The 113266-nt window shown below is 69.0% G+C and carries 119 protein-coding genes (1 of these 119 cut by a window edge); 66 read left to right on the top strand and 53 right to left on the bottom strand.

All coding sequences use genetic code 11. The annotated features are described in order from the left end of the window. Positions 1-617, bottom strand: the beginning of a protein-coding gene (locus ACFOSH_RS21620; protein WP_378240829.1) for an FAD-dependent monooxygenase. Its footprint begins 787 nt before the window's first position; the window shows 617 of its 1404 coding nt (coding positions 1-617); it begins with the start codon at positions 615-617; its stop codon lies off the left edge, out of view. Positions 618-696: 79 nt separating this feature from the next. Between ACFOSH_RS21620 and ACFOSH_RS21615 the strand changes: the two genes are divergently transcribed. After that, a complete protein-coding gene (locus ACFOSH_RS21615) occupies positions 697-1305 on the top strand; it encodes a TetR/AcrR family transcriptional regulator (RefSeq protein WP_378240828.1) in 609 nt (202 codons plus the stop codon). Between the two features lie 101 nt (positions 1306-1406). Here ACFOSH_RS21615 and dapC read toward each other — a convergent pair whose 3' ends face one another. The 3 genes from dapC to ACFOSH_RS21600 form a co-directional block, all read right to left on the bottom strand. Then, a complete protein-coding gene (dapC, locus tag ACFOSH_RS21610) occupies positions 1407-2501 on the bottom strand; it encodes a succinyldiaminopimelate transaminase (protein ID WP_378240827.1) in 1095 nt (364 codons plus the stop codon). Continuing rightward, on the bottom strand, positions 2498-2818 hold the full coding sequence (fdxA, locus tag ACFOSH_RS21605; RefSeq protein ID WP_005155436.1) for a ferredoxin: 321 nt from the start codon (positions 2816-2818) through the stop codon (positions 2498-2500). Before fdxA ends, dapC begins: the two co-directional genes overlap by 4 nt. A 109-nt stretch (positions 2819-2927) precedes the next feature. Continuing rightward, a complete protein-coding gene (locus tag ACFOSH_RS21600) occupies positions 2928-3122 on the bottom strand; it encodes a hypothetical protein (RefSeq protein WP_378240826.1) in 195 nt (64 codons plus the stop codon). Positions 3123-3175: 53 nt separating this feature from the next. Here ACFOSH_RS21600 and ACFOSH_RS21595 point away from each other — a divergent pair, with 53 nt between their 5' ends. From ACFOSH_RS21595 to ACFOSH_RS21560, 8 genes are read left to right on the top strand one after another with little or no spacing between them, the layout of a single operon-like run. After that, positions 3176-3910, top strand: a complete 735-nt coding sequence (locus ACFOSH_RS21595) for a GNAT family N-acetyltransferase (RefSeq protein ID WP_378240869.1) — start codon at positions 3176-3178, stop codon at positions 3908-3910. Further along, positions 3907-4905 carry a 2-phospho-L-lactate transferase gene (cofD, locus tag ACFOSH_RS21590; RefSeq protein WP_378240825.1) on the top strand — a complete coding sequence of 333 codons (999 nt, stop codon included), beginning with the start codon at positions 3907-3909 and terminating at the stop codon, positions 4903-4905. The genes ACFOSH_RS21595 and cofD overlap by 4 nt, the downstream gene beginning before the upstream one ends. A 37-nt stretch (positions 4906-4942) precedes the next feature. Next, on the top strand, positions 4943-6280 hold the full coding sequence (locus ACFOSH_RS21585) for a coenzyme F420-0:L-glutamate ligase (RefSeq protein WP_378240868.1): 1338 nt from the start codon (positions 4943-4945) through the stop codon (positions 6278-6280). Beyond that, positions 6277-6822, top strand: a complete 546-nt coding sequence (locus tag ACFOSH_RS21580; protein ID WP_378240824.1) for an NUDIX hydrolase — start codon at positions 6277-6279, stop codon at positions 6820-6822. The genes ACFOSH_RS21585 and ACFOSH_RS21580 overlap by 4 nt, the downstream gene beginning before the upstream one ends. 28 nt (positions 6823-6850) lie before the next feature. Continuing rightward, positions 6851-7525, top strand: a complete 675-nt coding sequence (locus ACFOSH_RS21575; protein ID WP_378240823.1) for a hypothetical protein — start codon at positions 6851-6853, stop codon at positions 7523-7525. 13 nt (positions 7526-7538) lie between these two features. Continuing rightward, positions 7539-7889, top strand: coding sequence for a GntR family transcriptional regulator (locus ACFOSH_RS21570; RefSeq protein WP_378240822.1), 351 nt, complete (start codon positions 7539-7541; stop codon positions 7887-7889). A 39-nt stretch (positions 7890-7928) separates the two neighbouring features. Then, the gene (locus ACFOSH_RS21565) at positions 7929-8162 is read left to right on the top strand and encodes a hypothetical protein (protein WP_378240821.1); all 234 of its coding nucleotides are present in this window, start codon (positions 7929-7931) and stop codon (positions 8160-8162) included. Between the two features lie 25 nt (positions 8163-8187). Next, complete coding sequence (locus ACFOSH_RS21560; protein ID WP_378240820.1) at positions 8188-8373, top strand: hypothetical protein; 186 nt, start codon at positions 8188-8190, stop codon at positions 8371-8373. Positions 8374-8380: 7 nt separating this feature from the next. On the opposite strand, the gene ACFOSH_RS21555 is transcribed toward ACFOSH_RS21560, so the two are convergent. Then, on the bottom strand, positions 8381-9277 hold the full coding sequence (locus ACFOSH_RS21555; RefSeq protein WP_378240819.1) for a DNA-3-methyladenine glycosylase family protein: 897 nt from the start codon (positions 9275-9277) through the stop codon (positions 8381-8383). 110 nt (positions 9278-9387) lie between these two features. Between ACFOSH_RS21555 and ACFOSH_RS21550 the strand changes: the two genes are divergently transcribed. Further along, positions 9388-9840: an adenylyltransferase/cytidyltransferase family protein gene (locus ACFOSH_RS21550; RefSeq protein WP_378240818.1), complete on the top strand. Its 453-nt coding sequence runs from the start codon at positions 9388-9390 to the stop codon at positions 9838-9840. A gap of 136 nt (positions 9841-9976) precedes the next feature. Further along, positions 9977-10474 (top strand): hypothetical protein, encoded by a 498-nt coding sequence (locus tag ACFOSH_RS21545; protein ID WP_378240817.1) that lies wholly within the window; start codon positions 9977-9979, stop codon positions 10472-10474. A gap of 81 nt (positions 10475-10555) precedes the next feature. Here ACFOSH_RS21545 and ACFOSH_RS21540 read toward each other — a convergent pair whose 3' ends face one another. The 5 genes from ACFOSH_RS21540 to ACFOSH_RS21520 form a co-directional block, all read right to left on the bottom strand. Then, positions 10556-11596, bottom strand: coding sequence for a serine hydrolase domain-containing protein (locus ACFOSH_RS21540; protein ID WP_378240816.1), 1041 nt, complete (start codon positions 11594-11596; stop codon positions 10556-10558). 58 nt (positions 11597-11654) lie between these two features. Continuing rightward, entirely contained in the window at positions 11655-12518 is an 864-nt protein-coding gene (locus tag ACFOSH_RS21535; protein WP_378240815.1) for a glycosyltransferase family 2 protein, read from the bottom strand. 211 nt (positions 12519-12729) lie between these two features. Then, positions 12730-12963 (bottom strand): hypothetical protein, encoded by a 234-nt coding sequence (locus ACFOSH_RS21530; protein WP_378240814.1) that lies wholly within the window; start codon positions 12961-12963, stop codon positions 12730-12732. A gap of 314 nt (positions 12964-13277) precedes the next feature. After that, complete coding sequence (locus tag ACFOSH_RS21525) at positions 13278-14414, bottom strand: glycosyltransferase family 4 protein (protein ID WP_378240867.1); 1137 nt, start codon at positions 14412-14414, stop codon at positions 13278-13280. A 40-nt stretch (positions 14415-14454) separates the two neighbouring features. Then, positions 14455-15540 carry a glycosyltransferase family 4 protein gene (locus ACFOSH_RS21520; protein ID WP_378240813.1) on the bottom strand — a complete coding sequence of 362 codons (1086 nt, stop codon included), beginning with the start codon at positions 15538-15540 and terminating at the stop codon, positions 14455-14457. A gap of 18 nt (positions 15541-15558) precedes the next feature. Here ACFOSH_RS21520 and ACFOSH_RS21515 point away from each other — a divergent pair, with 18 nt between their 5' ends. The 3 genes from ACFOSH_RS21515 to ACFOSH_RS21505 are packed head-to-tail and all read left to right on the top strand — an operon-like array spanning position 15559 to position 20097. After that, positions 15559-16470 (top strand): glycosyltransferase family 2 protein, encoded by a 912-nt coding sequence (locus ACFOSH_RS21515; RefSeq protein WP_378240812.1) that lies wholly within the window; start codon positions 15559-15561, stop codon positions 16468-16470. A 32-nt stretch (positions 16471-16502) separates the two neighbouring features. Next, the gene (locus ACFOSH_RS21510) at positions 16503-19016 is read left to right on the top strand and encodes a glycosyltransferase (RefSeq protein WP_378240811.1); all 2514 of its coding nucleotides are present in this window, start codon (positions 16503-16505) and stop codon (positions 19014-19016) included. After that, a complete protein-coding gene (locus ACFOSH_RS21505) occupies positions 19009-20097 on the top strand; it encodes a glycosyltransferase family 4 protein (RefSeq protein ID WP_378240810.1) in 1089 nt (362 codons plus the stop codon). The genes ACFOSH_RS21510 and ACFOSH_RS21505 overlap by 8 nt, the downstream gene beginning before the upstream one ends. Before the next feature lie 268 nt (positions 20098-20365). Here the strand turns inward: ACFOSH_RS21505 and rfbD are convergent, their stop codons facing one another. Then, the gene (gene rfbD, locus ACFOSH_RS21500) at positions 20366-21244 is read right to left on the bottom strand and encodes a dTDP-4-dehydrorhamnose reductase (protein WP_378240809.1); all 879 of its coding nucleotides are present in this window, start codon (positions 21242-21244) and stop codon (positions 20366-20368) included. After that, complete coding sequence (gene rfbB / locus ACFOSH_RS21495; protein ID WP_378240808.1) at positions 21241-22224, bottom strand: dTDP-glucose 4,6-dehydratase; 984 nt, start codon at positions 22222-22224, stop codon at positions 21241-21243. Before rfbB ends, rfbD begins: the two co-directional genes overlap by 4 nt. Before the next feature lie 150 nt (positions 22225-22374). Here rfbB and ACFOSH_RS21490 point away from each other — a divergent pair, with 150 nt between their 5' ends. The 3 genes from ACFOSH_RS21490 (at position 22375) to ACFOSH_RS21480 (ending at position 26050) form a co-directional block, all read left to right on the top strand. Beyond that, positions 22375-23913, top strand: coding sequence for an LCP family protein (locus ACFOSH_RS21490; RefSeq protein ID WP_378240807.1), 1539 nt, complete (start codon positions 22375-22377; stop codon positions 23911-23913). A gap of 90 nt (positions 23914-24003) precedes the next feature. Continuing rightward, on the top strand, positions 24004-25332 hold the full coding sequence (locus tag ACFOSH_RS21485) for an LCP family protein (RefSeq protein WP_378240806.1): 1329 nt from the start codon (positions 24004-24006) through the stop codon (positions 25330-25332). A 10-nt stretch (positions 25333-25342) separates the two neighbouring features. Further along, positions 25343-26050: a TIGR03089 family protein gene (locus ACFOSH_RS21480; protein WP_378240805.1), complete on the top strand. Its 708-nt coding sequence runs from the start codon at positions 25343-25345 to the stop codon at positions 26048-26050. Between the two features lie 62 nt (positions 26051-26112). Here the strand turns inward: ACFOSH_RS21480 and ACFOSH_RS21475 are convergent, their stop codons facing one another. Further along, the gene (locus ACFOSH_RS21475; protein WP_378240804.1) at positions 26113-26538 is read right to left on the bottom strand and encodes a DoxX family protein; all 426 of its coding nucleotides are present in this window, start codon (positions 26536-26538) and stop codon (positions 26113-26115) included. A 212-nt stretch (positions 26539-26750) separates the two neighbouring features. Between ACFOSH_RS21475 and ACFOSH_RS21470 the strand changes: the two genes are divergently transcribed. Then, positions 26751-27206, top strand: a complete 456-nt coding sequence (locus tag ACFOSH_RS21470) for a hypothetical protein (protein WP_378240866.1) — start codon at positions 26751-26753, stop codon at positions 27204-27206. On the opposite strand, the gene ACFOSH_RS21465 is transcribed toward ACFOSH_RS21470, so the two are convergent. Then, complete coding sequence (locus tag ACFOSH_RS21465) at positions 27154-27582, bottom strand: hypothetical protein (RefSeq protein WP_378240803.1); 429 nt, start codon at positions 27580-27582, stop codon at positions 27154-27156. The two genes, ACFOSH_RS21470 and ACFOSH_RS21465, sit on opposite strands and share 53 nt — an antisense overlap. Positions 27583-27976: 394 nt before the next feature. Beyond that, positions 27977-29149 carry an acyl-CoA dehydrogenase family protein gene (locus ACFOSH_RS21460; RefSeq protein WP_378240802.1) on the bottom strand — a complete coding sequence of 391 codons (1173 nt, stop codon included), beginning with the start codon at positions 29147-29149 and terminating at the stop codon, positions 27977-27979. A 105-nt stretch (positions 29150-29254) separates the two neighbouring features. Between ACFOSH_RS21460 and ACFOSH_RS21455 the strand changes: the two genes are divergently transcribed. Then, positions 29255-30904 carry a class I adenylate-forming enzyme family protein gene (locus ACFOSH_RS21455; RefSeq protein WP_378240801.1) on the top strand — a complete coding sequence of 550 codons (1650 nt, stop codon included), beginning with the start codon at positions 29255-29257 and terminating at the stop codon, positions 30902-30904. Between the two features lie 69 nt (positions 30905-30973). Here ACFOSH_RS21455 and purE read toward each other — a convergent pair whose 3' ends face one another. From purE to ACFOSH_RS21430, 5 genes are all read right to left on the bottom strand, one after another. Continuing rightward, complete coding sequence (purE, locus tag ACFOSH_RS21450) at positions 30974-31471, bottom strand: 5-(carboxyamino)imidazole ribonucleotide mutase (protein WP_378240800.1); 498 nt, start codon at positions 31469-31471, stop codon at positions 30974-30976. 12 nt (positions 31472-31483) lie between these two features. Next, positions 31484-32668, bottom strand: a complete 1185-nt coding sequence (locus tag ACFOSH_RS21445) for a 5-(carboxyamino)imidazole ribonucleotide synthase (protein WP_378240799.1) — start codon at positions 32666-32668, stop codon at positions 31484-31486. A gap of 13 nt (positions 32669-32681) precedes the next feature. After that, the gene (locus tag ACFOSH_RS21440; RefSeq protein ID WP_378240798.1) at positions 32682-33887 is read right to left on the bottom strand and encodes a glycosyltransferase 87 family protein; all 1206 of its coding nucleotides are present in this window, start codon (positions 33885-33887) and stop codon (positions 32682-32684) included. After that, entirely contained in the window at positions 33862-35229 is a 1368-nt protein-coding gene (locus ACFOSH_RS21435; RefSeq protein WP_378240797.1) for a glycosyltransferase 87 family protein, read from the bottom strand. Before ACFOSH_RS21435 ends, ACFOSH_RS21440 begins: the two co-directional genes overlap by 26 nt. A gap of 79 nt (positions 35230-35308) precedes the next feature. Then, complete coding sequence (locus ACFOSH_RS21430) at positions 35309-36169, bottom strand: GGDEF domain-containing protein (protein ID WP_378240796.1); 861 nt, start codon at positions 36167-36169, stop codon at positions 35309-35311. A 257-nt stretch (positions 36170-36426) separates the two neighbouring features. On the opposite strand from ACFOSH_RS21430, the gene ACFOSH_RS21425 reads away from it, so the two are divergent. The 9 genes from ACFOSH_RS21425 to ACFOSH_RS21385 all read left to right on the top strand — a co-directional run bounded on the left by ACFOSH_RS21425 (position 36427) and on the right by ACFOSH_RS21385 (position 45050). Continuing rightward, entirely contained in the window at positions 36427-38724 is a 2298-nt protein-coding gene (locus ACFOSH_RS21425; protein WP_378240795.1) for a sigma-70 family RNA polymerase sigma factor, read from the top strand. A 9-nt stretch (positions 38725-38733) separates the two neighbouring features. Next, on the top strand, positions 38734-39234 hold the full coding sequence (locus ACFOSH_RS21420) for a GtrA family protein (RefSeq protein ID WP_378240794.1): 501 nt from the start codon (positions 38734-38736) through the stop codon (positions 39232-39234). A gap of 218 nt (positions 39235-39452) precedes the next feature. After that, a complete protein-coding gene (locus tag ACFOSH_RS21415; protein WP_378240793.1) occupies positions 39453-39992 on the top strand; it encodes a GtrA family protein in 540 nt (179 codons plus the stop codon). 85 nt (positions 39993-40077) lie between these two features. Beyond that, positions 40078-40485, top strand: a complete 408-nt coding sequence (locus ACFOSH_RS21410) for a hypothetical protein (protein ID WP_378240792.1) — start codon at positions 40078-40080, stop codon at positions 40483-40485. Between the two features lie 274 nt (positions 40486-40759). Further along, the gene (locus ACFOSH_RS21405) at positions 40760-42118 is read left to right on the top strand and encodes an MFS transporter (RefSeq protein ID WP_378240791.1); all 1359 of its coding nucleotides are present in this window, start codon (positions 40760-40762) and stop codon (positions 42116-42118) included. Between the two features lie 12 nt (positions 42119-42130). Then, a complete protein-coding gene (locus tag ACFOSH_RS21400; protein ID WP_378240790.1) occupies positions 42131-42967 on the top strand; it encodes an NAD(P)H-binding protein in 837 nt (278 codons plus the stop codon). Between the two features lie 235 nt (positions 42968-43202). Then, a complete protein-coding gene (locus tag ACFOSH_RS21395) occupies positions 43203-43850 on the top strand; it encodes a response regulator (protein WP_378240789.1) in 648 nt (215 codons plus the stop codon). Between the two features lie 149 nt (positions 43851-43999). Continuing rightward, on the top strand, positions 44000-44632 hold the full coding sequence (locus ACFOSH_RS21390) for a helix-turn-helix transcriptional regulator (protein ID WP_378240788.1): 633 nt from the start codon (positions 44000-44002) through the stop codon (positions 44630-44632). Between the two features lie 4 nt (positions 44633-44636). After that, on the top strand, positions 44637-45050 hold the full coding sequence (locus tag ACFOSH_RS21385; protein ID WP_378240787.1) for a hypothetical protein: 414 nt from the start codon (positions 44637-44639) through the stop codon (positions 45048-45050). Here the strand turns inward: ACFOSH_RS21385 and ACFOSH_RS21380 are convergent. The 3 genes from ACFOSH_RS21380 to ACFOSH_RS21370 form a co-directional block, all read right to left on the bottom strand. Then, positions 45028-45540 carry a hypothetical protein gene (locus ACFOSH_RS21380; RefSeq protein ID WP_378240786.1) on the bottom strand — a complete coding sequence of 171 codons (513 nt, stop codon included), beginning with the start codon at positions 45538-45540 and terminating at the stop codon, positions 45028-45030. The genes ACFOSH_RS21385 and ACFOSH_RS21380 overlap by 23 nt on opposite strands. A gap of 63 nt (positions 45541-45603) precedes the next feature. Continuing rightward, entirely contained in the window at positions 45604-46887 is a 1284-nt protein-coding gene (locus ACFOSH_RS21375; protein WP_378240785.1) for an ATP-binding protein, read from the bottom strand. A 1-nt stretch (position 46888) separates the two neighbouring features. After that, the gene (locus tag ACFOSH_RS21370) at positions 46889-47593 is read right to left on the bottom strand and encodes a response regulator transcription factor (protein ID WP_378240865.1); all 705 of its coding nucleotides are present in this window, start codon (positions 47591-47593) and stop codon (positions 46889-46891) included. A 42-nt stretch (positions 47594-47635) separates the two neighbouring features. On the opposite strand from ACFOSH_RS21370, the gene hisN reads away from it, so the two are divergent. Further along, positions 47636-48421 (top strand): histidinol-phosphatase, encoded by a 786-nt coding sequence (gene hisN / locus ACFOSH_RS21365; protein ID WP_378240784.1) that lies wholly within the window; start codon positions 47636-47638, stop codon positions 48419-48421. Positions 48422-48423: 2 nt separating this feature from the next. On the opposite strand, the gene ACFOSH_RS21360 is transcribed toward hisN, so the two are convergent. The 5 genes from ACFOSH_RS21360 to ACFOSH_RS21340 all read right to left on the bottom strand — a co-directional run bounded on the left by ACFOSH_RS21360 (position 48424) and on the right by ACFOSH_RS21340 (position 52057). After that, a complete protein-coding gene (locus tag ACFOSH_RS21360; protein WP_378240783.1) occupies positions 48424-48696 on the bottom strand; it encodes a hypothetical protein in 273 nt (90 codons plus the stop codon). Then, positions 48693-49499 carry a TNT domain-containing protein gene (locus ACFOSH_RS21355; RefSeq protein ID WP_378240782.1) on the bottom strand — a complete coding sequence of 269 codons (807 nt, stop codon included), beginning with the start codon at positions 49497-49499 and terminating at the stop codon, positions 48693-48695. Before ACFOSH_RS21355 ends, ACFOSH_RS21360 begins: the two co-directional genes overlap by 4 nt. Before the next feature lie 119 nt (positions 49500-49618). Beyond that, positions 49619-50551, bottom strand: coding sequence for a hydroxymethylglutaryl-CoA lyase (locus ACFOSH_RS21350; protein ID WP_378240781.1), 933 nt, complete (start codon positions 50549-50551; stop codon positions 49619-49621). Beyond that, entirely contained in the window at positions 50551-51135 is a 585-nt protein-coding gene (locus ACFOSH_RS21345) for a PH domain-containing protein (RefSeq protein ID WP_378240780.1), read from the bottom strand. The genes ACFOSH_RS21350 and ACFOSH_RS21345 overlap by 1 nt, the downstream gene beginning before the upstream one ends. A gap of 97 nt (positions 51136-51232) precedes the next feature. Next, entirely contained in the window at positions 51233-52057 is an 825-nt protein-coding gene (locus ACFOSH_RS21340; protein ID WP_378240779.1) for a biotin--[acetyl-CoA-carboxylase] ligase, read from the bottom strand. Positions 52058-52137: 80 nt separating this feature from the next. Here ACFOSH_RS21340 and ACFOSH_RS21335 point away from each other — a divergent pair, with 80 nt between their 5' ends. Continuing rightward, positions 52138-53253, top strand: coding sequence for a C40 family peptidase (locus ACFOSH_RS21335; protein WP_378240778.1), 1116 nt, complete (start codon positions 52138-52140; stop codon positions 53251-53253). A gap of 253 nt (positions 53254-53506) precedes the next feature. Here ACFOSH_RS21335 and ACFOSH_RS21330 read toward each other — a convergent pair whose 3' ends face one another. Next, positions 53507-54337, bottom strand: coding sequence for an alpha/beta fold hydrolase (locus tag ACFOSH_RS21330; protein WP_378240777.1), 831 nt, complete (start codon positions 54335-54337; stop codon positions 53507-53509). Between the two features lie 58 nt (positions 54338-54395). Between ACFOSH_RS21330 and ACFOSH_RS21325 the strand changes: the two genes are divergently transcribed. The 5 genes from ACFOSH_RS21325 (at position 54396) to ACFOSH_RS21305 (ending at position 56869) form a co-directional block, all read left to right on the top strand. Continuing rightward, positions 54396-54791, top strand: coding sequence for a nitroreductase/quinone reductase family protein (locus ACFOSH_RS21325; protein ID WP_378240776.1), 396 nt, complete (start codon positions 54396-54398; stop codon positions 54789-54791). 41 nt (positions 54792-54832) lie between these two features. Further along, positions 54833-55228 carry a MerR family transcriptional regulator gene (locus tag ACFOSH_RS21320; RefSeq protein WP_378240775.1) on the top strand — a complete coding sequence of 132 codons (396 nt, stop codon included), beginning with the start codon at positions 54833-54835 and terminating at the stop codon, positions 55226-55228. Continuing rightward, positions 55229-55564, top strand: coding sequence for a thioredoxin (gene trxA / locus ACFOSH_RS21315; RefSeq protein WP_378240774.1), 336 nt, complete (start codon positions 55229-55231; stop codon positions 55562-55564). 195 nt (positions 55565-55759) lie between these two features. Next, on the top strand, positions 55760-56383 hold the full coding sequence (locus ACFOSH_RS21310) for a LysE family transporter (RefSeq protein WP_378240773.1): 624 nt from the start codon (positions 55760-55762) through the stop codon (positions 56381-56383). A gap of 51 nt (positions 56384-56434) precedes the next feature. Then, a complete protein-coding gene (locus tag ACFOSH_RS21305; protein ID WP_378240772.1) occupies positions 56435-56869 on the top strand; it encodes a VOC family protein in 435 nt (144 codons plus the stop codon). On the opposite strand, the gene ACFOSH_RS21300 is transcribed toward ACFOSH_RS21305, so the two are convergent. The 5 genes from ACFOSH_RS21300 to ACFOSH_RS21280 all read right to left on the bottom strand — a co-directional run bounded on the left by ACFOSH_RS21300 (position 56866) and on the right by ACFOSH_RS21280 (position 61217). After that, positions 56866-58620, bottom strand: coding sequence for an alpha/beta hydrolase family protein (locus ACFOSH_RS21300; protein ID WP_378240771.1), 1755 nt, complete (start codon positions 58618-58620; stop codon positions 56866-56868). The genes ACFOSH_RS21305 and ACFOSH_RS21300 overlap by 4 nt on opposite strands. 4 nt (positions 58621-58624) lie before the next feature. Further along, positions 58625-59065 (bottom strand): SRPBCC family protein, encoded by a 441-nt coding sequence (locus ACFOSH_RS21295; RefSeq protein ID WP_378240770.1) that lies wholly within the window; start codon positions 59063-59065, stop codon positions 58625-58627. After that, a complete protein-coding gene (locus ACFOSH_RS21290; protein WP_378240864.1) occupies positions 59062-59379 on the bottom strand; it encodes an ArsR/SmtB family transcription factor in 318 nt (105 codons plus the stop codon). The genes ACFOSH_RS21295 and ACFOSH_RS21290 overlap by 4 nt, the downstream gene beginning before the upstream one ends. Positions 59380-59445: 66 nt before the next feature. After that, entirely contained in the window at positions 59446-60117 is a 672-nt protein-coding gene (locus tag ACFOSH_RS21285) for a lysoplasmalogenase family protein (RefSeq protein WP_378240769.1), read from the bottom strand. Positions 60118-60206: 89 nt separating this feature from the next. Further along, positions 60207-61217: a GlxA family transcriptional regulator gene (locus tag ACFOSH_RS21280; protein ID WP_378240863.1), complete on the bottom strand. Its 1011-nt coding sequence runs from the start codon at positions 61215-61217 to the stop codon at positions 60207-60209. Positions 61218-61261: 44 nt separating this feature from the next. Between ACFOSH_RS21280 and ACFOSH_RS21275 the strand changes: the two genes are divergently transcribed. The 9 genes from ACFOSH_RS21275 to ACFOSH_RS21235 all read left to right on the top strand — a co-directional run bounded on the left by ACFOSH_RS21275 (position 61262) and on the right by ACFOSH_RS21235 (position 68555). After that, complete coding sequence (locus tag ACFOSH_RS21275) at positions 61262-62032, top strand: NAD(P)H-dependent oxidoreductase (RefSeq protein ID WP_378240768.1); 771 nt, start codon at positions 61262-61264, stop codon at positions 62030-62032. A 52-nt stretch (positions 62033-62084) separates the two neighbouring features. After that, on the top strand, positions 62085-62903 hold the full coding sequence (locus ACFOSH_RS21270) for an SRPBCC family protein (protein WP_378240767.1): 819 nt from the start codon (positions 62085-62087) through the stop codon (positions 62901-62903). 68 nt (positions 62904-62971) lie between these two features. Continuing rightward, the gene (locus ACFOSH_RS21265; protein ID WP_378240766.1) at positions 62972-64123 is read left to right on the top strand and encodes a sensor histidine kinase; all 1152 of its coding nucleotides are present in this window, start codon (positions 62972-62974) and stop codon (positions 64121-64123) included. Next, positions 64120-64782, top strand: coding sequence for a response regulator (locus ACFOSH_RS21260; protein ID WP_378240765.1), 663 nt, complete (start codon positions 64120-64122; stop codon positions 64780-64782). Before ACFOSH_RS21265 ends, ACFOSH_RS21260 begins: the two co-directional genes overlap by 4 nt. 246 nt (positions 64783-65028) lie before the next feature. Next, complete coding sequence (locus ACFOSH_RS21255; protein ID WP_378240764.1) at positions 65029-66666, top strand: acyl-CoA carboxylase subunit beta; 1638 nt, start codon at positions 65029-65031, stop codon at positions 66664-66666. Next, entirely contained in the window at positions 66663-66881 is a 219-nt protein-coding gene (locus ACFOSH_RS21250) for an acyl-CoA carboxylase subunit epsilon (RefSeq protein WP_378240763.1), read from the top strand. The genes ACFOSH_RS21255 and ACFOSH_RS21250 overlap by 4 nt, the downstream gene beginning before the upstream one ends. 119 nt (positions 66882-67000) lie before the next feature. After that, the gene (locus ACFOSH_RS21245; protein WP_378240762.1) at positions 67001-67834 is read left to right on the top strand and encodes a helix-turn-helix domain-containing protein; all 834 of its coding nucleotides are present in this window, start codon (positions 67001-67003) and stop codon (positions 67832-67834) included. Between the two features lie 197 nt (positions 67835-68031). Next, positions 68032-68238 carry a DUF397 domain-containing protein gene (locus ACFOSH_RS21240; RefSeq protein WP_378240761.1) on the top strand — a complete coding sequence of 69 codons (207 nt, stop codon included), beginning with the start codon at positions 68032-68034 and terminating at the stop codon, positions 68236-68238. Continuing rightward, positions 68235-68555 carry a hypothetical protein gene (locus ACFOSH_RS21235; protein WP_378240760.1) on the top strand — a complete coding sequence of 107 codons (321 nt, stop codon included), beginning with the start codon at positions 68235-68237 and terminating at the stop codon, positions 68553-68555. The genes ACFOSH_RS21240 and ACFOSH_RS21235 overlap by 4 nt, the downstream gene beginning before the upstream one ends. On the opposite strand, the gene ACFOSH_RS21230 is transcribed toward ACFOSH_RS21235, so the two are convergent. Then, a complete protein-coding gene (locus tag ACFOSH_RS21230; protein WP_378240759.1) occupies positions 68552-69931 on the bottom strand; it encodes a serine hydrolase domain-containing protein in 1380 nt (459 codons plus the stop codon). The genes ACFOSH_RS21235 and ACFOSH_RS21230 overlap by 4 nt on opposite strands. 162 nt (positions 69932-70093) lie before the next feature. Between ACFOSH_RS21230 and ACFOSH_RS21225 the strand changes: the two genes are divergently transcribed. Continuing rightward, on the top strand, positions 70094-70720 hold the full coding sequence (locus ACFOSH_RS21225) for a PadR family transcriptional regulator (protein ID WP_378240758.1): 627 nt from the start codon (positions 70094-70096) through the stop codon (positions 70718-70720). Continuing rightward, positions 70701-72314, top strand: coding sequence for a DHA2 family efflux MFS transporter permease subunit (locus tag ACFOSH_RS21220; protein WP_378240757.1), 1614 nt, complete (start codon positions 70701-70703; stop codon positions 72312-72314). Before ACFOSH_RS21225 ends, ACFOSH_RS21220 begins: the two co-directional genes overlap by 20 nt. A gap of 189 nt (positions 72315-72503) precedes the next feature. Here ACFOSH_RS21220 and ACFOSH_RS21215 read toward each other — a convergent pair whose 3' ends face one another. Continuing rightward, a complete protein-coding gene (locus ACFOSH_RS21215) occupies positions 72504-74309 on the bottom strand; it encodes a glycoside hydrolase family 3 protein (protein WP_378240756.1) in 1806 nt (601 codons plus the stop codon). Positions 74310-74475: 166 nt separating this feature from the next. Between ACFOSH_RS21215 and ACFOSH_RS21210 the strand changes: the two genes are divergently transcribed. Together ACFOSH_RS21210 and ACFOSH_RS21205 are read left to right on the top strand one after the other, a co-directional pair. Continuing rightward, the gene (locus ACFOSH_RS21210; protein ID WP_378240862.1) at positions 74476-75105 is read left to right on the top strand and encodes a Maf family protein; all 630 of its coding nucleotides are present in this window, start codon (positions 74476-74478) and stop codon (positions 75103-75105) included. Positions 75106-75205: 100 nt separating this feature from the next. Continuing rightward, positions 75206-76564 carry a dicarboxylate/amino acid:cation symporter gene (locus tag ACFOSH_RS21205; protein ID WP_378240755.1) on the top strand — a complete coding sequence of 453 codons (1359 nt, stop codon included), beginning with the start codon at positions 75206-75208 and terminating at the stop codon, positions 76562-76564. A gap of 451 nt (positions 76565-77015) precedes the next feature. Here ACFOSH_RS21205 and ACFOSH_RS21200 read toward each other — a convergent pair whose 3' ends face one another. Further along, positions 77016-77699: a hypothetical protein gene (locus tag ACFOSH_RS21200; protein WP_378240861.1), complete on the bottom strand. Its 684-nt coding sequence runs from the start codon at positions 77697-77699 to the stop codon at positions 77016-77018. Between the two features lie 83 nt (positions 77700-77782). Here ACFOSH_RS21200 and ACFOSH_RS21195 point away from each other — a divergent pair, with 83 nt between their 5' ends. From ACFOSH_RS21195 to ACFOSH_RS21175, 5 genes are all read left to right on the top strand, one after another. Then, the gene (locus ACFOSH_RS21195) at positions 77783-78067 is read left to right on the top strand and encodes an SAV_915 family protein (protein ID WP_378240754.1); all 285 of its coding nucleotides are present in this window, start codon (positions 77783-77785) and stop codon (positions 78065-78067) included. Positions 78068-78218: 151 nt separating this feature from the next. Beyond that, positions 78219-80009, top strand: a complete 1791-nt coding sequence (locus ACFOSH_RS21190; RefSeq protein WP_378240753.1) for an acetyl/propionyl/methylcrotonyl-CoA carboxylase subunit alpha — start codon at positions 78219-78221, stop codon at positions 80007-80009. 46 nt (positions 80010-80055) lie between these two features. Next, positions 80056-80520, top strand: a complete 465-nt coding sequence (locus tag ACFOSH_RS21185; protein WP_378240752.1) for a DUF1707 SHOCT-like domain-containing protein — start codon at positions 80056-80058, stop codon at positions 80518-80520. A gap of 41 nt (positions 80521-80561) precedes the next feature. Continuing rightward, complete coding sequence (locus ACFOSH_RS21180) at positions 80562-80939, top strand: DUF1707 SHOCT-like domain-containing protein (protein WP_378240860.1); 378 nt, start codon at positions 80562-80564, stop codon at positions 80937-80939. 22 nt (positions 80940-80961) lie between these two features. Continuing rightward, the gene (locus ACFOSH_RS21175) at positions 80962-81492 is read left to right on the top strand and encodes a GNAT family N-acetyltransferase (RefSeq protein ID WP_378240751.1); all 531 of its coding nucleotides are present in this window, start codon (positions 80962-80964) and stop codon (positions 81490-81492) included. A gap of 91 nt (positions 81493-81583) precedes the next feature. On the opposite strand, the gene ACFOSH_RS21170 is transcribed toward ACFOSH_RS21175, so the two are convergent. After that, positions 81584-83047 (bottom strand): aldehyde dehydrogenase family protein, encoded by a 1464-nt coding sequence (locus tag ACFOSH_RS21170; protein ID WP_378240750.1) that lies wholly within the window; start codon positions 83045-83047, stop codon positions 81584-81586. Positions 83048-83145: 98 nt separating this feature from the next. Beyond that, positions 83146-84885 (bottom strand): glycerol-3-phosphate dehydrogenase/oxidase, encoded by a 1740-nt coding sequence (locus tag ACFOSH_RS21165; protein WP_378240749.1) that lies wholly within the window; start codon positions 84883-84885, stop codon positions 83146-83148. Between the two features lie 248 nt (positions 84886-85133). Between ACFOSH_RS21165 and ACFOSH_RS21160 the strand changes: the two genes are divergently transcribed. After that, positions 85134-85880 carry an MIP/aquaporin family protein gene (locus tag ACFOSH_RS21160; protein ID WP_378240748.1) on the top strand — a complete coding sequence of 249 codons (747 nt, stop codon included), beginning with the start codon at positions 85134-85136 and terminating at the stop codon, positions 85878-85880. 14 nt (positions 85881-85894) lie between these two features. After that, positions 85895-87409 carry a glycerol kinase GlpK gene (glpK, locus tag ACFOSH_RS21155; RefSeq protein ID WP_378240747.1) on the top strand — a complete coding sequence of 505 codons (1515 nt, stop codon included), beginning with the start codon at positions 85895-85897 and terminating at the stop codon, positions 87407-87409. A gap of 107 nt (positions 87410-87516) precedes the next feature. Here glpK and ACFOSH_RS21150 read toward each other — a convergent pair whose 3' ends face one another. The 6 genes from ACFOSH_RS21150 to ACFOSH_RS21125 all read right to left on the bottom strand — a co-directional run bounded on the left by ACFOSH_RS21150 (position 87517) and on the right by ACFOSH_RS21125 (position 92576). Further along, positions 87517-88146, bottom strand: a complete 630-nt coding sequence (locus tag ACFOSH_RS21150; protein ID WP_378240746.1) for a hypothetical protein — start codon at positions 88144-88146, stop codon at positions 87517-87519. 177 nt (positions 88147-88323) lie between these two features. Beyond that, positions 88324-88869, bottom strand: a complete 546-nt coding sequence (locus ACFOSH_RS21145) for a hypothetical protein (protein WP_378240745.1) — start codon at positions 88867-88869, stop codon at positions 88324-88326. Between the two features lie 5 nt (positions 88870-88874). Beyond that, positions 88875-89543 carry a class F sortase gene (locus ACFOSH_RS21140; protein WP_378240744.1) on the bottom strand — a complete coding sequence of 223 codons (669 nt, stop codon included), beginning with the start codon at positions 89541-89543 and terminating at the stop codon, positions 88875-88877. Between the two features lie 137 nt (positions 89544-89680). After that, positions 89681-90268 (bottom strand): hypothetical protein, encoded by a 588-nt coding sequence (locus ACFOSH_RS21135; protein WP_378240743.1) that lies wholly within the window; start codon positions 90266-90268, stop codon positions 89681-89683. Positions 90269-90618: 350 nt separating this feature from the next. Continuing rightward, complete coding sequence (locus ACFOSH_RS21130) at positions 90619-91059, bottom strand: hypothetical protein (RefSeq protein WP_378240859.1); 441 nt, start codon at positions 91057-91059, stop codon at positions 90619-90621. Between the two features lie 113 nt (positions 91060-91172). Beyond that, the gene (locus ACFOSH_RS21125; RefSeq protein ID WP_378240742.1) at positions 91173-92576 is read right to left on the bottom strand and encodes an NAD(P)H-quinone dehydrogenase; all 1404 of its coding nucleotides are present in this window, start codon (positions 92574-92576) and stop codon (positions 91173-91175) included. A 127-nt stretch (positions 92577-92703) separates the two neighbouring features. Between ACFOSH_RS21125 and ACFOSH_RS21120 the strand changes: the two genes are divergently transcribed. Continuing rightward, a complete protein-coding gene (locus ACFOSH_RS21120; protein WP_378240741.1) occupies positions 92704-93156 on the top strand; it encodes a gamma-glutamylcyclotransferase in 453 nt (150 codons plus the stop codon). 42 nt (positions 93157-93198) lie between these two features. Here the strand turns inward: ACFOSH_RS21120 and ACFOSH_RS21115 are convergent, their stop codons facing one another. From ACFOSH_RS21115 to ACFOSH_RS21090, 6 genes are all read right to left on the bottom strand, one after another. Continuing rightward, positions 93199-94041: a hypothetical protein gene (locus ACFOSH_RS21115; protein ID WP_378240740.1), complete on the bottom strand. Its 843-nt coding sequence runs from the start codon at positions 94039-94041 to the stop codon at positions 93199-93201. 211 nt (positions 94042-94252) lie between these two features. Next, entirely contained in the window at positions 94253-95551 is a 1299-nt protein-coding gene (locus tag ACFOSH_RS21110; RefSeq protein ID WP_378240739.1) for an amidohydrolase, read from the bottom strand. Positions 95552-95790: 239 nt separating this feature from the next. After that, complete coding sequence (locus tag ACFOSH_RS21105) at positions 95791-96090, bottom strand: hypothetical protein (protein ID WP_378240738.1); 300 nt, start codon at positions 96088-96090, stop codon at positions 95791-95793. Between the two features lie 57 nt (positions 96091-96147). Next, a complete protein-coding gene (gene meaB / locus ACFOSH_RS21100) occupies positions 96148-97146 on the bottom strand; it encodes a methylmalonyl Co-A mutase-associated GTPase MeaB (RefSeq protein WP_378240737.1) in 999 nt (332 codons plus the stop codon). A gap of 3 nt (positions 97147-97149) precedes the next feature. After that, complete coding sequence (gene scpA / locus ACFOSH_RS21095) at positions 97150-99318, bottom strand: methylmalonyl-CoA mutase (RefSeq protein ID WP_378240736.1); 2169 nt, start codon at positions 99316-99318, stop codon at positions 97150-97152. Continuing rightward, positions 99318-101189 carry a methylmalonyl-CoA mutase family protein gene (locus ACFOSH_RS21090; protein ID WP_378240735.1) on the bottom strand — a complete coding sequence of 624 codons (1872 nt, stop codon included), beginning with the start codon at positions 101187-101189 and terminating at the stop codon, positions 99318-99320. The genes scpA and ACFOSH_RS21090 overlap by 1 nt, the downstream gene beginning before the upstream one ends. Before the next feature lie 193 nt (positions 101190-101382). Here ACFOSH_RS21090 and ACFOSH_RS21085 point away from each other — a divergent pair, with 193 nt between their 5' ends. Further along, positions 101383-103155 carry a serine/threonine-protein kinase gene (locus ACFOSH_RS21085; RefSeq protein WP_378240734.1) on the top strand — a complete coding sequence of 591 codons (1773 nt, stop codon included), beginning with the start codon at positions 101383-101385 and terminating at the stop codon, positions 103153-103155. Here the strand turns inward: ACFOSH_RS21085 and ACFOSH_RS21080 are convergent. Next, positions 103135-103776, bottom strand: a complete 642-nt coding sequence (locus tag ACFOSH_RS21080; RefSeq protein WP_378240733.1) for a MerR family transcriptional regulator — start codon at positions 103774-103776, stop codon at positions 103135-103137. The two genes, ACFOSH_RS21085 and ACFOSH_RS21080, sit on opposite strands and share 21 nt — an antisense overlap. A 120-nt stretch (positions 103777-103896) precedes the next feature. Between ACFOSH_RS21080 and ACFOSH_RS21075 the strand changes: the two genes are divergently transcribed. Genes ACFOSH_RS21075 through ACFOSH_RS21065 form a run of 3 tightly spaced genes read left to right on the top strand, consistent with a single transcriptional unit; the run spans position 103897 to position 106077 of the window. Further along, positions 103897-104871, top strand: coding sequence for a hypothetical protein (locus ACFOSH_RS21075; RefSeq protein ID WP_378240732.1), 975 nt, complete (start codon positions 103897-103899; stop codon positions 104869-104871). Continuing rightward, entirely contained in the window at positions 104868-105299 is a 432-nt protein-coding gene (locus ACFOSH_RS21070) for an ABA4-like family protein (RefSeq protein WP_378240731.1), read from the top strand. Before ACFOSH_RS21075 ends, ACFOSH_RS21070 begins: the two co-directional genes overlap by 4 nt. Next, entirely contained in the window at positions 105292-106077 is a 786-nt protein-coding gene (locus tag ACFOSH_RS21065; protein WP_378240730.1) for a purine-nucleoside phosphorylase, read from the top strand. The genes ACFOSH_RS21070 and ACFOSH_RS21065 overlap by 8 nt, the downstream gene beginning before the upstream one ends. A gap of 70 nt (positions 106078-106147) precedes the next feature. On the opposite strand, the gene ACFOSH_RS21060 is transcribed toward ACFOSH_RS21065, so the two are convergent. Further along, on the bottom strand, positions 106148-107305 hold the full coding sequence (locus ACFOSH_RS21060; RefSeq protein WP_378240729.1) for a glycosyltransferase: 1158 nt from the start codon (positions 107303-107305) through the stop codon (positions 106148-106150). Positions 107306-107334: 29 nt separating this feature from the next. On the opposite strand from ACFOSH_RS21060, the gene ACFOSH_RS21055 reads away from it, so the two are divergent. From ACFOSH_RS21055 to ACFOSH_RS21030, 6 genes are all read left to right on the top strand, one after another. Then, complete coding sequence (locus ACFOSH_RS21055; RefSeq protein ID WP_378240728.1) at positions 107335-108981, top strand: phospho-sugar mutase; 1647 nt, start codon at positions 107335-107337, stop codon at positions 108979-108981. A 1-nt stretch (position 108982) separates the two neighbouring features. Next, the gene (locus ACFOSH_RS21050) at positions 108983-109435 is read left to right on the top strand and encodes a flavodoxin family protein (protein ID WP_378240727.1); all 453 of its coding nucleotides are present in this window, start codon (positions 108983-108985) and stop codon (positions 109433-109435) included. Between the two features lie 329 nt (positions 109436-109764). Further along, entirely contained in the window at positions 109765-110157 is a 393-nt protein-coding gene (locus ACFOSH_RS21045; RefSeq protein WP_378240726.1) for a helix-turn-helix domain-containing protein, read from the top strand. Continuing rightward, positions 110154-110675, top strand: a complete 522-nt coding sequence (locus ACFOSH_RS21040; RefSeq protein WP_378240725.1) for a hypothetical protein — start codon at positions 110154-110156, stop codon at positions 110673-110675. The genes ACFOSH_RS21045 and ACFOSH_RS21040 overlap by 4 nt, the downstream gene beginning before the upstream one ends. Continuing rightward, positions 110672-111805, top strand: a complete 1134-nt coding sequence (locus tag ACFOSH_RS21035) for an MAB_1171c family putative transporter (protein ID WP_378240724.1) — start codon at positions 110672-110674, stop codon at positions 111803-111805. The genes ACFOSH_RS21040 and ACFOSH_RS21035 overlap by 4 nt, the downstream gene beginning before the upstream one ends. Continuing rightward, positions 111802-113004, top strand: a complete 1203-nt coding sequence (locus tag ACFOSH_RS21030) for an amidohydrolase family protein (protein ID WP_378240723.1) — start codon at positions 111802-111804, stop codon at positions 113002-113004. The genes ACFOSH_RS21035 and ACFOSH_RS21030 overlap by 4 nt, the downstream gene beginning before the upstream one ends. Positions 113005-113266 lie beyond the last annotated feature (262 nt).

Genomic DNA, 113266 nt, shown 5'->3' with positions numbered 1-113266 from the left:
GGGTCTTCGGGCTTCGCGAACCAGTGCCCGAACTCGCGATCGAGCCCCTCGGCCTGGACGTCGCCCAGCAGCATGCGGATCGATTCGTCGGTGGTGCCCTCGAACGCGATCCCGAGCGCCTTGCGCACGAAGCTCTTCCCGCCGTCGGCGCCGACGAGGTAGTCGACCCGGATCCGCTCGCCCGGCAGCTCGGCCGTCACGCCGTCGGCGTCCTGCTCGAAGCCGAGCAGCGGGGTGCCGAGCTCGACCTGGACGCCGAACTCGGCGAGCCGGTCGCGCAGGATCCCTTCGGTCCGCGACTGGCCCAGGAAGAAGCCGTTCGGGTAAGGCACGTCCGGCGTCGGTTCGGCGAGCTCGGCCATCATCCGTTCGCCGACGACCTCGCCGCCCAGGTGGATCTTCATCGGCACCGGCTGCTGCCCGGCCGCCAGCACCGCGTCCAGCACGCCGAGGTCCTCGAAGACCTCCAGCGTGCGCGGCTGCAGGCCGTCGCCGCGCGAGCCCTCGAAGAACGTCTCGGCCTTCTCCACGATCCGCACGGCGACACCGCGGCGTGCCAGGTCGATGGCCAGCGTGAGCCCGGTCGGCCCGGCTCCCGCGATCAGTACGTCGGTCATCTCGCCTCCAGTGAATTATGATTCAGTGAATCTGCATTCACTATGATCGTTGCTAGCCTTCCGTGTCAAGGAGGTGCCGATGACGGCGACGAGCCGCAAGGAGAAGGCGGCGGAGACCGAAGCCGCGCTCAAGGACGCGGCGAAGCGCGTTTTCGCGGCGAAGGGGTACCTGAACACCAAGATCACCGACATCACGGCCGAGGCCGGACGCGCGGCGGGATCGTTCTACAACCACTTCGCGGGCAAGGAAGAGCTGCTCGAAGCGCTCCTCGCGGACCTCGCGGCGGCGAGCGACGTCAACGCGACCTCGCCGGAACACAAAGCCGACTTCACCGACCCGGACGCGGTGCGCTGGCACGTCCGCGAGTACTGGAACTTCCATCGCGACAACGCCTCGACGATGCTCGCGCTGCGCCAGGCCGCGATGGTCAGCGACGACTTCGCGCGCACCTACGCGCGCTTCGGCGCCGATCAGACGGCCGACATCCTCGGCCACCTCGGGTACATCACCGCGGCGGGGATGGAGCTCCCGGCGTCGGAACGGCTCACGCTCTCGATGATGGCCGAGCTGGTCAACGGCTTCGCGCACACGTGGCTGGTCGACCGGTCGGCGGTCACCGAGGAGGAGGCCGTCGAGGCGCTGACGCGGTTCATCTACCGGGGCTTCACCGGCCGCGACGTGCCCTGAACGTCCCTGTCACTGTCTCCGCGCGTGTTATGAACGGGGCTTTCATTGCAGATTTTGCGATGAAAGTCCAGTTCATAACATCCGCGGTGTCGAGGGGCGAATCAAGCCGAAGCGAGGCGCTCCACCGCGGCATCGATCCGCTCGTCCGTCGCCGTCAAGGCGATCCGCACGTGACGGTCACCCGTCGGCCCGTAGAACGTGCCCGGCGCGGCGAGGATGCCGCGCTCGGCGAGCCAGTCGACGGTGTCCAGCGCGGACTCCCCGCGCGTGGACCAGAGGTACAGACCGGCCTCGGAATGCGAGATTTCGAAACCGCTGTCCAGCAACGCCTTACGCAGCACCAGCCGCCGGCGCGCGTAGCGTTCGCGTTGCACGACAAGGGCTTCGTCGTCCTTCAGCGCGGCGACCATGGCTTCCTGCACCGGCCTCGGCATGATCAGCCCGGAGTGCTTGCGGATCTCCAGCAGCCCGGCGACGAGCTTCGGGTCGCCGGTGACGAATCCGGCGCGGTAGCTGGCGAGGTTCGCGGACTTCGACAGCGAGTGGACGGCCAGCAGACCGTCGATGGAGCCACCGTGCACCGACGGATGCAGGATCGACACGGGCTCGCTTTCCCAGCCCAGCGCCAGGTAACACTCGTCGGAGACCACGACGACGTCGCGTTCCCGCGCCCACTCGACGACCTTGCGCAGGTGGTCGACACCGAGCACGCGCCCGGTCGGGTTGGACGGCGAGTTCAGCCACAGCATCGCGGGCTTCTGCGGGCCGAGCGCGAAAGTGCTGTCCGCACGCAGCAGAGAAGCACCCGCGAGCAGCACGCCGACCTCGTAGGTCGGGTACGCCACCTCGGGGATGACGACGAGGTCACCGGGGCCGAACCCCAGTTGCCGCGGCAGCGAGGCGACCAGTTCCTTCGAACCGATCGTCGGCAGCACGGCCGCTTCGGGAACGCCCTCGATGCCGTGCCGCCGCGAAAGCGCTTCGATCGCGGCGGTCCTCAGCTCGGGGATCCCGTGCGTGGTCGGGTACCCCGGGATCTCCGACACGGACGCGAGCGCCGCGCGGATACTCTCGGGGACCGGGTCCACCGGCGTACCGATCGACAGGTCGACGATGCCACCGGGATGTGCCTGGGCTTTCGCCTTGGCTCCGGCGAGGGAGTCCCAGGGGAAATCAGGAAGAGCGACCCGGCTCATTCGCCCTGCGGGGGAAGAGCCTTGATGAAGGCGGGGTCGTGGCTGGTCTTGCCGACCTTGGAGGCGCCACCGGGCGAGCCGAGCTCGTCGAAGAAGTCGACGTTGGCCTTGGTGTACGGGTTCCACTCGTCGGGGACGTCGTCCTCGTAGTAGATCGCCTCGACAGGGCAGACCGGCTCGCAGGCACCGCAGTCGACGCATTCGTCCGGGTGGATGTACAGCATGCGGTCACCCTCGTAGATGCAATCCACGGGGCACTCGTCGATACAGGCCTTGTCGAGCACATCGACGCAGGGCTCGGCGATCACGTAGGTCACTGCGTACTCCTGCTTATCTCTGCTTCACCAGTCTGCAACGGACATTACGCGCCCACGGGCGCGAAGGGCCCGCTTAGGCCACCCTTATCCGTACTCCGGGTATGGGCTTTCAGCGGTCCTTACGGCGCGGCGGCGGAGTGGACCTGCTGTCCCCAGTGATGACGAACTTCGGCGCGGCGGGCTTCGCCGCTTCCGTTTCCTTCTCTTCGACGACCTTTTCCGCGCCCAACGCCCGGTTGAAGCCGTCTGAGATTTCGCGGACCAGGTCTTCGTTGTGCCTGTCGTCCTTGCGCGCGATGCTCATCGGGGTCCCTCCACTGCCTTCCTTGGCACAATCTAACCGTGAACAGTGCGGAAATGCTCGAACTCACCTGCAGCCAGGCCTGGACGCCCCTGCTGGAGGGCAGGATCGGCGACTGGAGGCCACGCTGGGCGGACGGGTTCACCGCCCGGGCCAACAGCACGCTGGCGATCGGTGACCCGGGAAAACCGCTGCCAGACGCCCTGCTGGCGGTCTGTGACTTCGCCCACCATCATGCCATCCCGCCGGTCGTTCAGGTGATCCAGAACACGTCCGCGGAAGACGCGATCGCCGCGTCCGGCTGGGTCCAGTATGTGGAACACAAGCCCGCGCACGAGGTTTCGGTGCTGACCGGGCCGCTCTCACACGGGAGCTCGGCGGGAGCGGTGATTCTCGACGAACCGACGTCCGGATGGTGGGAAATGACGACGGGCAGCGCGGAGCCGGCGGAGGCACCACGGCATGTCCTCAGCACCGGCAAGGTCGGTTTCGGGGTCGTGGAGCTCGACGGCGTCACGGCCGCGGCGGTGCGCGGCGCGATCGTCGGCGAGTGGCTGCACATCGGCAGGCTGGAGGTCCGGGCGGAGTTCCGGCGGCGGGGGCTGGCCCGCGGCTTGATGAACGCGGCGAGCGCCTGGGCGGCCGCCCAGGGCGCCACGGGAGTCGTGCTGCAGGTCGCCGTGGCGAACTCCGGCGCGCTGAAGCTGTACGAGAACCTGGGCTGTACGGAGCACCACAGGTACCGCTACTGGGCCCCGGGTCCCGGCGCGTGCGAGGATCGCCCGTCGTGAAGGTCGTCATTTTGGTCGGCGGAGTGGGCGGAGCCCGCTTCCTGCTGGGGGTCAAGCAAGCACTGGGTCTGCCCGCGATCGGTTCCGCACCGGAATCGCCGCACGAGGTGACCGCGCTGGTGAACACCGGGGACGACGTGTGGATGCACGGTCTGCGCATCTGCCCGGACCTGGACACCTGCATGTACACCCTCGGCGGGGGGATCGACAAGGAACGCGGATGGGGTCACTCCGGCGAGACCTGGACGGTCAAGGAGGAACTCGCCGAGTACGGCGCCGAGCCGACCTGGTTCGGCTTGGGCGACAAGGACATCGCGACGCATCTGATCCGTTCGCGGATGCTGCGCGCGGGTTATCCGCTCTCGCAGGTCACCGAAGCGCTGTGCGATCGCTGGCAGCCGGGGGTGCGCCTGCTGCCGATGTCGGACGACCGGGTCGAAACGCATGTCGTGATCGACGATCCGGAAGATCCGGACCAGCGCAAGGCGATCCACTTCCAGGAGTGGTGGGTGCGCTACCGCGCCGAGCCGAAGGCGCATTCGATCGTCGCCGTCGGCGCCGACGAGGCCAAGCCTGCGCCGGGCGTGCTCGAAGCGATCGCGGGCGCCGACATCGTGCTGTTCGCGCCGTCCAATCCGGTGGTCTCGGTGGGCACCACCCTCGGTGTCCCGGGAATCCGTGACGCGCTGCGGAAGACGCGCGCCAAGGTCGTCGGTGTCTCGCCGATCATCGGCGGGAAGGCGTTGCGCGGCATGGCCGACGCCTGCCTGAGCGCGATCGGTGTCGAGACCTCGGCCGAGGCCGTCGGACGGCATTACGGCTCCCGCAAGGAGTCCCCGGAAGGCGTACTCGACGGCTGGCTGGTCTCCGAGGGCGAGACCGTCGACGTGCCGGGTGTCGCCGTCCGCGACGTCCCCCTGCTGATGTCCGATGTGGACGCGACCGCGGCGATGGTGCGCGCGGCTTTCGATCTCGTGGGAGTTTCTGGTGCCTGACAAGGATCAGCCGGAGTTTTCCTTGCCCGAAAAGAAACTGCCTGACCACGCTTCCGCGAAGATCGAGATCCTGCCCGTCGACGGCCTGCCGGAGTTCCGGCCCGGCGACGACCTGACCGGCGCGATCGTCACGGCCGTCCCGTGGCTGCGCTCGGGCGACGTCCTGGTCGTGACGAGCAAGATCGTCTCCAAGGCCGAGGGCATGCTCATCCGCGTCCCGGCCGATCCCGAAGAGCGCGACGCCGCCCGGCGCAAGCTCGTCGAGGACGAGTCCGTCCGCGTGATCGCGCGGATCAACCGGACGGTGATCACCGAGAACAAGCTGGGCATCGTGCAGGCCGCGTCCGGGGTGGACGCGTCGAACGTGGCCTCCGGCGAGGTCGCGCTGCTGCCGACCGATCCGGACGCCTCCGCGCTCGCGCTGCGGAACGGGCTGCGCGAACGGATGGGCGTCGAGGTCGCTGTCGTGGTCACCGACACCATGGGCCGCGCGTGGCGGGTCGGGCAGACCGACGCCGCGATCGGCGCGTCCGGCCTGCGGGTGCTGCATTCGTACGCGGGCGAGATCGACAGCCAGGGCAACGAACTCGCGGTCACCGAGGTGGCGATCGCCGACGAACTCGCCGCCGCGGCGGACCTGGTCAAGGGCAAGCTCGGCGGGACGCCGGTCGCCGTGGTGCGCGGCCTGCGGCTGTCCGACGACGGTTCGTCGGCCCGCAAGCTGGTCCGGCCGATCGAGGAGGACTTGTTCCGCCTCGGTACCAACGAAGCGCTCGCGCAGGGCCGCCGGGAAGCGGTGCTCGCGCGGCGTTCGATCCGGTCGTTCACCGACGAGCCTGTCGATCCCGAGGTGCTTCGCCGCGCGGTCGGGACGGCGCTGACCGCGCCCGCGCCGCACCACACGAAGCCGGTCCGGTTCGTGTGGCTGCGCGAAGAAGGCTTGCGCCACAAGCTTCTCGACGCGATGAAGGCGTCGTGGCAGGCCGATCTCGAAGGCGACGACTTCACCGCCGAGCAGGTCGCGAAACGCCTCAGCCGCGGCGACATCCTGTACAACGCGCCTGAAGTCGTGGTGCCGTTCCTCGTCGCCGAGGGCGCGCACACCTACCCCGACGACCGGCGAAACGCTTGTGAGCACACGATGTTCACCGTCGCCGGTGGTGCGGCGGTGCAGGGCCTGCTGGTCGCGCTCGCCGCCGAAGACCTCGGCTCCTGCTGGATCGGGTCGACCATCTTCGCCGCGGATCTCGTGCGCGAGGTCCTCGGCCTCGACGCGCGCTGGGAGCCGCTCGGCGCGGTCGCGATCGGCCATCCCGCCGCCCTGCCGCCCGCACGCGGTCCCGTCGAACCCGGTGAAGGACTTCTCGAACTGTGACCCTGCATGCTGACGTTGTGTCCACTTTGACCGGTTGGCGACCGGTGGGCGCCGCTCAGGAATCCTTGCGCCAGGCCTATCTCGGCTTCCTCGCCGCCCGCGACGACGTCTGCCGCCGCGAATGCGCGGCCGGGCACATCACCGCGTCGGCCGTCCTTCTCGACGCCGACGCGGAGAACGTGTTGCTCACCCTGCATCCGCGGGTCGGCCGCTGGCTGCAGCTCGGCGGGCACTGCGAACCGGGCGACGCGACGCTCGCGGACGCCGCCCTTCGCGAGGCACGCGAGGAATCCGGCATCGAGGACCTGGTGATCGATCCGGCTCCGGTGCATCTCGACGTCCACCCGATCACCTGCTCGCTCGGCGTGCCGACCCGGCATTTCGACGTGCGTTTCGTGGTGCGCGCACCCCGCGGCGCACAACCGGTCCAAAGCGACGAATCGGACGATCTTCAATGGTGGCCGGTGAATTCCCTGCCGAAAGGGTCGGAAGATCTCGCGGAACTGGTGGAAGCCGCACTCCCCGCGGCGTCGGGCGGTTAGGGTGTCGCCTGACGTTCAAGGGGGAATGATGTTGACGACGCTGACGCCATACCTGGACCGGGTCCGGGTCCACAGCAGCGGTGACGGCGACGGCGCCGGTTGGGTCCTGCTGATCCTGGCGATCATCATTATCATCATCGTGATCGTGGTGATCATCGTGAAGGTCAACCAGGCGAAGAAGCCGCCGATGTCCTTCCCGCAGAACCCGAACTTCGGCGGTGGCGGCCCTGCCCCGGGCTTCCCGCCGCCGCCCCCGCCCGCCGGTGGCCACGCCCCGCAAGGCAACTGGCAGCAGCAGCCCGGTTTCCCGCCGCCGCCTCCGCCCGGTTACGGCCAGGCGCCCGGCTTCCCGCCGCCTCCGGCCCCGGCCCACGCGGGTTTCGCACCGCAGCCCGGCGCCCCGGCGGGTTTCGCGCCGCCGCCCGGTGCCCCGGTGCCCAACCCGTTCGCGTCGCAGCCGCCGATGCCCGCACCCGGTTTCCCGCCGCCTCCCCCGCAGGCCGGGCCGCCGATCGACGCCGGCGCGGACCGCACGCAGGTCGTTTCCCCGCAGCAGCGGGCGGACGCCGGCGCCGACCGCACCCAGGTCGTCTCGCCCGCGGGTGGCGGTGACCGGACGCAGGTGGTGCCCGGCGGCTCGGGTGACGCCACCCAGGTCGTCCCCGGCGGCGACCGCACCCAGGTGATCCCGCCCCGCCAGTAGAGAGTCAGCCCGCATGGTCCGAGTCGACCCGAACTCCTCGATCCCGCCCTTCGAGCAGGTCCGCACCGCCTACGCGGCGCAAATCAACGACGGCACGCTGCCCGTCGGGGCGAAACTCCCGACCGTGCGGAAACTCGCCGAAGACCTCGGCATCGCCCCGAACACAGTCGCCAAGGCCTACCGCGAACTCGAGGAAGCGGGCCTGATCGAGACCCGCGGGCGGGCGGGGACGTTCGTCAGCGCCGTCGGCGACGAGACCCGCGAGCGGGCGCGGCAGGCGGCCGCCGACTACGCCGCGCTGACCAGGAAACTGGGGCTCGGCAAGGACGAGGCCAAGGCGATCATCGACGCGGCACTGGGCTGATCTACCCTCCGCTGGGACGAACGAAGGGGGTCTGCCGTTATGGGGATCGGAATCATTCAGCTGGTGGTCATCCTGGCGGTGCTCGTGGGCGTCGGGTTCGGGATCTACTTCCTGATCAAGACGCTCAACAAACCGAAGCCGCCGCCGTACCCGCCCCAGTACCCGCAGCAGCCGTATCCGCCGCAATATCCGCAGGGCGGTCCCCAGGGGCCGTACCCGCCGCAGCAGTACCCCGGCCAGCCGCCGCAGCAGCCGCCGCCGCCGGGCTGGTGACGGGGCTTCCGGCTAGTCTCGCGGCATGGTCTTCCTTTTGGTATTCATGGTCGGTGCCCTGGTCCTGGCCGGGATCGGGGTCGGCGTCTTCTTCCTGGTGAAGTCGAACACCAAGCAGCCGCCCGCGCTGCCCCACCACCAGTACCCGCAGCAGCCGCCGCAGTACCCGAGCCAGCAGCAGACCTATCCGCCGCAGGGCTGGGGCAGCTGATCCGCGATCACATCGCGCGGTAGTCGCGGAGTTCGATCTTCGGCCCGAACCTCGGGCGGCGGAATCCGGCCGTCGACAGATATCGCACCGCGCGCTGCCGCTGCGGCGAATACGGCGCCAGCACCTCGGACATCCCGGCGTCGTCGAGTTTCGTGCCGACGAGCGCGTGCCCGACCATCGACGGGATGTTGTAGTCGCCGAAGCTCACCGCGTCCGGGTCACCCCAGGCGCGCTGCGCGATCTCCGCCGCGGTCCACACACCGATTCCGGGCACCTTCCGCAGCCACGCCCGGCCTTCGACACCCTTCAGTTCGACGGCTTTCTCCAGCCGGGGCGCGACGCGGGCCGCGGTGATCAGCGTCGTCCGCCGTTTCAGGTCCACCCCGGCGCGATGCCATTTCCAGTCCACAATGGATCGGATGGCGACCGGCGTCGGCGGCACGCGCAGCCGTGACGGCCCCGGCCCCGGCGCCTGTTCCCCGAACCAGCGGCACAGTTCGCTCCACGACCGCAGCGCCTCCGCGCTGGTCACCTTCTGTTCCAGCACGGCCAGCACCAGCGCGTCCCACACCCGGCCGGTCGAGCCGAGGCGCAATCCCGGATTCAGGCGCCGCGCCGACGCGATGACGTCGTGGTGCGCGACGAACTCGGAGTCGTCGTCGTGCGCGCCCAGCATGGCCGGGACGCCTTCGAGCAGCCTGTCCGCGCCGGGGCCCCAGGCCTCCGCCTCGACCTCGCCGTCCGGGCGCCGCAGCAACGCGAGCGTGCCCGCGCCGTCCTCGGTGTTCGCGGCCAGCCAGGTGACCCCGCCCTCGGTGCGGACGACGTTGGGCGAACGCGACCCACGGCTCAACGGACCCAGTACCGTGTCCAGGTCGAGCTCGAAGCCGGGGCGGAATCGCACACACGGAAACTACCCGGCACTCGGCTAGGGTTACGCGGGCCGTCCGGCGCACGGCGCCGCCGACGCTAAGCTGATGCCCCTCAACCGTAAGCCGACGGAGGACACCGACGATGACATCGCGACCGGCGAAGGCCTCGATCGTCAGTGGGTACTTCAACCCGCTCCACCAGGGCCATCTCGACCTGTTCGAGTCCGCGCAGGCCAGGTCCGGTTACCTGATCGTCATCGTCAACAACGATCACCAGCAGGTCCTCAAGAAGGGCAGGGTGATCCAGGTCGAGGACGTCCGCGCCCGGATCGTCCGCGCGCTGCGCATCGTCGACGACGTGTACGTCGCCGTCGAGCAGGGGCCGGGCATCAACGAGTCGTTCGACCTGATCCGCGCGGCGTACCCGGACACGGAGCTCGAGTTCTGCAACGGCGGGGATCGGCGTAACGTCGACGAGCTCCCGGCCGACGAGGTCGAGGCGGGCGCCCGCAACAGGATCTCGATGATCTACGGCATCGGCGGCACGGACAAGGCCGATTCCAGCACCCGGATCCTGTCGGACATGGAAGCCTGAGTTCCTCCGGCCGGCCAACTTTGTCGGACGACGTTTGCGGGTCTGCTGACGGCGGCCGCTCCTAGGGCCTACCCTAGACAACACACAGTCGGCCCTGAACCCAGAGGGCCCCAGGTCAGTCGGGAGGCCTAGGGGAATGGACCCCCGTGCTCGGGCGGACGCCTTGCTCGCACGCGCCAGCGCGCGTGGAGCCTTCGTCGTGACACCGGACAACGCGACGTCTCCGATGGACTCCGCGAACACCCAGCAGATCCCCCGATCGGTGGTCGCCGAGATCGACCGGTCATCGGACCCGGACACGACCACCCAGCTACCGGCTTCGCTGATCGCGGAGAACGACCATCCGCTGGCCGGACCCGAACCGACGACGAGGCTGGACCTGCCGCCTGTGCGCGGCGAAGGCTCGACACAGCCGCAGCCGTACCCTCGCCGTCCCGGCACCCAGCCGACAAGGCCCTTGCCGCACGCGACGACCCCGCTCACCCGGCGGCCGCCCGCCGCGCCGGTGCAGAGTCCCCTGATCGAGCAGCCGGAGCCGGAGACCGCCGAGAACGAGATCGGCGGCCTGGTCCCGACGGTGAAGCAGAACCCTTCAGGGCGTTCGAACCTCTCGCGCCGTCTGGACGGCATCTAGCCGCTCACGCGTGCTATGAAAGGTCCTTTCCTTGCAAATTTGGCAAGGAAAGGACCTTTCATAGCACGAGCGGCACCCATCTCAGGCGGCCCCGATCACCCGATCGATCTCCTTGATCGCCGCACCCCCGCCGTACGTGGCGTTGGACAGCATCGCGACGTCCAGCCCCTCCGCCGGATAGTGCCGTATGAGCGAGCAGACGCCGGCGTTCCCGCCGTCCTTGTAGTAGTTCCGCACCGAACCGTCCTGGTCCAGGACGAATTCGAGGCCGAAGCCGTACCAGACGCCACGGCTGTGAAGCACCTGCGGCGTGAGGAGCTCCTTCGTGCGCTCAGGGCTCAGAAGCCGTTCTTCACGGATCGCCCGCAGCAGCCGGACGAGGTCGCCGACGGTGCAGTACGCACCACCATCGGGTGAACCGATCGGCGGGTAGCTGAAGATGTTCTGCTTCCAGCCGGTGATCCGCTCGCCCTCGAAGATCGGGTCCCAGCCTTCGGCGACCTTCGGCTGCGGATCACGCCGGTCGAAGAACCCCGAATCGGCCATCCCCGCGCGATCGAGCACGGTCTCCCGGACGTGGTCGCGATACGGCGTACCGGTGATCTCCTCGATCACCAGCCCGGCGAGGATGTAGCCCGAATTGCAGTACCGGCAGCCCTCCCCAGGCGCGAAATTCGCTGCCCGGTAAGCGAAATTGGGCAAGTGGTCACGCGTGTCCACCACTGAATACACCGGCTTGTCGACCCACAGCGCCTCGTAACTTTCGCCCGCTTCCTCGTCCGCGTCGTCGGCGATCCCGGACGTGTGCGTGAGCAGTTGCCGTGTCGTCGCCCCGGTCGCGATCGCCGTGCCGCCGAGGTCGATGATCTCGCCGATCGGGCGGTCGAGGTCCAGCCGTCCCTCGTCGACCAGGCGCAGCGCGGCGATGGAAGTGACGACCTTGGTGATCGACGCGGTGTCGTACCGGACGTCCGGCGCGTTCGGCACCGACCAGCGGCGGCTGGCCAGGCCGTATCCGCGTTCGAAGAGCGTCTCGTCGCCGCGACGGATCAGCACGACCCCGGAAAAGCGGTCCTCCCCGGCACGTTCGGTCAGCCAGGTGTCCAGTTCGGCGAAGTCCATGCACCGACGGTAACGACGGCGGGGAGCCGAGTCGCGCGAGTTCCGGTGGCCGGAACGGCTACTTCTTGCGCGTTTCGAGCTTGAGCCGCAGCGCGAGTCCCGCCTTCACCGCGAGCATGACCGGCTTCCACAGGAGGCCTCGGTGACGGTCCGCGAGGTAGCGGTACGCGCTGACGTGGTGCGCGCGCAGCATCTTCTCCGAAGCCTGCGAAGTCGAGTGCCCGCCGATGTGCATGACACTGGACGAAGGCGCGTACACGTTCAGCCAGCCCGCGCGCGACAGCCGATCGCCGAGGTCGACGTCCTCGAAGTACATGAAGTAGCGCGTGTCGAAGCCGTCGACCGAGTCGAAGGCCTCGCGGCGGATCAGCTGGCAGGACCCGGAAAGCCAGCCCGCCGTGCGCTCGACCGGGGTGCCGGTCTCCTGGCGGTACTGCCGCGTCCACGGGTTGCCCGGCCAGATCTTGCCGAACGCCGCGTGCCCGATCCCGCGGCCGAACGACGGCAGCAGCCGGGCCGACGGGTAGACCGTACCGTCGAGGTCGTGGATGAGCGGGCCGAACGCGCCACCGCGCGGCCAGCGCTCGGCGACCTCCAGCAGCGCGTCGAGCGAACCGGGCTCCCATTCGAGGTCCGGGTTCACCACGACGACCCAGCCGTAGCTGTCGTCGAGCTCCGCGACACCGCGGTTGGCGGCCGTGCCGTAACCGACGTTCTCGCCGATGCTGAGCAGCTTGACGTTCTCCCGGCGGGCGGCCTTCTCCGGAGCGCCGTCCGTGGAGTCGTTGTCGGCGACGACGACCTGGACGTCCCGGTCCGTCGCCTTCTCGAGCGTGTCGAGGAACTTCTCGAGGGTCTCGCCGGGGAAGTACGTCACGGTCACGACGGCGATCCCGTCGCCGTAGCTGGGGTGCTCAGTCACGCGGCCATTGTCCACCCGTCACCGAACGCGACTCGCGCCCCACCCCCGACGCCGGAGGCGATAGCGGCCCGTACCCGCATCTAACGCGGGCAAAGCCCCCACCCCACCAACGCGATTTGCCTGCTCGCAACAGAGCGTGCACATCCAACTCCTTTCCGCAGTCGCCGGCGGGCAGAATGGACCGATGCCCGTGCACGCCTTCATCGACGAATCAGTGCGAGATCAGCGATACCTCCTGTGCATGACGCTGGTCGCCCCAGCTCAGCTCGCACCCTCGCGACGAGAGCTGAGTTCGTTGCTGCTGCCCGGCGGGCGAGAGCTGCATTTCAAGAAGGAGAAGGAACCTCGTCGCAGGCAGAAATGCCTTGAACACGCTGTCACCGACTTGCTCGCCAGGAATGCTCATCGGCTGGTTCTCGATTCGCGGGACCATCGCGATGTCCACGACCGCAGGACACTCCAGCGAGCCCTCGGCTACCGCCCGTCCAAAACCGAGCTCACCTATGAACATCTGAACTCGACCGCTGAACCACTGCTGTGGATTTCCGACGCGGTGGGATGGTGTTTCGGCGCAAGCGGTGATTGGCGCCGTAGTAGCGAGTCGGCTCATCGATTCGATCACCAAGCTTTGAATAGCGAAAAGCCCGTGAGACGACCGTCCGGACGCGTCACGGGCTTTCATACTCGGCCCCACCGGGACCTCGCGCACCAAGCATACCCCACCCGCCGACAACGGCTACCGCTTACGAGGCCGAACCTTCAGCCCGCCCGCCGCTGCGCATGCCGGTGCCAAGCCTTCGCGTAGGCCTCCCTGTGCCGCTCCGCGGTCGTCGCCCACGAGAACTCCTTCGCCCGCAGCTGCGCGGCTTCGGCCAGCTCTGCCCGCCGCGCGGGAGCGTCGAGCAGCTCCGAGATCGCCGCCGCGACATCACCGGCACCGACACCGCAATAGGCGACCGCGTCCCCGCCGACCTCCGGCAGCGAAAGCCGCCGGGTCGTGAGCACGCTCGCCCCGCACGCCATCGCCTCCAGCACCGGCAGCCCGAAACCCTCGCCGAGGCTGGGGTAAGCGACCAGTTCCGAGCCGCCGAGGAACCCGGCGAGCGTGTCGAACGGCAGGTATCCGGCCCGGATCACCCGCAGCCGGTGCGGCACGGCGTCCAGCGCGCGTTCGACCTGCGAGTCCCAGCCCGGCTGTCCGGCCAGCACCAGCGCCGGCGGGTTCGGCCTGCCGAGCACGGCGCGCGCGAAGCCGCGGATCAGCGCGGGTACGTTCTTGCGCGGTTCGAGCGCGCCGAGGAAGGCGACGTACGGCGTCTTCCCGAGTCCGACGGCCTGACGCGCGGCCTCGACCTCGGCGGGCGAAGGCGGATGGAACCGGTCCGGTTCGACGCCGTGGTGGATGATCTCCAGTTCGGCCGTCCGCACCTGGCCGACGCGCTCCAGTTCGGCCGCCGTCGCGATGCTGGGCACGACGCACAGCGTCGCCCGGCGAAGCGCCGTCGCGGTCCAGGCGCGGAAGAAGCGCGCCTTCACCGAAGAGTGCAACACCGCGTCGGTGAAGAAGGTCGCGTCGTGCAGCGTCACCACCGAAGCGGCCGGGCTGGCCAGCGGCATCGTGTAGTGCGGCGAGTGGACGACGTCGGCGGCGAGGCGGCGGACCAGCCGGGGCAGGGTCGCCTGCTCCCAGGTCAGCCTGGCGGTCCTGGTCGACGTCGACGGCGAGGTGGGCACGATCCGCGCGCCGGGCGCCAGCCGGTCGTACAGCACCGCGTCCCGCGGCTGGCAGACGACGGTGATCCGCGCGCCGTCCTCGTCCAGCGCCGCGACCAGAGAATCCACGTAACGACCGACGCCGCCCCTGTCCGCGGGGACGGCGGTCGCGTCGATCAGCACGCGAGGGTCATCGGTCACCCTAGGAGGGTACGACCGCGCACTAGCTCAGTGGTCGGGAACCGACAAACTGATCGCGCTGGTGAAGGCCCCAAACGGCGGAAGCGGCACGCTGCCAGGTGAACTCACTCGAACGGCTGAGACCGCTGTCACGCAACGCTGCCGCCTGCTCCGGATGGTCTAGTACGCCTCGCAGCGCGTCGGCAAGCGCTTGCGCCTCACCCACCGGGACGGTGACGGCCGCTCCCCCGGCCACCTCCACCAGTGCCGGGACGTCCGAGTGCACCACCGGCACCCCTGCCGCCATCGCCTCGATCAGCGGCAGCCCGAACCCCTCCGCCCGGCTCGGCATCGCCAGCACCGACGCGCCCCGCAGCACGAACGCCAGTTCCGCGTCGCTCACCTTCCCCAGCAGCCGGACGTCGGCGCCGTGCTCGCGCGCCAGCGCCACCGGGTCGATCCCGCCCCAGCCCGGCTGACCGGCCAGCACCAGCGGCACCCCGATCCGGCCTGCGGCGTCGATCAGCAAGTCGATGCCCTTGCGCGGCTCGATCGTCCCGATCGCGAGCACATACCGCTCCGGCACCGTGACCTCGGCGAACTCGGCATGCGGCCGGACGCCGTGCGGGATCACGCGCACCGGTACGGAGACCGGCACCAGCGCGGTGAGCTCGTCCGCAATCGCTTGCGTGGGCACCGTCAGCGCGGTCGCCCGCGACGCGGCCCGCGCGATCACAGCCTTGTGCCACGCGACGCCGCGCGGGGTCAGCGTCTCGGGATGCGTCCACGGCACGGTGTCGTGCACCGCGACCGACAGCGTCCGCCCCTTCGGCACGCGCGCGGGCGCGAGCGGCGTCGGCGCGTGGACCGCGTCGCCGCCCGGCCACCACGGCAGCCCCAGCTGCCAGGCGGCGATCAGCGCTCGCGGCGGGATCGGCAGGACTCGCGGCCCTTCGACACCTTCGACGACCGCGGCCTCGATGTCGCCGTGCCGCGCGACCACGCTCGACACCGTCCAGCCGGGCGGCGCGGTCTCGGCGAGCGCCCGCAGCAGTTCGCCGGTGTAGCGGCCGGTCCCGCCGGGGACGGGCGCCAGCAGCTGCTCGGCGAGCACGACCAGTTCGGGCATGTCTCTATTCTCTCTGGCATGACCAGCACCACCGTCGTCGTGGTCACCTGGCGCGGCGCCGCGCACGTCACCGCCTGTCTCGACGCCCTCGCCGCGCAGTCCCGCCCGCATCGCACCCTGGTCGTCGACAACGCCTCCGACGACGGGACGGCCGAGCTCCTCGCCGCCCACCCGTCGAAGCCCGAGGTCCTGCGGCTGCGGCGCAACACCGGCTACGCGGGCGCCATGGCCGCCGCACTGGACAAAGTGGACACCCCGCTGATGGCGTGGCTGAACGACGATGCGGCGCCGTCCCCGGAGTGGCTCGCGACCTGCGAAGACACCCTCGGGAAGGCTCCGCTCGCCGCCGCCGTGAGCGCCCGCCTGACGCTGGCCGACGGAACCGTCCAGTCCACCGGCGTCCGCCTGACCGCCGACGGCCACGGCGCCGACCTGCCCGAACCCGCCGACGAGGTCTTCGGCTTCTGCGGGGGCGCGGCGGTGCTGAACGTCGAGGCGCTCCGCTCCGTCGGCGGCGTCCCCGCCGCCTATTTCTGCTACTACGAGGACACCGACACCGCGTGGCGGTTGCGGCTGGCGGGCTGGGACGTCGTCGGCGCGGAGGCCGACGTCACCCATCAGCATGGTGCGAGCACCCGTCCGGGTTCGGTCCAGTTCCACCTGTGGAACGAACGCAACCGCCTGCTGACCCTGCTCCGGTGCGCACCCGGACAGGTGGCGATCCGCCAGCTGGTGAAGTTCGCCGTGCTCACCGCGGTACTCCCTTTACGAGGGAAACCGCAGGCGCCGAACTTCCGCCTGAGCCTCCGGTGCCGGGTCCTGGGTGCCGTCGCCGCCCGGCTGCCGCGCACGCTGGTCGAGCGGCGGGCCATCGGGCGACGGGCGGCGCTCGGCCGAGGCGCGGTCTGGGACGCTTGGGCCGGGCTTTAGGATTGGTCCAATCGAGTGCAGGGAGTACGGCTTTGGCGCAGGGGGAAACGCAACCGGTCGTCTCGGTGGTCGTGGTGAACTACCGGGGAGCCGCCGACACCGTCACCTGCCTGCGCGCACTCGCTGAACACGATTACCCGAACCTCGAGGTCATCTGCGTCGACAACGCCTCCGGCGGCGGCGACGTGGCCGAGATCAAGGCCGCCGTCCCGGGCGTCAAGCTCGTCGAGTCCCCGGTGAACTCCGGCTTCGCGGGCGGCTGCAACCTCGGCGCGAAGCACGCCACCGGCACCGTCCTCGCCTTCCTCAACAACGACGCCCGCCCGGCTCCCGGCTGGGTCGGCGCGGCCGTCGCCGAACTGCGCGCGCAGCCGACGGTCGCCGCCGTGGCCAGCAAGGTCCTCGACTGGGAGGGCACCGGCACCGACTTCGTCGACGCGGGCCTGACCTGGTTCGGCATGGGCTACAAGCGCCACGCCGGCAGCCCGCTGTCCGACGTCCCCGCCGCCGAACACGAGATCGCGAAGGACGTCCTGTTCGCGACCGGTTCGGCGATGTTCGTCCGCGCCGGGGTGTTCGCCGAGCTCGGCGGATTCGACGAGCGGTTCTTCATGTTCTACGAGGACGTCGACCTCGGCTGGCGGCTCAACCTGCGCGGCTGGCGCGTGCGGTACGTGCCCGAGTCGCTGACCTATCACAAGCACCACGCCACGATGTCCACAGTGGACGCTCCCGACTCCGGCCGCGAGACGTTCCTGCTGGAGCGCAACGCGTTGGCCGCGCTGTACAAGAACCTCTCCGACGAGACGCTCACGCGCGCGCTGCCCGCCGCGCTGGCGCTGGCCGTCCGCCGGGCGACGGCGCGCGGCGACCTCGACGCCACCCAGCTCGACCTCGCCTATGGCGTCGGCCCGGCCGAGACCGGTCCGGTCGAGGTACCGAGGACCACCCTGGCCGGCGTGCTCGCGATCGATCAGTTCGTCGAGCTGATGCCGTCGCTCGCCGAGTCCCGCGCCGCCGAGCAGGCCGCCCGCGTCCGCACCGACGCCGACCTCCTTCCCTTGATGCGCAAGGCTTTGGAGCCCGCGTATCCGCTTCCGCGCTATCTCGCCGCGCACGACATCCTGGTCGAGACGTTCGGCATCGACGCGCTCTTCGGGCAGCGCCGCAAGGTCCTGGTGATCACCGGCGACGCGATCACCGAACGGATGGCGGGCCCGGCGATCCGCGCGTGGAACATGTCCGCGACGCTGTCCACCGAGCACGACGTCCACCTGGTGACGGTCAATCCGCTCGTCGACCCGCCGCCCGCGCCGTTCCGGGTCAGCGCGGCGACCCGGCGCGATCTGGAGACCCCGATCGCCTGGGCCGACATCGTCGTCCTGCAGGGTCACGTGCTGGAACTCGCGCCCTCGCTCAAGAAGCAGTACGCGCACAAGATCGTGGTCGCGGACCTGTACGACCCGATGCACCTGGAGCTGCTCGAACAGGGCAAGGGCGTTCCCGACGACAAACGCGCGCTCGACCTCATCGGCGTCACCAAGGTCCTCGACGCGCAGCTGGAACGCGGGGACTTCTTCCTGTGCGCGTCGGAACGGCAGCGTCACTTCTGGCTGGGTCACCTCGCCGCGATGGGCAGGCTCTCACCGCGACTGTACGACGCCGACCCGACCACCCAGTCGCTGCTCTCGATCGTCCCGTTCGGACTGTCCCCCAGCGCCCCGGTCCGCACCGGCCCCGGCCTCCGGTCCACTTTGGACGGCATCGGCGAGACCGATCACGTCGTGCTGTGGGCGGGCGGGGTCTACAGCTGGTTCGACCCGCTCACCCTGGTCCGCGCGATCGAGCAGCTGCGTCAGCGCCGCGGCGACGTCCGCCTGGTGTTCCTCGGGATGAAGCATCCCAACCCCGAGGTCACCGAGATGGACATCGGGGCGCGCACGATGCTGCTCTCCGACACGCTCGGGCTCACCGGCAAGCACGTATTCTTCAACCAGCACTGGGTGCCGTACGAGGAGCGCCAGAACTGGCTGCTGGACGCGAACTGCGGCGTCACCACGCATTACGAGCACGTCGAGACGACGTTCGCGTTCCGCACCCGCGTGCTGGACTACCTGTGGGCCGGGCTGCCGATCGTCACCACGGACGGCGACTCGTTCGCCGACCTGGTCCGCGACGAACGGCTCGGCGTCGTCGTCCCGGCCGAGGACGTGGACGCGCTGGCCGCCGCGCTGGAAAAGGCGTTGTACGACGAGGAATTCGCCGCGGGCTGCGTCGAACGGATGGCCGCCGTCGCCCAGCGCTACGCCTGGCCCGAGGCGCTGAAACCGCTGGTGGAGTTCTGCCGGAACCCGCGGCCCGCCGCCGACCGGCTGCCCGGTTCGGACGACCTCGTGGTCACCGCGCCGGTGCGGGGTAAGGAAATGCTGCGCCGCGACGTCGACCTGATCCGCGAGTACCTCGCCGACGGCGGCCCGAAGGAACTTGTGCGGCGCGTCGGCGGCCGGGTGCTCAAGGTCGCGAAGCAGAGGCTCGGCCGTGGCTGACCGCCCCTTGCGCGTCCTGCTCGACGGGACCCCGCTTCTCGGTGCCAGGACGGGTATCGGCCGATACACCGTCGCCCTGTCCGAAGAGCTGGCGTCGATGTCCGAAGTGGACACTCGCGCGGTCGCGTTCACGTTGCGCGGCTGGCGACGGCTGCGACATGTGCTCCCGCACGGCGTCCGGGCCCGCGGGATGCCGGTGTCCGCACGGTTGCTGCGCAAGACGTGGCTGCGTTCCCAGCTGCCGCCGGTGGAACTGTTCGCCGGGCCGACGGATGTCGTGCACGGCACCAACTTCGTGCTGCCCGGCCGGTTCCGCGCGGCGGGCGTGGTGACGATCCACGATCTGGCCTTTTTGGACGCTCCCGAGGAGCTCGCGCCGAGCGATCACGAACTCCCGGGCCTGGTCCGCCGGGGCGCCCGGCTCTCCGACGTGATCTGCACGCCCACCAACGCCGTCGCCGATCAGATCGCCGAACGGCTCGACGTGGACCGCCGCAAGATCGTCGTCACCCCGCTCGGGGTGAACCCGGCCTGGTTCACCGCGCGCCCGCCGGACAAGGAACGCCGCAAGGAGCTCGGCCTCCCGGACAAGTACCTGCTCTTCGCCGGTGCCCCGGGGCCCCGCAAGGGTTTGCACTGGCTCCAGCAGGCGCACGAGGCCGCGCCGGATCTGCCGGATCTGGTGTTCGCCGGACCGGGTTCGTTCTCGGTCGGCTCGCGTTCGCGGCACCTCGGCTACCTGTCCGACGTCAACCTGCGGACCGTCGTCGCCGGGGCGAGCGCGCTGGTGCTGCCGTCCCGCGACGAGGGCTTCGGGCTGCCGGTGCTCGAAGCGCTGGCGTCGGACGTGCCCGTGGTGTGCACGGACATCCCGGCGCTGCGCGAGGTCGCGGGGAACTGCGCGAGCCTGGTGCCTTACGAGGACGTCGACGGGCTCGTGGAGGCGCTGCGGATGGCCGTCAGCGACCCGCACGCCGTCGCCACTTCGGCCACGCGCCGCGCCCACGTCGCGAACTTCACCTGGCGCGCGTGCGCCGAACTCACCGTCGCCGCGTACCGCCAGGCCAGCACGAAGCACTGACCTCCCGCGTTTCGTCCTCTGAATGCGGTCCTTGCGCGGGCAAGTACCGCATTCAGAGGACGAAACGCGGAGCGTTCGTGGGCGGGTCCAGTGGCCTCCGCCGACTGTTCGGTACAGCTGGTCGTGAGTGGTAAGTCGCGTTAGAACGACACTTGCCACTCACGACCACCCCGACCGCCCCCTCACCGCCACCCAAGAGGTCCCGAAAGCCACTTTCGCGACACCCGAATCGCCCTTACCGCATTCAGAGGACGAAACGCGAAGAAGGTCAGGAAGCGAAGTAGGCCTTGAGGGCGTCGGGCCAGTCGCGAAGCGGCGTGAGACCCGCCTCGCGCCACGAAGCGTTCGACAGCACTCCATACGCCGGGCGCGCCGCCGGACGCGGGAACTCCGCCGTCGTACAGGGCTTCACCCGCGCCGGATCCGCGCCGAGTTCGGCGAAGATCGCCCGCGCGAATCCGCACCACGTCGTCGACCCGCCACCGGTGCAATGCAGCACCCGCTGCGTCGGCCCTTCTCCGGCGACGATGCGACCGGCCAGCTCCAGCAGCCCGGCGGCGAGATCGCGGGACCATGTCGGCGCACCGGTCTGATCGTCCACTACGGACAGTACTTCGCGTTCTTTCTCCAGCCGCGCCATGGTCTTCACGAAGTTCGACCCGGTCTTGCCATAGACCCACGACGTCCGCACGATCCAGGACCGGGCGCCCGACCCGAGCACCGCGTCCTCGCCGGCCGCCTTCGTCCGCCCGTACGCGTTGAGCGGCGCCAGCAGATCCGTGACCTCGTACGGCGAAGTCGCGTCACCGGCGAAGACGTAGTCCGTGGACACGTGGATGAGCGGCACCCCCCGCGACGAGCACGCCGCGGCGAGCACGCGGGGTCCGTCGGCGTTCACCGCGAACGCCCGCTCCTCGTCGGTCTCCGCCGCGTCCACCGCGGTGTAGGCCGCCGCGTTGATCACCACCGGCGACGTCCCCGCCGCCCGCGCCCGGTCCGCCAGCTCGGTCACCGCGGCGACGACCTGACCGGTGTCGCGCACGTTCAGCTCCGACGACGACGGGGTCGCCGCATCCGGCGCCAGCGCCGCGATGTCCTGCCCCAGCTGGCCGGATCCGCCCGGTACGAGAACGCTCAGCACCGTCATTCCCCCGCGCGGTTCTTCAGCGGCTCCCACCACGAACGGTTTTCGCCGTACCACGCGACAGTGTCCGCCAAACCGTCCTCAAAGGACATCCGCGGCGCGTAACCGAGTTCCTGCGAGATCTTGGCGATGTCCACCGAGTACCGGCGGTCGTGCCCCTTGCGGTCCTCGACCGGCTCGACACTCTTCCAGTCGGCGTCGACGGCCGTCAGCAGCCGCTCGGTCAGCTCGCGGTTGGTCAGTTCCGTGCCACCGCCGATGTTGTAGACCTCGCCCGGCCTGCCGCCGTCGGCGACGAGCTGGATCCCGCGGCAGTGGTCGTCCACGTGCAGCCAGTCACGCACGTTGAGCCCGTCGCCGTACAGCGGGACCTTCTTGCCGTCGAGCAGGTTGGTCACGAAGAGCGGGATGACCTTCTCCGGGAACTGGTACGGACCGTAGTTGTTCGAGCACCTCGTGACACAGACGGGCAGTCCGTGGGTACGGAAGAAGGAACGGGCCAGCAGATCCGAGGACGCTTTCGACGCCGAATACGGCGAATTCGGCTCCAGAGCGTGGTCTTCGCTCCAGGATCCCTCGTCGATCGAGCCGTAGACCTCGTCGGTGGACACATGGACGAACTTCCCGACCTCGGCCTCGAGCGCGGCCTGCAGCAGGGTCTGCGTGCCGAGCACGTTGGTCAGCACGAAGTCGGCGGCCCCGGCGATCGAACGGTCCACATGGGACTCGGCGGCGAAGTGGACGACCAGGTCGACGCCCCGCATCAGCTCGCTGACCAGCGCGGCGTCACAGATGTCGCCCTTTTCGAACCGATAGCGCGGGTTCTTGCGCACCGGCTCCAAGTTCGCTTCGTTGCCCGCGTAGGTGAGCTTGTCGAGCACGATCAGCTCCGCGTCGGCCATGCTCGGGTATGCCCCCGTCAGCACCTGCCGGACGTAATGCGAACCGATGAACCCGGCACCCCCGGTGACCAGCACCCGCATCCCGCGATCCTCCCTTTACGACTTCCCGGCCGGCCGAGTGTGTCACGACCGGGGCAACCTTTCACCAGCCTACGGACGTCTAACAGGGGGATCAGTAGAGTCATGGACGAGGCACGCGTGTGCCCTGGGGAGATTCGTGGAGGACCGCACGTGACCGAGTGGCCCGGGCCACCCATTCCGGCACGCCGCGGCGGCGTCGCGGTGCTCGCCCGTCGTGGGGTGAAGGTCGTGTTCAGCCTGGTCTCGATCACGATCCTGACGCTGACCTGGTGGGGCTGGCAGTCCATCGGCGACCTGTCGCAGGGCTTCGCGACCACGAACATCTTCGAAGACGATGGCCACCCACCGGCGAAACCGCTGGACGGCGCGATCGACATCCTGCTCGTCGGCCAGGACAGCCGCACCGACGCGCAGGGCAACCCGCTGCCGCGCGAGGTCCTCGACATGCTGCACGCCGGCGTCGCCGACGGTGAGCGCCAGACCGACACGATGATCCTGGTGCACATCCCCCAGAACGGGAAGAAGGCGGTCGCGTTCTCCTTCCCCCGTGACTCGTGGGTCGAGATCACCGGTGGTTTCGGCAAGCACAAGCTCAACAGCGCGTACGTGTACGCCTACAACGACACGTCGAAGACGCTGCAGCAGCAGGGCAACTCCAACCTCAAGGACGTCGACGCCAAGGCCAAGGACGCCGGCCGCAAGAACCTGATCGCGACGCTGGAGAAGTTCATCGGCAAGCCGAAGATGATCGACCGGTACGCCGAGGTGAACCTGTCGAGCTTCTACGAGATCACGAAGGCGATCGGCGGCGTCGAGGTCTGCCTGAACGGCCCGGTCAAGGAACGCAAATCCGGCGTGGACCTGCCTGGCGGGAAGCAGACCATCGAGGGGGTCCAGGCGCTCGCGTTCGTCCGCCAGAGGTACGACCTGGAGAACGGCGACCTCGACCGGATCGCGCGCCAGCAGGCCTTTCTGTCCGGGCTGGCGAACAAGGTCCTCTCCTCCGACGTCCTGATCAACCCGGCGAAGATCTCGAACCTGATCGACGCGGTGAGGAAGTCGGTCGTGCTGTCGGCGGGCTGGGACCTGCCGGAGTTCGCCGCCCAGATGCGCGGGCTGACCAGCGGGAACATCGAGTTCCACACGATCCCGACCCAGGGCGTCGCGACCATCGGCGGCGCGTCGGTGCTCCGGGTGGACCCGGCAGAGGTCCAGGCCGAGATCAGCCGCCTGACCTCCGACGGACAGACCGCGCCCACCGACACCCCGGCCAAGCTGCCGGGCGCGGAGGCGGTGACCGTCGAACTCTTCGACGGCTCCGGTTCGCCCACCGTCGCCACCGAGACACGGAATCTCCTGCAGGGCAAGGGTTTCAAACTCGCCGCCGACACCAAGCTCAGCACCCGCAACTCGACGGTCATCCGGCACGCGCCGGGCGACGAGGCCGGGTTGGCCCTGATCAAGCAGGTCTTCGGCACCGCGGTGCAGACCGAAGCGGATCGCGACGTCGCCCCCGGCAAGGTGCGGATCCTGCTCGGCAAGGACTTCAAGGGCGCTCCCGCCGGCGCCGAGACCACGACCCCGCCGAAGTCGCCGCCCGCTTCGAAGCCGGCTCCGCCGCCTTCCAGCACTCCGGCGGCGCCCACTTCGGCGCCGATCGTCGCGGGCGATGTGCCCTGCGTCAATTAATCTCCGGGTACTCAGCGTGGCCGACCTCAAGGTGGCCTAGCCTTCTCCTACGATCGGACTGACGGGCAGCGACGGGGGAGGTGAACAGGGATGGACAGCGAGGACAAAGCCGCCAACGAACAATCCGGACAGTTGGACGCCGAAGATCCACAGCCGGAAGAGGCCACCACGTCGGACACCGAGAGTGACGAAAAGCCCCGGTTCATCCCGACGCCGTACCCGCGGAATCCGCTCCCTCAGCCGTCCGCCCCGCCCGAGGACAAGGACGAAGACGAAGCGGTTTCGGGTGTGCTGGCCATTCCCGAACGCCCGCTGCGCCGCTTCGGCCGGTACACCCGCCGGATCGCGCTCGGCCTCGTGTCGCTGCTCGCCCTCGGCACGACGGGTTACGCGTACGTCACCAAGGACCAGCTGCAGAACAACGTCCCCACGACGAACGCCCTGAGCAAGGCCGACGATCCCGCCGCGCCGCCCGCCGACGACGGCGCGAACGACATCCTCCTGGTCGGCAGCGACGCGCGGACCGACGCGCAGGGCAATCCGCTGCCGCTGAAGGTGCTCAAGGAACTGCGCACCGAGGAGAAGGCGGGCATCAACACCGACACCATCATCATCCTGCGCATCCCGAAGAACGGCGGGAAACCGTCGGGCGTCTCGATCCCGCGCGACACCTGGACCGACATCCCCGGCCGCGCCCCGAACAAGATCAATTCGGCGTACGGCGTCGCGAAGGCCAACTACGCGAACGCGCACCGCGGCGAGTCCGACCAGGCGAAACTCGAACGCGATTCCGACCAGGAAGGCCGCAAGGCGCTGGTCCAGACCGTTCAGGACCTGACGAAGATCCGCATCGACCACTACGCCGAGGTCAACCTGCTCGGGTTCTATCTGCTGACCGAGGCGCTGGGCGGCGTCAAGGTCTGCCTGAACCACTCCACCGAGGACAAGGATTCCGGCGCGAACTTCCGGCGCGGCGAACAGACCGTGTCGGGCGGCGAGGCGCTTTCCTTCGTACGGCAGCGGAAGAACCTGCCGCGCGGCGACCTCGACCGCATCGTGCGGCAGCAGACGTTCCTGTCCTCGGCACTGAACCAGGTTCTCTCGGCGGGCACGCTGACCAGCCCGTCGACGATGAGCGGCCTGATGGACGTCGTGCACCGGTCGATCGTCCTCGATGAAGGTCTGGACCTGCTGGAGTTCGCGCAGCAGGCGAAGGGGATCGCGTCGGGCGACCTGACGTTCACGACCATCCCGGTGGTGAACATCAACGGCCGCAGCGCGGACGGTCAGAGCATCGTCGAGATCGACGCCGCCGCCGTGCGGAGCTTCGTCTCCGGGCTGGTCGGCCGGGGCGGTGGCGGCGGGGCCGCCGGCGCGGCTCCCGTGCTCGCCGCGTCGAGCGTTCCCTGCGTGAACTAGCGTTGGGGGCGTGAGCCTCACCGAACTGCTGCTGCGGCCCCTGCTCGGGTCGCCCGCGAAACCGCTGATCACACACTACGACGACAAGCAGGGCAGCCGGGTCGAGCTGTCTGTGGCGACCACGGTGAACTGGGCCGCCAAGACGGCGAACTGGCTGGTCGACGAATTCGACGTCGAGCCAGGGGACGAGGTCGCGGTGGTGCTGCCGTCGCATTGGCAGACCGCCGGTGTCCTGCTGGGCGCGTGGTGGTGCGGCGCCAGGGTGATGACGGAGACCGCGGGCGCGCGGGTGGCTTTCGTCGCGCCGGGCGGCGTCTCCGAGGCAGCCGCGACGGCCGTCGTCTCGCTGCATCCGATGGGTCTCGGGCTGCCCGCCGGTTCCGTGCCCGACGGAGCGCTGGACTACCTGACCGAGGCCAGGCTTTCGGGCGACCAGTTCAGCCCGCTGTTCCCCATCCCCGGTGACACTCCGGCGCTGGGTTCGTCCACTGTGGATGAAGTGCTGGCCGAGGCCCGCTCCCGCGCTTCCGATGCGGGACTGTCCTCCCAGGACCGCGTGTTGTCCACTGTGGAATGGTCCGACGAGGACGGGATCCTCGCGGGATTCCTGACGCCGCTCGCGGCCGGTGCGCATCTGGTCCAGGTCACCGACGCGGATCCGGCCAAACTCGCTTCCCGGCGCGAAGCCGAGCGGACGACCGCGGATCTCCCCTCCTGAAGCGCGATGAAGGGGCCTTTCATCGCAAATTTTGCGATGAAAGGCCCCTTCATCGCACTGGGTCAGGCGTCCTGAAGCTGCTTCGCCTCACGCTTGCGTCCGAAGAGCACGTGGTCGAGCGACAGTTTGCCGGCGTTGAAGCCGATCGCGAGCCCGGCCACCGCCAGGACGAGGACGAGTTCGTAACCGCCCTGACCGGTCAGTCCGTTGTCGAGGTGCACCGAGAGCAGGGCGCCGACGGAAACCACGACGAAGCCGATGCCCACCAGCGGCGTCAGGAAACCGACGATGAACAGGATCGAACCCACGATCTCCACCGCGATCGCGAAGATCGCCGCGAGCGTGGGCAGCGGGATTCCGGTCTGCTCGAAGAACTTCGCGGTGCCGTCGATCCCGTTTTCCCACTTCTGCAGGCCGTGTGCGAGGAAGACCACACCGACACCGATCCGGCCCAGCAGGAGGGCGACATCCTTGAAACGAGCGAACATCGGGTCTCAGCTTTCTGGTCGGTGAATATTCAACTTACCGAGATCACGGTAAGGCACCGGGCGCCCCGGGCGGCACCTCCGGAGCGTGATCGACAGGTACCCGACAGGAACCGGACCCGGTCGGCGGCATGTCCTCTGTGGAAGGTCGTGGGCGTCATTCCCCCGTACGGCGCCGTTGTCCCGGGCGCCCGACGGGCAGAATCTCCTGCGTGATGGATGAACGTCTGATCGGCCTTTGGTCGGACCGCATGCTGTACCCGAGCGATGTCGAGTCCGCCGAACTGGCGTTCCGCGGCGACGGCTCCGGCTGGCTCTACTGGTCGAGCTGGAGCACCGAGTTCACAGTGTCGCGCTACACGTGGGCGGCGTTCACCCCGGGCGCCCTGGTCCTGAAATTCCATCGCACCGTCAACGGCACGTGGTCGATCGAGGACGGCATCACCAGGCACGACGTCGAATCCGACAAGAAGGAAGAAGCCGTGATCGAGGTCGGCTACGGGATCACGCCCGGCGCAGACCCGTTCGGCAACCCGGTGACCCTGCTCTCCTTGGATCGTCCGCTGGACGACCACCTCGCGGGCTCGCGGTTCGCGTGGGCCGAGAAGCCGGAATCGCTCAGCGACCCGTCCGCCGATGCTCCGCGGCCAGGTCCGACCAGCCCCCACTGACGGCCAGCAGCGTGAGCACCCGCTCGGCCTGCTCGGCGAACCCGGCCAGATCCGCGTGCAGCAACGCGATCCGCTCGGCGTCGAGCGGGACCTCGTCGTCGGCCCACAGCTCGATCACCGTGCTGACCGTCCACACGAGGAACTGGATGATCCGGATGAACTCCTCCGACGGCTCGTCGACGGCGCCGCGATACCCCGTCTCGATCTCGTCGCAGGCCGCGACCAGCTCACGCAGCGGCTTGACGACGTCGGCCGCCGTCCCGTCCCACGCGGCCGACGGCCACGTGCGATCCCCGAGCTCGAGCCACAACCGCCAGCCGGCGATCAGCTCGGCCTCGTCGTGCGGTGTCCACGACACCGAAGCGAACCAGAACATCCTTCGAGAGTGACACCGGCGGTCCATGATCGCCGTACTTCCGTGAAGCATCTCACCGGCGCACTCCCCCGGACCGCAATCCGTCACCTACTTGCGCACGGCTCGCCCACCGCCGGTTTCGCGTGACCAGACGGCGAACTCGCGTGATCGGGGACCGAACTCACGTGATCGGACGGACGACACTCGGCCATCCGGCCGCGGGCGTGTTCCGCACCCAATCACGCGAGTTCGCCGCTCAAACACGCGACCCTGGTCCGCAATTCGTCCTCTGGTTGCGATAGTTGCACGCGCAAGGACCGCAACCCGTCCTCTGCTTGCGTCGGCCCCTAAGTACGTGAAGGCCCCCTTCATTGCGCCTGGCGCAATGAAGGGGGCCTTCACGTACTTAGCAGATTCAGCCCTTGAGCAGGGCGCGCGCCATGACCATGCGCTGGATCTGGTTGGTGCCTTCGTAGATCTGGGTGATCTTCGCGTCGCGCATCATGCGCTCCACCGGGAAGTCGCGCGTGTAGCCCGCGCCACCGAAGAGCTGCACCGCGTCCGTCGTCACCGACATCGCGATGTCCGACGCGTACGCCTTCGCGGCCGCGGCCATGTAGCCGCCACGCTTGTCGCCACGCTCGGTCGCCGCGGCGGAGGCATAGACGAGGTTCCGGGCGGCCTCGATCTTGATGCCCATGTCGGCCAGCATGAACTGGACGCCCTGGAACTCCGAGATCGCCTTGCCGAACTGCTTGCGCTCCTTGACGTACGCGATGGACGCGTCGAGCGCGCCCTGCGCGATGCCCAGCGCCTGCGCGCCGATGGTCGGGCGGGTGTGGTCGAGGGTGCGCAGCGCGGTCTTCAGGCCGGTGCCGGGCTCGCCGATGATGCGGTCGGCCGGGATGGTGCAGTTCTCGAAGTGGATCTCGCGGGTCGGCGAGCCCTTGATGCCGAGCTTCCGCTCCTTCGAGCCGACAGTGAAGCCGGGGTCGTCCTTGTGCACGACGAACGCGGAGATGCCGTTGGCCTTCTTCTCGGCCTCGGGGTCGGTCACCGCCATCACGGTGTACCAGGACGATTCACCCGCGTTGGTGATCCAGCACTTGGTGCCGTTCAGCACCCAGTGGTCGCCGTCGAGCTTCGCGCGGGTGCGCATCGAGGCGGTGTCCGAGCCGGCTTCGCGCTCCGAAAGCGCGTACGACGCCGAGGCCTCGCCCGAGGCGATCGACGGCAGTACGAGCTTCTTGAGGTCTTCCGACGCCGAAAGGATGATCGGCACCGTGCCCAGCTTGTTCACCGCCGGGATCAGCGACGCCGACGCGTCGACACGCGCGACCTCTTCGATCACGATGCAGGCGGCGATGGCGTCCGCGCCCTGACCGTCGTAGGCCTCTTCGATGTGCACGGCGTTGAAACCCGACTTGACCAGCGCGTTGTACGCCTCGATCGGGTAGCGCTCGTCCTCGTCGACCTCGGCCGCGTACGGCTCGATCTCCTTCTCCGCGAGGGCACGCACCGCGGCCCGCAGCTCCTCGTGCTCCTCGGCAAGCTGGTACAGACCCGGGCCGTCAGACACCTTCGTCACCTCTTCTAACCGCGTTTGGGAGTTTGACCGATGTTAGCGCTCGTTCACATTCTGCGACATCGCGAGCGCTTGTGTCTTTGACCGCAAAGTCCGTACGTTCGGGTGATGCAGCTCACTCCGCTCCCCCGGTCGCTCGACTATCCCGAGGTCCCCGTCGGTTCGGTCCTGGCCGGAGCCGCTGCTCGCTGGGGCTCCCGCACGGCCTTCGCCCACGGAGACCGGAGCCTCACCTTCTCCGAGACGTACAGCGCGGCCTGCCGGTTCGCGAACGCTCTGCGTGCCGAGGGCATCGGCCGGGGCGACGTCGTGGCCCTCCACCTGCCGAACTGCCTGGCTTACCCGATCGCGTACTACGGGACGCTGCTCGCGGGGGCCACCTTCAGCCCGGCGAACCCCCTGCTCCCGCCGGACGACCTCGCCTTCCAGCTGGCCGACGCCGGTGCGGTCGCCGCCGTCACCGTCGGCCCTGTCGCCCGGGTGCTCGCTTCGGTCCGTGATCGGACCTCGGTCCGGCTGAGCATCGTCGTTCACCCGCCCGAAGCGGTGAGCGAGGGTGAAGTCGAGTTCACGGAGTTCCACTCCGGTCACTCCGACGAGCGGCCGGACGTCGAGATCGACATCTACCGCGATCTCGCCCACCTGGCGTACACCGGCGGCACCACCGGCCGCTCGAAGGGTGTCTGCCTGCCGCACCGGAACGTCGTGGTCAACAGCCTGCAGAGCTCCTGCTGGCGGCTGGGCGCGCTCCCCGCTGTCGACGCGTCGGGCGAAGTGATCGTCGTGCAGCACGGAAGCCCCGACGAATGGCCGTCCAGGATCGGCACCGGGATCGCCCTCAACCTGACGCCGTGGTTCCACGCGATGGGGACCATCGCCGCGCTCAACGTCCCGCTGCTCGACGGCGCCACCATCGTCCTGCACGACCGCTTCGACCCCGCCGCGTACGTGGCCGACGCCGAGCTGCTGCGGGTCACCACCATCGGCGGGGCGCCCGCGCTGTTCGCCGCGCTGCTCGCCTGCCCCGAATTCCACACGGCCGACCTGTCCTCGGTGCTGACCATCGGCTCCGGCGCGGCGCCGATGAACCACGAGATGATCCGCGCCCTGCAGAACCGTTTCCCCGGCGTGCTGGTCATCGAGGGCTACGGGCTCACCGAGGTCACCATGGGCGCCGTCATCGCGCCGTCCTATCGCTCCGCCGTCCGGAAGGTCGGCTCGGTCGGCCTGCCGCTCCCCGACACCGAGATCAAGATCGTCTCGGCCGAAGGTGGCGAGGATCCGTTGCCCGCCGGGGAAAGCGGTGAGGTGTGCCTGCGTGGCCCGCAGGTGATGACCGGCTATCGCCACCGGCCCGAGGAGACCGCGGCCGCGCTCGTCGACCGCTGGCTGCACACCGGCGACATCGGCGTTCTCGACGAGGACGGCTATCTGTCCATTGTGGATCGCAAGAAGGACATGCTGCTGTACAAGGGATACAACGTCTTCCCTCGCGAACTCGAAGAGCTGCTGATCACTCTGCCCGGCGTCACCGCGGCGGCCGTCGTCGGCAAACCGGACACCGAGGTCGGTGAACTGCCGGTCGCGTTCGTGGTCCGCAGCGACGAGAACGTCACCGCCGAACAGCTCCTGGAAGCCGTCGGTGCTCGTGTCCTGCCGTACAAACGGCTGCGGGCGATCCACTTCGTCGACCAGATCCCGGTCTCGGCCGCCGGGAAGGTACTCAAACGGGAGCTGCGGAAGCAACTCGCCGAGTGATTCCCCGCATTTCGTCCTCTGAATGCGGTAGTTCGCCACCGAACCAGCGCATTCAGAGGACGAAATGTGTCAGCCTTCGACGCGTTTGCGCAGCGCGGCGTCCTTGTCCAGCACCAGCTGCTCCAGATCCGCCTGGAACCGCGCCATCTTCGCCTGCAGCCCCTCGTCGGACGCGGCGAGGATGCGCACCGCGAGCAGACCGGCGTTCCGTGCCCCGCCGACGGAAACCGTCGCGACCGGGACACCGGCGGGCATCTGCACGATCGAGAGCAGCGAGTCCATCCCGTCGAGGTACTTCAACGGGACCGGCACGCCGATCACCGGCAGCACCGTCGCCGACGCGACCATGCCCGGCAGGTGCGCGGCACCGCCGGCGCCCGCGATGATCACGCGCACGCCGCGCGAAGCGGCCGACGTCGCGTAGTCGAGCATCCGCTGCGGAGTGCGGTGCGCCGAGTAGACGCCGACCTCGTACTCGACGCCGAACTCGCCCAGCGCCTGCCCGGCCGCTTCCATCGTCGGCCAGTCCGAATCGCTGCCCATGATCAGGCCAACCTGCGGCGACATACTCAATTACTCCTAGTGGATCTCGTAGCCGTCGAGCCAGACGGCGTGGGAAAGCCAGTGCGCGGCGAGCAGCGCGCGGTCGCGCAGCTCCTCCATGCGTTCGCCCACGAGGTTGACGTGGCCGAGTTTGCGGCCGGGACGCTCTCCCTTGCCGTACAGGTGGACGCGGATGTCCGGGTACCGCGCGAACAGATGGTGCAACCGCTCGTCCGGCCCCATCTCCGGCGCCTCGGGAGCACCGAGGACGTTCGCCATCACACAGGCGGGGGCGATCAGGTCGGTCAGCCCGAGCGGGTAGTCGAGTACGGCGCGCAGGTGCTGTTCGAACTGCGACGTCCGCGAGCCGTCCTGCGTCCAGTGTCCCGAGTTGTGCGGGCGCATGGCGAGCTCGTTGACCAGCAGGCCTTCGTCGGTCTCGAACAGCTCGACGGCGAGCAGCCCGGTCACGTTCAGGGTGGCCGCGATCCGCAGCGCGAGGTCCTGCGCCTCCTGCGTGCGCGCGACGCTCAGCCCCGGCGCCGGAGCGAGCACCTCGGTGTTGATCCCGCCGGACTGCACGGTCTCCACCACCGGCCACGCCGCGCCCTGCCCGAACGGGGAGCGGGCCACCAGCGCGGACAGTTCGCGCCGCATGACGACCTTTTCCTCGACCAGCAAGGGGGTTCCGGCTTCGAGCAGTTCGGGGACGGTCTCGCGGGCCTGCTGCGCGGTGTCGAGCATCCAGACGCCGCGGCCGTCGTAGCCGCCCTGCGCCGCCTTGAGCACCACCGGCCAGGAGTGCTTGTCACCGAAGGAGAGCACATCGTCCACAGAGGACACTTCGGCGAAGTCGGGGCCAGGGATCTCGAGTCCGGCCATCATCTCGCGCATGACGAGCTTGTTCTGCGCCATCGACAGCGCGGCCGGATCGGGCCGGATGGTGACGCCTTCCATCGCGAGCGTCAGCAGGTGCTCGCCGGGGACGTGCTCGTGGTCGAAGGTCAGCACGTCGACCCCGGCGGCGAACGAGCGCAGCGCTTCGAGGTCGGTGTGGTGCCCGTGCACGACCTCGCCCGCGACGAGGCCGGCGGATTCGTTCTCCCCGGCGGCCAGCACGCGCAGGGACTGGCCGAGGGAGATCGCCGCCTGGTGGGTCATCCTGGCCAGCTGTCCGCCGCCCACCATGCCCACGATCGGAAGACCGGTTCGTTTGTCCATAACGAGGAGCAGATTACTTGGCCGCCACCGCCGCGACCTGGGCGGACCCGCGTCGCAGCTCCCGCACGGCCAGGCCTGTGATGGCGATCGCAGCGGCGAGGACGTAGACGTTGCCGAGCAGCGACCAGCCCAGCCCCCAGCCGAACTCGGTCTTCCCGCCGTTGGGCACGAACATGATCACCCCGCTCGCGAACAGCACCGCGACACCGGCGGCCGGGATCCACGATCGGCGCAGCACCAGCAGGACGAGCAGCGGCACCGTCCACACCCAGTGATGTGACCAGGACACCGGCGAGAGCAACAGCCCGTAGAAGGCGGTCACCAGCAGCGCGCCGACCTGGTCGCCACGACGGTGCAGGCGCACGACCAGCCAGACGGCGGGGACGGCCAGGACGGCGCCGATCGCGACGGCGACCGTCAGCGACCACGGCGCGAGTTCCGAAGCGCGGTTCACCAGGCCGTTGAGCGACTGGTTGAAGATCCAGTGCACGGAGCCGACCCGGCTGGGGTCGGTCGCCGATTCGGTCCAGAACCGGACGGCGTCACCGGGGATCACCGCGAACATCACGGCTTCGAGCACGCCGAACGTGCCGAGCGCCCGCAGCGCGTCCTTCCAGCGACCGGTGAACAGCAGATGCGGCACGAAGATCAGCGGCGTCAGCTTGATCGCGGCCGAGATCCCGATCAGCACCCCGGCCCAGCGCGAACCCCGGGCCGAAAGCACCAGGACGTCGAGGACGATCAGCGCCATCAGGATGAGGTTGATCTGGCCGAGGAAGATCGTCTTCCAGACCGGCTCCAATGCCAGCGCGCCCGCCGTGGCCAGCGGCAGCACCCACCATCGGGTGATGGGGGCACCGCAGGCGCGGGCGACGACGGAGATCACGGCGCTCAGGCAGACCAGCGAGAGCGCGCCGGCGACGCCCCAGGTCAGCCCGGCGGGGACGATCGCGAGCGGCAGGAACAGCGGCGCCGCGGCCGGGGTGTAGGTGAACGGCAGCAGCACCCACGGCGGCAACGTCGTCAGCGCTTCGCGGGTGTAGAGCGGCTCACCTTTCAGCAGGGTGAGGGCACCGGCGCGATAGACGGCACTGTCCGCGCCGAGGTGCCATTCGCCGAGCCAGGCGACGACGCCCAGCGCGAGCATGGCCAGCGCGAGCGCACCGGCCAGCGCGGCCCCGACGACCCGGGGCTCAGCCGCCGGACGCGACTTCAGCATGTTTGTCGCCGTCCCCCGCAGCGTCATCCCCCGTGCCCCGCTTCCGGCGCAGGTACCACCAGCGCCCGGCCAGCGCGACGGCCAGCACCAGCGGCATGAAGATGTACGCGCTGCCGAGGATGTTCTGCCACACCTTCCAGTGCAGCTCCACGTTGCGGCCGTTCGGCAAGATCAGCAGCACGCAGCTGATGAAGACGAAGAACACCGCGAAGGTGCCGAGCCAGCGTTTCCACGCGGTGGCGGGGGTGGTCTTCGGCAGGCGCGAGACCAGCAGGACGACCAGCGGCGCCACCCAGACCCAGTGGTGGGTCCAGGAGATCGGCGAGATCAGCAGGATCCAGAACGCCGTCACCAGCATCGCCGCGAGCGCCTGGCCCTTGCGATGGAACCGCAGCACCAGCCAGATCGCCGGAATCGCGAGCAGCGCGCCGATCCCCATCGCCGCCTTCGACGCCCAAGGCGCGAGTTCGGTGAAGCGGTTCATCAACGCGTTCAACGACTGGTTGCCCGCCCAGTGCACCGGGCCGATGCGGCCGGTGTCGGGCAGCGTGTAGGTCCAGTACCGGAACGCGTCGTGCGGGATGATCAGGAACATCAGGCCCTGCAGCACGATGAACGTGATGAGCCCGCGGATGGCGTCCATCCGGCGGCCGGTGATGAACAGATGTCCCAGGAAGACGATCGGGGTGAGCTTGATCGCGGCCGCGACGCCGACGAGCACCCCGCCCCAGCGGCTGCCCCTGGCCCCGATGACCAGGATGTCGAGCATCACCAGCGCCATCAGGATGATGTTGATCTGGCCGAGGAAGGTCGTGCGCCACACCGGCTCAAGACCGAGGAAGACCAGGAAGAACGCGATCGTGGACCGGGCGGGCGAGGCCCACCAGCGGGGGCCGTCGGTCGAGGGCTTCGGCAGCGCGCCGATGGCGATCCGGACGCACAGCGCCAGCGCGAGCAGCGAGACCGCGGTCAGGAGCCCCCAGGCGACCTGCGTCGGGACCAGCGCGAGCGGGATGAAGAACAGCGCCGCCGTCGGCGGATAGGTGAACGGCAAAAGCGCCCACCACGGCTCCACCGGAAGCGTGTTCGCGTCGTACAGCGGATCGCCGTTGAGCAGTGTCTCCGCACCGGCGCGGTACACCGCGCTGTCCACGCCCAGCACCCATTCGTGCTGCCATCCCCAGATACCGAAACCGATCGCGACCAGCGGGATCACCGACAGGATCAGGATCGATCTCGGCCGGACGGACAAGCGGGCGAGCGACCTCCGCAGCGACAGGCGATGCTGCGGGCGGCTCGCCGAAACGTCGCCGTTGGTGTCGGCGGGAACAGTCCGGGTCACGCAAACAGGAAATCATGAACCGGGTCTTCGCACCTCGACAGGGTCGCCCGTGACCAGGAGAACGTCCTGCGCTACCCCGTCAGGACCGCGCGAGACCGCTGAGGAGATCGCACGCCTGGTCGTAGGTCGCCGGGAGCCGGACGGCCGAAATCTGCGGACGACCGGTGTCACAGAGCTGGGCGTCCACCGAAAGCCGCTCGTTGAGCGCCCTTCGCAGCGCGACGCCGGACGAAGCGAGCCTCACGTCCTTCGGCACCAGCACGCCCGCGACGGACGGCCCGAGCGACGCGACGCTCTCCCCACCGTCGAAAACCTGCTTCAACGCGTCCGCGACCAGGATCATCCCGGTCAGCCGGGGCCAGCCCGCGACAGCGCTGAAGTCCATCGAGACCACGAGCAGGGTGTGCACCTCCGACACCGGCCGCTCCTCACGGCGGGCCTGGCGGTACAGCTCACTCAACCTGGTCCTCAGGTAGGCGGCGGTGGGCAGCCCGGTGAGCGGTTCGGTGACTTCGGTGTTCACGAGCTGATCGGTCGCGACGTCCGCCCACGCCAGCGCCGTCACCCGGAGTAACCGGGAAGGGGTCGTGTCGACATCGGGTGCGATGAAGCCGTCCACCGCGTCCGGGTCGGCGAGCACAGCGTGCAACGCCGCGAGATCCGCGAGCGTCTCCGCCAGCCCGGCACCCGCCGCGGCGCGTGCCCGGCCCAGTCCCGCGAGCGCGGTTTCCGCCACGTCGGCGGAAGCGACCCGGCCGTTCTTGATCACCGCCGCGCAGACGGCGTCGACCTCGGGGAGGCCCCAGTCACTGGGGAAACGCCAGCCCGCGGCCAAACTGGCTGTCCGCCAGCGGGCCCGCAGGGCGCGAAGAGAGCGATCTCGTTCGAACCGGTTCCAGGCGGCTTGCCCGTCGGGCGCACCAGTCGCCGGTACGTCCACTGCCCACCGCCCCTTCCGTTCCGGATCTTTTCGATCTTGCGATCGCTTCACGGTGGGGACGCCTGTCCACGTCGTGCGTGACGGCGTTTTCCAAGGATCTTTCCGAACTCTTCGGTAACCCGTCCCGGGTGAAGGCGTTGGGCCCTCCGGGTCATCGGCAGGGCCGCGAGGTGACGTGCGTCGCCCGTTCCGTCACACTGAGCGTGTTCGGGCGTTAGGAAGAGTAGACCCGCCTAACCCGCAGATGAAGGAGTCCCGTGTCCACCGTTCCCGCCGATCTCTCCGGTAAGAGTGACGCCGAGCTGATCGCCGAGGTGCGTGACGGGAAGATCGCGTCTTACGGAACGCTTTACGAACGTCACTCCGGCGCGGCGCACAATCTCGCCCGCCAGCTCGCCCGATCGAGTTCCGAAGCCGACGACCTCGTTTCCGAAGCCTTCGCGAAGGTGCTGGACACGCTGCGCGGTGGCAAGGGCCCCGATGCCGCTTTCCGCGCGTACCTGCTGACGGCGCTCCGGCACACGGCCTACGACAAGACGCGCAAGGACAAGCGCCTCGACCTGAACGAGGACATGTCCGACGTCGGCGGTGCCGTCGGCGAAGCGCTGACAGTCCCCTTCTCCGACACCGCCGTCGCCGGGCTCGAGCGCACGCTCGCCGCGAAGGCGTTCGCCCGGCTGCCCGAACGGTGGCAGGCGGTGCTGTGGCACACCGAGATCGAGGGACAGAGCCCCGCCGAGGTCGCACCGCTGCTGGGACTGACCGCGAACGGTGTCTCCGCGCTCGCCTACCGCGCCCGTGAGGGTCTGCGGCAGGCCTATCTGCAGGTCCACCTGGCCGAGAACTCCGGCGAACGCTGCCGCGCGAGCGCGGACAAGCTCGGCGCGTGGACTCGCGACGGGTTGTCCAAACGTGAACGTGCCCAGGTGGAGAGCCACCTGGACGAATGCGAGAAATGCCGCGCGCTGGCCGCGGAACTGGCCGACGTCAACACCGGTTTGCGCGGGATCATCGCGCCGATCGTGCTCGGTGGCGCGGCTCTCGGCTACCTCGCGACGACCGGGGCGGGCAAGGCGGGCGCGGTCACCGCGGCCGCGACGGCCGCCGCCGCGGGTTCGAGTTCGGGCGGGGCGGCCGGCGCCGCCGCGGCCGGACCGCGCCAGTTCGCCGGGGTGGCCGGATCGGGCGCGGCCATCGTCGCCGCCGTCGCGGTGGCGCTCGCCGCCGGTGGCGGCACCCAGGAGATCCCGGCGGCCGCGGCCGTCCCGCCGCCCGCCGTGGCGCCCGCTCCCAAACCGGTGATCCCTCCGGTCGTGCCGCCCGCGCCGCCTGTGCCTCCTCCTGCTCAGCCCGCACCTCCTGCACCCCCCGCACCTCCCGCACCTCCCGCGCCTCCCGCGCCTCCCGCGCCTCCCGCGCCTCCCGCGCCTCCCGCTCCGCCGGCGGAGCAGCCTCCTCCGGCTCAGCCGCCTCCGCCCGCCGAGCCGCCCGCGTCTTCGCCGGTGATCCCGGCACCCCCGGCGATGACCGCGTCGACCCCGCCCGGCGGTGTCCAGCTCAAGCCCGGCGAAGAAGCCGACCTGCCGATCACCGTGCGCAACGACGGCGGATCGAAGTCCGAGCCCGTGGCGGTGGCGCTGAACCTGCCGAAGGGCGTGAGTGCCGTTCCCACCGCCGGAGGCGGTGGCGCGATGGGCGTCAACGGTTTCCGGCAGCAGGCACCCGCTCCGATCGCGGTGAGCTGCCCGGGCGGCACCGGCACGGTGACCTGCAAGACCGGAACCGGCCTCGAACCGGGACAGTCCGCTGTGCTGACGTTCCGGCTGCTCGCCGACGACACGGCCGTGAACGGCAGCATGGTGACCGGTTCGGTGACGGCGGGCGCGCGGATCAAGGTGTCGGTCGCGGTGAAGGTCAAGGTGCCGGCACCGCCGCAGGACGATCTCACGCTCGCGGTCAAGACCGATGCGCTGTCGGCGTACCCCTGGAACCGCCATCCGCGGGTGCGGATCACGGTGACGAACACGGGCGAATCGACGAAACCGGTGACGGTCACCCTCGACCAGCGCTTGCTCTTCTCCTGGAGCGTGTCCGGTATCCGGTGCACTCCGACCGGCGGAGGCGCGTCATGCACTTCGCGCGGTTCGCTGACTCCGGGACGCCAAGCGAGCGTGTACGCCGTGTTGAAGAACCGCCCGGCGGAAAACGTCCCGTTGACGGTGAACGCCACCCTCGGCAGCGCGAAGGCAGGGCCTGAGCGGATCTACTTCGACTGCTGGCGCCACTGGTGTGACGACAACGGGCTGCTTCCGCCGACCACCGTGCCTTCGCTGCCTTCGGTCACTTCGAAGCCTCCAATCACTTCGCAGACTCCGAAGCCGGGACGACCTGGGTGGCCTTCGCCGTCGAAGAAGCCTTCGCCGTCGGCGACGCCTTCGGAACCGGCGAAGCAAGAGCCCACCCCGCCGGCCGCGACCACGAGCGCGCCGCCGCGACCGGGCAAGTCGAAGCCGACCACGTCGCCCGACGGAGTGGTGGATCGCGCCTTCGAGTAGCGTGCCCGCATGCTGGGGAGGCACCGGGAGCTGCTGCGGTTCGCCGTGGTCGGGGGCGCGAGTTTCGTCATCACGATGACGATCACCTACGGGCTGAAGTTCACCGTGCTGACCGACAAACCGGTGACCGCGCTGATGATCGGCGTGCTGGTGGCGACCGTTTTCTCGTACGTCGCGAACCGTGAATGGTCCTTTCGTTTCCGCGGCGGCCGTGAGCGGGCCCACGAGGCGACGCTCTTCTTCCTGCTCAGCGCGATCGCGCTCGGCCTCAACGCGCTGCCGCAGCTGATCTCGCGGCACGTGCTCGATCTGGAACAGCCGCATGTCGGGCTGCTGACGCAGGAGATCGCGGACTTCGTCAGCGGCGTGGTCATCGGGACCCTGCTCGGCACGGTGTTCCGATGGTGGTCGTTCAAGAAGTGGGTCTTCCCGGAGCCCGGCGCGCGGCCGCGGCTGGTGCGGGGCGACGGGCCACCTGCTACCGACATCTCCGAGGACTCGGCCGCCTGATCCGACCACTTTCCGCAGGTCAGAGCGCTCGGCGATACCAAAGGTCCCTTGCTTCCCCGGCGCGATCGGCGCCTGCTTTCGCGGTCTTGCTCAGTACAACTGAGGCGAAAGTTGAGGCCCTGGACTTTCGTCTCGCCGAAACACCCAAAGCGTCATATAACGTGCCGCCTATCCCCCTCCCGACCCATTCGGCGGCCTGTGCGAATTAGACTGACCGTGTGACCGTGGTCGAATCCGTCCTTTCCCGGACGCCCGAGCCGCTCCGATCCGTGCTGATCAAGCACCGCGAGCTGTTGAAGTTCGCGATCGTGGGCGGTACGACGTTCCTGGTCGACAACGGCGTCTGGTACCTGCTGAAACTCAGCGTGCTGGAGTCGAAGCCGACCACGGCGAAGGCGATCGCGATCATCGTCGCCACGATCGTGTCCTACATCCTCAACCGCGAATGGTCCTTCCGGACCCGTGGCGGCCGCGAGCGGCATCACGAGGCGGCGCTCTTCTTCGTGATCAGCGGGATCGCCGTGGTGGTCAACCTGATCCCGCTCTACGCGTCGCGCTACGTCTTCGATCTCGAAGTGCCGCACGTGACCCGGTTCGTCCAGGAGTTCGCGGACTTCACAAGCGGGTCGATCATCGGCATGTTCCTGGCGATGTTCTTCCGGTTCTGGGGTTTCAAGAAGTGGGTCTTCCCGGACGAGCTGGGCGAGCGGCGCCGGGACAGCGACGAGCCGGACGACGACGTCGTCCCCCTTCGCTGAGGACGTCCTTGGTTCCGGAGCGGAACACCACGCGCCCGGCGGCGGACGATCCGGCCTCACCCTGCATCCCGACGGTTCGGTGTCCGTGGCGGACAACGGGCGAGGCACCGCCACCCGCGTCGATGAGCAGGGGCAGACCGCGAAGAAGCCGATCATGTCGACGAAGGATCTGAGGTTCTTCGACTTCCCCGACGCCCAGCTGCTTCCCGATGGCCACCCGCGCCGGGGAATGTCCGTCGTCGCGGCGCTGAGCGATTGGCTCGTCCATACCAACCGGCGCCATGAGGGTTCGTGGACCCAGCGCTACGAACACGGCGTCCCGGTCACCGACCTGATCCCGATCGCCGAGGACGGCACGACCGGGACGACCGTCCTTTTCCACCCGCAGGAGGACCTGCGCACGGCCGCTCAGCCGTCGGCAAGCACGCTGAAGCGATGGGCGGGGTCATGGCCGCAACTGTCCACCGAGACGCTTGACCGGCGGATCGGCTGACTTCTCGAACTTATACTTGTCAAAAGACATGTGATTGTCTAGGGTCATCCATATCAACGTTCCTTCACTGATGACGCCGGCCGGGTTCGTACGGTCGAGCGGGACGAATCCGAGGTGATCGCCAAGCGCGAAGAGGACCGCATCCGGTTCGGATGACGGTTGAGCCTTTTCCCGTCTTGGCGGGGACCCGGGCTGCTTTCGAGCACAGCTGCTTTCGAGCACTGCCCTGCGTCCTTCGCGTTCCCTCGTTTCTTCCAGTGAATGGACCCTTTTCTTGAGCACCGCTCTCGGCGCGCCTCCGCGCGCCCGAAACACCCTTGCCCTCGTCGGGCTCTTCGCCGCCGTTTTCCTGGCGATGCTCGACGCCCAGGTCGTCGCGACCGCCCTGCCGCGAATGGTCGGCGAACTCGGCGGCGCCACGTCGTTCGCCTGGGTCACCACCGCCTACCTGCTGGCGGGCAGCGTCAGCGCGCCCGTCTACGGAAAACTCGGCGACCTCTTCGGCCGCAAACGTGTCGTTCTCGTCGCGATCGCGCTGTTCGTCCTCGGCTCCCTCGCCTGCGCGCTCGCGCCGACGATGCCGCTGCTGATCGCCGCCCGCGTCCTGCAGGGCATCGGCTCCGGCGGCCTGTTCGTCGCGGTCGCCGCGATCATCGGCGAACTGTTCCCCGGTCGCGAAGGTGCCCGTTATTTCGCCTGGTTCTCGCTCTGCTTCGCCGGTTCCTCGCTGGCGGGCCCTGTCGTCGGCGGCTTGCTGACCGACCTCGCCGGCTGGCGGTCGATCTTCGGACTCAACGTGCCGATCGGACTGGTCGCGCTCGTCGTCGTCGCGCGCTTCCTGCGGCTCGAACGACGCCGGACGGCCGCACCGTTCGACTTCGCGGGCATCGTCGTCCTGTCCGGCGCGATCGTCGGCCTGACTCTGGCGACACCTTTGTCGGCGTCGATCGGCGCGGTGCTGCTCGTCGCTTTCCTGGTCATCGAACGCCGGGCGGCGGAACCGGTGATCCCGCTTCGGCTGTTCCGCGCCAGGATGTTCGGCCTGAGCGTGCTGGCCAGTGCCGCGGCCGGGTTCGTCTTCCTCGGTTCGGTCAACTATCTGGCGCTCTTCCTGCAGACCGCGGGCGGCGCCGGGCCTTCGGCAGCCGGGCTCCTGCTGCTGCCCATGACGCTCGCGGTCGCCGCGTCGTCGATGGTCGCGGGCCGGATCATCGCCAAGACCGGCGCCTACCGCTGGGCGCCGATCCTCAGCATGACCCTCGGCCTCGCCGCCGCCCTCGCGATGTCCACAATGGACGAAACGACACCGTTGCCGCTCGTCGTCGGCTATCTCGTCGTGTTCGGCGGGGCGGCCGGGCTCAACATGCAGGTGCTTTCCATGGCGGCCCAGCAGAACGTCGCCCGGACCGATCTCGGCGCCGTTTCCGCGACCGTCGGCTTCCTGCGGTCCCTCGGCACCACCGCCGGGCTGACCGTTTTCGGCGCGGTGTTCACGAACGCCTTCGCCACCGGCAGTCCCGCCGGGTACGCCTCCGCGCTCAACGGCGTGTTCTGGGTGATGGTCCCGGCCCTGGTGATCGGCCTCGCCGCTTCCCTCTTCCTGCCGCGCGTTTCGTTGCGGCGCAACCACTGAAGGAGTTCTACGATGATCCTCGTTCTCGGTTCCACCGGCAAGATCGGCCGCGAACTCGTGCCCGCGCTGCTGGACAAGGGCGCTCGCGTACGCGCCCTGACACGCGACCCCGCCCGCGCCCGGATCGATCCGCGCGCCGAAGTCGCCGCCTGCGATCTCGACGCCTTCGACCCCGCGCTGCTCGACGGCGTCGAACGCGTCTTCATCCTGACCTCCGGGCATGGCTCGGACCCGCTCGCCCAGGAGCAGGCCGTGCTCAAGGCCGCTTCCGGTGTCGCGCATGTCGTCAAACTCTCGACCACCGGCGTCCACTTCGGACAGACAGACCCGATCTCCCTGGTGCACACCGCGGCCGAGCGGGCCGTGCGCGAGGCCGGGCCGGAGTGGACGATCCTGCGTCCCGGCACGTTCATGGACAACCGGTTCGCCTGGCTGACCGCCGTGCGTGGCGACGGGATCATCCGCGTCCCCGAAGGCGATCCGGCGTCCGCATTGGTGCACGTCCGCGACATCGCCGAAGTCGCCGCGACCGTGCTGACCACCGACGGGCACTCGGGCCGGACGTACCCGATCACCGGTGGCGAAGCCCTCACTACGCGGCGGCAGGTCGAAATCCTCGGCGACGCCCTCGGCCGGACGCTCACCTACGTCGAAGAGCCCGAAGCCGACGCGCGTGCGCGAATGCTCGGCTTCGGCTGGCCCGCTTCGGCGATCGACGGGATCTTCGAGCTCAAACGGCAGTCCGCCGGGAACGAGGAGATCGTGTTCGGCACCGTCCGCGAACTTCTCGGCCGGGCACCGCTGACGTTCGCGGACTGGGCCCGAGAACACGCCGGCGCCTTCGCCTGACCTTCGGCCCCTTTCTCCGTGAAGGCCTCCTTCCCTACCTTGAGGGTAGGGAAGGAGGCCTTCACGGACTTTGGATCCCCGCCTGCGCCGAAAGGGTTAATGACTTGGGCGGATCCCCTCGATACGCGACACTCATCAGGCGTTTAATTCTCGCCGGTCCGCTGTCCGGACCACGCGTTGTCCGCGACCGGCCCTCTCGCTAACGTGCCGCGTCGGGGAGACAGGGGGAGCCCGTATGAACGAACGCCTTCGCGTGCTCGTGGTCGACGACCATCCGCTGTTCCGGTTCGGGGTCTGCACCCTGCTCGCCAACGAACCTCAAGTCGACGTGGTCGGCGAGGCGGCGAGCGGGGCGCACGCGATCAGCGCGGCGAGCGCTCTCGGACCCGACGTCGTGGTCATGGACCTGCATCTGCCCGACATCAGCGGCGCCGAGGCGACCCGGCACATCGTCGCCGAACGGCCGGACGTGGGTGTGCTCATGCTGACGATGGCGGACGAGAGCGAATCCGTTTTCTCCGCGATGCGTGCCGGGGCGCGCGGATATCTGCTGAAGGACGCCGAGCCCGACGAAATCATCCGCGCGGTTCACGCCGTCGCGAGGCGCGAGGCGATCTTCGGGCCGGACATCGCGACGCGGGTTCTCGGCTTCTTCAACCACGGTCAGCCGAACACGGACACGGTGTTCCCGGAACTGACCGTCCGCGAGCGAGAGGTCCTGTCGCTCATCGCCGGCGGGCACAGCAACACCGTCATCGCCAGCACCCTGTGCCTCAGCCCGAAGACCGTCCGGAACCACATTTCCAACGTGTTCAGCAAACTCCACGTCACGGACCGCGCGGAAGCGATCGTGCGCGCCCGCGAAGCCGGGCTTGGCCGTTGAAAACGCCGCGTTGAAAAAGCGACCCCGATAAGGGCGGCTTTTCGGGCAATTTCGGGACCGGAGTCCCATGCGCCCGGGACACCTCACCCGGCAGGGTGAGGGGTGCGAGGGGTGGGACCCTCGCACCGTTCGAGGGGAATGGGAATCACATGTTCGAACCGAACAGGACACCTGTGGTCGTTCGCGCCACCGATCCGATACTGCACAACGGCGTCTGCGTGACGCTGCGCTCCCGTGACGACGTCTGGCTGGTGGACGGGGAGACCGCCGACCCGTCCATGGTGGCCCTCCTGGTCACCGACCGTCTCGACGAAGCCATGACGCAGCTGCTGTCGGCACTGCACCACCAGGGGTTCACCCGCATCGTGCTCATCGCGGGTGAAGTCGACGACAACGAGATCCTCGGCGCCATCGAGCACGGCGTCTGCGCGGTCGCCCGCCGCTCGGAGGCGGGCGCCGACGTCCTGGTCCGGCTGATCAAGGCGGCCGCCGCCGGGGAAGGCGCGCTCCCGCCCGACCTGCTCGGCAGGCTCCTGCACCGGGTCTCGCGGCTGCAACGTCAGGTCCTGCAGCCGCGCGGCCTGCATCTGGGTGGCATGAGCAGCCGGGAAACCGAGGTGCTCAAGCTGGTCGCGTCGGGGTTCTCGACGCAGGAGATCGCCGACCAGCTCTGCTATTCGCAGCGCACGGTGAAGAGCATCCTGCACGACGTCACCAACCGGTTCCAGCTCCGGAACCGGTCGCACGCGGTGGCTTACGCACTGCGTGAGGGATTGATCTGACGCCGTGATCACCCAGGTCGACGAGGCGCTGTGCCGGCTCATCGCGCCTCATCTGCCGGAGGGGACGGTGGTCCGCCTGGATCCGCCGAAACCCACCTGGCAGACCGAGACGCCGGTGTCGACCGTCGATCTGTTCCTCTTCGCCCTGCACGGCGCCGGTCCGGGAACCGGCGCCGTGCGGGCGAAGCGCTGCGAACTGTCCTATTTGATCACCGCGCGGGCGGACAAGGTCCGGGACGAGCACACCCTGCTCGACCGCTCGTTGCGGGTGCTGCTCGGGACCGAGTTCCTCCTGGTCGACGAGCAACCGCTCCGGCTGGCCATCGGGAAGACCGATCCGACCGGGCTGTGGGTCGGCCTCGGCCTGCCCGCCCGCGCGGCGTTCGTCGTCACGGTCACGGCGGAGTACCGAGACTGAGCACCGAGGCACGCCGCAGGACCACCCCGCCGATGGACGCCAGCTGCGCGCCGAAGAGCTCGCACCATTCGGCCGCGGTCTCGGGCGGGCCGCAGTCGCCTGCCCGCCGGGCCCAGCCCGCGCGCACTTCGAGGCGGTAGCCGAGCATTCCGGTCAAGGTCAGCCCGTTCCGGTCGGCGCCGACCCCGCACGTGCCCCGGTAGACCCAGCTGCCCGGGGGCTGGAACACGGCGGTCTCCTGGACGAACCGGTGTCCCGCCGCCGCGGTGACGGTCGCGACCGGGGTGTCGATCCCGCTGACGAACAGGCCCTTCGAAAGCAGGTCGAGGGCTTCGGCCTCCATCCGCTCCACCACACCGGGCGGACGACGGCACGCGTAGAGGTCGCCGTCGAAGGACAACCGCACGGAAATCGCCACCTTGCCGATCTCCACGGTCGCCGCGCCCACCGGGCTCACCGGTGGGCGGTACCGGAACGCCGTCGCACGCACTCCCCGACGTTAGGTCGGCGCGCTTCCGCGGCATTGCCCGATGGGGAGATCCTTCGGGAGGTCTTAGCGAGGGACTCGCTCGGCGGGCCACCGCACCTCGGCCACATCACCCGGCCGGGGAACCTTCAGAAAGAGACTGAACACCACGGGCTGTTTGCTGGACAACTCCAGCCGTCCGCCGTCCGCCTCGGTGAGCGCGCGGGCGAGGGCGAGCCCGACGCCGGTCGATCCGCCGCCGGAGAATCCGCGTTCGAAGATATGTGGCGCCAGCTCGTCGGGAACCCCCGATCCGGTGTCGGCGACCTCGATGACGACGGTGCCCTCCGTGTCACCGCGCCGGGCGGCGAGTGTGACCGTGCCCGCGCCGTGGCGCAGCGCGTTGTCGAGCAGGACACCCACGACCTCGCGCAGACGGCCCGGCGTCGCCCTCGCCCTCAGCCCGTCGGTGACGCGGATCCGCAGATGCCTGCCTTCGGCGCGAAGCAGCTGTCGCCATTCCTCCGAGATCTCGGGAAGCATTTCCGGCAGATTCACCGGTTCCGCGCCGACCTCGCGCGCCGCCCGCGCGGCGGCCAGCAGCTCGTCGAGCGCCTCGGCCAGCCGGTCCGCCTGTTCCTGCGCGGCCTTCGCCTCGTCGACGACGTCCTGGTCGGGGTGGACGGTGAGCGGTTCGAGCCGCAGCTGCAACGCTGTCAGCCTGCTCCGCAGCTGGTGGGAGACATCGCCGACGAGCTGGCGTTCGCGCTGGACGAGCTGCGCGAGCGCCGTACCGGACGCGTCGAGCGCTTCGGCGACCATGTCGAGTTCGCCGACGCCGTAGCGTTTCGGATCCGGCCGGAAATCACCGCCGCCGAGTTTGACCGCCCGATCGGCGACGTGTCTCAGCGGTTTCGCGAGCCGCCGCGCGGTCACTGTCGCGACCACCGTGCCGGTGCCCACCGACAGCACGACCAGCAGCAGCACGAGCAGCGTCACCTGGGTCTGGCGAGTCCGCATCGGCCCGGCGGGCATGGCCAGCTCGACCTCGCCGTGCAAGGCGATCGGCGCCCGCTCGGACACGACGTCGGAGCCCGGGTCGGAGCCGTACCGTTTCTCGATCTGCCCCTGCGCGCGGACGGTCAGCAGCCCACCCTGCGGGACGGCCACCCGGACCAGGTCGAGGTTGATCGGCTGGCCGACGGCGATCTCGTTGTCCAGCGTCGCCGCGATCCCGCGGGCCGAGGACGCCAGGTTCTCGCGGTTGAGGTTCTCGACCAGCTGCCAGGCGGTGATACCCAGCGGGATGCCCAGCACCGCCGCGGTGACCGCGACGGCGAGCAGGATCGCCAGGAGGATGCGACGGCGCATGCTATTCCGCGTTGAAGCGGAAGCCGACGCCGCGGACCGTGGCGATCCGCCGTTCGCCGTCGCCGTTCCCGCCGGGTTTGCCCGCCCGCCCCGCCGCCTCGTCGGCCGCGATGCTGAGCTTCCGGCGAAGCCAGGACATGTGCATGTCGAGGGTCTTCGAGGTCTTCGATTCGAGGTCGTTCCACACCTCGGCGAGGATCTCGTCGCGGCTGACGACCTGGCCCGCGCGGCTCATCAGCACCCGCAGCAGCTCGAACTCCTTGTTCGCCAGCTGCACCTCGTGCAGGTCGACGGTGACCATCCGCGCACCGAGGTCCATCCGCACTCCCCCGGCTTCGAGCACTTCGGGCGCCCGGCGGCGGAGCAGCGCCCGGATCCGGGCCAGCAGTTCGGCGAGCCGGAACGGCTTGGCGACGTAGTCGTCGGCGCCGGCGTCGAGCCCGACCACGAAATCGACCTCGTCCGTGCGCGCGGTCAGCATCAGCACCGGCACCTCGGTGCCACTGGCACGCAGCCGGCGGCACACCTCGAGGCCGTCCATCCCGGGCAGGCCGAGATCGAGGACCAGCAGGTCCACCCGATCGCTCGCGGTCACGTCGAGGGCGGCGGGCCCGTCGCCGACGACACGCACGTCGTACCCCTCCCGCTGGAGTGCGCGGGAAAGCGGATCGGCGATGGCCGGGTCGTCCTCGGCGAGTAGCACCATGCTCACCTGGCCAACTCTACGACTGCCGGGCGTGAAACCATCGTGACCGTGCCTGGCTACGAGAATGATCTGGAACTCGCCACCCGGCTGGCCGACGCCGCCGACGCCATCACCACCGCCCGGTTCCGCGCGCTGGACCTGGCTGTGGAACGCAAACCCGACCGGACCCCGGTCACCGACGCGGACACCGCCGTCGAAGACGCCATCCGTGCGATCCTCGCCACAGACCGCCCGGACGACGCGGTGCTCGGCGAGGAACGCGGCGGTTCGGCCGCGACCGGCCGCGCCTGGGTCCTCGACCCGATCGACGGGACCAAGAACTTCCTGCGCGGCGTCCCGGTCTGGGCGACGCTGATCGCGCTCGTCGAAGACGGCACGCCCGTGGTGGGCATGATCAGCGCGCCGCTGCTCGGCCGCCGCTGGTGGGCCGCCACCGGGGACGGCGCCTGGATGCGCGACTCCGCCGGGGAACGCCGTATCTCGGTGTCGAAGGTCGCGTCGCTCGAAGACGCCTATCTGTCCACAACGGACCTGAACTCGTGGGTGGAGTACCACTCGCGGGACAAGTACCTCGACCTCGTCAACGCGTGCTGGGAGAGCCGCGCTTTCGGCGATTTCTGGCACCACTGCCTGGTCGCCGAGGGCGCGCTCGACATCACCGCGGAATGCGTCGTGAACCCGTGGGACGTCGCTGCCGCCCAGGTACTGATCACCGAAGCCGGTGGCCGGTTCAGCGACCTCGCCGGCGAAGCGCGCTACGACAACGGCTCGGCGCTGTCGACGAACGGCCTGCTCCACGACGAGGCCCTGGCGATCCTGAAGCGTTGAGGTCAGTGGCCGGGTAGCAGGCCGACAGCGCCGCGCGCGACCTGCGACCAGGCGAGACGTCCGAAGAGGTAGTGGCAGGCGACCTGTTCGCTGGTGAACCGTGCCCAGTCGTACCGGTTGCCCTGCTCACGCCAGAAGACCTCCCAGGCGGGCTCGGCCCCTTCTTCCTCAGTGCGCATGAGGCACCAGGCGTTGTCCGTCTCCGTGCCGACCGAGACCACCTCGGCAGGCACTCCCAGCGCGGCCAGCCAGCGCAGGATCGTCCCCGTGTTCACCGAACCTCCCCCGTGACGTCCGCCAGGAAGCCCAGCGTGACAAGTTCATCCGCGCCCAGCACCGTGCGGAGGCGCACCCCGCCACCCGGCTGGCCGAACCACTCGGCGGTCACCGAACGCCAGACCGGCAGCGGCCGGACGACGCGGTAGCGCCGGTACCCGGAGGCCTGATCCGGCGGCAGCGAACGCATGGAAAACAAGGTCGCGTCCTCGGCGAACACCCGGCCGTGCTGGTCACCGAAGCGGTCGAGATGGGTGCCGGTGCCGAGCATCATCGGCGTCGCCGGGTCGATACCGCCCTCACCGGGAGGCCAGAGATAGCTCGTTGTGCCCACGAAGCGCTCTCGCCAGTCCTCTGGGGACTCTCCGCCCCACGGGTCGTGTCCCCTGGTCAGCTCCGCCGGGGCAGCGACGGCCGGGGTCGTCGGCGACCGCCGGAAACCGCTGCTGACGTGCGACAACGCGTCCAGATCGTCCAGCACACCCGCCTCGGGGTGATCCTGCGGGCCGGAACCGCCCTCGGGGAGGGGCAACTGGCGCGCGGGTTTCCCCATCGCGACCGGGAGATGCCCGATGGGGAACATGTGCACGAGGAACAGCGCGATCACGCTCTCCCGCTCGGTCCGCAAGGCCCCCATGGGCGGCGGGGCGGACGGCTGCGGGAAGGGAACTCGCAATGGTGCGACCGCGGGCGGCCACGGCGAAGGCGCGTACGGAGCGCGCACCCCGTGAGGCGGTGTCGGGGCGTCATAGTCGGCGGGCAGCCGGATCGGGCCCGTTCCGGCCTCGCTCGGATCGGTCACCGCACCTCCCCCAAGGAATCGGTCCCCACCGGTGAAAGGGGGAGGCAGCGGACAGGACGCGCTAGAACCTTAGCGCCGACCGGCGTTCTCGTCGGCGGATACCCGGAAGCGCGCGAACCTCAGCCGGCGAGCGCGTTGACCACCCGGGACGGGCTGGGCCTGCCGAGCTTCCCTGCCATCCACTTGCTCGTCGCCACCAGCGCGTCGAGGTCGACCCCGGTTTCGACGCCGAGACCGTCGAGCATCCACACCAGGTCCTCGGTCGCGAGGTTGCCGGTGGCCGATTCGGCGTACGGGCAGCCGCCCAGTCCACCGGCCGAGGAGTCCACAGTGGACACTCCGCAGCGAAGGGCGGCCAGCGTGTTCGCGAGTGCCTGGCCGTAGGTGTCGTGGAAATGGACGGCCAGGGTGCCGACGTCGGGGAACTGCCCGATCAGCGCCTCGACCTGGCCCGCGGTGGCGACACCGATGGTGTCCCCGAGCGAGAGCTGCGAGCAGCCGAGGTCCAGGAGCCGCTTGCCGACCCCGGCGACCTGTGTGGCCGGGACGGCGCCCTCCCACGGGTCGCCGAAGCACATCGACACGTACCCGCGGACGTCGAGACCTTCGTTCCGCGCCCGGGTGACGACCGGCTCGAACATCGCGAACTGGTCGTCCACCGTCGAGTTGAGGTTCTTCTTGGCGAAGGTCTCGGTGGCGCTGGCGAAGATCGCGATATGCGAGACCCCGGCCTCCAGTGCCCTGTCCAGCCCGCGCTCGTTCGGGACGAGCACCGGGTAACGGACGCCTTCGCGCTTGTCGAGCCCGGCCAGGAGCTGCTCGGCGTCGGCCAGCTGCGGCACCCATTTCGGGCTCACGAAACTGGTCGCTTCGAGCGTGGTGAGGCCCGAATCGGCGAGTTTGTCCAGGAATTCGAGTTTGACCTCGACCGGGACGATCGTCTTCTCGTTCTGAAGGCCGTCCCGGGGGCCGACCTCCCAGATCGTCACGTGTTCCGGCAGGGCCGCGGCGGACGGGACGCGATCGGGCAGGCCCAGCTCTCGCGTGCCCATCAACGACGCCGGTTTCCGCGGGGCTGGTGGCCCTGCGGGGGAAGCGGTTCGGTCTGCTGCGGCTGCGCCCCGGCGGGCGGTGCGTAGTCGTCGTACGGGTTGTCGTTGACTTCCCGGTAGATGACCGTGTGCACGCGCTCGACCTTGGGGATGTCGTCGAACTTCAGCGGTTCGTCCGAGGCGGACTCGATCACCAGCGTGCCGCAGCCGAAGACGCGGTCCAGCAGCCCGTGCTCGAACTGGACGCTGTTGATCCGCGACATCGGGATGTCGATCCCGGTCCGCTTCAGGACACCTTCACGGGCGATCAGCCTGTCCGTGGTCACGATGAAGTGCGTCGTGCGCCAGCGGACGAACGGTGCCAGGAAGAGCCACACGACGAGACCGAGCCCGACCGCGGCGATCGCGATCAGCCAGATCAGGTCCCACGGGGCCGTCGCGTCCTTCGCGAAAACGCCGAGCGCGATGGCCCCGCCGAGCGTGACGATCAACGCGAGGAAGGGGAAGATCAGCATCTTGAAATGCGGGTGACTGTGCACCACGACGTGCTCGTTTTCGCTGAGCAAATCGTCCGGATAGGCCACGACGGACGCTCCCAAAGTGTGTTCGGCGCTGGTGAGCTCACCGTACCGGCGAACGGTCCCGGCGGAAGACCGGACGTCGTAAATCGCACCGCACGGATCAGGACCCGGCCGGCCGCACGTGGACGACGTCTCCGGCGAACACCGTGTACCGCTCACCACCGGGAACATCGACCTGGAGCTGGCCGGCGGGATCGATGTCGGCGGCGCGGCCGGTCAGCGCCGAGCCGTCGGGCAGCTGGACCTCGACATCCACGCCCAGCGTGGCGCAATGCCGCCGGCAGTCCCCGAGCAGGCCCGCCTCCGCCAGCGACCCGCCGGCGAGCCGCCAGCGGCGTTCGAGTTCGTCGAAACCGGTGAGCAGCCGCGCGGCGATCTCGGCGCGATCGGTCACCGTCGCCCCCTGCTCGGCCAGCGAGGTCGCGGGCAGGCCACCGGGCCCGGCCGGGACGTTCTCGCCGAGCGGCAGCACGTTCAGGCCGATGCCGAGGATCACGGTGGTCTCGTCCCCGGCGACGGCCTCCGCCAGGATGCCCGCGCATTTGGCGCGCTCCGGACCGGCCAGGACGTCGTTCGGCCACTTGAGGACGGCGTCGACGCCCAGATCCGCGGCGACCTCCCGGACCGCGAGGCCCGCGACCACGGAAAGTGAACCCAAATTGGCGAACGGGACCCCGCTCGGACGCAGCAGGACACTGACGTAGAGGCCCGTTCCCTTCGGCGAGGACCACTGCCGCGCGCGGCGGCCGACACCGGCCGTCTGCTCTTCGGCGATCAGCACTGTGCGATCCTCGGCCCCCTTCGCGGCGGATTCCCGCAGGTCGGCGTTGGTGGACCCGGTACTCGCCACGACCTGGATCGCGGCGTACCGGCCGGACAGCGCGGCACTCAGACGCTCGGCGTCGAGCGCTCCCGTCTCACTCATCTGCCCAGAATATGAGAGTCCCCCTAACGTGCAAGGCGTTCGCTCGTTACGCAGAGGTGGTCTCCAATAACCTGGACGGCGTGACCGAGCCCGACTCCGCCTTGAGCGCGCCCGAAACCAGCCCGAAGAAGTCGTGGGCGCACGGCGTGGCGATGCGCGGCCTGGTCGCCCTCCCGCTGGTCGCGGGGCTCGCGACGGCGGGCTGGCTGCTCGCGGGCGGCAACGATCCGGCGCCCGCCGACGGGAACCAGCCGGTGCCTGTCCCCGCCGCGAAGCAGGACCCTGCCACCGTCGGCGGCGGCGCGGGTCCGTCGGTCCTCGAAGTCAGCGCCCCGGTCAAGGCGCAGGAGACACCGCAGGGCGTCCGGCCGCTCGAAGAGTGGGCCCAGAAGCTCGCCGGGCCGCTCGACATCCCGGCGAAGTCGCTCATCGGCTACGCGAACGGCGAACTGGCGCTGCGCGGCGAGCAGCCGAACTGCCACCTTTCCTGGGTCACCCTGGCCGGAGTCGGCGCGGCGAGCTCGAACCACGGTCGCGGCGGCGAAAACCCCCTCGGCCTGTCCGCGCAGCAGTGGAAGAAGCACGGCGCGGCGATCCCCGGGATCGCGAAGCCCGCACTCGCCGACCCCGACTCCGCTTCGGTCGCCGCCGGACGCGCCCTGTGCGCTTCCGGAGCCGACCTCGGCGGCGGCAACGGCTGGTGGAAGGCGATCGCCGGCTACCAGGGCGGCAAGGGCAACGAGGCCGAACTGTTCCGGCAGCGCGTCCTGGGCAACTCCCAGCTGTACGCGACGCTGTCCCTCGACCCGGCGCGCTCCTCCAGCCCCGCGGTGAAGGCGGCCCGGTTCGCCCTCGGCCAGCTGGGGCTCCCGTACGTGTGGGGCGGCAACGGGCCGGAAGCGGGCGCGGCGGGCTTCGACTGCTCCGGGCTGACGAAGGCGTCCTACGACGAGGCCGGAGTCGCGCTCCCGCGGACCGCGGACAGCCAGTTCCGGGCGCTGCCGCAGGTACCCGGCGAGCCGAAGCTCGGCGATCTCGTGTTCTACGGGAACCCGGGGACGCGGATCCATCACGTCGGGCTCTACCTCGGGAACGGCCTGATGATCAACGCGCCCACCCAGGGCCAGGCGATCCAGATCCACACGTACCACTCGAAGGGCGACGACTACACCGGCGCCGGACGGCCCGCGGCCTGATCACGGGAATGTCCCCAATGTGGCGTTGGGGACGCTGGATGCCCCCAACGCCACATTGGGGACACCACCTCAGGTCACAAGTGGTCCCCTGCGTCGGCCCGTGAAGGCCTCCCTGCAAGTACATGAAGGCCTCCTTCCTTGCGCCTAGCGCAAGGAAGGAGGCCTTCATGTACTTGCAGGGAGGCCGGGTGCCGCGCCGCGACCGGCGGAGGCGGAACGGGCTCCGCGTGCCGCACGAGGACGATCTCGCAGGTCAAAGGCGTTCGGCCAGCCATTCGAGTGCGGCTTCCCCATGGCGGAGGACGGAGATGTGCCCGTCCTCCGGGAACACGCGCGCCTCGGCCGTGGCGCACTGCCGGGCGAGCCACTCCCCGTGCGCGACGGGTGCGATCCGGTCCGCGCCGCCGTGCAGGAGCAGGACCGGGGCTGTGACGTCGGACGGCTGGAATCCCCATGGTGCGACGTACGCGAGATCGTCGTCGATCAGCGCGCCGGGCCCGCCCTCGATCGCGGGGCCGACGACGTCGAGGAACCACTTCCAGTCACCCGCCAGGGCCGCGTGATCCGACGGGGTGAACGTCTGCTCGTCGAACTCGGCCGTCGCCTCGTAATTCTCCTTCGCTTCCCGTCCCGCCAGAGCGGCCGTCAGCGAGCCGACTCCCGCAGCGCTCATTCCCGCGAACCAATCCAGCCCGTCGACGCCGTACGGAGCCAAACACGCGACGCCGACCAGCGCCGAGACCCGTTCCGGCAGCAAGGCCGCGCAAGCGAACGCGTGTGGCACGCCGCCGGAATGCCCGAAGACCGCGAAGCGCTCGACGCCCAGGGCGTCGGCGACCTTCTCGACGTCCGATGCCACCGACGCGACATCTCGGCCAGGACGTGGCGAGGAGCCGCCGTAACCGGGCCTGTCGTAGGAGACCCACCTCAGCCCGAGCCGTTCGGCGGCCGGGAACAGCGGCGACGGCGGGGCACCGATGTTCGGGGTCCCGTGGTGCCAGAAGACCACCGGACCGGACCCGCCCGTGTCGTACGTGTGCAGCGTGGTCCCGTCGCCCAGGCCCACTTCGGACTCGTTCACCATGGACCGAGCGTACTGAGACCGACCGACGAAAACCGGCGGCATCAGGCACCCTGTACCCATGTCGCGCTATCACGAGATCAAGCACCGGGTGGCCACGACCTTCCAGCGGCACGTCGGCAACCCGGTCCTCGCCCGGGTTCCGAACCAGCCGCTCCTCGAAACCACCGGCCGCAAGTCCGGGGAGCCCCGGCTGACACCGATCGGCGGCCGCAAGGTGGGCCGCCAGTTCTGGATCGTCTCGGAGTTCGGCGAGAAGTCGCAGTACGTCCGCAACATCCAGGCGGATCCGCGCGTCCGGGTCCGGCTCAAGGGCCAGTGGCACACGGGCACGGCGCACCTGCTCCCCGACGACGATCCCCGCGCCCGGCTGAGGGCCCTTCCCCGGTTCAACAGCGCCGCCGTGCAGGCGATCGGCACCGACCTGCTGACCATCCGGGTCGATCTCGACGAGTGAGCTTTGCCTTGACGCCAAGGTCAAGGTTTACGCTCGGGACCATGCGGATCGGCGAACTCGCCGCGCGTACCGGGACCACCACGCGCGCGCTGCGTTTCTATGAGTCACAAGGGCTTCTCGACGCACGGCGCGCGTCGAACGGGTACCGCGAGTACGACGAGGACGACTATCGCCTGGTGAACGAGATCCTGACCCTGCAAGCGGTCGGGCTCAGCCTCGAAGACACCCGGCCGTTCGTCGAATGCCTGCGCGCCGGTCACGAGACCGGCGACTCGTGCGCCGATTCGATCGAGGTCTACCAACGCAAACTCGCCGAGGTGGACGCCTGTCTGGCCAGGCTCAACGACGCCCGGGACAGCCTGCTGGCCAAGTTGGCGGGCGCGTTGAAAACGCCGCCGGGGCCGTGCGTCGTCGTGCCGCGAAACGAGGAGGCCTGAATGTCCCTTTCCGTCGTCACCGACGAAACCTTCCAAGAACTCGTCCTGGACCAGGACAAACCCGTCCTGGTGGACTTCTGGGCGCAATGGTGCCCGCCTTGCCACATGATCACGCCGGTGCTCGCCGAGATCGCCGAAGAACGTGCCGACGCGTTGATCATCCGCAAGCTCAACTCCGATGAGAACCCGCTCACCGCAAGGAACTACCAGGTGATGTCCCTGCCTACGCTGATCCTGTTCCGGGGCGGAAGTCCTGTTTGGACGACCGTCGGGGCGCGGCCGAAGGCGCGGCTGCTGGCCGACCTGGACGCCGTTCTGGAGACGGCCCGCGTCTGACGCCTCGTGAGTGGCAGGACGGTTCTAACCGTTCCTGCCACTCATGAGGTTAATTGTGTTGCGCGCGAGGCCGTTCGTTCGCATCCTTCTGCACATGACTTCGACCCGAACCTTCCTGCCGTCGCCCTCCGTCGTCCGACGGGCGCGGACGAAGCAGCAGACCGGGTCCTGGCGGAGGCCGACTCCAGTCCGACCGTGAGCGCCGCGCTCGTCGCGGGCCTGCTCGCCGGCTATGGCATCGCCATCCCGGTGGGCGCGGTCGGGACCTATCTCGTCGTGCTGACGGCACGGTCAGGGCTCAAGATCGGCGCGTACGCCGCGCTGGGCATCGCCACGGCCGACGGGCTCTACGCCCTGATCGCGGTCCTCGGCGGCAGCAAACTCGTCTCGGTCATCCAGCCGATCGCCGGGCCGCTGCGCTGGATTTCGGTCGCGGTACTGCTCGGGATGGCCGTCCACATCGGAATCACCGGGGTCCGGACCTACCGTGAAACCACGAAAGCCGAGGTGAGCGAGCCCGCCACGATCGGACCGGTGAAGGCTTATGTGAGCCTGCTCGGGATCACCCTGCTGAACCCGATGACGGTGGTCTACTTCGCCGCCCTCGTGCTCGGCAGCGAGGACATGGCCGCCGCGACCTCGGCGGAACACGTGGTCTTCGTGCTCGCGGCGGTCGCGGCCTCGGCCAGCTGGCAACTGTTCCTCGCGGGCGGCGGGGCCGTACTGGGCAAGGCGTTGACCGGACGTCGCGGACGGCTGGCGACAGCGCTGGCGTCCAGCGTGCTCATCGCCGTGCTCGGCATCAAACTCGTCTGGTGATGCCGAGCATCGAGGACAGTGGTTGTCCGCATCCCTTGCCAGGCTGTGCCCATGACCGAAACCCAGGAACGCCCCGCCTCCCTCCATTCCTACCTCGCCTACCGCAACGCCGCGAAGGCGCTTCGGTGGCTCGAACGCGCCTTCGGTTTCGAGACCGTCACGGAATTCCCTGACGACAAGGGCCTGATCCTGCATTCGGAACTGCGGCTCGGCGGGGCCTCCATCATCGTGTTCAGCGCGGAGGACGACTACGACCGCGCGACCCGCAAGGGGGAAACGGTCGGCCACGGCCTCTACGTCAGCCTTCCGACGCAGGAGGCCGTGGACGCCGTTTTCGCTTCCGCCATCGAAGCCGGCGCGACAACGGTCTGGAAGCCCGAGAACACCGAATGGGGCAACTACCGCTGCCGCATCGACGATCTCGAAGGCTACGAATGGACCTTCGGCACGCACATCCCCGGAGTGCCTCAGACCGACTGGAGCTAAAGCAGGCGCGCGAACCACTCGTGCATGCGGCGAAGCAGATCCAGCTGGTTTTCCCGCTTGCGTAACGAATGCCCTTCGCCGGGATAGACGACGAAGTCGTGTTCGACGCCGAAGTGCCGTAGCGCGCGATGGAAGTATTCCGCCTGGGACAACGGGACGTTCGTGTCGTCCGCGCCGTGCGCGATCAGCACTGGGGTCTCGATCTTCGACGCGTAGAAGATCGGGCTCAGCCGGTCGTGCCGGTGCGGGCCTTCCCCTTCCCAGCCGGTACTTCCGCCGAGCAGGGCATCGTAAGGACCGAATTCGCCGGTCCCGGCGAGCATCCCCCAGTCGCAGATCCCGGCCACCATCAGGGCCGCCTTGAACCGGCTGGTCTGCCCGACCGCCCAGGCCGTCATGAAACCGCCGTGACTCCCGCCCATGATCCCCAGCCGGTCCGGATCGGCGACCCCTTCGGCGACGAGGAGGTCGATCCCGGTCTCGATGTCCCTCCATTCTTCGAGGCCGACACGTCCGGCGACCGAAGCGGCGAACTCATGGCCATGGCCTTGTCCCCCACGGGGATTCGGCAGGAAGACGGCGTGTCCCGCCGACGCCGGCCATTGCGCGGACGGGAACCAGGCGAGCCGGAACCCGTCCGCGTGCCGGTCGTACGGTCCGCCGTGCGGGATCGTGATCAGGGAGAAGGGTCCGTCCTCCCGCGTCTTACCCGGCGGCAGGACGAGCAAGCCGTCCAGAGCGAGGCCATCGAAAGCCTTGTAGGACAAGCGTTCCTGCGACCCCCAGGTGATCCCGGCGAACTCCGGCACCAGGTCACCGACGCGCGTCAAAGCTCCGCCCACAGGTCCGCTGTGGATATTCTTCGGCTGATGGGCGGTGCTCAGCACGATGGCCACGATCTCGCCGTTCGAAGCGATCGCATCCGCTTGACCGCGCCAGAACGACACTTCGCCGGAACCGAGCCGATGAAGGGCGGTGTCGAGCCCGTCGGCGACGAGCATCAGCGGAGCGCCGGAATCGACTTGCGCGAGCCTGAGCGGGCAAGCCGATTCCGGTGCCAGGTTCCGGTGCTCCCCCGTTTCCACAGGAACGTCGAAGACCGCCCGGCCACCCACCTTCTCCGGCGTCGCGAGATACGCGACGTGCCAGCTGTCGCCATCACGCCACCAGACCGGGCTCTCGGCCTCGAACGAGGTCTTCCCGAGCTCCCGCCGTTCCCCGGTTTCCAGGTCCAGCACGGAAAGCCGGGGTTCGAGGCCGCCGGGATCGATCTCGGGCGTCGACCAGGTGATGACGGCGACCGCCTTGTCGTCCTGACGACCGGCGACCCCGACCACGTGGTCTTCGATCAGTGTGGTGATCTCGCCGGTCTTCGGGTCGAAGCTCCGCAGCCGCGCCGGGCGGAGGCCTTCGCTCCAGACCCAGATGTCCGCGACCGGCGTCTCGTCCTCGGCGATGAACACGATCCGGTCGCGCATCGGGACGAACTCGGTGATCTCGCTCCCCCAGGCGAACAGCGACCCGTCCACCGTGTGGACCTGGCCGTCCCGCAGGAAGTAGAGGGATTCCGACGACCATTTCGGCGAGGTGCCCTCGGCCAGCTTCCGGGGCTCTCCACCGCTGTCCGCGAGCCAGATCTCGGGGATGCCTTTGGTGACGGTCTCGACCTGGTAAGCGATCCGGAGTCCATCCGGGGACAGCGCGGGTTCCGACGGGACATGGTGGTCGACGATCAGCTCGGCGGTCAGCATGCCTTCATACTGCCGAAAAAACCTTCCCCAGGTTGTCGAGCCAGGTTCCGGTGCCCTGCTCCCGCCAGCTCGGTTCTTCGTGTCCGTCGAGGAAGGTGCCCTGCTCGATCAGTGTCAGCCGGGTTCCGTCGCCTTCGGCTTCGAGCAGCACCGTCGTGACCGACACGGTCGCGAGGACCTCGTTCGCGGAAAGGGTCCCCGAGTAGACGATCCGCTCGTTTTCGGCGATGTCCTCGTAGTGCGCGTCGAAGACCATTCCCTTCCCGTCGTCGGGAGGACCGGTGGTGACCTCGCGGCCGCCGACGCGGAAGTCCAGGGTGTGCCCGCCGCCGGGCACGGTGAACCAACCGGCTTTCGCGGCGGGGTCGGACCAAGCCGCGAAGACGCGCTCCGGCGACACGGGGTAGACGCGTTCGAGGGTGAAAGTGGCGTGTTTGACGGTCATGACCGTTTCCCTTCGTCGGAATCCAGAAAGCCACCAAGGCGGTCGAGCCGGTGTTCCCAGCCGGTGCGCTGCCCGCCGAGCCAGTCCTCGGCCATCCGCAGGCCGTCCGGTTCGAGGTGGCAGGTGCGGACACGCCCCGCCTTCTCCGACCGGACGAGCCCACTGGCCTCCAGCACCTGAAGGTGCTGCATCACGGCGGGCAGCGACATCGACAACGGCTGCGCGAGCTCCCCCACCGAGGCGGGTCCCCGGGTGAGGCGCTCGATCATTTCGCGGCGCGTCCCGTCGGAAAGCGCCTTGAACACCTGGTCCATCCGTTGGTTAGGCACATGCTTAACTATCCGCCCACGCCGAGCGATAGTCAAGTAGATGCTTAACTTTCAGTCTTCCGCGGTCATACCCTCGACGAGCAGCCACTGCGAAGCGAGGTAGGACGTCAGCACGAAGGTCTCGAGGTTGGCCCGCACCCGCTCGCTGGTGACGAAGTTGCGGCGGATCAAGATCGCCAGATCCGACGCGGAGAACAGCAGCGCGCCGGCGGCGATCCAGGTCCGGCGGTCACCCGACGGGACCACCATGCCGCCCGAGACCTTGGCCTTCGGCGCCAAGACCGGGTCGGCCGCGAGGGTCGACGTCGTGCTCAGCAGGCCGCCATAGACCGAAAGCACCGAGGACACTGGAGACGGCTTCGGCAGCGCCATCGCGACGGCGGCCGCCGCCCACGCCCCGAGCCGGGGCGGCGCTGTCGCGGCGCGCGGGCGAGCGCCGCGGCGCCACAGCAGCGCGGAGTACAGCACCTGCATCACGCCGAACGACGTCGCGCCTTTGATCAGCTCGCCGTCCTCGTCGGACCTGCCCATGAAGTGGTCGCCCGCCCCCGCCGCGACCAAGGCGGCGACGAGCAGGCCCTTCTCCCCCGGCGCGAGCCCTCTCGCCCGCGCGACCCGGGCGGCGAGCGCCGGGACCGCAGCCGGTTTGGCCACCAGCCGCACCTTCCGGTTGCCCGTCCTGGCGGCGTACACGGTGCCGATCGCGGCTGCGCCGAACAGCACGCGCTCAGCGATTTTAAGGGCCTTCACTAACCCACCTCCGGAACTTATTTCTGGGTAAGTTACCAGGCGGTCAGCACTCTCGGCGTCCTCTAAACGGCCTCACGGAAGGTGTTCCGGTACGCGCTCGGCGAGACCCCCAGCGCGGCCTGCAGGTGCTGGCGCAGCGACGCGGCGGTCCCGAAACCCGCGTCGGCGGCGACCCTGTCCACCGGCAGATCGGTCTCTTCGAGCAGCTGGCGGGCCCGTTCGATCCGCTGCTGGGTCAGCCACTGCAGCGCCGAGATCCCGACTTCGTCGCGGAACCGCCGGGTGAACGTCCTCGTGCTCATCGCCTCTTTCGCGGCGAGTTCACGCAAGGTCAGCGGCCTGTCGAGGTTCTCCAGCGCCCAGGTCCGCGCGGCCGCCGTCGACGAGGACTGCGGTTCCGGCACCGGACGCCGGATGAACTGCGCCTGCCCGCCCTCGCGATGCGGCGAGACCACCGTTCCGCGCGCGACCTCGTTCGCGACGGCGGCACCGTGATCGCAGCGGATCATGTGCAGGCAGAGGTCGATCCCGGACGCGACGCCCGCCGCGGTCAGGACGTTGCCGTCGTCGGTGTAGAGCACGTTGGGATCGAGGGCGACCTTCGGGAACTTCGCCTGGAAGTCGAGCGCCGAACGCCAGTGCGTGGTCGCCTTCCGGCCGTCGAGCAGGCCGGCGGCGGCGAGCACGAAAGCACCCGTGCAGATCGACGCGATCCGGGCGTCCGGCCGGATCAGCTCCAGCGCCCTGGCGAGCGGTTCGGTGAGGTCCTGCCCCGTCGGCTCGTATTCGGTGGACGACGCCGGGATGACGACGGTGTCGGCCTCGGCCAGCACCTCCGGCCCTCGCGCGACCGAGATGACGACGTCGGCGTCGGTCCGGATCTGCCCTGGTTCCGGCGTGCAGGTGACGACCTCGTAGAGCGGCTCGCCGCCGGCCGACTTGGCCGTGCCGAACAGCCTGGTGACGATGCCCAGCTCCATCACCAGCATTCCGTGGCGGACCAGCACGGCGACCCGATGGCGGCCGGGATGCACGAAAGAGCCCATGGCTTGATTCTTGCACATGTTGGCCATCGGGCCACTCGCGCCGAACCGTGCGGCCAAGCGACGGTGAGGACATGAACGTGCTGTGGATCTTCGCCCATCCGGAACCCCGTTCCCTCGGCGGCTCGCTGCGCGATGAGGGAGTGCGCACCCTCCGCGCGCAGGGCGCCGAAGTCCGGGAATCCGACCTGTACGCGATGAAGTGGAACCCCGTCGTCGACGCCGACGACTTCGGCTCGGCCGCCGAAAGCGACCGGCTGATCGTCGGTTCGACGTCGAAGAACGCTTTCAAGTCCGGCGAGCTCAGCGCCGATATCCGCGCCGAGCACGACAAACTGACCTGGGCGGACACCGTGGTCTTCCAGTTCCCGCTGTGGTGGTACGGAATGCCCGCCATCCTCAAGGGCTGGTTCGACCGCGTCTTCGTCAAGGGTTTCGCCTACGGCGTCCAGCGTCCCGACGGCCGGACAGCGCGCTACGGCGAAGGGGCGCTGGCCGGGAAACGCGCCATGGTCGTGCTGACCGCGGGTGCGCCGGAGGCCACGATCGGACCGCGCGGCGTCAACGGCGAGATCGACGACCTGTTGTTCCCGCTACAGCACGGAACCCTGTGGTACGCGGGAATGTCCGTCCTGCCCCCGCTGACGGTCTGCGGCGCCGACCGCGTTTCCCCCGACCAGTACGACGCGGCCGCCGAAGCACTGCGAGAACGCCTGCGGACACTGTCCACCCGCGACCCGATCCCGTTCCGCAGCCAGAACGGCGGCGACTACGACGACGCACTGATCCTGCGCGACGCGTTCGCGCCCGGCCGGCGCGGAAACGACGTCCACCTCGACGTTTGACCCAGTATTCCTATGCGGTTATATTCCCCTGACGGCACATTAGGAGGTAACCGTGATCGCTCGCGCCCGGTTGGAAACCGTCGAAGAACGGCCCGCGCTGCGGATCGAACGTCGTCTCGCGCACAGTCCTGAGCGCGTCTGGCGGGCGGTCACCGAGCCCTCGGAGCTCGCGAAATGGTTCCCCGCGGCGATCACCGTCGACCTGCGGCCGGGTGGGGTCATCGAGTTCACCTTCGAAGGCGAAGAGGCCCCGACAGCGGGCAAGGTCCTCGAAGCCGACGAACCGCGCGTGTTCGCCTTCAGCTGGAACGACGACGTGCTGCGCTGGGAGATCACCCCGGACGGTGACGGCAGCCGCCTGCTGTTCACGCATACGTTCGGCCGCGGCGAACCCGCCATCGCCAGGATCGCGGCGGGCCGCACGGCCGCCGGATGGGACAGCTGCCTCGTCGCGCTCACCGCCCTGCTCGACGGCGAAGAACACGAGCCGCCCCGGGACTGGGCCGGCCCCATCGAGGCCTACGTCGAGGAGTTCGGGCTCGCGGACGGCGAAGTCCTGGAAACCGGCGACGGCAAGGTGATCCGCTTCCGCCGCGACCTGATCTGGAAACCCCTCGATGAGCTCTGGGCCCTGCTCGCCGCCGAAAAGCCCGCGGGCACGATCATCCGCGAAGAACCCCCACGGCTGCTGGAGTTCTCGCTGCCGGAGGGCGGCGTCGTCCGCTGGGAGTTCACCCACTCCGAACTCGACGGCACCATGGTCGAGCTGACCCGAACCGTCCCGGACGGACAGGACGACGTCGTGCCCGAGGCGCTGCGAAGCTGGCGAGAGAAGCTGAAGGAGTTCTTCGCGGCGGCTCACGGAAGCTGATCTCCACCCAGGGGATGACGTCCACCGGATGGACGCGGAGACCGCGTCCATCCGGCTAGGTTTCGCGTATGAAACAACCGTCGGGGCTCTCCCGCCGCGTCGCGAACACGATCGACGCGCTGCTCGCGCTGGTGCTCGTCGTGGCCGTCGGCGGGAACCTCGGCGCGGGGACCTGGACGTTCCTCGTCGCCATCCCGATGTGGCTCGCCTGGGCCACGGTCGCCGCCAGCGGTATCGCGATCGCGCTGCGCCGTCACCGGCCCATGATCTCCTACGGCCTCGGCCTCGGCAGCCTGGTCCCGGCCCTGATCGCCGGCAACGGGCTGGGCCCGGCCGCGCTCCTGGCCACCGGATGCGCCCTGTACACCGTGGCGCTGGAACACCCCCGGGCCCGTTCGCTGATCGCGATGGGCCTCGGCCTGGTCGTCGTCATGATCTTCGAACTCCTGCGGCTCGGGCCGAACACGATCGCGTCGACCGCCTTCGCGGGTGGCGGGGTGGCGGGCTCGTGGGCGCTGGGCTGGATGACGCGGCAGCGGCGCACGAACCTCGCCCAACTCGCCGAAACCCAGGCCGACCAGGCCGTTTCCGACGAACGGCTGCGCATCGCCCGCGAAATGCACGACGTCGTCGCGCACAGCATGAGCCTGATCGCGGTCAAAGCGGCCGTCGGCAACCACGTCGCGCGGGAACAACCCGAAGAAGCGCGCGAAGCGCTGCGGGTCATCGAACTCACCAGCCGCGAAACCCTCGTCGAACTGCGGCGGATGCTCGGCGTCTTGCGCTCCGGCGACGGCACGCCCGAGGCCGCGCTCGGCCCCGCGCCGAAACTCGCCGACCTGCGGACCCTGGCCGAACGCGCCGGACAGGCCGGGGTGCGGGTCGAGCTGACCGGGGAGCTGATCGACGACCTGCCGGAAGGTGTCGCGCTTTCGGTCTACCGCATCACGCAGGAGGCGGTGACCAACGTCGTGAAGCACGCGGGGCCGTCGGCCTGCCGGATCACGATCACCGAAGACCCGGGCGAAGTCAGCGTCGAGATCGTCGACGACGGCCGCGGCGAAGGCTCGCCCGCGACGGTCGGCGGCCACGGTTTGATCGGCATGCGCGAACGCGTCGCGGTCTACGGTGGTGACTTCGAAGCGGGCCCGCTGCCCGCCGGGGGGTTCCGGGTGTACGCGCGACTGCCGTACGCCGCCAAGGAGATGGGGACACGATGATCCGCGTACTGATCGCCGACGACCAGGCGTTGCTGCGCGGCAGCTTCCGCGTGCTCGTCGACAGCGCGCCGGACCTCGAGGTCGTCGGGGAAGCGGGCGACGGCGCGGAAGCGGCGGAACTGGCCGAGAAGGAACGCCCCGACGTCGTGCTGATGGACGTCCGCATGCCGGAACTGGACGGGATCGAGGCGACCCGGCGGATCTGCTCGTCGGCCGCCACCGAAGGCGTCCACGTGCTGATGCTGACGACTTTCGACCTCGACGCCTACGTCTACTCGGCGCTGCGCGCGGGGGCGAGCGGATTCCTGCTGAAGGACACCCCGCCCGCCGAGCTGCTGACCGCGATCCGGGTCGTCGCGGGGGGCGAAGGACTGCTCGCCCCTTCGATCACGCGAAGGCTCATCGCCGAGTTCGCCCGCCTTCCCGAACCAGGCCAGCGCGTCGCGGCCTCGCTCGACAACATCACCACACGCGAGCGGGAGGTCCTGGGCCTGATCGCGCGCGGCCTGTCGAACGACGAGATCGCCGGGACACTGCACCTCGGGCTGGCGACGGTGAAGACGCACATCGGCCATCTCCTGCACAAACTCGCGGCACGGGACCGGGCGCAGCTCGTGATCGCGGCGTACGAATCCGGCCTGGTCCGCGCCTCCGTCTAGCCCTATGTCCGACCGGTGGGTCCAGGGCGCGGCACCCTGGTCGCCGCTGCGCATGAAACGAACGTGGCGAACGCGAGGGTAGTGAAGGAGCCCTTCACTACCCTCAGAGTAGGCAAGGAGGCCTTCACGGACCGACCCTGCGAGCAACCGCACCCCGCCATCCAGGCTGGTACACGCTTCCCCCTGGCGCAGGACGTTGCCTACGCCACACGCGAAGTGACCGTCGAGTAGCTAGGCTGCGGATTCATGAGCAGTGCGACGGAGCCGCTCGGGACGCCGCCCGAGAACGAACCGGACATCCACACCACGGCCGGCAAGCTGGCCGACCTGTACCGCCGGTACGACGAGGCGGTGCACGCGGGTTCCGCGAGGGCGGTGGAGAAACAGCACGCCAAGGGCAAGAAGACCGCTCGTGAGCGGATCGACCTGCTCCTGGACGAAGGCTCGTTCGTCGAACTCGACGAGCTGGCGAAGCACCGCTCGGTCAACTTCGGCCAGGAGAAGAACCGGCCTTACGGCGACGGCGTCGTCACCGGCTACGGCACCGTCGACGGCCGCCCGGTGTGCGTGTTCAGCCAGGACGTCACCGTCTTCGGCGGCTCGCTCGGCGAGGTGTACGGCGAGAAGATCGTCAAGGTGATGGACCTGGCGATCAAGACCGGCCGCCCGATCATCGGCATCAACGAGGGCGGCGGCGCGCGGATCCAGGAAGGCGTCGTCTCGCTCGGCCTGTACGGCGAGATCTTCAACCGCAACGTCAAGGCGTCCGGCGTCATCCCGCAGATCTCGCTGATCATGGGCGCCAACGCGGGCGGGCACGTCTACTCCCCCGCGCTGACCGACTTCGTGGTGATGGTCGACAAGACCTCCCACATGTTCATCACCGGCCCCGACGTCGTGAAGACCGTGACCGGCGAAGAGGTCTCCTTCGAGGAACTCGGCGGCGGGCGCACGCACAACACCCGTTCGGGTGTCGCGCACTACCTCGGTTCCGACGACGAGGACGCCATCGCCTACGTCAAGGAACTGCTCTCGTTCCTCCCGGCGAACAACCTGTCCGAGGCGCCGCTGTTCGAGACCGACGCGGCGCCGGGCGGGTTCTTCGACGATGTGACCGAGACCGATCGCGAGCTCGACACGCTGATCCCGGACTCGCCGAACCAGCCGTACGACATGCACGAGGTCATCAACCGCGTCGTCGACGACGGCGACTTCCTCGAGGTGCACGAACTGTTCGCGCCCAACATCCTGGTCGGTTTCGGCCGGGTGGACGGGCGCAGCGTCGGCATCGTGGCGAACCAGCCGACGCAGTTCGCCGGCTGCCTCGACATCGACGCGTCCGAGAAGGCCGCGCGGTTCGTGCGCACCTGCGACGCGTTCAACATCCCCGTGCTGACCTTCGTCGACGTCCCTGGCTTCCTGCCCGGCACCGACCAGGAGTGGAACGGCATCATCCGGCGCGGCGCGAAGCTGATCTACGCCTACGCCGAAGCGACCGTCCCGCTCGTCACCGTCATCACCCGCAAGGCGTACGGCGGCGCGTACGACGTCATGGGGTCGAAGCATCTCGGCGCGGACGTCAACCTGGCGTGGCCGACAGCGCAGGTCGCGGTCATGGGCGCGCAGGGCGCGGCGAACATCGTGCACCGCAAGACGCTCGCCGCGGCCGCCGCCGACGGCAAGGACGTCGACGCGCTGCGGGCCGAGCTGATCCAGGAGTACGAGGACACGCTCCTGAACCCGTACGCGGCGGCGGAGCGTGGTTACGTCGACTCGGTCATCGTGCCCGCGCACACCCGCGGCCACATCACGAAGGCGCTCTCGCTGCTCCAGGGCAAACGAGAGACGCTTCCGCCCAAGAAGCACGGGAACATCCCGCTGTGAACGCGCCCGAAACCCCGCTCCTGCGGGTCCTCAAGGGCGATCCGAGCGACGTCGAACTCGCCGCGCTGACGGCCGTCGTCGCGGCGGCGGCGAGCGCCAAGGCGCCGGAAGCGGCGCCGAAACGGGATTCGTGGTGGGCGGACAAGGCCTCGCTCGTGCGGGCCCCGCTCGCTCCCGGCGAAGGCGCCTGGCGGGCTTCGGCGCTTCCTCGCTGAAGCGGCTCCCGGCGAACAGCGCGGATCGGGCCTCCGCGGGCTATCGTGACAGACCTGGCAGTCCGGCTCGCCCGGTTTGCCAGGTCTTCGGTATCCGCGATCGCCCCAGAAAGCCGTGCGTGACGAACCAAGACCATCTTTCTGCCGAACTGCGCCGTCTGCGCAAGGCCGCCGGGTTGTCCGGAACCGAGGCGGCGAGGCTCACGAGCCTCAGTCAATCGAAGGTCTCGCGGGTCGAGACCGGCGCGTTCATGCCGACCGAGGACCAGGTCGTCGCCCTGTGCCGAGCCTACGGCGCGCCCGCGAAGATCCGGCGCGAACTGGTCTCGATCACGCGGGACCTCCGCGAAGAGGCGTCGTCCGCCCGTGTCGTCTTCCAGCGCGGTGCCTGGCGGATGCAGCAACGCATCGGCAAGATCGAGACGGCGTCCGCCCGCATCCGGAGCTTTCAGCCGACCATCGTGCTCGGCCTGCTCCAGACCCGCGCGTACGTCACCGCGCTGTTCGGCGATTCCCTGCCGGGCGGCGAACGCGACCAGACGGTCGACGCCCGGCTGGAGCGCCAGCGGATCCTCGATTCGGACCGCGAGTTCCACTTCGTGCTGACCGAAGGCGCCCTGCGCTGGAACATGGGCGGGGCGGCGACCATGCAGGCCCAGCTCGGGCATCTCATCGACCTGTCGTGCCGCGGCCGGGTGCGGCTGGGCGTGATCCCGTGGACCACACCGGTTTCGGTCCCCGTTCTCCACGGTTTCGACATCTACGACTCGCGCGCCGTGCTCCTCGGGACGCAGACGGCCACGGCGCTCGTCACGGACGAGCGGGAAGTCGCCGACTACGAAAAGAACTTCGCCGAAGTCGAGCGCTACGCCACTTACGACGACATCGCCTGTTCACATCTGACGCGGATCGCGGCCGACTACCGACAGCTCGCGGTCGAACCACTTCGGTGACCAAAGACCCTTTTTGCTATGCACCCTGAGGGTGCATCGTGAGTAAAGCGGCTGTCGGTGAAGGTCCCTTTTCGTGCGCCGAACGCGATTTCCGGAGCCGCTCACCGACCAGTGGGGACAGATCACCCGATCTCGCCAACCTTGCCGCGGCGCAACCCGTCTACTTGCCGAAACAGTCACTGGGGAAAGGCCCTCCTATGACCACCTGGCACGAACGCCTGACCGACTGGCACAAGTCCACCTACACGCACTGGGAAGAGAACGCCTGCGTCGAGATCGGCGGCGCACCCGGCGTGGTCGGCATCCGGGACACCAAGCAGTGGGCGTTACCGGACAAGACCCGCCCGATCCTGGTGCTCCCGGCCGCGTCCTTCGCCGCGCTCCTCGACCACCTCGGTCGATGAACGACGTCGCCGAGCCGTACATGGTCCACCATCCACGGGAGATGGCGGGCCAGCTGATCAACGGCAACTGGATCGTCGCGCGGTGGGAGCACCTCGGCGAGGACGAGGACCTGGACCACTGGACCGCCGTCCTGCGCGAGTACTGCGAAGAGTTCGACGTCGATCCCTACGTCATCAACATCCCGCGGAAGAGCCTGACGATCGTCTTCAACGGCGCGCTCCCCGCGCCGACGTTCGAACAGCTGGAGAATTCGATAGCGGCCATCGAGTACCACCGCTTCCTCGACCGCGAAATCGGGCCGAGACGCCTGAATTAGGCGATTTTGGGAGCGGCGCGCATCCCGATGTAGACGCAGTCCGTTCCGGTCGAAAGCGTCGAGAACACCACGGGCATCCAGTCCTCGCTGAACGACGGTCCGGCCCCTGAAGCGGCGAAAACCGTGTCCGTGACGGGCTGCAGGTCCATTTCCAGCGGCGGCGAAAAGTCCTTCATGCCGTCGACGAATTCGTAAACCAGCTTCCGGTCTTCGGTCACCGTGATGATCACGCCTTCACGCCGGTAGACACCCGCGAACCGGGCCAGGTCCACGACCGGCGGTTCGGTGGGCGGCGCGAAGGCCCCGGGAATCCGGACATCGGCGAGCTCGCCGAGCAGTTCCCGGACCAAGGCCGCGTAGAGCTGCCGGGCGCCGCCGCCGTTCGTCACCAGTGCGACGGCGACGCCCGCCGACGGGACCACCCGCAAGTAGGCGTACTGCCCGATGGCCGCGCCGTCATGGCCGAATCCGGGCGTGCCGTCCCAGTCGTAAAGCGTCCAGCCGAGCCCCCAGCCGTCCGCGCTGACCGTCCACTTGTCGGGGACGTCGGTTTCCCGGCGTTGCATCGCCTCGACCGTTTCCGGCGCCAGAACACGGGTGCCGTCCGGCGCCAGCCCTCCGTCGAGATGCATCCGGGCGAGCCGGACGACGTCACCGGCGGAGGCGATGACCCGCGCGCCCGGACCCGCCGACCGCGGCATCAGGTCCCAGGCGGGCGCGGGCTCGGGATCCTGCCCCGGGTCGCCGAGGTGACTCATCGCCGCGCGGAAACTCAGCGCCTCTTCGGGCAGGGTCATCGACTGCTTCAGCCCGAGCGGCGCGAAGACCAGGTCTTTCAGCGCCTGATCCCAGGTCAGCCCGGTCAGCACCTCGGCGATCCGGCCGAGCACCTGGTAGCCGACGCTGCTGTAGGAGACCGCGGTTCCCGGCGGGCAGTCCATCGCGATCCCCTTGCTCGCCTCGACGAAGCGGGCGATGCAGTCGTCACCCCGGCCGGTGTCGAGGGTGAAGTCGCAGGTCAGGCCGCTGGTGTGGCTCAGCAGCTGCCGGACGGTGATCGCCGCGGTCGCCTCGGGATCGATCGTCTCGAAGTCCGGCAGCACCTCGACGACCGGCGCGTCGAGGTCCAGTACGCCAGTTTCGGCCAGCCGCATGATGAGGGTGGCGGTGTGGATCTTGGCGATCGAACCGAGCTGGAACACCGAATCGGTGGTCGTCTCGACGCCGGTGCCGCGGTGCAGGACACCGCTCGCGAGCTCGTGGATCTCGCCGCCGGTCAGCACGGCGAGCGCGGCGCCAGGGACGTGATGGGCGGCGCGAAGCTCGTCCAGCCTGGCCTGCCAGCGGCCGGCGTCCCAGTTCACGGCGTTCGTCATGATCTCTCCCCTTCGTTCGCGAGTACATCGTTCTCGTCTTGCGCACACTGTACGCACAAGCGATCAGCGTGCGCAAGAAGCGGGCTCCCTTGAAGCGGGCCGAGGTCGTGTCATATAGTCCACGCGGAATAATCGACACGGAATCTTCCGGAAGGATCATGCATGGCCACGAAGCTCACCCCGCTCGCGATGGCGGTACTGGAACTTCTCCATGAGCGGCCCATGCACCCCTACGAAATGGCCCAGGTGATGAAGGAGCGCTACGTCAGCACCCGGGTCAAAGTGAAGGCCGGCTCGCTCTACCACACGGTGGATCGCTTGGTGCAGAACGGTTTCGTCGAGGTCGTCGAGACCCAACGGGACGGGAGGCGCCCCGAGCGCACCGTGTACGCGATGACGGAGGCCGGCCGCGACGAGTTCGTCGTCCGCGGGCAGCACATGCTCAGCACGCCCGCGGAGGAGTACCCCGAGTACCTCAGCGCGCTCGCCGTCATCGACGAACTGGGCCTGGAGATGGCGGTGACCCAGCTCAAGCACCGGGTGCTGCGGCTGCAGGCTTCCGCCGCCGCCGACAAGGTCGTGCTCGAAAGCATGGTCAACGAGCAACATCTGCCCGAGATCTACTGGCTCGACTGGTCCTACGCCTCCGCTCGGCGCACCTTCGAGCTGGAGTGGACCCAAAAACTGATCGAAGACCTGGAATCCGGCCGCATCCGCTTCCAGGACCACTGCACGCCACACCTGAACCTGGTCACCGAGGACGAAACCGATGAACGCAAGACAAGCTAGCCCCTGGGCCGCGCTTTCCGCGCTGTGCCTGGGTTTCTTCATGATCCTGCTGGACACCACGATCGTTTCGACCGCGATTCCCGCGATGCTGCGCGAACTCGGCGCCGGGCTGAACGCCATCGTCTGGGTGATCAGCGTCTACCTGCTCACCTACGCGGTGCCGATGCTGTTCGCCAGCCGCCTCGGCGACCGCTTCGGCCCGAAGCGCGTCTACCTGGCCGGGCTCGTGGTGTTCACGCTGGCCTCGCTGTGGTGCGGCCTGTCCGGCTCGGTCGAGATGCTCATCGCGGCCCGCGCGGTGCAGGGCCTCGGCGCCGCTCTGATGACTCCGCAGACCCTGGCGTTCATCAGCCACCTGTTCCCGCCGTCGAAGCGTGGCCCCGCGATGGGACTCTGGAGCGGTGTCGCCGGGATCGCGGCCATCGTCGGACCGCTGCTCGGCGGCGTGCTCGTCGACCACCTCGGCTGGGAATGGATCTTCTTCGTCAACCTGCCGGTCGGCGTGGTCGCGATCGCGCTGGCGCTGCTCAAGGTCCCGGACTGGCAGCCGAAGCACTCGCATTCCTTCGACGTGCCGGGAATCCTGCTGTCCGGCGCCGGATTGTTCTGCATCGTCTACGGCGTCCAAAATGGACAGCACTACGACTGGGGCCGGGCGTTCGGGCCGATCACCGTGTTCGAGATCATCGGCTTCGGCGTCGCCCTGCTGATCGCCTTCGTGGCGTGGCAACGGTTCAACCGCAAGGAACCCCTTCTGCCGCTGGGCGTCTTCGCGAACCGCAACTTCTCGGCCGGGACGCTGACCTCGGTCACCGTCGGGTTCGCGATGACAGGCATGTTCCTGCCGCTGGTGATCTACATCCAGGCCGTACTCGGCGAGACCCCCACGATGTCCGGCCTGCTGTTCGCGCCGATGTCGTTGCTGGCGGGCATGATCGGCCCGTTCGTCGGCCGCGCCTCGGACAAGGTCAACGGCAAGATCCTGCTGGTCATCGGGCTGACCGCGCTGGCGGCGGGGATGGCGCTGGTGGCACTGATCGCGCGGGCGGGCGCGAACGCGTGGACGCTCACCCCGGCGCTGCTGGTGGCGGGCGCCGGGATCGGGTTCATCTTCGCGCCGATGGGCAACCTGGCGATGAGTTCGGTCGAACCGCGGTTCATCGGGACCGCGTCGGGCATCTTCAACACCGCCCGCCAGGTCGGTGGCGTGCTCGGCAGTGCCGCCGTCGGCGTGCTGCTGCAGGCGCGGATCAGCACTTCGATCGCCGACGAGGCCGCGACCGCCGCGAGCGCGTTGCCGGAGCAGTACCGGGCGCCGTTCGCGGAAGGTATCGCGAAGGCCGCGGAATCGGCCGGGGAGTTCAGTTCGTCCGGCCCCGCGGCGTTCCCCGGCCTGCCGTCCGGTGTCGCCGAGCAGGCCCAGCGGCTCGCGCTCGAAGCCGTCCACAATGGACTGACTGATGCGGCTCGGGTGACGTTGCTGCTTCCGGCGGCGGTGTTGCTGCTGGGCGTGCTGGCCGCGCTCACCATGCGTCGGCCGGTTCCGCGTGCTCACCACACCCCTGCGCCCGAACCTGCCGCCAGCGCCGCCTGACCCTCCTCCCGCAAGTGTCATGAAAGGGGCGTTCCTGACGTTTTTCGTCCTGAACGCCCCTTTCATGACATCGGGCGGCCCCACCACGATCACCGCCACCACCACCACCGACGCAATGAAAGGTCCTTTCCTTGCGAAATTCGCAAGGAAAGGACCTTTCATCTCATCCGCGGGAGGGCGGAAGCTTCCTTACCGGCGGTACCGCAGGCCGTAGCCGTACGGGTACAGCGCCTTCTTGCCGTCACCGACGTTCACCGGCTCCTGCGCCGCACTGGCCGGCCAGCTGAACGTCAGTTTCCCTGTCGGGTTGTAGTCGCCGTAGAGGACATCGGCGACACCGGCGCCTTCGCTACCCGGGAGCCAGGCGGCGACGAGTCCGTCGAACTGCGGCAGTTGCGAAGCGAGGTCAAGCGGGCGGCCGGACACGGTCACCACGACGACCGGGACCCCGGAGCTCTTCAGCTTGGCGATCGTGGCGAGGTCCTCCGCGTCGAGCCCGAAGCCGTTCGGACGGTCTCCCTGCCCTTCGGCGTACGGCGTTTCGCCCACCACGGCGACCGCGACTCGGTAACTCTTGTCGATTCCGTCACCCGCACGGTCATAGGTCACCGTGGTTCCCTTCCCGGCGCCCGATTTCAGGCCGTCGAGGATGGTCGTGCCCGGGATGACCGGGCCGCTCTGGCCCTGCCAGGTGAGCGTCCAGCCGCCCGCTTGGTTGCCGATGTCGTTCGCGTTCTTGCCCGCGACGAAGATCTTGTTGTTCTTCTTCGCCAGCGGCAGCACACCGTCGTTCTTCAGCAGCACCTGGGATTCACGGACGGCCTGCCGAGCCAATTCTCGATGTTCCTTGCTGCCGAACGTCTTCTGGAGCGATCGGTCGGTGTACGGATGCTCGAACAGGCCGAGCTTGAACTTCTCCGCGAGGATGCGGCGGTTCGCGTCGTCGATCCGGTCGCGCGAGACGCGGCCCGCTTCGACCTCCGCCTTGAGGTAGGAGAGGAACTGCGGAGCGTCCCACGGGACCATGAACATGTCGATGCCCGCGTTGACCGAAAGCCGCACCTCCTCGGGGGTGAAGCCGTCCTTGCCGTCGATCTGGTTGATCGCGTTGTAGTCCGAGATCACCAGGCCGGAGAATCGCAGTTCCTTCTTGAGGACGTCGGTGATCAGGTACTTCTGGGCGTGCATGCGCACCCCTTGGAAGCTGGAGAACGAGATCATCACCGAGCCGACCCCGCGGTCGATCGCCTCGCGGAACGGCGGCAGGTGGATCTGGCGCAGTTCGCGTTCGCTGATCTCGGTGTTGCCCTGGTCGACACCGTTCGTCGTACCGCCGTCGCCGACGTAGTGCTTCGCGGTCGCGAGCACCGAACCCGGCTTCTCCCCCAGCTTGCGCCCTTGGAGACCGGTGATGGCCGACGCGTTGGCGATGGCGTCGCGCGGGGATTCGCCGAAGGATTCGTAAGTGCGACCCCAACGGTCGTCACGGGCGACGCACAGGCACGGCGAAAAGTCCCACCGCGGACCGGTTCCGGCGACTTCCAGCGCCGTCGCGCGGCCGATCTTCTCGACCAGGCGCGGGTTGTCGGCGGCACCGAGGCCGATGTTGTGCGGGAAGATCGTCGCGCCGTAGACGTTGTTGTGGCCGTGCACGGCGTCGACGCCGTAGAGCGTGGGGATGCCGAGCGGCGTCGAAACCGCCGCCTTCTGGTACGAGTCGACCATGTCGGCCCAGCCGGTCGGCGTGTTGCTGGCGGGCACCGAGCCACCGCCGGACAACAGGGACCCCAGTTTGAGCGCGGCGGCCTGGTCGGGGGTGACAGCGCCGCGTTCGGCCTGCGTCATCTGGCCGATCTTGTCGTCGAGACTCATCCGTTTGAGCAGGTCGTTCACCCGCGCGGACGTCGAAGCGTGAGGGTTCTTGTACAGCGGCCCGGGGCTGGCCGACGCCATCGGCGCGAAGGCCGTACCGGCCACGAGCAGGCCTGCGAGCACTGTGGTTTGCGTCGTGCGAAGTGATCTTCTGACGCGGAGGCGGGACGACATTGGTTCCTCCGTAGCTCGAACATTCCATATGTTGCGCGCCACAACAAACTAGCTCCACGGTCGGGTGTTCCAGGTCACAATCAGGCAACGGAGGGCCGTCGAGTACCTTCCGATGGTGCGTTTCGTCCTCGCGTCCCAGTCCCCCGCCCGCCTCGGCGTCCTGCGTTCCGCCGGCTTCGATCCGAGCGTCGTCGTCTCCGGCGTCGACGAGGACGCGGTCGCCGCGTCCCTGCCCGATCCGGCCCCGGTGGAGCTGGTCCGCGCGCTCGCCGTCGCGAAGGCCGAAGCCGTCTACGAGACGCTCGCCGGAACCCACGCCGACATGGTCATCGTGGGCTGCGATTCGATGCTGTCGATCAACGGCGAGATGGTCGGGAAGCCACTCACGCCGGAGGTGGCCCGCGAGCGCTGGGCGTCGATGGCGGGCAAAACCGGTGAACTTCTCACCGGCCACTCGATCATCCGCGTCGAGAACGGCGAGAAGACGAAGGAAGCCTCCGGGACCGAAGGCACCACTGTTCGCTTCGGCACACCGTCGCAAGAAGAGATCGAGGCCTACATCGCGTCCGGCGAACCGCTCCAGGTGGCCGGCGGCTTCACGCTGGACGGTCTGGGCGGCTGGTTCATCGAGGGGATCGACGGCGATTTCTCGAGTGTCATCGGGATCAGCCTGCCGCTGACCCGGCGTTTGCTGACCGAGGTCGGCGTGAGCGTCATCGACCTCTGGCCCCGTCCCGCATCCTGAGACAGCTCCCACACGATCGGGTGATCCGGAAGAGTCCTGCTTCGTCGAACGTTCTTCACGTTCGGCCAATCAGGAAACTTTCACGCACCGGAGTCGCCCCGTGTCTTTCATTCGGACCTACACCAGGCCAAAAGTGTTCGCGGTGGCAGTCCTCGGCTCGCTCGTCGTGGGTGCCCTTCTCGGCGTCCTCGCCAGGAGCACCGAAGCGAGCTGGCTGACCGAACTGCTCGCCCAGATCGGCTCGATCTTCACGACGCTGCTGCAGATCGCGGTGATCCCGCTGGTCTTCACAGCGATCGTGGTCGGCATCAGCAGTCTGCGCAACCTCGGCGGCGGCAAGAAAGCCGCCCGGCTGGGCGGCAAGACCGTATTGTGGTTCGCGATCACCTCGTTCATCGCGTCGCTGATCGGCATCGCCGTCGCGAAGCTGTTCAACCCGGGCAGCGGCGGCCTCGGCGAAGGCATCGCCGCGACCGCGAAGAACACGGACAAGGCCGCCAAGGCGACCTGGGGATCGTGGAGCGACTTCATCAACGGGTTGCTGCCGAAGAACTTCCTCACCGCCTTCACCGAGGGCGAGACGCTTCAGGTGCTGTTCCTGGCCGTCCTGATCGGCGCGGCCGCCTACAGCCTCGGCGACAAGGCGAAGCCCTTCGTCGACTTCACGAGCAGCGTCTTCGAGATCATCCAGCGCTACCTCGGCTGGATCGTGCGCCTGGCCCCGATCGGCATCATCGGCCTCATCGGCAAGGCCGTGTCGACCTACGGCGACTCACTGTTCAAGCCGCTGTTCACCGCCACTCTCGCCGTGTACGTGGGCTGCTTCCTGGTGCTTCTGGTGGTCTACCCGATCCTGCTGCAGTTCGTGGCGAAGGTCAGCCCGCTGAAGTTCTTCTCCAAGGCGGGCACGGCGATCCAGTTCGCGTTCGCGTCGTCGTCCTCGGGCGCGACCCTGCCGCTGACCCGCCAGGCCGCGGTGAACCTGGGCGTCCAGCCCGGCTACGCGGGCTTCGCGACTCCGCTGGCGAGCGCCACGAAGATGGACGGCTGCGCGGCGGTGTTCCCGGCGATCGGCGCGATCTTCATCGCGAACCTTTCCGGTGTGTCGCTGAACTTCTGGCAGTACGTCGGGATCGTCGCGGCCGCCGTGTTCGGCGCGCTGGCGACCGCGGGCGTCACCGGCTGGCTGGCCGCGCTGACCCTGACCGCGTCGGTCATCGGGCTCGACCCGGCGCAGGTCGCGCTCGGGATCGCGCTGATCTACTCGGTGAACCCGATCATGGACATGATCCGGACCGCGACCAACGTCGCCGGCCAGATCGTCGTGCCGGTCATCGTCGCTCGCAGCGAAGGCCTGCTGGACGACGACGTGCTCGACGCGCCTACGGACCCTTCGCCCACCGACAACGGCGAAGCGGCCACCACCTCGGAGAAGGAACCGGCCACGGCTGGCGCCTGACCTCTCGTTGAGTACGTGAAGGCCCCCTTCATTGCGCCTAGCGCAGTGAAGGGGGCCTTCACGTAGTTGGGCGTTCCCTCGGCTGAGCCGCGTGAAGGGGGCCTTCACGCGGCACCTGCTGTGGCGCGTGTGGTTTCTGGGGCGCCTGGGGCGATGCGGCGCTCCGTGAAGGGCCCTTTCACTACCTTCAGGGTAGGCAAGGAGGCCTTCACGACCCTCCGACCGGCACCCCGTGCAATGAAAGGCTCTTTCCTTGCAAATTTTGCAAGGAAAGAGCCTTTCATTGCATACACCCGGAGCGAGCACAGGCAGCAGGAGAGCAAGGGACCTTTGCTATCGCTTCTCTTAACGTTGAGAGAAGCGATAGCAAGGGACCTTTGCTCACGTTGTTTAGCACGCTAACTAACGTGAGCAAAGGTCCCTTGCTCCCACCGAGCCCGCCGGGCCCGCTTCAGGGACAGGGGCGCAGGTCCGCCTTCGTCAGCCGCACGTCCGGCCACCCCTTCAACTCCGAAGGCGCGGTGTACCGCCGCGTGCAGCCCACCGAGCCGCGGCCGACGTCGTAGACCTCCGCGAGCACCGGCGCCGCCTGGCACCGGGCCGATCCGGATTGCGCGCCGGGGCATTCGTGCCGGACGACGATGACGTCCGCGACCCCGTCGGCGGTCACGTCGCTCAGCGCGACCGTGCCGGCGTCGGAGAAGTACGGCTTCCCGGTGTCCCGCCAGATCCCGCCGCGCGCGACGAACAGTTCGCCCGCCGAACCGCCGCCTGCTTCGCCGCGCACCAGGCAGACCGGCGTCGCGCCGTCGACACAGCGCAAAGAATCGCCCTTGAGGGTGACCCCCATGTCATTGATGATCAGCGGGATCACCGTGTCCGCCCCGATCTTGACGACGCCCTGCTTCCCCGCTTCGTCGGCGAGCAGCACGACGGGCAACCCGCCGACGGTCATCGCGCCGATCTCCCGGCAGGCCGAGTGACCGCAGTTGACTCCGGGTGTGGCGGGCACGGTTTCGGGCACCGCGTACCCATCAGGCGCTCCGGCGGGCGTCGGCGCCTTCGGGCGGAGCAGGATCACGGCCACGATCACGCCCGCCGTCACCACCACCGCCAGCAGCGCGGTGAACAGCACCGATCGCGGCGCCCGCGCTTCCTGAGTCCGCATATCCGAGAGCGTAAGTGATCTAGCGCAGAGTGCACGTCTATGTTGTTCCTGTGACGAACCCCGGACTGCCCAACGCCCTGTTCCTCCCCACGGCGAAAAAGCCGAAGGACTTCACCCGTGCGGAGGTCGAACTCCGCGCGACCAAGGACGGCCGGATGGCGCTGGTCGCTTTCAGCACGGTGCAGCGCCTGGTCGAGTGTTGCGGCCCGCACCAGCCGTGGGCGCTGGTCAAAGCCGAGCACCTGGGCCGGATCTACCAGACCCAGCCGTATGACCTGATCGTGCTGGATTCCGACCTTCCGGAGGAACTGCGGCACCGAGAAGCCCTGGTGTAACGCCTGATAGAAGAACTGCGGCACCACGGAGCGCTGGTATAAAACAGAGGTCACCGGGTGGCCTTGCTCTCACTATTCGAGGCGGGAACTTCCGTAAACTGCTGCGGAGCCGCATCGGGGCGGCCCGACGTGCGAACGCAGGAGGTACGGCGTGACCGAGCAGGCCGGCACAGGTGGTCCGGTGACCAAGATCCTGATCGCGAACCGCGGGGAAATCGCGGTCCGGGTGATCAGGGCGGCGAAGGATGCCGGGCTGACCAGCGTCGCCGTCTACGCCGATCCGGATCGTGACGCACCCCATGTCCGTCTCGCCGACGAGGCCTTCGCGCTCGGCGGCACCACCGCGGCCGAGAGCTACCTCGTCTTCGACAAGCTGCTCGACGCCGCCAAGCGGTCGGGCGCGGACTCGGTCCACCCCGGCTACGGGTTCCTCTCCGAGAACGCGGACTTCGCGCAGGCCGTGATCGACGCCGGGCTGACCTGGATCGGGCCGAGCCCGCAGGCCATCCGCGACCTCGGCGACAAGGTCACCGCGCGCCACATCGCGCTGCGCGCCGGGGCCCCCCTCGTGCCCGGCACGAAGGACCCCGCCGCGAACGCCGACGAGATCGTCGCCTTCGCCGACGAGCACGGCCTGCCGGTCGCGATCAAGGCGGCGTTCGGAGGTGGCGGCCGCGGCCTCAAAGTCGCCCGCACCCGCGAAGAGATCCCGGAGCTCTTCGAATCCGCGACGCGCGAGGCGATCTCCGCCTTCGGCCGCGGCGAATGCTTCGTCGAGCGCTACCTCGACAAGCCGCGGCACGTCGAGGCCCAGGTCCTCGCCGACCAGCACGGCAACGCCATCGTCGTCGGCACTCGCGACTGCTCGTTGCAGCGCCGCCACCAGAAGCTGGTCGAGGAGGCGCCCGCGCCGTACCTGACCGACGAGCAGCGCAAGCGCATCCACGAGTCCGCGAAGGCGATCTGCAAGGAAGCCGGCTACTACGGCGCCGGGACCGTCGAGTACCTCGTCGCCGTCGACGGCACGATCTCGTTCCTCGAGGTCAACACGCGACTGCAGGTCGAGCACCCGGTGTCCGAGGAGACCACGGGCCTCGACCTCGTGCGCGAGATGTTCCGCATCGCGCGCGGCGAGAAGCTGCGCATCACCGAGGACCCGGAACCGCGGGGCCACTCGATCGAATTCCGCATCAACGGTGAAGACGCCGGACGCGGCTTCCTGCCCGCGCCCGGCACCGTGACGAAGTTCGTCGCGCCGAGCGGCCCGGGGGTCCGGGTCGATTCGGGTGTCGAGTCCGGCAGCGTCATCGGCGGCCAGTTCGACTCGATGCTCGCGAAGCTGATCGTCACCGGTTCGGACCGGCAGAACGCGCTCGAGCGCAGCCGCCGGGCGCTGGCCGAGATGGTCGCCGACGGGATGGCGACGGTCCTGCCGTTCCACCGCGTGATCGTGGACGACCCGGCCTTCATCGGCGACGAGAACGGTTTCAGCGTGCACACCCGCTGGATCGAGACCGAGTTCGACAACAAGATCGAGCCGTTCGTCGCGCCGGAAGCCGCCGAGGCCGAAGACGAGCAGCCCCGCCAGAACGTCGTCGTCGAGGTCGGCGGACGGCGTCTGGAAGTGTCGCTTCCCGGTGGGTTCTCGCTCGACGGCGGTGGCGGCGGGACGGCCGTCAAGGCCAAGCCGCGCAAGCGCGCGGGCGGCACCAAGGCGGCCGTGAGCGGCGACGCGGTCACCGCGCCGATGCAGGGCACCATCGTCAAGGTCGCCGTCGAAGAAGGCCAGCGGGTCGAAGCGGGCGAACTCGTCGTCGTGCTCGAGGCGATGAAGATGGAGAACCCGGTCACCGCGCACAAGGCGGGTACCGTGACCGGTCTTTCGGTCGAGGTCGGCGCCGCCGTGACGCAGGGAACCCAGCTGTTCGAGCTGAAAGACTGACGAATGTCGTGGATGACGGGCCCTCGCTCCGCCTACCATCGAAAGGGTGAGCGAGGTTCCGTCTCCGCAGCTGCGGATCAGTGATCAGGATCGCGAGTCCGCGCTGACAGCGCTGGGCGAGCACATGAGCGTGGGCCGGATCGACATCGACGAATTCGGTGAGCGGTCGGCGAGGATCACCGCGGCCAAGACGCGCGGTGAGCTGTCCGAGGTCTTCCTCGACCTGCCCGAACCGCATCCGGGCTTCGACGCGCCCAAGACGGTCGTGAGCGAACCGGAGAAGCCGGCGTCGACATGGGCGGGCATTTCGTCGGCGCAGCGGGTCATGGGCGCGCTGCTGCCGCTCCTGTTCATCGCCACCATCGTGTTCATCATCGGCACCGGCGCCAGCTGGTGGTTGATCGCCATCCCGATCGGGATCAGCGTCGCCGGTGAAGGGCTCTGGGGCAAAGGCTGGGAGAACGCCCACAAGAAGCTCGGGAAGCAGCGTCGAGGGGAACTGGACGGCTGATCCGCCCGTAGACTCGGGACGTGAGTGCCGAGAGACCGGACATGCGGCTGAGCGACGCCGAACGCCAAGACGCGCTCGATGCGCTGGAAGAGCACGTCCGCACCGGCAGACTCGACCTCGACGAGTTCGGCTCGCGGTCGGCGAGGGTCAGCGCCGCGAGGCTCGCGAGCGACCTCGAACCGCTGTTCACGGACCTGCCCTCACCTCGCCCCAGCGCCCTGCTCCCCCTGCCGCCGATGCCCGGCGTCGCGCAGGCATCCGCGAAGAACGAGGCCCAGCCGCCGTCGAAGTGGCTGGCGGCCAGCGCCGTGCCGATCGCCGCGGTGGTCGCGATCGCGCTGTTCTTCTTCACCCGCGGGACGTTCCTGGTCTTCCTGCTCCCGCTGGCGGTCGCGCTGATCATGAGCCGCCGTCGCTGATCGGTCCGGTTACCCTCGAAGGGTGGAACCGGTGGAGATCAACGCGGGCGAGTACTACCTGCGGCAGCTGCGGGCGGACAAGGCTCTCGACGACCGTCCGGCGCTGGTCGCGGCCTTCGCCGACCCGACGCACCGCAAGTACGTCCTGAACTACCGCTTGCGGGACCTCGCCGAGGCGACCGAGTACGTCGCGTTGCGCGCGGCGCAGTGGGCCGGTGACGAACGCTGCTCCTGGGCGGTGGCCGAGCCGACGACCGGGGAGCTGCTGGGCGAGGTCGGCCTGCGGGACCTCGACCTCGACACCGGGTACGCGGAGGCGTCGGTCTGGGTGCGCGCCGCGTCCCGGGGGAAGGGCGTCGCGAGCACCGGGCTCAGCGCGGCCCTGCGCTTCGGTTTCGGCGGGCTGGGCCTGCGCGAGGTCAGCTACCGCTACGAGGAGACGAACGAGATCTCGGCCTCGGTCGCCCGCAAATGCGGGTTCACCCTGGTCGGGCCCGAGCTGGACCCGGCCCCGACCGGGGAACGCCTCATCCGCTGGCGCCGCACCGCCTGATCCCCCGCAATTAGTCACCTACTTGCCCTGATCGAGGTCCGGCGCCGGTAAGCGCCCAGGCAAGTAGGTGACTAATTGCGGGGGTCGGGGGTCAGAAGGGGTAGATGGGCGGGGGGTTCCGGACGGTGACCCAGCGCGTCTCGGTGAAGGCCTCGATGTTCGCCGCCGCACCACCGAAACGGCTTCCGGTGCCCGAAGCGGCGACGCCGCCGAAGGGGCTGTTCGCCTCGTCGCTGACGGTCTGGTCGTTGATGTGCACGATCCCGGTCGGGACGCGGTCGGCCAGCTCCAGTCCTTTGAGGACATCGCGCGTGACGATCCCCAGCGAGAGCCCGTACTCGCTCGCCGTGGCGAGGCGGACGGCCTCCTCCGCGTCGGAGAACCGCACGACCGGCGCGACCGGGCCGAAGATCTCCTCGGCGACGGCGGGCGCGTCCGGCGGCACGTCGGCGAGCACCGTCGCGGAGTAGAACAGCCGGTCGTACTCGCCGCCGGCGGCGACCCGGGCCCCCGCCGCGACACTGGCGGTGACCAGCTCGTGGATCTTGTCCCGCTGCCCGGCGTCGATGATCGGCCCGAGCGCGACCTCGTCCCGCGCCGGGTCACCCACGCGCAGGGCGGCCGCCTTCGCCGCCAGCCGCTCGACGAAGTCGTCGTAGAGCCGCTCGTGCACCAGGTGCCGCCCGGTGGTCATGCAGATCTGGCCCTGGTGGAAGAAGGAGCCGAACGCGGCGACCCCGGCGGCTTCGTCGACATCCGCGTCGTCGAGCACGATGAGCGCGGAGTTCCCGCCCAGCTCCAGGTGTGCCCGCTTCAGATGCTTTCCGGCGAGTTCGCCGACCTTGCGCCCGGCGCCGGTCGATCCGGTGAACGAGATGACCCGGACCGCCGGATGCGTCACCAGCGTCTCGCCGACGTCCGCGCCACCCGGCAGCATCTGCAGCACTCCCGGCGGCAGGCCCGCTTCCTCGAAGATCCGCGCCAGGACCACGCCACCGGTGACGGCGGTGCGCGGGTCCGGCTTCAGGATGACCGCGTTGCCCAGCGCGAGCGCCGGGGCGACCGAACGGATGCCCAGGATGATCGGCATGTTGAACGGCGAGATCACCGCCACGACACCGGCCGGGACGCGGCGGGCCATCGAAAGGCGCGGTTCTTCACTCGGCAGGAGTTCGCCGTACGGGCGGCCGGGCAGCGCCGCCGCCTCGTAGCACTCCTGCTCCGCGACGTGCAGCGAAAAGCCCGCGACGCCCGGCACGGCGCCGACCTCGCGGACGTTCCACCAGCTGATCTCGTCGGCGTACTCCGACCAAAGCCGGGCGGCCTTGCGCAGCACGGCGGCCCGCTGGACGTGCGGTGTCGCCGCCCAAGCCCGCTGCGCCTCGGCCGCTGTCTCCGCCGCTTTCGCGGCGTCTTCGGCCGAGGCGATCCCGATGCTTCCCAAGACGTCGCCCGTCGCGGGCTCCGTGACCTTCCGGGTGCCGCCGGTACCGGGGACCCACGAGCCTCCGGCGAAGATCCGGTCCGTCCACGTCGACGAGTCGAGAAAAACCACTGCGCCACCTTCCAGGTCGGGGAAGGCCGACGCTATGCCAGTTTCACTCGATCAGGCAACGATCCCTGCGCGCGTGGCACACCACCCGGCAGGAACGATCAACTCACCGGTTCGATGATCCCCGTGCGGGCTTCCGGCGCGGCCGAACGCAACGCGTCGGCGGCCTCGTCGCTCGGCTGCGACTGGGACTCCCGTTCCGCGTCGACCCGCGCCGTGTACACCTCGACCTCGCGTTTCTCCTGCTCCTTCGACCAGCCGAGCACCTCGCCCACCAGCGTGGCGACCTGGGCGGCGCAGTCGACGCCGCGGTGCGCGTACTCGATCGAGATCCGCGTCCGGCGCGCCAAGACGTCTTCCAGGTGAAGCGCGCCCTCGTGACTGGCCGCGTAGACGACCTCGACGCCGAGGTAGTCCGGAGCGTGCTCCAGCGGCTTCAGCAGCTCCGGCCGTCCTTCGCCGAGCGCGAGGACTTCGTGCACCATCGAGCCGTACCGGTCGAGCAGGTGACGGACGCGGTACGGGTGCAGCCCGTGCTCGGAAGCCAGGTGGTCGGCCTGGTTCACCAGCGCGTGATAGCCGTCCGCGCCCAGCAGCGGCACCTTGTCCGTGATGGACGACTGCGGCCTGCCGGGCAGGTCGACGGCCGCGGCGTCGACGGCGTCGGCCGCCATCACCCGGTAGGTCGTGTACTTGCCGCCCGCGATCGCGACCAGTCCCGGTGCGACCCGGGCGACCGCGTGCTCACGCGAAAGCTTCGACGTCTCTTCGCTTTCCCCGGCGAGCAAAGGCCGGAGTCCCGCGTAGACGCCTTCGATGTCGTCGTGCGTCAGCGGTGTCGCGAGCACGGTGTTGACGTGTTCGAGGAGGTAGTCGATGTCGTGCTTCGTCGCGGCGGGATGCGCGAGGTCGAGGTTCCAGTCGGTGTCGGTGGTCCCGACGATCCAGTGATTGCGCCACGGGATGACGAACAGCACGGACTTCTCGGTGCGCAGGATCATGCCCGCCTCCGAGACGATCCGATCGCGCGGGACGACGATGTGCACGCCCTTGCTCGCGCGGACGCGGAACCGGCCGCGGCCACCGGAAAGCCGCTGCAGCTCGTCGGTCCAGACGCCGGTGCAGTTGACCACCGCGGAAGCGTGGATCTCGGTCTCGCGGCCGTCCTCGACGTCGCGCACCTTGACGCCGGAAATGCGGTCCGCCTCGCGGAGGAAACCGACCACCTGGGTGGAGGTGCGCACCACGGCGCCGTAGTGCGCGGCGGTGCGGGCGACGGTCATCGTATGCCGTGCGTCGTCGGATTGCGCGTCGTAGTAACGGATCCCGCCGATCAAGGCGGACCGCTTCAGCGCCGGGACCATCCGCAGCGCGCCCGCGCGGCTCAGGTGTTTCTGCCCGGGGACCGACCGCGCGCCGCCCATCGTGTCGTACATCAGCAGGCCGGCCGCGGTGTACGGCCGCTCCCAGATCCGGTGGGTCAGCGGGTACAGGAAGCTGACCGGCTTCACCAGATGGGGTGCGATCGTCGTCAGCATCAGCTCGCGTTCACGCAGAGCTTCCCGTACCAGACCGAATTCCAGCTGTTCGAGGTAACGGAGCCCGCCGTGGAAGAGCTTGCTGGACCGGCTCGACGTCCCCGAGGCGAGGTCGCGCGCTTCGACGAGGGCGACCCGCAGGCCGCGCGTGGCGGCGTCGAGCGCGGTACCCGCTCCGACCACTCCGCCGCCGATGACGACGAGGTCGAACTTGTCCTCACCCAGCCGCTGCCACGACTCTTCCCGCTTGAGCGGTCCCAGCCTGGCGGGGCTGTTTTCGGCTTCGCGCTGAGAGCTTGCCACGTGACATTCCTCCTTGGTGCCGCTGTGGCTCCAGCATCGCACGATCGGCCACGACGGGTCCGTTATGCGGGTGACACGTGTGGCGTAACCCTCGTCGATCTTGAAAAGATTGATGCGCGCGACGCCTGGAAGGAACAAATACGCGACGGTAACGTGCCACGAACGTGGGTCGGCAAGGGCGCCGTAGCACACTGTGTTCGGCCCTGCGCGGAATGTCCCATGCGGTAAGTCCACAGTGGAGGTCAGCGGTGAGCGCAGGAGCCATATTCGTCTGGGAATTGCTGGGAACGGCGGTCCTGATCCTGTTGGGTAACGGCGTGGTCGCCAACCACGTGTTGCGGAAGAACAACGGCCACGGCGGTGGCGTCGTGATGATCACCCTCGGCTGGGGGTTCGCGGTCTTCGCCGGCGCCAGCATCGCCGCGCCGAGCCAGGCGCACCTCAACCCCGCGGTGACACTGGGGCTCGCCATCGCGGACAAGACCAAGTGGGGCGACGTCCCGATCTACATCGCCGGGCAGCTGGTCGGCGCGATCCTCGGCGCGGTGCTCTGCTGGGCCGCCTACAAGCTCCAGTTCGACGACCATCCCAACCGGGACGAGACGCTCGGCATCTTCTCGACCGCGCCGCAGATCCCGAACAAGGCGTGGAACCTGGTCACCGAGATCATCGGCACCTTCGTGCTGGTCGTCTGGATCCTGCTCAGCCCGGTCTACGCCGAATCCGGCGGCACGCCGAACTTCGGCAACTCCGCGCTCGGTTACGCGGGTGTAGCGTTCGTCGTGCTGGTCATCGGCCAGTCCCTCGGTGGCCCGACCGGTTACGCCATCAACCCGGCCCGAGACCTCGGCCCCCGCCTCGCGTACGCGTTCCTGCTGCCCATCAAGAACAAGGCCAACCCGAACTGGGGCTACTCCTGGGTCCCCGTCGTCGGTCCGCTCATCGGTGGCGCCCTGGCCGCGTTCGTGTTCCTCGCCGTCCACAACCTCACCTGAGACTGGAGTTTTCGATGACTTCGTACGTAGCCGCGATCGACCAGGGCACCACGTCGACCCGCTGCATGATCTTCGACCACTCCGGCCGGGTTGTCGCCGTCGACCAGCGGGAACACGAGCAGATCTTCCCGAAGGCGGGCTGGGTCGAGCACAACGCCGAGGAGATCTGGGAGAACACGCGGGCCGTCGCGGCGGGCGCGCTCGCCAAGGGCGACCTGGTCGCCAGCGACGTCATCGCGGTCGGCATCACCAACCAGCGCGAGACCACGCTGGTCTGGGACCGCACCACCGGCAAGCCGGTATACAACGCGATCGTCTGGCAAGACACCCGCACCGACAAGATCGTCAGCGACCTGGGCGCGCTCGGCGGCGGACAGGAGCGGTACCGCGCGAAGGTGGGCCTGCCGCTGGCGACCTACTTCTCCGGGCCGAAGATCAAGTGGATCCTCGACAACGTTGACGGCGCCCGCGCGCGGGCCGAAGCAGGCGACCTGCTCTTCGGCAACATGGACACCTGGGTGCTGTGGAACATGACCGGCGGGGTCGACGGCGGCGTGCACGTCACCGACCCGACCAACGCGTCGCGGACCATGCTGATGGACCTCGACACGCTGGCCTGGGACGCCGGGATCGCCGAAGAGATGACCATCCCGCTGGGGATGCTGCCGGAGATCCGGTCGTCCTCGGAGACCTACGGCAAGGTCCGCGAGAAGGGCGCGCTGGCCGGGGTTCCGATCTCGGGAATCCTGGGCGACCAGCAGGCGGCGACCTTCGGGCAGGCCTGCCTCTCGCCAGGTGAAGCGAAGAACACCTACGGCACCGGCAACTTCATGCTGCTCAACACGGGCACCGAGAAGGTCATGTCGGACAACGGGCTGCTCACCACGGTCTGCTACAAGATCGGCTCGAACGACACGGTGTACGCGCTCGAAGGTTCGATCGCGGTCACCGGTTCGCTCGTGCAGTGGCTGCGGGACAACCTCGGCCTGATCGGCTCCGCGGCCGAGGTCGAGCAGCACGCCCGCAGCGTCGAGGACAACGGTGGCGCGTACTTCGTGCCGGCGTTCTCGGGCCTCTTCGCGCCGTACTGGCGCTCCGATGCCCGCGGCGCGATCGTCGGCCTCACCCGATTCGTCAACAAGGGACACATCTCGCGGGCGGTCCTGGAGGCGACGGCGTTCCAGTCGCGCGAGGTGATCGACGCGATGAACGCCGACTCCGGTGTCCCGCTGAAGTCGCTGAAGGTCGACGGCGGCATGGTCGTCAACGAACTGCTCATGCAGTTCCAGGCCGACATCCTGGGCGTCCCGGTGATCCGCCCGGTGGTCAACGAGACCACGGCGCTCGGCGCGGCCTACGCGGCCGGTCTCGCGGTGGGCTTCTGGAAGAGCGAAGACGACATCCGCAACAACTGGGCGCAGGACAAGCAGTGGGACCCGTCGATGGACGAGGCGCGCCGCGAGTCCGAGTACCGCAACTGGAAGAAGGCCGTCACGAAGACCTTCGACTGGGTCGAGGGCGAAGACTGACCCTCACCCGCTGACCCGAAGTCCGTGAAGGCCTCCTTCCCTACCTTGAGAGTAGGAAAGGAGTCCTTCACGGACTTCCGCATTCAGCGGACTTAATGCGCCGTGGGCTAGCCGAAAGCGCCGCCGCCGGTCTGCGGAGCGCCCTTCGGCGTGACCTTCACCTGCGGCGCCGTCTTGCCCGGTGACGGCGGCGTGCCGCACGGCTTGGTCAGCGCCGCCGCGACGACGTCACCCGCGCTCGACGACGGCGCACCGCTGTTGGACGGCCGGCCGCTGGACGGCGGCTGACTGCTCGAAGGCGGCTTGCTGCTGGACGGGGGTTTGCTGCTCGACGGCGGCGTGCTCGAAGGCGGTGTCGTCGGCGGCAGGCAGACGATCTCGAACTCGACGGTCGCCGTCCCGCCGGCGGCCGGCAGGTTCGGTCCGCCGTCGCAATGGAAACTCGCCTTGAACTTGCCCGTCTTCCCGGCGGCCTTCCCGTGCCCACCGTACGGCGCCTGGTTACCCGAGCCGGGCTGGACTTCGAGCGTGACCGGCCCGGTCAGTCCCGCCGACGTCACCGCGGTGCGCGTGCCGTGGCAACTGGCGGTGAAGTCCAGCACCTGGCCGGGCGCGACCTTCGCCGGGCTGACCCAGAGCTTCGGCGGCGGTGCTGTCGCCGACGCCTGCGGGGCGAGGAGCACCCCCGCCGTCATCGCGAGCAAACCGGCTCCCGCGACGATTCCCTTGATTCCCATGATCTTTCTCCCTCAGTGCGAGCCCTCGCGTCAAGAACACCCTCGGGAAAGGGAATCGGTTGCCTTCGAAAGCAAAAACTCGTGAGGTTCTATTGAGGGGTAAGGCAAACGTGGCGGGCTGAGTGTCCCCAATGCCACATCGGGGGCACTCGACCCCTCAATAACCGTCCTCACCACTCACGAGAAAGGGCCCCCACCGGTCTGCGGCGCCCCCACCGGAATCTTCGAAACCTGACGATCCGACCCCGGCCTGACCGGCGCCGCCGAAGACCCCGGCGGCATCGTTTTCCCGGTGGAAGTAGTCGGTTTCGGCGGTTTGTTCGACGAAGTCGGCACCGCCGCCACTTCGAGGTTGATCGTCACCGTCTTCGTCTTGCAGAGTGCCGTGACCGCGTAGAAACCGGGGCGCGCCTTGTCGTCGATATGCGCGACGGCGCCGAGGATCACCGGATTCTCCGAGGTGATCTCGAACTTCCCGACGCGGTCCAGCACCATCGACTTCACCTCGCCGAGGTCGGCGACCGGGCAGCCGACGGAGACCAGGACGTCCTCCCCCGCCTTCGACTTCGCCGGCGAAACCGCGATGAACGGGTACTGCATCGGCGGCGGGGTGAACGTCGTGGTCGGCGTGGTCGAGACCTCTTGCGCGGCTGCGGGCGTGGCCAGCGCCGCACCGCACGCCAGCACCCCTGTCACCGCCAGGACGGACCGGTATCCGAGCATGGACCTCACCTCGCGATCAGCCGAGCGAAAACGATGATGTTGTCGAGATAGTTGCGCGACGTCTTGTCGAAGACCCCGCCGCAGGTGATGAGCCGAAGTTCCGGCGCGGTGGTGTCGCCGTAGACGGCGTCGGTGGGGAACTTGTCCTTCGCCACCCGCTCGACCTTCGTGACCGCGAACTCGGCCGTCGTGCCGTCCTTGCGGGCGATCGAGACCTTGTCGCCGGGCACCAGTTCCCTCAGCCGGAAGAAGATGCCCTTCTGCTTGTTGCCGTCCACGTGCCCGAGGATCACCGAGGGCCCGACCTCCCCCGGGGTCGGCCCGTTCTCGTACCAGCCCGCCTGCAGCGGCTGGGTCACCGGCGGGACCTCGACGGTGTTGTCCGCGTTGAGCCCGAGCGGGACCAGGCTGGACTTCGCCTCGATCTTCGGTACGTCGATCGAGACCGGTTCAGCCTTCGGCATCCCCTCGACGGCGCCCCCTCCGTCGACGGGAGCCCCCGGCTCACTCGGCTCGGCCGGCGGCGTCTCCGCCTGGCTCACGCTCCCCTGCGGCGCCGCCTGGCCGGTCTCCCCGGGACCGGAGAGGACGAACGCCAGCGTCGCCAAAACGGCCAGCAGGACGACAGCGAGCGCCAGCAGCGCCTGTCGCCCTCGTATCCACGTCGATTTCATGTCCACCCCTCAAGGAAGCGGGACGAGGCCGGTCCCGGCCCCCAGACCGGGACCGGCTCGTCGTTCACCCCCACGCCTGCCAAACGTCGGACGAGACCGGACGGTTGCCCGCCCAGGTCACGAAATGATCGCGATCCCTACGCCCGCACCGCACGCCGACGGTACGCCGCGAACCCGGCACCGCCCGCGACCAGCGCGAGCCCGCCCCCGACGGCGGCGAGGACGCCGGTGTAGTCGGCGGGCCCCTCGGTGCCACCGGTCTGCGGGGCACCGGCCGGCACCTTCGCGACCTGGTTCTTCTTGCCGATCACCTCGAAGGTGACCGTCGACTTCTGGCCCCAGCAGGTCAGCGTCACCGGGTACTTGCCCGGCTTGATGTCCTTGACCGTCGCCGACCACTTCGCGGAGTCGATGGAGTTCGCGGAGTTGACGGTGAGGGCAGCCGAAGTGACCTTCGGGCCGGACTCGTTGTTGCGGGTGGCGCACTGGAAGTCCAGCTTCACCTTGTCCCCCGGCTTGCCCTGGGCGGGCGAGAGGGTCAGGGCCTTGAGGATCCCGACCGGTGACGCGTGCGGGCCGGGGCCGTCGGGGTCTTCGGTCGGGGAAGCCGACGGAGAAGAGGGAGCCGGAACAGTCGGCGTCGGAGAAGTCGCGAGAGCCGCGCCCGGCGCGAGAAGAAGGAATCCGGCGACGGTACCGGCGGAGAGCATGATGGTGCGCTTCATTGGAATACCCCTGAAAGACGAATGTGGATGGAAATCGGAAAAGAAGAATTCCGCGCCCCTGTTCCCCCAGTGGCGGTTCTCTGTTTTTCCGACACCCTCATGACGTCCCTGCCCAGGGTCGGGTTGCCTGGATTCATCACGAAAAGGTCGCGAAATCGGGGCGGTGGGAGGAATGTCGCGAAAGCGAAGCAGGCACAGGGGGTCGTGAGTGTTTCGGGTCGTTCTAACGACACTTGCCACTCACGACCACTCCGACCCACATGTCACCTTCGCCTTCTCGTGAGCCCGCCATCCACTAAACACAAAACCGCCCCCGGACCGAAGTCCGAGGGCGGTTCCGGAACGCGCAATCAGGAAGCCATACTGCCGTCACCCGCGTGCGCCGAACCGGACGGCACCGCGCCCACCTGCCGGGCGGGCACGGAAAACGTTGCCGTATAAGACTTTCCGTTGCAGTTGACGGTCAGCGGGTAGCTGCCCGGCGCCGTCCCCTCCTTGAGTTCGACCTCGGCGCTGACGTTCGCCGGGACGCCGATGAGCGGGCCGTAGTCGTACTTCCCGACGCTCAGCACCGGCGAGGAGAACGTCGTCGACGCCGGCGCCTTCAGCCCGTCGCCGGGGCACTGCGCCAGCGCCACGTTCGAGTCGCCGCGGACGTACTTGTTGACGAGCCCGAGTTCGTAGGCCGTGTCGTCGTTGAGCTGCACCGTGACACCGCCGGGATCGGGCTGGGGTTGCTGGGCGAAACCGGTCGCCGGCCCCGCCAGCGACGCCGCACCGATCGCCAGCACTCCGACGACACCCCTGCGAACCCTGCGAACCACGAAAAACCCCTAGCTGTCACCGAAACACCGACACGCGCTAGACGCGGGCACCCCCGCGAGGGTTGCTTCCCGGAAGGAGATCAGTCCAAGTCGTCGTGGCGCATCAGCTGACGACCGGCCTCGGTGATCGACCCCGACAGCGACGGGTACACCGAAAATGTCAGTGCCAGGTGTTCCACTGTGAGCTGGTTCTGGACGGCGAGCGCGATGGGAAGGATGAGCTCGCTCGCGTTCGGCGCCACGACCACCCCACCGACGACCACGCCGGTGGCGGGACGGCAGAACAGCTTCACGAAACCGCGTCGCAGGCCTTCCATCTTCGCGCGGGCGTTCGTCGCGAGCGGGAGCATGATGGTGCGGGCGGGCACCTCACCCGAGTCGATCGCCTGCTGGCTGATGCCGACGGTCGCGATCTCGGGGTGGGTGAACACGTTGGCGGCGACGGTCTTGAGCTTGATCGGCGCGACACCCTCACCGAGCGCGTGCCACATCGCGATGCGGCCCTGCATGCTGGCCACCGAGGCGAGCATGAGCACGCCGGTGCAGTCACCGGCGGCGTAGATGCCGGGCGCGCTGGTGCGGGAAACGCGGTCGACACCGATGAAGCCGCCGGGGCCGGGCTCGATGCCGACCTTCTCCAGGCCGATGTCGGTGGTGTTGGGCACCGAACCGACGGTCATCAGCGCGTGGCTGGCTTCGATCACGCGGCCGTCGGCGAGGTAGATCTCGACGCCCTTGTCGGTGCGCACGACCTTGTCGGCGCGCGCCTGCTTGGCGACCGTGGTGCCGCGCTGGGAGAAGACCTCTTCGAGCACGGCTGCGGCGTCGGCGTCCTCGTGCGGGAGCACGCGGTCGCGGCTGGAGACGACGGTGACCTTGACGCCCATCTCGGTGTAGGCCGAGGCGAATTCGGCGCCGGTGACACCCGAACCGATGACGGCCAGGTGCTCGGGCAGCTCGCGCAGGTCGTAGAGCTGACGCCAGTCGAGGATGCGCTCGCCGTCCGGCACCGCGCCGGGCAGCACCCGCGGGGTGGCGCCGGTCGAGATGAGGACGACGTCGGCGTCGAGCACCTCGGTCGAGCCGTCGTGGGCGGTGACGGCGACCTTGTGCGCGGCGAGTCCGGCTTCGTCGTCGTCGAAGCGGGCCTGGCCGATGACGACGCGGACGCCCTCGCGCTGGACACGGGCGCGGATGTCGGCGGACTGCGCGAGGGCGAGGCCCTTCACGCGGCCGTGGACGGTCGGCAGGTCGACACTGGTGTCGGCCATGTCGGTGTTGATGCCGAGTTCGCGGAGGTCGTGCATGTTCGCGAGCGCGCCGGAGGAGGCGATGAACGTCTTGGACGGAACGCAGTCGTAGAGCACGCAGGCGCCGCCGAGACCGTCGCGTTCGACGATGGTGACGTCGGCCCCGTGCTGGGCCGCGACCAGTGCCGCTTCGTAACCGGCGGGGCCTCCGCCCATGATCACGATCTTGGTCACTGGTCTCCTCCTCGCAGCGGTGTCTGTGACTGCGTTTACCGTACGCGGGCGACCGCTGGGCGGATTGAGTGGCCGGACACGGCATGTGCGTCCAGCCGGGTGACCGGTGGGTCGCTAGGCTGTCACCGTGCCGTTGTATGCCGCGTATGGATCCAATATGGAGCCCGCCCAGATGTTGGAGCGCGCTCCTCACTCGCCCATGGCCGGCACCGGCTGGCTGGAGGGCTGGAGGCTGACCTTCGGCGGCGAAGACCTCGGCTGGGAAGGCGCGCTGGCGACCATCGTCGAAGACCCGGGCTCCCGGGTCTTCGTGGTGCTGTACGACGTCACGCCGCTGGACGAGGACGGCCTCGACCGCTGGGAAGGCGGCGAGCTCGGGATGCACACCAAGCTCAAGTTGCGCGTGCAGACCATGGAAGGTTCCGTCCTGCCCTGGCTGTACGTCGTGGACGCCTACGAAGGCGGGCTCCCTTCGGCGCGTTATCTCGGCGTTCTCGCCGACGCCGCCGAAGCCGCGGGCGCCCCCGCGGACTACGTCGACGCGCTCCGCACCCGCCCCTGCCAGGGCATCAGCGGCTGATCACGCGTGTGACCCTTCACGTCACGCGTGTCGCCCTCCTGATCACGCGACTTGCACGGAACGACGCTCGAACGCGTCGCGAAGCTCAGCCAACACGCGACGCGGATCGCGAAGATCGGCCGCACCCGCCCGGATCGTGATCCACCCGCGTCCGGCCATCCGCGCATCCCGTTCACGATCGTGGCCCTGCCGTTCCTCATGCGTGGCGAACCCGTCGTACTCCAGTGCGATCCGCACGGCAGGCCACGCGATGTCGAGCACGTACAGCCTTCGGCCGTCGATCGTGCAGACCTCGTACTGCGCCTCCGGGACCGGGAATCCCGCCTCCACCACGATGAGCCGAAAGATGCTCTCGGGTGGCGACTCGGCCTTCCCCGTCGCGAGCGCCAACAGCATCTGCGCCCTGTGGATACCTCGTTTGTCCACGCGGTCCAAAATACGATCCCGGACGTTGTCCCGGAGTACTCGGTGATGATCCGGCGCCAGGCCGTGCAGCGCCTCGTCGACCGCGGCGAAAGCTGTCCGCCTGTCACCGTCGCAGAGGAAGTCCGCCAACGCGAGCTCCAGCGAGAACAGGGTCAGACCGTTGAGCTCGGTGGTGTCATATGGCTGGAACGCGGCTCGGTGCACGACCAACCCCGGCTTGGATCTCGCCCGCCTCGGATAGGGCACCGTGATGTGGACGGTCAAGTCGTCGACAGCTGAAATCCCATGCAAGGCAAGGGAAGTGGCCCCGGAAAGCGCGGCGGGCTGCCCCACGGCCATCAGTGCCGCTTGGGCTCTTGTCGGCAGCTCGAGCAGGTCAGCCGCGTGCACGATCACCCCTCGCCAAGGTTGAGCGAGCACTCCGCTCCGCAACCCTTCGAGGACCGCGCGACGGCCCAAAACCTTGTCGGCCTCACTACGCGAGACCGCCCCATGTCGTCCTCCCCAGTCGATCATGTCTACGAGAATCGGAGATCACGATCGACCGGGGAAGGCGCTTCGCGACATCTGTGGACAACTCACCTGGCTGTGGATAACCCTGTGTACAGATGTTCGGTACCGAAAGAGCGAACACGCGTGATTGGAGGGGTCACACGCGTGATTGGAAGGGTCAGGCCAGGGTGGCCAGGGCGGTGTGGACCAGCGTGCGGACACCGCACAGGAGCGAACGCTCGTCGAGCGTGAAGGTCGGGCGGTGGATGTCGGCCATCGGGCCTTCACCGGGCCACACGCCGAGGCGCGCGAAGGCGCCCTGGACGTGCTCCAGGTACCACCCGAAGTCCTCGCCGCCGGACGACTGCTCTGTCCCTGCCACCGCGGCCTCCCCCAGCGCGGCTTCGACACCGGCCCGCATCAACGCGTGCGACTCCGGGTCGGAGACGACCGGCGGCACCCCGCGGCGGTAGTCGAGCGAGAACCCGACGCCGGTCGGCGCGAGCAGCGACTCCACCGAAGACGCGACGAGCGGCTCCAGCATCGTCCACACCTCGTGGTCCGCGGTCCGGAGCGTGCCGCGCAGCACCCCGTCCTGCGGGACGGCGTTCGCGGCCTGCCCGGCGTGCACCGCGCCCCAGACCAGCACGGTCCCGGATCGCGGGTCGACGCGCCGCGAGAGGACCGCGGGCAGCGACGTGATCACCGTGCCGAGCGCGTGCACCAGGTCCGCGGTCAGGTGCGGCCGCGAGGTGTGCCCGCCCGGCGAGGTGAGCCGCAGCTCGATGAGGTCGGCGGCGGACGTCAGCGGGCCTTCGCGCAGGCCGACCTTGCCGACCTCGAGCCGCGGGTCGCAGTGCAGCCCGTAGATCCGCTCGACGCCTTCCATCGCACCGGCGGCGATCATGTCCAGCGCGCCGCCGGGCATGACCTCCTCGGCGGGCTGGAAGATCAGCCGCACCCGCCCCGGCAGCTCCGGAGCGCCGGCCAGCGCCCGCGCCGCGCCCAGCAGGATCGCGGTGTGCGCGTCGTGCCCGCACATGTGCGCGGCGCCGTCGTTCTTGGAGGCGTACGGGAGCCCGGTGGCCTCGGTCAGCGGCAGGGCGTCCATGTCGGCGCGCAACGCGACACAGCGTTCACCGCTGCCGATGTCGCAGACGACACCGGTGCCCGTCGGGAGCACCCATGGCTTGAGGCCGACCGAGCGGAGCAGGGACATGACCATTTCGGTCGTGGCGAACTCGTGGCGGGAGAGCTCCGGATGCGCGTGGATGTGCCGGCGCCACGCGAGGACGTCGGTGGCGTTCGCGCGGAGCCAGTCGTCAAGCCAGAAAGGGCCGCGCCCGGCGCCCAGATCATGCACAGGTGCCATGCTGACGCCGGCTTCGGAGATCAGCGCGGTGGACGCCTCTATAGGGGCAATGACGCGACCCTCGGGGTCGCCTGGAATGTCCGGCCGTGAATCGAGCACAGTCACGCCGCACCTCCTCCCGCAACACAGTCACCTTCGTCTACCACCATACGAGTGGTCGCTGAAGGCACGCTGGGTGCCGTTCGATCTGTGATACGCATTTGCGATAGATCGTGCACCATGCAGATGACAAGCCGCTCGTCGAGTGATCGAGCCCTAGACGGCCGGTAGTGGATCTGCGTTGAACGGCTACGAGGAGTTCAGCCCGGGCTAAGCGGAGAGTCCTTCTACTTACCGGTAGCGGTTCAGGACTTCTTCTTCTTGGAGCGGGAGCGACGGCCGAGGATCACCAAGCCCAGCAGGATGGCCGCGATGATGCCCGCGATGACCTTGTTCTTGGTCTCCTGGCTGTTGGCCTTGTCGGTCTCGGCGGGGTCGAGCACCGGTCCGGGCGGCGCCTGCTGGAGCACCTCGTGCACCGCCGCTGCCTGCGCGATCGCCGGCGCGGGCGCCTGGATCTCACCGGCCTGCGCGGCGGGCGCGCAGACGATCAGCCCGGCGGCGACCAGTCCGGCCAGCCGCCCGAGACGAGACCTTGTAGGCATGACTCCCTTTCGTCGACAGAGCGCGCCTTCGATTCTGCACTCTGCCGGGTTCCCGCGTCAGCCGCCACGCGGAGGACCGGAGAACGCCTCCAGAATCCGTTGCGCGGCCAGCGTCGGAGTCAGTTCACCGTCCCGGACCGCCCGTTCGACGTCCGGAACGACCGCTCGCACGTCCGGATGCGCGGCGAGCCGCCCGAGCAACTGTTCGCGGACCATCGACCAGGTCCACTCGACCTGCTGCCGCCGTCGCCGTCCGTCGAGTTCGCCGGACGCGGTCAGCACGTCGCGGTGCCGCCCGATTTCGGCCCACACCTCGTCGAGTCCGACGTCGGTGAGCGCGCTGCAGGTCAGCACCGGTGGGGTCCACTCGGCGTCGCGCCCGTAGATCATCCGCAACGCGCCTGCCAGCTCGCGGGCGGCGCGCTTCGCGTCGCGCTCGTGGTCGCCGTCGGCCTTGTTGACCGCGATGACGTCGGCGAGTTCGAGGACACCCTTCTTGATGCCCTGCAACTGGTCGCCGGTGCGGGCCAGGGTCAGGAACAGGAAGCAGTCGACCATGTTCGCCACGGTCACCTCGGACTGCCCGACCCCGACGGTCTCGACCAGCACGATGTCGTACCCGGCGGCTTCCATCAGCACGATCGTTTCGCGCGTCGCGCGCGCGACACCGCCGAGAGTGCCCGAAGTCGGCGAAGGGCGGATGAACGCCTTCGGGTCCACCGCGAGCCGCGCCATCCGGGTCTTGTCGCCCAGGATCGAGCCGCCGGTCCGCGTCGACGACGGGTCGACGGCCAGCACGGCGACCTTGTGCCCGGCCTCGGTCAGATCCGTGCCGAGCTGGTCGATGAAGGTCGATTTGCCGACACCGGGGACGCCGGTGATGCCGACCCGCCGCGCGCCGCCCGCGTGCGGGAGCAGCTCGACCAGCAGCTCCTGCGCCTGCGCCCGGTGGTCTTCGCGGCTGGACTCGACGAGCGTGATCGCCCGCGACAACAGGCCGCGGTCGCCCGCGAGGACGCCCTTGGCCAGCGCTTCGACGTCGATCTTGCGCGGCAACGCTCAAGACTCCTGTGCGGTCAGCTGCCCGATCAGGTCGATCGCCGCGTCGGCGATGACCGTGCCGGGGCCGAAGATCGCCGCCGCGCCCGCCGCGCGCAGTTCCTCGTAGTCCTGCGGCGGGATGACGCCGCCGACCACCACGATGATGTCCTCGCGGCCCTGTTCGGCGAGTTCCGAACGCAGTGCGGGGACCAGCGAGAGGTGCCCGGCGGCCAGCGACGAGACGCCGATGACGTGCACGTCCGCCTCGATCGCCTGCCGCGCGACCTCGCCCGGCGTCGAGAACAGCGGGCCGACGTCGACGTCGAAACCGATGTCGGCGAAGCCTGTCGCGATCACCTTCTGGCCGCGGTCGTGACCGTCCTGGCCCATCTTCGCGACCAGGATCCGGGGACGGCGGCCTTCCTCCTCGGCGAACTTCTCGACCAGTTCGCGCGCCTGCTCGACGTTCTCGGCCTTGCCGACCTCCTCGCGGTACACACCGGAGATGGTACGAATCTGCCCGGAGTGCCGCCCCCAGATCTTCTCCAGCGAGTCGGAGATCTCGCCGACCGTGGCCTTCGCCCTGGCGGCGTCGATGGCGAGCGCGAGCAGGTTGCCGTCCGACCGGGCGCCCGCGGTGAGCCGCCGCAGCGCGTCCTGCGTGGCGTCCTCGTCCCGCTCTTCGCGCAGCCGCCGCAGCTTCTCCAGCTGCTGCGCGCGCACTCCCGCGTTGTCGACCTTGAGCACGTCGATCTGCTCGTCGTCGGTGACCTGGTACTTGTTCACGCCGATCACGGGCTGACGGCCGGAGTCGATCCGCGCCTGCGTCCGCGCCGCGGCCTCTTCGATACGCAGCTTCGGGATGCCGGCGTCGATCGCCTTCGCCATCCCGCCCGCCTGCTCGACCTCGCGGATGTGGCCCCACGCCTTGCGCGCGAGGTCGTAGGTCAGCTTCTCGACGAACGCGCTGCCGCCCCACGGGTCGATGACGCGCGTGGTGCCGGATTCCTGCTGCAGCAGCAGCTGCGTGTTCCGCGCGATGCGGGCGGAGAAATCGGTCGGCAGCGCGAGTGCCTCGTCGAGGGCGTTGGTGTGCAGCGACTGCGTGTGGCCCTGGGTCGCGGCCATCGCCTCGACACAGGTGCGGACGACGTTGTTGTAGACGTCCTGCGCGGTCAGCGACCAGCCCGACGTCTGCGAGTGGGTCCGCAGCGAAAGCGACTTGGCGCTCTGGGGTTCGAAGCCCTTCACCAGCTTCGCCCACAGGAGTCGCGCGGCGCGGAGTTTCGCGACCTCCATGAAGAAGTTCATCCCGATCGCCCAGAAGAAGGACAGGCGCGGCGCGAACTTGTCGACGTCCAGCCCCGCGTCGACACCGGAGCGGATGTACTCGACCCCGTCGGCGAGCGTGTACGCCAGCTCCAGATCGGCGGTCGCCCCGGCTTCCTGCATGTGGTAGCCGGAGATGGAGATCGAGTTGTACTTCGGCATGTTCCGCGAGGTGAACGAGAAGATGTCCGAAATGATCCGCATCGACGGCTGCGGCGGGTAGATGTAGGTGTTGCGGACCATGAACTCCTTGAGGATGTCGTTCTGGATGGTCCCGGCGAGCTTGTCCGGCGAGACACCCTGTTCCTCGGCCGCGACGACGTACAGCGCGAGCACCGGCAGGACGGCGCCGTTCATGGTCATCGAAACGCTCATCTTGTCGAGCGGGATGCCGTCGAAGAGCTGGCGCATGTCGTAGATGGAGTCGATCGCGACGCCCGCCATGCCGACGTCACCGGCGACGCGCGGATGGTCGGAGTCGTAGCCGCGGTGCGTCGCGAGGTCGAAGGCGACCGAGAGGCCCTTCTGCCCGGCCGCGAGGTTGCGGCGGTAGAAGGCGTTCGATTCCTCGGCGGTGGAGAACCCCGCGTACTGGCGGATGGTCCACGGCTGGTTGACGTACATCGTCGGATACGGGCCGCGCAGATAGGGCGCGATACCGGGATAGGTCCCGAGGAAGTCCACTCCGGACAGATCGTCGGCGGTGTAGACCGGCTTGACGCCGATGCCCTCCGGCGTCTCCCAGGCGAGTGCGTCGGGGCCCTTACCGGTGGTGGCGTGCAGGGCTTCGGTCCACTGAGGACGGCCGGCCGGTTCGGGGGTGCCCAGCTCGACGCCGGCGAAGTTCGGGATGGTCATCACTGCACTCCGAGCTCGTTCAACGTGCCGGTCAGGACTCCGAGGGCGTCACAGCCCGTGAAGAGATAGCCCGTGACGTCCGGGTGGTCGCCGGGTTTTCCGGCGAGAAGCACCGACGTGGCGCCGGCTTCCTTCAAGGCCTTCGCGACGCTGTCGGCTTCCTCCGCGTAGGAAGTGTTGCTTCCGCAGAGGCAGGCGACCTTCGTTCCGCTGGCCCGGAATTCCGCGACAATGCCGTCGATGTCCTCGGGGGCGCCGGGGTTCACGGCCTCGATCCCGCCCGCCTGGAACAGGTTCGCCGCGAAACTCGCCCGTCCGGTGTGCGCCGCGACCGGGCCGAGCGTGGCGAGGAAGACGCGAGGTCGGCTGGGATGCGCGTCCGCCCGGTCCCGCAGCGCCTCGAAGGCCCCGGCGTACCGGTACCGGGGCAAGCCGCCGTCCGGCAGGTCCACGACGGGATCGCGGACGACCGCCTTTTCGGTCAGGTTGGGGAATTCGCTGACGCCGGTGATCGGGTCGCGACGGGTCCCGATCCGCTTCGACCGCTTCTCCCAGGTTTCGGCGAGCCGTCCGGCGAGCGCGCCGGAGGCCAGTTCGGCCTCGATCCCGCCCGCCGCCTCGATCGCGGTGAACTCACGCCACGCGGCCTTGGCCAGTTCGTCGGTGAGGTTCTCGACGTACCAGGAGCCGCCCGCCGGGTCGATGACACCGGCCAGTTTGGACTCCTCCAGCAGGACGGCGTGCGTGTTGCGCGCGATCCGCGCGGAGAACGCGTCCGGCTGGCCGATCGCGGCGTCGAACGGGAGCACGGTGATCGCGTCCGCGCCGCCGACCCCGGCACCGAAACAGGCCAGCGTCGTGCGGAGCATGTTCACCCACGGGTCGCGCTGGGTCAGCATCGCGGGCGAGGTGACCGCGTGCTGCCGCATCCCCGCACCCTTGCCTCCCGAAACCTCGGTGACCCGGGCCCACAGGCGCCGCGCGGCGCGGAACTTGGCGATCGTGAGGAACTGGTCGGCCGTGGCGGCGAGCCGGAACTCGAGCTGCCCGGCCGCGGTGTCGACGTCCAGCCCCGCCTCGGTGAGCGCCCGCAGGTACGCGACGCCCGCGGCGATGGTCGCGCCGAGCTCCTGCGCGTCCGAGCCGCCCGCCTCGTGGAACGGCAGGCCGTCGGCGACGATCGTCCGCACCTTCGGGTGACTCTTCGCGACCCGGGCCGCGAGCCGCGCGGCGGGCGCGAGGGGATGCGCCGTTCCGGTGCGCGCGGTCAGCCCGATCGGGTCGGCGCCGAGGGTCGCGGTGACCGCGCTCGCCGGGATCTCGCGTTCGGCGAAGAGCTCGAACAACTCGTTCGCGGCCGCTTCGTACTCTTCACCCGCGTCGAGCGTGACGGGCGCTAGGTCGACGTAGACCTCGTTCAGCGCGTCGCCCAGCTCCGCGACGGGGACCCCTGTCGCGCCGGCGCGCAGCCAGATCGAGCTGACGCCGCCTTCGAGGTCGGCGAGGATCGCGGTGTTGGTGACCTTGGCATCGCGGCGCGCGTACCGGGCGCGGATGTCCCAGCCCGTCGTCACCGAACCCTCGGGCCGGGCGTTCCTCACGAACGGCGGAAGCCCGGGGAAACCGGCTCCGTCGGCCACGTCATCGGCGGTGTAGAGCGGCTGGATCTCCAGACCGTCGTACGTGCGCGTGACCAGCTTGCTTTCGGGCAGGCCTTCGAAGGTCTCGTCGATCGCGCCGCCCTTGCGCAGCACTCCGGCGACGAGCTCCCGCCACTGTTCCCGGCTCGCTTCCGGGAACTCCGCCGCGAGCTCCAGCGCGTCCGGCTCGTCGGGGGTCGGCACTGACTCCGTCTCGGCCACTTCCGTCATAGCTCACGATGCTAACGGCCCCTAACAGCCCCTACCTGTGACGCTAGTCGCGCCCGAAGGGTGGTCTTGAGATCGGGCGGGTCCTTCACGGCCCCGCGGCCGACGCCTCACAAGACGTGTCCGCTCAGGTCCGTTCGGTCGGCCAGGGCACGGCGAATAGGCCTGCCACGGGGGCATACGCCACAATTGGGTCGTGCCGCCCGACACCACCGAGTCCCCCGAGAGCCCCGGCGAAGAGAAGCGTGTCGTCGCCGGGCGATATCGGTTGCGCTCGGTGATCGGCTCCGGCTCGATGGGCACGGTCTGGTCGGCCTACGACGAGTTCCTGCACCGCCCGGTCGCGGTCAAAGAGGTCCGCCTCCCGCCGGGCGTCCCGACCTCGCAGGCCGACGAACTGCGCGAACGGACCCTGCGCGAAGCTCGCGCGATCGCCGTTCTGAGTCACCCGAACGTGATCATCCTGCACGACGTCGCGCGCGAGAACGACGAACCGTTCGTGGTGATGGAGCTGCTGCCGTCGCGCAGTCTCGCGCACATCCTGCGCGACCACGGGCCGCTGACGGTCGAGCAGGCGGCGGCGGTCGGCATCGCGGTGGCGTCCGCGCTCGAAGCCGCGCACGCCGCCGGGATCACCCACCGTGACGTCAAACCGGGGAACGTCCTGGTCGCGGGCGACGGCCGGATCAAGCTCACCGACTTCGGCATCGCGCGCAACGTCTCCGAAGCCACCATGACCCGCACCGGGATGATGCTGGGCTCCCCCGCCTACATCGCGCCCGAGGTCGCCTCGGGTGGCGCTGTCGTCCCCGCCGCCGACCTGTGGGGGCTCGGCGCGACGCTGTTCGCCGCCATCGAGGGCTCGCCGCCCTACGACGCCGACGGCGACCCGCTCGAAACGGTCGGCAAGGTCGTCAACGGGAAGGTGCCGAAACCCGGTCCCGGTCCGCTGTCCGACGTCATCGGCGCGCTCATGAAGAAGGAGCCTTCGAGGCGGATCACGCTGCGCGAGGTGCGGCGCCGCCTGTATCCGTTGCATGCCAAGACGCTGATCGACCTGTTCCCCGCCGAGCTGTTCCACACCCCCGACGGCAAGAAGACCACCGCGCATCTGGACGCGACCGACACCCAGGTGATCAAGCCGGTCGCCCTGGTGAAGCCCAGTGAGGGCACGAGCTCCGAACTCGCCGCCGATCCCGGCCCGCTGCCGTTCCTGAACCAGCCCGCCGCGGCGCCCGCACCGCCGGCCGAACTCCCGCCGATGCCGACCGTCCTCCCGCTGCCGCCACGCCCGCCGGGCCGGTCCACGGTGGCCAACGTCTTGCTGACGCTCGCGTCGGTCGTCGTCTTCCTGGTGGCGGCCGGGGGCGGGTTCGTGCTGGCCAGGACCGTCGGCGGGCAGGATCTGCGGCCTCCGGAGGAGCAGCAGCAGGGCGACACGATCGTCACACAGCCGCCGCCGAAGCTGATCACGCAGCAGGGTGACGCCAGCACGGTGAACGGCCTCAAGGGCGGCCGGTTCACCATCGGCGTCCCGGAAGGCTGGCAGAAGTTCGTCGCGCCGCACGTCACCAAGGGCGTGCCGAGCACCGTGGTCCAGTACGTCTCGCCCGACGGCCGCCAGGTCATCCGGATCGAGCGGCTGAGCGGTTTCCTGGCCGACAGCCCGCCGCCCGCCTACTTCAGCTGGCTGAAGTCCCAGCATCCGGAGATCGCCCCAGTCAAGGAGCCGGACACCGTGCCCGGCCGGGGCGACACCAGCCTGCGCTACACCTACCGGATGGCCGAGCGCTCCGCCGCGACGAAGGACACCACGAACCAGAGCGTCACGCGCACGACGTTCATGGACCTGTTCAGCGGCGGCACGGATCTGTGGATCTTCTCGGTGACCTCACCGATCGAGCAGGAGACGTCCACGAAGACCGCGGTCTTCGAGCCCGTCGCCCTGTCACTCATCGTCGACGGCTAGCCGCGCGAAGTACGCCTTCGAGGCACGTTGCTGCGCCAGCCTGCGTAGCACCGAAAGCAGCCTGTCGCCGAGAACGGTCTCGACGACGGCGATCTCGATGATCCGCTCCAGCGATTCGACCCCGGCGATGCCTTCGAGGTCCAGGTCGGCGGTCCGGTCGGCGATCTCGGCGTAGGCGTCGAGCTTGTCGAGGTACCAGCCGTGCCCGACGTCCCGGATCGCGCACAGGACACCGACCAGGGCCTGGATGATCGGGTCTTCGGGATCCTTGCAGGGCCAGTCGCGGCGCTCGGCCAGGTCGCGGACCGTGTCGAGGGCCCATTCCCGGCTTTCTTCGTCGACGACCTGACGAGAGCTCGTGATGCCCTCCTGGGCGATGCCGAGGATGCGGTGGGGACTGGCCTTCCCCTCGTCGACCGCGGCGAGCACCTCGCCGACGGTGGCGAGCGAGAGGCCGCCGACGTCCATCAGCGCCCTGATCAGCTTGATCCGCTGGACGTGCCCCTCACCGTATTTCGCCTGGTTGGGGCTGGTTCGCTCGCCCGGCGGGAGCAGCCCTTCCCGCAGGTAGTACTTGATCGTGGCGACCGGGATCCCGGCTTTTTCGCTCAGCTCCGCCATCCGCACGCGTGGTGACTCCGATCTCGGGGACGGTTCCAGGGTCTTCCCTGAAGACTTCTCAGGATAGATAGTCTAACTTCCCATAACGGAGAGCTTGACTATCCATTCCGGGAGGGACCCATGACCATCTTGACCGATCTCCGTGAGAGAACCCGCACCTGGCATCGCGGCGCGTATCTCTGCGCCCAGGCCTTCGCCGTGATCACCGTGCTGTGCGTCCTGGCCATGCTGATCGACCAGCGGACGCTGAACGGCGCGCCGCTCTGGGCGAAACCGTTCAAGTTCGCCGCCTCCGGCTCGCTGTACTTCTTCAGCTGGAGCTGGCTCGTCTCGCTGCTGCCGAAGTTCCGGCGGACGGCGAGCGTGCTGACGACCGTGCTCGTCGTGATCTTCTCGGCCGAGTACGCGCTGGTGGTGTTCCAGGCCGCCCGCGTCCGCGCGAGCCACTTCAACAACGCGACCCCGCTGGACAACACGATCTTCCAGACCATGGGCGGGATGATCGCGGCGCTGTGGATGATCAACCTGCTCCTGACGATCGCCGTCATGTTCACCAGGCTCCCCGACCGTGCGACGAGCTGGGCGGCCCGGATCGGCGCCCTCCTCGGCATGATCGGGATCTCGCTGGCGACCCTGATGAGCAGCCCCACCCCGGACCAGCAGGCCGTACTCGACGCGACCGGCCAGTCCGCGATGATCGGCGCGCATACCGTCGGCCTCCCCGACGGCGGCCCCGGCCTGCCGATCCTCGGCTGGAGCACGGTCGGCGGCGACCTGCGGATCCCGCATTTCCTCGGCCTGCACGGACTCCAGGCGCTTCCGCTGCTCGCGCTCGCCCTCGGCGTCCTGGCCACCCGCTACCCGCGGCTGCGCGACGACGTCGTCCGGGTGCGCCTGGTCATCATCGCCGGCATCGGTTACGCGGGCCTTCTCGCGGTGCTCACCTGGCAGGCTCTTCGCGGCCAGTCGATCGTCGCCCCCGACGGCCAGACGCTGACCGCCTTCGCCCTGCTCATCGCCGGCGTCGCGGTTAGCGGGCTGATCGCGATCGGGCGGCCCGCGAAGGACCGGGAGCTGGAGGCCTCCGTCCGATGACCGTCGAGACCCTGTTCACCTGGACCTTCCCGCTGTCGACGCCCTTCTGGCTGCTGATGATCTTCCTGCCGGGCTGGTCGTGGACGCGCCGGATCATGTCCTCGCCCTGGACGCCGCTGCTGCCGCTGATCCCGTACTTCGTGCTCACGATCGCGCACCTCGGCGAACTGTGGGCCGTGGTCAGCCGTCCGGACCTGGACGTGCTCAGCGCGTTCACCGGCACGCCGTACGGGGCGGCCACGATCTGGGCGCACCTGATCGCCTTCGACCTGTTCATCGCGCGGTGGATGTACCTCGAATCGCGCGAACACCGGATCCACCCGCTGGTGACGGGCCCGATCCTGGCGCTCACGATCTTCCTGTCCCCGTTCGGGCTGGTGGCGTTCCTGCTCGTGCGAACTGTCCGGATACGCTCGTCGCATGAGTGAGAACGAGGTCGCGGCGGCCGCCGCCATCGCCGAACGCACCGGCGTCGAGAAGCACGACATCGCCGTCGTGCTCGGTTCGGGCTGGCGCCCGGCGGCGGACGTCATCGGGGAGCCCGAGGCGGAGATCCCGCTGGGCGAACTGCCCGGATTCGTCGCCCCGGGCGCGGTCGGGCACGGGGGAACCGCCCGGTCGGTCCGCGTCGGCGAGAAGCGCGCGCTGATCATGCTGGGCCGTACGCATTTCTACGAGGGCAAGGGCATCGACCCGGTCGTGCACAACGTGCGCACCGCCGCGGCGGCGGGCGCCAAGACGGTGCTGCTGACCAACGCGGCCGGTGGCCTGCGCGAGGGTTTCCGCGTCGGGCAGCCGGTGCTGATCTCCGACCACCTGAACCTGACCGCGCGCTCGCCGATCGTCGGCGCGAACTTCGTCGACCTGACGGATCTCTACTCGAAGCGGCTGCGCGACGTCGCGCGCGAAATCGACCCTTCGCTGGAAGAGGGCGTCTACGCGGGACTGACCGGGCCGCATTTCGAGACCCCGGCCGAGATCCACATGCTGCGGACGCTCGGCGCCGACCTCGTCGGCATGTCGACGGTGCTGGAGGCCATCGCCGCCCGCGCCGCCGGGGTCGAGGTGTTCGGGCTGTCGCTGGTGACCAACCTGGCGGCCGGGATGACCGGGGAACCGCTGAACCACGAAGAGGTCCTCGAAGCGGGCCGCCAGTCGGCCACCCGTATGGGCACCCTGCTGAAGGAACTCGTCACCCGCGCCTGAGAAGTGTCATGAAAGGGTCGTTCAGGACGTTTTTTGTCCTGAACGACCCTTTCATGACATCCGGGGAGACTCAGCCCGCGAACTCGGGAAGCCGCTGGGCGACCTCCGCCGGTGACGGCATCGCGGCGACCTCGTCGGCGAGTTTCCGTGCCGCGCCAAGGACAGTCTCGTCGGTGAGCAGCCTGCGCGCCTGCTCGTGAATGGCGTCCTCGACGATGCCGTCCCCGATCAGCTGCGCGCCCACCCCGGCCGCGGTGACGGCCTCGGCGTTCGTGAACTGATCCGCCCCCTGCGGAAGCACGAGCTGCGGCAGCCCGGCGCCGAAGGCACCCAGCGTCGTCCCGCTGCCACCGTGGTGGACCACGAGGTCGACATGCGGCAGGAGCTCGGCCTGCGGCACCCACGCCTCGACCCGGACATTGCCCGGGACGTCGCCCAGTCGCGCGGGATCCACCGTCGGGCCCGCCGCGACGATGACGTCCGCGTCGATCCGCGCCAGACCGCTGATGGCCCGCTTGAGCACGCCCTCGTCCCCGAACGCGGTGCCGAGGGTGAGGTAGATCAGCGGACGGCTCTTGTCCCGACCCAGCACGCCGGCCGGGAGGTCCCCTGGCTCGGCCCAGCCGACGGGACGCAGCGGAATCCTGTTCGCACCGGCCAGGAAATCCGGTGATTGCACCGATTCCGGACAGATGTCGACGACCGGGTCGCCGTAGGAGGGCAGGTCCGCGCCTTCGAAACCGACCTCCGCGGCGAATTCCGCGAGACGGCCGTTGATGACGTCGACGACCTCGCCCGGCGAGAACCGGCCGAAACCGTGTCCGATCGCGGGAACGCCGGCGCGCCGGGCGGCGATGGCGCCACCGGCGTTGCCGCTTTCGTAGACGACGAGATCCGGCCGGTGCCGCTCGATCAACGGCGTGAGATCGGCCAAGAACCGCCGCGGCAGCACATTTCCGAATACCTGCCCGATAACGGGATAAAACTCCTCGGGCGGGCCGTTCGAGGCCCGGGGCGGGGCGGCGTCGGGACCGAAGAACGAAGCGAACGCCTCGCGCATCCCGAATCCGGCGCTTTCCGTGGCCAAACCGGCCTTCTCGACGACCGGCCGCATGTCGTCACCGGTGGCGAACAGCACATCGTGCCCGGCGTCGCGAGCGGCGACGGCGAGCGGTAGTAGGGGATAGAGATGACCATGACTCACCAGAGAAGTGAAGATCAATCGCACCCTCTCCAACGTACCCGTAGGCTGACTCGGTGACGACTTCCTTGACCCCGGGACTCCGGGATCGGGCGTTCCGCTGGATCGCCGACGACCCGGACGACGATTCCCGTGTCGAGCTGCAGAACATCCTCGCCCGCGCGATGGGCGGGGAAGACGGCGCGGCGGGCGAGCTCGCGGACCGGATGTCCGGCCCGCTCGAATTCGGCACCGCCGGACTGCGCGGCCCGGTGCGCGCGGGCCCCAACGGGATGAACGTCGCGGTCGTGACCCGCACCACGGCCGGTGTCGCGGACTGGCTGGCCACGCAAGGACATTCGGGCGGTGTCGTGGTGGTCGGCCGCGACGCGCGGCACGGTTCGGAAGCCTTCGCCAAGGCCGCCGCGGAGGTGCTGACGGCCGCCGGTTTCGCGGTGAAGGTGCTGCCGGGGCCGCTGCCCACGCCGATACTCGCGTTCGCCGTGCTGGACCTCGGCGCGGTCGCGGGTATCCAGATCACCGCGTCGCACAATCCCCCCGCCGACAACGGCTACAAGCTCTACGACGCGACAGGCGGCCAGATCGTCCCACCGTCGGACGGCCTGATCGAGGCCGCCATCGAGGCCGCTCCCCCGGCGATCAGCGTGCCGCGCGCGCCGGGCGCCGAGGTACTGGGCGACGAACTCCGGGACGCCTACCTCGCCAAGGTCGCGCTTCTGCCGCGCGGCCCGGAACGCGGGATCAAGGTGGCCGCGACGGCGTTGCACGGTGTCGGCGCCGAGACCCTGCGCGCCGCGTTCGAACGGGCCGGTTTCACCGGGCTGAGCCTGGTCGCCGAGCAGTCCACGCCGGATCCCGACTTCCCGACGGTCGCCTTCCCGAACCCGGAGGAGCCGGGCGCGACGGATCTCTTGCTGGCGCTGGCGTCCGAAGTGGACGCCGATCTGGCCGTCGCGCTCGATCCCGACGCCGACCGGTGCGCGCTGGGCGTGCGCGAACGGGACGGTTCGTGGCGGATGCTGCGGGGCGACGAGACCGGCGTCCTGCTCGGCTGGCATGTGCTGTCCACTGTGGACAGAGCGAACTCGGCGGATCCGCTGGTGGCGACCACGATCGTGTCGTCGTCGATGCTCGGCGAAGTCGCGAAGGAGTTCGGCGCGCGCTACGCGGAGACGTTGACCGGGTTCAAATGGCTGGTCCGCGCGGGCGACAGGCTCGTGTTCGCCTACGAGGAGGCGCTCGGCCTCTGCGTGAACCCCGGTTTCGTGCGCGACAAGGACGGCATCTCCGCCGCCGTGCTCGCCGCGGGGCTCACAGCTTCCCTGCGCGCGGCGGACCGCGGCCCGCTGGAAGTCCTGGACGAGCTGGCCGTGAAGCACGGTGTGCACGTGACGGATCAGGTTTCGCTGCGGGTCACCGACCTGTCGGTGCGGGAGAAGCTGATGGCCGGTCTGCGCGCCGCTCCCCCGGCGTCGCTGGGCGGCACCGACGTCACGATGGAGGATCTCCTGCCCGGCGCCGACGTCCTGCGCCTGACCGGTGAAGGCCTGCGCGTCGTCATCAGGCCTTCCGGGACCGAGCCGAAGCTGAAGGCGTACCTGCAGGTGAAGGAGCCGGTTTCGGGCGATCTCGCCGAGGCGCGCGCCGCCGCGGATGCCCGGCTGGCCGCGCTCCGGGCCGACATCGAGTCCCGGCTGGCCTGACGTGCCCAAGCTGCTGATCGTCCACCACACGCCGTCGCCCTCGACGCAGGCGATGTTCGAGGCCGTGCTCTCCGGCGCGAACCATCCGGACATCGAGGGCGTCGACGTCGTGCGGCGTCCGGCACTGGGCACGACAGTGCCCGACGTCCTCGACGCGGACGGCTACCTGCTCGGCACCCCGGCGAATCTCGGCTACATGTCCGGCGCGCTGAAGCATTTCTTCGACACCGTCTATTACCCGTGCCTGGATTCCACGCGGGGGCGGCCGTTCGGGTTCTTCGTGCACGGCGACAACGACACCGCCGGCACCGTGCGCGGCGTCGAGAGCATCACCACCGGCCTCGGCTGGGAACGCGCGGCTTCCCCGGTGCTCGTCACCGGAGAACCGGGCAAAAAAGATTTGGAAGCCTGTTTCGAACTGGGCGGCACTCTGGCCGCGACCCTCATGCCCTGAGTGAAAGTAAAGGGGCCTGTCACCGGAAGCCCTGGGGGTCGACCTCCGGCAACAGGCCTAGGCCAAGGGTTCGCCGTGATGGCGATCAACCTTGGCTGCCCAAGCGTACTACATCCGGCACGATCTTGTGCACCCACCTGGAAAAACGCCCCTCACTCCGTTGTCCGTACACCCCCAGGGCACGGATTCCGGAGCGAGAGGCCGGAACACGGTCCGAAACCGCTTGACAACTGTAAACCACTGCATACATAGGCTGTCAACAGCTGCGGACAGGCTGAATCGCGTTACACTCCCACTACAGAACGGAACTATGGAACGGATGGGGGGTCATGACGCCGTACCAGACCTTCGCCCAGAAACTGACCGCGCTGATCGACTCGGCGCGCGCGGACGAAGGCGCCCCGCACAGTTATCGCGAGTTGTCCGCGGCGATCGACCGCGCCGGCGGGCCCGCCATGTCACCCGCGTACCTCCAGCAGCTCGCCACGGGCAAGCGGATCAACCCGAAGATCCACTACGTCGAGGCGCTGGCGAGGCTGTTCGGCGTCCCGATCACCTACTTCTTCGAAGACCAGGAAGCGCAACCCGCCGGGGAGGCGACGCTCATGGCCATGCGCGCGCAGGAGCTCTCCCCGCAAGGACGGCGCCAGGTCATGGACCTGCTGGAACTGGTCGAGCGCTACGAACGCGCGGAGCGCGACCAGCCGGGCGAAAGCCGATGAAGGAACGGGAACTCCGCAAGCGCTGCCGCAAGATGCTGAACAAGCTCGACATCGAACCGCCGCTCGACGTCGGCGTGCTCTGCGAGCGGCTCGGCGAGCAGCGCGGCAGGCCGATCCGACTGATGCCGTATCCGCTGGAGGTCCCCGGCCCGTTCGGCTGCTGGATCGCCACCGGTTCGGCGGACTACATCTTCTTCCAGCAGGAGACCACGAAGTCCCATCAGGACCACATCATCCTGCACGAACTCGGGCACATGCTGGCCGATCACCATCCCGGCGGCGACGCCCAACCCGCCGATTTCCTGCGCGGGCCCGCCCCCGGACTCGACGGCGACGCCGTACACCGCGCTTTACGCCGCACCTCCTACGATGAGGCGCACGAATGGGAAGCCGAGACCGTGGCGACCATCATCCTCGAATGGGCGTCGGTCTTGAACTACACGATTCCCCGTCGCGCCGACGACGATGACGTCCGCCGCGTCCAAGGCGCGCTCGGCGACCATCAAGGGTGGCTGTGAACTCGCTGTTCTCCCCTCTCAACGTCGTGGCGATGGCGCTGTTCGCGACCGCGCTCGCCTGGCGGATCTACCAGACCTACCGGGCGCCGCGAGTGCTGCCGAACTGGGCGATCACCATCACGATCGTCTGCGTCGCGGGCTCCTTCCTCGCCCAGCAGAAGGTCATCTCCGGCTGGCTCGACGGGCTGACGGGCAGAGGCACCGGGCGTCTGGTCAACAACGTCCTGCTCGCCATCGGGGTCTGCGCGCTGCTGATCGTCTTCCTCGGTTCCGCGCTGGGCCCGCGCAGGCCGAGGCGGGTCCTCTTCGAGCTGATCCCGCTGTCCGGCGCGATCGCGCTGATGCTGGTCGCGATGGCCCTCACCCCGCCGGAGGCACGCGGACTCGCGCTGAGCCCGAAGCTCGTGCACGAGCCCGGTGTGGCGCTGTTCTACCTGGGCGCCGGGCTGTACCTGATCTACGGCCTGTCCGCCTGCGCCTGGTGGATCTTCCGGTACATCCGCACCGCGGACCGCCATCTGCGGACCGGGCTGAAACTCAGCGCGGCCGGACTGCTCTGCCTTTCGGTGGGCAGCGTCTTCCGCGCGCTCTACATCGTGATCGCCTGGGCGTTCGGGCCGTCGATCCCGCTGCTGCTCACCGTCGCCGTTCCGTTGGTACTCCTCGGGATCGTGCTCTTCCTCGCCGGGATCACCTATCCCGGCGCCCGCGCCCGGTTCGCCGCGCTGCGCCGCCGCCGCCAGCACCGGCTGCACCACGAACGGCTCACCCCCCTGTGGACGGCGCTGGCCGGGATCTACCCGAACATCGTGCTGCGGACCACGCCGCAGGGACCGTGGGAGCGGTGGCGCCCGCGCACGGTCCACCGCCGGTACTACCGCCGCGTGATCGAGATCCGGGACGGGCTCGTGCAGCTGAGCCCCTACCTGGAGACGGATCTCGCCGCGCTCGCCACCGACGATCCGCGGGCGGCGGCGGAGGCACTGAAGACCGCGATCGCCCGGCAGACCGCGGGCGAGGAGACCGACGGGCGGGCGAAACTCGTGCTCCCCGGCGGCGCTTCCGACATCGAATCCGACGTGCGGCCGCTGCTCGCGCTGTCGGCCGCCGTCTCCCGGAATGAGGCTTGACCTTGCAGCTGTTGCTGACGGCGGACCGGATCCTGCCCCGTCCTGGCACCCCCGTCCAGGACGGCGCCATCCTCATCGAGGGCGACAGGATCCTCTCGGTCGGCCGGCGCGCCGACGTCGTGGCGCAGGCGTCACCGGACGCCGAAAGGCTCGACTTCCCCGGCGCGACGGTGCTGCCCGGCCTGTTCAACGCCCACGTGCACCTGGCTTTCGACGCCACCCGCGAGATGCTGCCGAACTTCCTGACGAGCCAGGACGACGTTCTCCGCGCGGGCGCCAAAGACCGCTTGGGACAGCTGCTGCGCAGCGGCGTCACGACGGTGCGGGACCTCGGCGATCGCGACGCCTTGGGCGCGCGGGTCCGGACGGAGCTCGAAGCCGAAGGGGTCGCCGCTCCGCGCCTGCTGACCGCGGGATCGCCTCTGACAGTCCTCAATGGACACTGCCATTTCTTCGGCGGCGAGGTCGCCGGCGACGACGCCGTCCGGGCCCTGATCGACGCCAACGCGGCTTCCGGCGCGGACGTGATCAAGGTGATGGCCAGCGGCGGCCAGATCACCGAGGGCGGCGCGGACATGTGGGAGTCCCAGTTCGACGTCCGGGCCCTGCGCCTGATCGTCGAGCACGCGGCGGCCCACGGGCTTCCGGTCGCGGCGCACGCCCACGGCGCCGACGCGATCGAGGCGTCGGTCGAGGCGGGCGTGGCCACGATCGAGCACTGCACCTGGATGACCGGCCCGCAGCGGCAGGACAGGCGCGAAAACGTCGCCAAACGAATGGCGGCCGAGGGCATCGCGGCGTGCTCGACGAGCAGCCGCAACTGGCGGACGCTGGCCGAGCGCATGGGCGAGGAGCTCGCGAAAACCGTCTACGGCAGGCTTTCCTGGCTGGAGGAACTGGGCGTCCCGCTCCTGGCCGGAACCGATGCCGGGCTGCCCGGTTCGGTCTTCGACGATCCCGTCGGCGCCCTCGAACTCTACGAATGGCTCGGCTTCGGCAGGCGCCGGATCCTCGAGATCGCGACCGAGGACAGCGCCGCCGGACTCGGCCTCGGCGACGTCACCGGGCGGCTTGCCCCCGGCTTGAGCGCCGACGTCCTGGTGGTCGACGGCGATCCGCTCGCCGACCTTTCCGCCCTCCGGAACCCGCGCCTGGTGCTCGCCCGCGGCTCCCGGGTCGTGAGTGGCGATTCGGCTTAGGGCCAAGGGTGTCCTAGGTACCTGCTGGGTTCTGGCTGCGCTTGATCCCAGTCCGTGAAGGGCCCCTTACCTACCCTGACGAGGCTGTTGCGTTTTCGGATTGGGGTTCGTTGGTGTTGGTGGGGCGGGGCCGGAGGCCCTGCCCCATCACACTGTCTGTGGGGGGCCCAGTGTTTTCCGGACAGCTGCTTAGTTGCTAATTTTACGCTGCGAGCTGTCGGTTCAGATACTCGGCGTGGACCTCGTGTGGGGTCTTGTAACC

The organism is Amycolatopsis speibonae, from assembly GCF_042647925.1.
In the GTDB taxonomy this organism is placed as follows: Bacteria; Actinomycetota; Actinomycetes; order Mycobacteriales; family Pseudonocardiaceae; genus Amycolatopsis; species Amycolatopsis speibonae.
This window is presented reverse-complemented; position numbering and strand designations above follow the sequence as displayed.

Coding starts and splice junctions, on each gene's coding strand:
- ACFOSH_RS21615 (WP_378240828.1), top strand. CDS start 697: ATGACGGCGACGAGCCGCAAGGAGAAGGCGGCGGAGACCGAAGCCGCG.
- dapC (WP_378240827.1), bottom strand. CDS start 2,501: ATGAGCCGGGTCGCTCTTCCTGATTTCCCCTGGGACTCCCTCGCCGGA.
- ACFOSH_RS21600 (WP_378240826.1), bottom strand. CDS start 3,122: ATGAGCATCGCGCGCAAGGACGACAGGCACAACGAAGACCTGGTCCGC.
- ACFOSH_RS21595 (WP_378240869.1), top strand. CDS start 3,176: ATGCTCGAACTCACCTGCAGCCAGGCCTGGACGCCCCTGCTGGAGGGC.
- ACFOSH_RS21575 (WP_378240823.1), top strand. CDS start 6,851: ATGTTGACGACGCTGACGCCATACCTGGACCGGGTCCGGGTCCACAGC.
- ACFOSH_RS21570 (WP_378240822.1), top strand. CDS start 7,539: ATGGTCCGAGTCGACCCGAACTCCTCGATCCCGCCCTTCGAGCAGGTC.
- ACFOSH_RS21565 (WP_378240821.1), top strand. CDS start 7,929: ATGGGGATCGGAATCATTCAGCTGGTGGTCATCCTGGCGGTGCTCGTG.
- ACFOSH_RS21560 (WP_378240820.1), top strand. CDS start 8,188: ATGGTCTTCCTTTTGGTATTCATGGTCGGTGCCCTGGTCCTGGCCGGG.
- ACFOSH_RS21550 (WP_378240818.1), top strand. CDS start 9,388: ATGACATCGCGACCGGCGAAGGCCTCGATCGTCAGTGGGTACTTCAAC.
- ACFOSH_RS21545 (WP_378240817.1), top strand. CDS start 9,977: ATGGACCCCCGTGCTCGGGCGGACGCCTTGCTCGCACGCGCCAGCGCG.
- ACFOSH_RS21540 (WP_378240816.1), bottom strand. CDS start 11,596: ATGGACTTCGCCGAACTGGACACCTGGCTGACCGAACGTGCCGGGGAG.
- ACFOSH_RS21520 (WP_378240813.1), bottom strand. CDS start 15,540: ATGCCCGAACTGGTCGTGCTCGCCGAGCAGCTGCTGGCGCCCGTCCCC.
- ACFOSH_RS21515 (WP_378240812.1), top strand. CDS start 15,559: ATGACCAGCACCACCGTCGTCGTGGTCACCTGGCGCGGCGCCGCGCAC.
- rfbD (WP_378240809.1), bottom strand. CDS start 21,244: ATGACGGTGCTGAGCGTTCTCGTACCGGGCGGATCCGGCCAGCTGGGG.
- rfbB (WP_378240808.1), bottom strand. CDS start 22,224: ATGCGGGTGCTGGTCACCGGGGGTGCCGGGTTCATCGGTTCGCATTAC.
- ACFOSH_RS21485 (WP_378240806.1), top strand. CDS start 24,004: ATGGACAGCGAGGACAAAGCCGCCAACGAACAATCCGGACAGTTGGAC.
- ACFOSH_RS21475 (WP_378240804.1), bottom strand. CDS start 26,538: ATGTTCGCTCGTTTCAAGGATGTCGCCCTCCTGCTGGGCCGGATCGGT.
- ACFOSH_RS21470 (WP_378240866.1), top strand. CDS start 26,751: ATGGATGAACGTCTGATCGGCCTTTGGTCGGACCGCATGCTGTACCCG.
- ACFOSH_RS21465 (WP_378240803.1), bottom strand. CDS start 27,582: ATGTTCTGGTTCGCTTCGGTGTCGTGGACACCGCACGACGAGGCCGAG.
- ACFOSH_RS21455 (WP_378240801.1), top strand. CDS start 29,255: ATGCAGCTCACTCCGCTCCCCCGGTCGCTCGACTATCCCGAGGTCCCC.
- purE (WP_378240800.1), bottom strand. CDS start 31,471: ATGTCGCCGCAGGTTGGCCTGATCATGGGCAGCGATTCGGACTGGCCG.
- ACFOSH_RS21445 (WP_378240799.1), bottom strand. CDS start 32,668: ATGGACAAACGAACCGGTCTTCCGATCGTGGGCATGGTGGGCGGCGGA.
- ACFOSH_RS21440 (WP_378240798.1), bottom strand. CDS start 33,887: ATGCTGAAGTCGCGTCCGGCGGCTGAGCCCCGGGTCGTCGGGGCCGCG.
- ACFOSH_RS21420 (WP_378240794.1), top strand. CDS start 38,734: ATGCTGGGGAGGCACCGGGAGCTGCTGCGGTTCGCCGTGGTCGGGGGC.
- ACFOSH_RS21400 (WP_378240790.1), top strand. CDS start 42,131: ATGATCCTCGTTCTCGGTTCCACCGGCAAGATCGGCCGCGAACTCGTG.
- ACFOSH_RS21395 (WP_378240789.1), top strand. CDS start 43,203: ATGAACGAACGCCTTCGCGTGCTCGTGGTCGACGACCATCCGCTGTTC.
- ACFOSH_RS21390 (WP_378240788.1), top strand. CDS start 44,000: ATGTTCGAACCGAACAGGACACCTGTGGTCGTTCGCGCCACCGATCCG.
- ACFOSH_RS21375 (WP_378240785.1), bottom strand. CDS start 46,887: ATGCGCCGTCGCATCCTCCTGGCGATCCTGCTCGCCGTCGCGGTCACC.
- ACFOSH_RS21370 (WP_378240865.1), bottom strand. CDS start 47,593: ATGGTGCTACTCGCCGAGGACGACCCGGCCATCGCCGATCCGCTTTCC.
- ACFOSH_RS21350 (WP_378240781.1), bottom strand. CDS start 50,551: ATGGGCACGCGAGAGCTGGGCCTGCCCGATCGCGTCCCGTCCGCCGCG.
- ACFOSH_RS21340 (WP_378240779.1), bottom strand. CDS start 52,057: ATGAGTGAGACGGGAGCGCTCGACGCCGAGCGTCTGAGTGCCGCGCTG.
- ACFOSH_RS21330 (WP_378240777.1), bottom strand. CDS start 54,337: ATGGTGAACGAGTCCGAAGTGGGCCTGGGCGACGGGACCACGCTGCAC.
- ACFOSH_RS21325 (WP_378240776.1), top strand. CDS start 54,396: ATGTCGCGCTATCACGAGATCAAGCACCGGGTGGCCACGACCTTCCAG.
- ACFOSH_RS21320 (WP_378240775.1), top strand. CDS start 54,833: ATGCGGATCGGCGAACTCGCCGCGCGTACCGGGACCACCACGCGCGCG.
- trxA (WP_378240774.1), top strand. CDS start 55,229: ATGTCCCTTTCCGTCGTCACCGACGAAACCTTCCAAGAACTCGTCCTG.
- ACFOSH_RS21305 (WP_378240772.1), top strand. CDS start 56,435: ATGACCGAAACCCAGGAACGCCCCGCCTCCCTCCATTCCTACCTCGCC.
- ACFOSH_RS21300 (WP_378240771.1), bottom strand. CDS start 58,620: ATGCTGACCGCCGAGCTGATCGTCGACCACCATGTCCCGTCGGAACCC.
- ACFOSH_RS21295 (WP_378240770.1), bottom strand. CDS start 59,065: ATGACCGTCAAACACGCCACTTTCACCCTCGAACGCGTCTACCCCGTG.
- ACFOSH_RS21290 (WP_378240864.1), bottom strand. CDS start 59,379: ATGGACCAGGTGTTCAAGGCGCTTTCCGACGGGACGCGCCGCGAAATG.
- ACFOSH_RS21280 (WP_378240863.1), bottom strand. CDS start 61,217: ATGGCCAACATGTGCAAGAATCAAGCCATGGGCTCTTTCGTGCATCCC.
- ACFOSH_RS21275 (WP_378240768.1), top strand. CDS start 61,262: ATGAACGTGCTGTGGATCTTCGCCCATCCGGAACCCCGTTCCCTCGGC.
- ACFOSH_RS21265 (WP_378240766.1), top strand. CDS start 62,972: ATGAAACAACCGTCGGGGCTCTCCCGCCGCGTCGCGAACACGATCGAC.
- ACFOSH_RS21260 (WP_378240765.1), top strand. CDS start 64,120: ATGATCCGCGTACTGATCGCCGACGACCAGGCGTTGCTGCGCGGCAGC.
- ACFOSH_RS21255 (WP_378240764.1), top strand. CDS start 65,029: ATGAGCAGTGCGACGGAGCCGCTCGGGACGCCGCCCGAGAACGAACCG.
- ACFOSH_RS21240 (WP_378240761.1), top strand. CDS start 68,032: ATGACCACCTGGCACGAACGCCTGACCGACTGGCACAAGTCCACCTAC.
- ACFOSH_RS21235 (WP_378240760.1), top strand. CDS start 68,235: ATGAACGACGTCGCCGAGCCGTACATGGTCCACCATCCACGGGAGATG.
- ACFOSH_RS21230 (WP_378240759.1), bottom strand. CDS start 69,931: ATGACGAACGCCGTGAACTGGGACGCCGGCCGCTGGCAGGCCAGGCTG.
- ACFOSH_RS21225 (WP_378240758.1), top strand. CDS start 70,094: ATGGCCACGAAGCTCACCCCGCTCGCGATGGCGGTACTGGAACTTCTC.
- ACFOSH_RS21220 (WP_378240757.1), top strand. CDS start 70,701: ATGAACGCAAGACAAGCTAGCCCCTGGGCCGCGCTTTCCGCGCTGTGC.
- ACFOSH_RS21180 (WP_378240860.1), top strand. CDS start 80,562: ATGCGGCTGAGCGACGCCGAACGCCAAGACGCGCTCGATGCGCTGGAA.
- glpK (WP_378240747.1), top strand. CDS start 85,895: ATGACTTCGTACGTAGCCGCGATCGACCAGGGCACCACGTCGACCCGC.
- ACFOSH_RS21150 (WP_378240746.1), bottom strand. CDS start 88,146: ATGGGAATCAAGGGAATCGTCGCGGGAGCCGGTTTGCTCGCGATGACG.
- ACFOSH_RS21145 (WP_378240745.1), bottom strand. CDS start 88,869: ATGCTCGGATACCGGTCCGTCCTGGCGGTGACAGGGGTGCTGGCGTGC.
- ACFOSH_RS21140 (WP_378240744.1), bottom strand. CDS start 89,543: ATGAAATCGACGTGGATACGAGGGCGACAGGCGCTGCTGGCGCTCGCT.
- ACFOSH_RS21135 (WP_378240743.1), bottom strand. CDS start 90,268: ATGAAGCGCACCATCATGCTCTCCGCCGGTACCGTCGCCGGATTCCTT.
- ACFOSH_RS21105 (WP_378240738.1), bottom strand. CDS start 96,090: ATGCCTACAAGGTCTCGTCTCGGGCGGCTGGCCGGACTGGTCGCCGCC.
- scpA (WP_378240736.1), bottom strand. CDS start 99,318: ATGACCATCCCGAACTTCGCCGGCGTCGAGCTGGGCACCCCCGAACCG.
- ACFOSH_RS21090 (WP_378240735.1), bottom strand. CDS start 101,189: ATGACGGAAGTGGCCGAGACGGAGTCAGTGCCGACCCCCGACGAGCCG.
- ACFOSH_RS21080 (WP_378240733.1), bottom strand. CDS start 103,776: ATGGCGGAGCTGAGCGAAAAAGCCGGGATCCCGGTCGCCACGATCAAG.
- ACFOSH_RS21075 (WP_378240732.1), top strand. CDS start 103,897: ATGACCATCTTGACCGATCTCCGTGAGAGAACCCGCACCTGGCATCGC.
- ACFOSH_RS21070 (WP_378240731.1), top strand. CDS start 104,868: ATGACCGTCGAGACCCTGTTCACCTGGACCTTCCCGCTGTCGACGCCC.
- ACFOSH_RS21065 (WP_378240730.1), top strand. CDS start 105,292: ATGAGTGAGAACGAGGTCGCGGCGGCCGCCGCCATCGCCGAACGCACC.
- ACFOSH_RS21045 (WP_378240726.1), top strand. CDS start 109,765: ATGACGCCGTACCAGACCTTCGCCCAGAAACTGACCGCGCTGATCGAC.
- ACFOSH_RS21040 (WP_378240725.1), top strand. CDS start 110,154: ATGAAGGAACGGGAACTCCGCAAGCGCTGCCGCAAGATGCTGAACAAG.